The sequence below is a fragment of the Azospirillum brasilense genome, from assembly GCF_001315015.1.
Taxonomy (GTDB): domain Bacteria; phylum Pseudomonadota; class Alphaproteobacteria; order Azospirillales; family Azospirillaceae; genus Azospirillum; species Azospirillum brasilense.
Map to the genome: position 1 here is coordinate 122245 of NZ_CP012917.1, position 113438 is coordinate 235682.

Sequence of the window (113438 nt, forward strand, 5' to 3'; positions counted from 1 at the left end):
GCAGGCGGCCAGAAGCTCCTGCGCCTTGTGGATACGGATGCGGCCGAGCAGCCCTTTGAAGGAGGTTTGAAGCTCCGTCCGGAACAGATAGCTGAGGTGGGACGGGCTGACATGGGCCTGCCGGGACAGCTCATCCAGCGTGATCGGGTCGGCGAAGCGCTCTCCCAAGAACACCAGCGCCTTGCGCAGGCCGCCGTGCAGCCGGGCCAAAGCGTCCTGGTCGCGGGTCAGCGCGCAGTGCACCCAGTGGTCGGCGGGCGCCGGGACCGGCGGGGAAAGCGGAGCGACCTTCGGATGGCCAACCGGATGAATATCGGACTCCGGTTCCGCCGGCATGGCGCCACCGACCATCCAGGGGGCGTGGCGCCGCACGTCGCCATGGCGGATCGGCCTGCCTCCTGTCATCACCGCCAGCCGGGCGATCACCCGCTCCAGTTCGAACAGATTCTCCGGCCAGCTGTAGGCTTTGCACAGGGCGATCAACTCGTCGGTCCGCGTCTCGTCGGCGCGCCCGCCATGGCGCTCCAGGGCGGCGAGGACCAGCGGCTCGATGTCCGTCGGCCGGTCGCGCAGCGGCGGCACGGTGGCGCACAGGAAATCCAGTTCGGCCAGCAGCGGGCGGGAGAAGCGCCCATCCTCCGCCAGCCGCCGCAGGTCGACGGTGGTCGAGGCAATGACCCGCGGCCCCCCAGTCCCATTGGCCATCCCGTTGGACACTCCGTTGGCGGACAGCGTCCAGCCCCCCGGCGCGTCCAGCCATTGGCCGAGCTGGGACGGCATGTGCTGGACGATCTGCCCTTGCAGGGCCGGTGTCATCTCGTCCACGCCGCTGAGGAGCAGGGTGCCGCCGGCGGCCCGCGCGAACCAGTCGGCCGGCGTCCCCGCCGGGTCCGCTCCGTTGACCTGCACGAAGGGGCCGTCGCGCCGCGGCCCGCAGCCGTGGATCGCCGCGGCGAGCTGCGCCTTCTCCGTTCCGAACTCCCCGGTCAGCAGGACGGGCAGCGCGCTGTGGGCGGCCTGCTCCAGGAAGGCGTCCAACTCGCGCAGCGCCGGGCTCATGCCGACCATCATCAGGGGCCGCCCGAACCGCCGCTCCGCCCAGCGCCGCACCTCGTAACGCTTGGCCAGATAGCCGCACTGGCGGGCGACATCGTGCAGAATGGGAGCCTCGGGCGCGGCGCCGTCCGGCTTGCGGTCGAGGACCAGCCGCATCTCGCCGACCGGCGCGTCGGCGTAGGTGATGGGCACCACCACCGCCTCCGGATCGGCCGCGGCGTCGTTGGGGTCGCCGTCCGCCGTCCAGCAGAGACGGCCGCCCGCCCGGTCCTGGGCGAGCACCAGCGTGCCCATGTCCTGGAGCCACAGCGCCCCGCCACGCAGCGGCGCACGGTCGGCCAGCCGGCCCATCAGCCCACCGATCAGGTCCGGCAGGCTGCGGAAATCGGCAGAGGCCGGGTGCAGGATCTCGTCCAGCGTGCCACAGACCGACAAAGTCATCGCGCCGTCTCCTTGGTAAAGCCCTGCCATATCTTCCGCGAGCGCCTGACTTTGAAGACGAATGCATGCATCGCCGGGCTGCGATGGCGGTAATCGGATTGATAGTTTCGAATCATGACCGAAATCTCCTGTCGCCGTTTCGGACAATTGGTTCACAGTCAATCGACGTTTCATGGCGTCAGGGCGTGAAGACTTCGGCAGACCGGCTTTTTTTCCGGACAAAAGAAAGGGCCGCCCGGCATCCGGTTCCCCGGAGCCGGGCGGCCCGTCAGGCCTCGATCACAGTGGAGGGATCAGCGCGAACGGATCAGTACCACCGGCTTGCGCTCCGCCGCCGGCACCCGCTCCGCCCCTTCGGCGTAGACGCGACCGTAGTAGCTGTCGAGCAGGAGCTGGCGGATCTCCGCGACCAGCGGGAAGCGCGGGTTGGCGCCGGTGCACTGGTCGTCGAAGGCGGCTTCGGCGATGGCGTCCAGCCGGGCCAGGAACTCCGCCTCCGGCACCCCCGCGGCCTGGATCGAGGCCGGAATATCCAGCGTCCGTTTCAACTCCTCCACCCACTCGACCAGCGTTTCCACCCGCTCGTGGTCGCGGCTACCGCCGAGGCCGAGATGTCGGGCGATCTCGGCGTAGCGGGCGACGCCCTTGGGCCGGTCGTACTGGCTGAAGGCGGTCTGCTTGGTCGGGATGTCGGCGGCGTTGTAGCGGATGACGTTGGCGATCAGCAGCGCGTTGGCGACGCCGTGCGGCAGGTGGAATTCCGCCCCCAGCTTGTGCGCCATCGAATGGCAGACGCCGAGGAAGGCGTTGGCGAAGGCAACACCGGCCAGCGTGGCGGCGCTGTGCACCTGCTCCCGCGCCTTGGGGTCCTTGGCGCCGTTGGCGTAGGCGGAGGGCAGATGCTCCTTCAGCAGCTTCAGCGCCTGCAGCGCCTGCCCGTCGGTGTACTCGTTCGCCAGGACTGAGACATAGGCCTCCAGCGCGTGGGTCACCGCGTCGATGCCCCCGGCGGCGGTCAGGCCCCTGGGCATGTCCATCACCAGATTGGCGTCGATGATCGCCATGTTCGGCGTCAGTTCATAGTCGGCGATCGGATACTTGATGCCGGTGCGCTCGTCGGTCACCACGGCGAAGGGCGTGACCTCCGACCCGGTGCCGGATGTGGTCGGAACGGCGACGAACTGCGCCTTCACCCCCAGCTTGGGGAAGGTGTAGATGCGCTTGCGGATGTCCATGAAGCGCAGCGCCAGATCCTCGAAGGCGACGTCCGGCGCCTCGTACATCACCCACATGATCTTCGCCGCGTCCATCGGCGAGCCGCCGCCCAGCGCCAGGATGACGTCCGGCTGGAAGGCGTTGGCGAGCGCCAGCCCGCGGCGCACCACCGCCAGGGTGGGGTCGGCGGCGACCTCGAAGAAGGTCTCCACGGCGAGGCCCAGCCCCTTGAGGATGCGCACAGTCTCGTCAACGTGACCGTTCTCGAACAGGAAGCGGTCGGTGACGATCAGGCAGCGCGTCTTCCCGCGCAGCTCCTCCAGCGCGAAAGGCAGGCAGCCGCGGCGGAAGTAGATGGATTTCGGCAGCTTGTGCCACAGCATGTTCTCGGCCCTCTTCGCCACGGTCTTGCGGTTGATGAGGTGCTGCGGCCCGACATTCTCGGAGATCGAGTTGCCGCCCCAGGAGCCGCAGCCGAGCGTCAGCGACGGCGCCAGCCGGAAATTGTAGAGGTCGCCGATGCCGCCCTGCGACGACGGCGTGTTGATCAGGATGCGCGCCGTTTTCATCGCCTGTCCGAAATGGCGGATGCGCTCCGGCTGCTGGTCCTGGTCGGTGTAGAGGGCGGAGGTGTGGCCGATGCCGCCCAGAGCGACCAGCGCCGCCGCCTTGTCGCAGGCGTCCATGAAGTCGCGGGCGCGGTAGAGCGCCAGGGTCGGCGACAGCTTCTCGTGGGCGAAGGGCTCGTCCTCGGTCACCGCCTCGACCTCGGCGATCAGCACCTTGGTGTGGGCGGGAACGCTCACCCCGGCCATGGCGGCGATGGCGCCGGCCGACTGGCCGACGATGTCGGCGTTCAGCGCGCCGTTCTTCAGCAGCACCTTGCGCACCGCGTCGGCGTCCATCGCCGACAGGATGTGGCCGCCATGATGGGCGAAGCGATCGCGCACCGCGTCATAGACAGTGTCCACGACGATGGCCGACTGCTCCGACGCGCAGACCACGCCGTTGTCGAAGGTCTTGGACATCAGGATGGAGGCGACGGCCCGCTTGATGTCGGCGAACTCGTCGATCACCGCCGGGGTGTTGCCGGCGCCGACGCCGATGGCCGGCTTGCCCGAGGAATAGGCCGCCTTGACCATGCCCGGCCCGCCGGTCGCCAGGATCAGGTTGATGTCGGGGTGGTGCATCACCGCGTTCGACAGTTCCACCGAGGGCTCGTCGATCCAGCCGATGATGTCCGGCGGCGCGCCGGCCTCCACCGCCGCCTGGAGCACGATCCGCGCGGCCTCGCAGGTCGCCTTGCGGGCGCGGGGGTGCGGCGAGAAGACGATGCCGTTGCGCGTCTTTAGGCTGATCAGCGCCTTGAAGATGGCGGTCGAGGTCGGGTTGGTGGTCGGCACGATGGCGCAGATCAGGCCCACCGGCTCGGCGATCGTCATGATGCCGTATTCCGGGTCCTCCTCAAGGATGCCACAGGTCTTCTCGTCCTTGTACTTGTTGTAGATGTACTCGGAGGCGAAGTGGTTCTTGACGACCTTGTCCTCCATCACGCCCATGCGGGTCTCGGCGACCGCCAGCTTCGCCAGCGGGATGCGCGCGTTGGCCGCGGCCAGGGCGGCGCTGCGGAAAATGCGGTCAACGGTCTCCTGCGGGAAGCCGGCGTAGACTTTCTGCGCCTCCCGGACGCGGAGGACGAGGTCGTTGAGGTCTGCAAGCGTGGTGACGGGCATATCGTGTCGCCTCTGCGGTTGGCGCGCCGCCGGCCCTTTCGGGCCGGTCCTGGACAGCGGATGCGGGCGGGTTGAAGCCCTTACAGACACCGGCATCCAAGGCACGCACGGAAAATCGGTCATAGCCGGGCGGCGCTTCAGTCCTGTCCGCGCGGCAAGAAAACTATCCCCCGACCATGGGTGAGGGACCATGACCCATGTCAAAATTGGTATGACCACTTTCGGGGTAGAGCCAACCCCAACCCGCTCGACTGGCCCGGAAAAATCTCTTCCGAACGGGTGACGAATTGCGCTGGACAAGCGCGCCGGTTCTTCCTATAAGACGCCCCCGCACGCAGCGGCGCCCAGGTAGCTCAGTTGGTAGAGCAGGGGACTGAAAATCCCCGTGTCGGCGGTTCGACTCCGTCCCTGGGCACCATTTTCCTTTTGCCAATCAAGCCGTTGGTGGCGGATCAGGTCAAGCCGGCTCACCCGGCACAGACTTGGCGCAGCCGCAGAGGAAATCTCTCCCAAGCTGCTAAGTCTTTGGCATATCCGTTTTTATGATGTCGATTTTCGCTGTTTCAGCACAATTGCGGCACGGTTGGAACAACAGCGCGAGTCCCTGCGGGCGATGATTTTCGCCCATGATTGATTCTCTAAAATCGCTCCCGCTGCCATGGCCCAGATCATCTGCACCTCGTCGGGACGGAGGTTCGTGCGCTTGGCCGCACTCTTCGGCGACGGCAACCACCCGATCAATCATGCCCAGCGGACGATCATCATACTCTCCATGACCCGCTGCATCCGCGCCCACAACAAGGACGCCAAGCCTTTGCCTGCACTTTCTGCCTGCACTTTCTGAACGATTCGGTGCGCCACCGCGCCATGAAGAAACAGGCGGGCCTGCGTTCACAAGAATTGTAATTCAGGCGTCCTTTTCTGAAGGCGATGCTTGGGATTTGCCCGGCAAAGCCGCGGACCGACCGCTAATGCGAACTTTCGTTCGCTTTAGACTCATGTCGCCTTATTCGCCGGCTCTCGGCGGAAGCCGATGGCATTCGCCTGCCGTCCGCGGGAACTCTGTCCCCGCGTGAGGCTGTCCGAAGCGGATTGCAATCCGCTTTCGGTCGCCCGTTCTCATGCGGGATTGGTCGACACCATCACGGTCACCGCATCAAGTGCCTGGGTCCGGAGTGGCCCCACCATGCGACTTCAGAAAGGAACGATGAATCATGAAGAGGTTTTTATTCTGCATCATCTTGGCTTTGTTGCCCAATATCGCCGCAGCCGACACCATGACCTCCAACGACATCGTCAACACCCTGAAAAGGAACAATATGGAGGTTCTCATCCCAATATACGAAAAGGGTATTTTGGTTCTCGACAGCAAGAACACCACCGTTAACGCCATGAAATTGGTTAGAAATTATGCAGCATTCGCAGACGCTGAAGCCAAAAATGCAAAATTTTGGTATCGTGGCATGCCGGCACAACAGGCGAATGATTTCATCAACAGCAATTACTCAGGACTTGGATTGCCGGAAAAATCCTTCGTTGGGATTGCTCCAAGATTCTCTTACGTAACACAATATATCACCAACGCAGAGCCCGGTGTTGTTTTCGAGTTTGGCACGGACAGCGAAGGATGGCTTTTCAAGCAGTGGTCGGTTGACCACCCCTGTCAGATCAAGGCAGAAGGCGGTGGGACTTACGGCCTCGGCCCCAGCGGCACCTATGCGTCGTGCAACAACGGTCCCAACGCCTATAAGCCGAAGATCGACAACTTAGGCGGCATATTCAATAATTGGCTGGCCAACAATACGATAACAGCCAAGGTCGTCTACGTCCTGGCAAACCGCAAGTTGTAGTATGGTCACGCTGGGAAGAGCGAAGCATTCCCACGCGCCACGATGACCAAGGTCGAGGCCGGTCCGCTGAAGCGCTCACTTTGTGGTGCGATGGCGGCCTGGCCTCACGGCCGTGCCGGCGCAGATGCCTGGTCACCTGCCGGCTGCGGCACCAGACACGTTTCCATGAACCGCTCGTCGATCAGCCGCATCATCTCCAGGTTCGCGGTGGACTCGCCCATGATCGGCCCGTGGTCGCCGGGCCGACCATCGAAACCGGTCCGCATTGCCACGCGATCGACAGCCGGAAATGTTCCAGCTCGATCAGTTCCCGCCTCCAGCGCCACCTTCGCCTTGAACACCGCCGAACACCGCTTCCATTTCCCCGTCATCAGGTCCGTCCTTCATCCTGGGCGAACCACGCTTCTCTGAACAAGCGGGGACCAACTCAATCATCGGATGTCCGTTCGGACTGCCGATGGGTGGGCAGGGGTTTGTTCAGACGGGCAAGCAGTTCGCCAAGTACGGTCTCGGTGGTATGCAGAGCGTCTTCGGAAAGCGCTTCCCCCAGATCGGCGGCCCACAGGCCACATCGCCGGTCGGCCTCGGCAAAGGTACGCTTCCCAGTGGCTGTAAGTCTGTAAAGCGGCGAACGCTCGTGGGATGGGTTAGGACGGCGATCCAACAACCCTTCGTCCATCAGCAAATTCAACTGCTTCTGTGCCCCCTGACGGGTGATTCCCATAGCTTCGGCGATTTGCGGGGCGGTTAGTGGCCGGTCAGCCAGAGCCAGAGCCCCGAGCACCTGCCACCGCGCGCTGGTCAGATTCAGCCCCTCGACCAGCCGGTCGCCCTGCTCCAGCAGGCGACCGTTGAGACGGAACACCAACACCATGATATCAGCCAGCTGCTTTTCCTTCCGACGGGTCATCGCTTCCTCTCGGCCGACGGGACGCGTTCCAGATAAGCACGAATGACAACCGGCTGTCAAAAAGGCATTGACAGCCGGTTGTCATTAATGAAAACTGGTTGTCATAATCTGCCAGTAAGGGTCCATACCGCCCGAATTCACCTTGTCCCAATGCGTTGCAGCCTTCGCTTGAACGGAACGCACCTGCCTGTTCCGCAACCGCCCAGAGCACGAATCCCTGGATGCCCAACCGCCGCTTAACCATCGCGACCCGTCCCTTTGGATGCAGGGCCATCTCCGCTCCGATCATGCTGGCATTGGAAATGGCCATACCACGGCGGTGCTTCGGCCGCCTGTTCGCATCCGGGCTGGGAGGCATAGGGCACCCCCCAACCCGAGGATGAAACGATGCCGAGAAGACCTCACGCAGCCGCCGATACCCTGGCTCTCCCTACACTGCACTCCGTAGGCATCTCGACGGCAGTGGTCGCGGACAGCATCACCAGAGCCGCGCAATCCCATGGGCGTGGCGGACTGAGGGCGGTCAAGACCGGGCGCCCGGACGGGTGGTGCGCCCATGCTTGAAGTGCTGAAGGTTGCCCATATGGTGGGAATGGTCGTGCTTGGGCTTGGCCTGGCCGCCATGTGGGTGTTGGACCTCATCGGGCGTCGGGCTCGCTCGCCGGAGGAGAGCGGGGCGGCAGCCCGGCGGAGCGTCCTCGCTTATGACTTGGTTGTGCTGCCCGGCGTTCTGCTGATGCTCGCGTCGGGAGGGGGAATGATCGCCGGATTTTACGGCAGCGCATTCCTGGATATCCCCTGGTTGGCCGGCATGGTGATCCTGTTCCTGCTGAAATTCATCAAAGGCTACGCCATCACCCGACTGTTCTTCCGGCACCTGAGGGGAGGGAAGGTGCCGGGGGCCCGCCGCTGGCCGCCGAACGCACGGGAGAAGCTTCTGTCGTCATTCTCCCACTTTCTAGACATACCGGTGTTCGTGCTGATCGCATATCTGGGCGCGCTCAAGCCCACAGACTGGTCGTCGCTCATCTTTGGCTTCGCGCTGACTATTGCGGCCGCCCTGACTCAGACGGCATTCATGCGCTCCATATCGAAGGCTTGAAAATAAACACGAAGAGCACCATCAAATGCACGACAAATAATTATCCTGATTCAGGAATTTTTCCACTTCTTATCAAAATAAGAAGGCAACGACGGCCATCGTCCGAATATCTATTTGTCTTCAGACGCTATGGACTGATGGTGCGACAGGCACGGCTGGCCGTGGAATGGAGAGCGCAATGAGGTGGCGAATCATGATCGAGACGATGAGTGAGGAAGACGCGGTGATGCAGCATGCGCATCCCGGAGAATCTGCCAACTCCTTCGCGTCGACGCGCAACCCACGGCACCGCCATCAAGCGGCACGACGCAACCATGATCGCTTCGGGCGCCCACGACTGACAACCCCACATTGACAGCATGCAGTCATCATGACACTATACTCCCATGAAACCACCCGCTGAAACCGTGTTCACCCATCCCGCCAGCCGTCTTGCCCTGGAGGTTTTCCGCCTCAACGGCGCCCTGATCGCCGCCGGCGATACTCTGGTTGCACCGCTTGGACTGACCAGTGCGCGATGGCAGGTGATGGGCGCCGTGGCCGAGGCCGGCGGCGGCCTGCCGGTGTCTGGCATCGCACGCAATATGGGCCTTGTGCGTCAGTCGGTGCAGCGAATTGCGGACGAACTGGAGGCCGAGGGGATTTTCCGATTCGCCCCCAACCCACATCACCGTCGCGCCAAGCTGGTTCAACTTACAGAACGCGGCACTGCCCTGTTTGAGGAAGCGAGCGCCCGCTGGCTCGCCCTGGCCAACACGCTGGTCGCTGGTCTCGCCCCGGGGGAGATCGAACATGCGGCGGGCTTGTTGCAGAGCTTCCACAACCGCTTGCGCCTCCCAATCGACAATGGAGAGACGCCATGATACGCGCCTTACACCCGATTGCCGGTGTGACCGGCATGCTGATGATCGCCGCCTTCTGGACCTCGACGGTCGCAGTTGAGACATTCGGCACCAAGGATGCGGTGCTCAGTGTCAAAACGGCGATTCTTTGGGGTCTGCTTGTGCTCGTGCCGGCAATGGCAATCACCGGAATTACGGGCTTCCGCATGGCTGGAGGCTCAACCGACCCGAGGATCGCCAGGAAACGCCGGCGCATGCCGTTCATCGCCCTCAATGGGATGCTCGTCCTCGTACCGTGCGCCGTGTTTCTGCAGGCACACGCCGCGGCGGGTGAATTCGAAAGTGCTTTCGTCGTCGTACAGATCATCGAACTGCTGGCGGGGGCTGTGAACCTTGCGTTGTTCGGTCTGAACCTGCGTGACGGCTTCGCCTTGACGAGGCGGGCCGCAGCCTGAACGCCACACCATCCAAGAAAGCCGCCGGCCTTTTCTTGCGATCCGGCGGCCATGGGCGGGTCCGCCTCGCGCAAAATGGACACTTTAGAAATAATGCATTTTCGGGTCACAGCCGCAGACAAATGCATGTACTCACTTCTATCCTTAAAGAATTTTTCTTTCAAAAATGGCGCGCCTACTTTTGATAAACCAGAAATTTGAAGTGTACCTCTGTTTATTTATGTATGTTTTTCTCTGCGACAATCTGTATCGATTCTGATGCTTTATACACCTTGTTGCGATAAAGCGATTAATGTACATGTACTCAACCAGACGATGAGTTGACTGCTATCTAACCGGGTTCACAAATCAAGTCGGTCTGCACACAATCCGGATAAAACAACGGAGGTCATCAGAATGAGACCGCGCCCATAAACAGCCCGCGCTCTGATGCTGGAATTCACTCAGATAATTTATCCCGCGATAACGACGGAACCATCTTTCAGTATCCACACAATTTTTAAAGTAATTGTTTTGGCTATTTCTGTAGAAACTACTTGTATTATTTAAATAACATATTAATATGGATTTTATTTCTAAAATTTACAGACCTTGCCCTGCCATCTGTTCTTCAGCCTGAAGGCATGGGCGGAGAATGACGTTTCCGATTTGCGCTCCCACTCGGCGCGCCAAGTCTCTCGCTGATTGCGCCAGCCTGAAGCTGATTTTTCTCGAACTCACCCCTGGCAGCCGGCTGCGGCATGGCTTGGTCAAACGGATCACGTCTGCGAACCGCTGACTCCATTCATCCATCGCATCAGAAAGGTTTGGGAGGAAATGAGAACCGATCATTCCACCGCAGTCGAATGCACCGCGGAAGCAGCGTTCGGATTGGCCTTGGACGTTACCCGATGGCCGCAAGTGTTGCCGCCCTGCCTCGACGCCAAAGTGTTGGATGAAACCGACGACCGCCAGACCATTGCCCTGATCGCCAAGGCCAACGACCGCGTGTTCTCTTGGCAGTCGAGCCGCCAGATCGACCGGGCGGGGCTGCGCATTTCCTTCGTTCAGGCGAAACCGTCGCCACTGGTCGCCTTCATGAAAGGAACCTGGAGCTTCGCGCCTCGGGACAGGGGCTGCACCATCACCCTGACCCATGAATTCAAAGTCAAGGACGAGGTCGCGGGCCTGGTGGAAGGGGTCTCCACCCCGGAAGAGGCGACAGCCTTCATGCTGAAATCGGTGGAGGACAACAGCACGCGCGAACTGGCGGCGCTCAAGGCCGAGCTGGAGCGTGACCTGTGGCGCCACGAGTTCAGCGAGTCGATGGTCATCGACCATGCGCAGGGGGCCATCTACCAGCTCCTGCGCGACGCCACCGCCTGGCCATGGCTCCTGCCGCACTGCAACGCCCTCAAGATGCTCTACGAGGACCCGCACTACCAGGAATTCCAGATGACGGTGCAGGTCGGAGACAAGGAGGAAGTGATCCGCAGCGTCCGGGTGCTGCACCCGGATCGGATCGAATACTTCCAACCCGAACCGCCGCCGCCGCTCAAGGAGCACCAAGGACACTGGACGCTGCGCCAGACCGATGGCGGGGTGGAGGTGACCTCCTGGCACTCCGTGGTGCTGGCGCCCGATTTCTGGCGTGACGGCACCCGGGACGAGGCCAAGCACAAGGTCGAGGCGGCCATCAACCGCAACAGCCTGGGCACGATGGAAGCGATTTTGAACAAGCTGGAGGAATGCACGCATGCCCGCGCGTAACGCATTGGTGACCGGGGCCAGCCGCGGCATCGGCAAAGCCATTGCCCGGCGGCTGATTGCCGACGGCATGAACTGCGTCCTGGTGGCGCGCGAGCAGATGAGGCTGAACGACGCCGTCGGCGAGCTTCAGGCCCCAGGTCTTTCCGTCCTGGGAATGACCTGCGACGTCGTCCGGCCGGCCGAGGTCGAAGCGTTGTTCGCCGCGGTGACACAGGCGTTGGGCGGCATCGACGTGCTGGTGAATTGCGCCGGGCGCAGTGGCGGCGGCGTCACCAAGGACATCACGGACGAGCTGTGGCTGGACGTCATCAACACCAACCTCAACTCGGTCTTCTTCGTCACCCGCACGGCTTTGCGGTCGCAGGCGATCCGCAGGGGCGGCAGCATCATCAACATTGCCAGCACCGGCGGCAAGCAAGGCGTTGTCCACGGCGCGCCCTACAGCGCCTCGAAGCACGGTGTTGTGGGTTTTACCAAGGCCTTGGGGCTGGAACTGGCACGCGACCAGGCGGACATCACCGTCAACGCCGTCTGCCCCGGCTTCGTCGAAACCGAAATGGCCGAGAAGGTGCGTGTCAACTACGCCGCGCTGTGGGGTGTGACCGCCGAAGAGGCCAAGACCCGCATCGAGGCCCGCGTGCCGATCAACCGCTACATCGAACCCGACGAGGTTGCCGCCATGGTCTCCTACTTGGCGTCCGACAAGGCGCGCGGCGTCACCGCCCAGGCCATGAACGTCTGCGGCGGGCTCGGCAACTACTGAATCAACGATTGATGGGAGCCCAACCATGAGCCCTCCACCGTACGACGGGCGCCGGCGCGTCGTCATCACCGGCCTGGGGGTGATCTCTCCCAATGGCATCGGCACCGAGACGTTCTGGCGCAGTTGCCTCGCCGGCAAGAGCGGCGTGGCGCGCATCGGGACCTTCGACACCAGCCGGTTCGATACCGCCATCGCCGGCGTCGTTGGGGATTTCAATCCGGAAAACTTCGACATCTCCCCCCGGCAGCGCAATGCCCTGGACCGTTACGCGCTGTTCGCGCTGGCCGCCGCCCAGGAAGCGGTAACCCAGTCGCGCCTGCTCGACACCGGCTATGACCCGTCGCGCTTCGGCGTGTGCATCGCCACCGCCATCGCCGGCACCAAGTTCATGGAGGAGGAGTTTCTCCGCCTGACCGGCGGCGCGACCGGACCGCTCAATCCCGAACTGGCCAGCCGCAACCTGCTGCTGGGCGCCAGCTTTCACGTCGCCGCCAGCGAAGTGGCGCGGAAGTATTCGGCGCGCGGCCCGGTGCAGACCCTGGCCACCGGTTGCACCGCCGGTCTGGACGCCATCGGGCAAGCCTGTGACCTGATCCGTTGCGGTGACGCCGACGTCATGGTCGCTGGCGCCACCGAGGCGCCGATCACTCCCATCGCCCTGGCGGCGTTCGACATTGTCGGTGCGCTCGCCAGCGACCGCAACGGCACGCCCGAAACGGCGTCACGCCCCTACGACAAGACGCGGGCGGGGTTCGTGCTGGGCGAGGGCTGCGGGCTTCTCGTCCTCGAATCGCTGGAGCACGCCCAAGCGCGCGGCGCAACAATCCTGGCCGAGGTGGCCGGCTTCGGGTCCACCTGCAACGCCTACCACATGACCAACCTGGCCCCGGAAGGCGCGGACCTGCATCGGGCGATGAAGCTGGCTCTGGCCGATGCCGGGCTGGAGCCCGAGCGGATCGACCACGTCAACGCCCACGGCAGTTCGACCCCCCAGAACGACGTCAACGAGACGAACGCGCTCAAGAAGACTTTGGGGCGCCGTGCCTACGAAATCCCTGTCTGTTCGCTGAAGTCGATCGTCGGCCACGCGCTGGCCGCCGCCAACACCATCGAACTGGTCGCCTCGGTGCTGGCGGTCCAGCACCAGGAGGTGCCGCCAACCATCAACCATCAGGTTCCCGATCCCGATTGCGACCTCGACTACGTCACCGAAGGGGCGCGCAAGGCCAGGATCGATTACGTGCTGAAGGATGCCAGCGGCTTCTCGGGAATTCACAGCGCCGTAATCCTGGCCCGATTCGACGGCCATCAACAGGGTGGGCTCCAACAATGACACGCAAAGCGGCGATCACCGGGATCGGCGTCGTCCTCCCGGATACCAACACCGTGTCCGAACTGTGGGACCGGCAGCTCGTCGGGGGCAATGCCATCAGGCCGCTGTCGGAGCGGCTGTGGGGCAGCAGCGTCGACGAGGCGCGCGCCGACGGCTGCATCCCGCCGCGGCTGGCCAACAAGCTGGACGCCTTCACCCGCTATGCCATGGTGGCGGCGCAACGGGCCATCGACGATGCCGGCCTGCCGATGGACAAGATCGACCGCGAGCGTTGCGGCGTGTTCGTCGGCAATGCCTTCGGCGGCTGGCGGTTCACCGAAACCGAGCTGCGCAACCTGCACTGCGACGGTCCGCGGGCGGTCAGCCCGTTCCAGGCGACGAGCTGGTTCCCGGCGGCACCCCAGGGACAGATCACCATCCATTACGGCATCAAGGGTTTCAGCAAGACCTATATGGCCGACCGGGCCAGCAGTCTGGTCAGCGTCGCCGCGGCGGCGCGGATGATCGAAAGCGGCAAGATCGACGTCGCCATCGCGGGTGGCACGGAAAGCACCAACACAGACTTCGTGCGCACGGCGCTGGAGAGCATTTCCCTCGCCGAGCCTGGAAACCATGCATCGGATGGGACGGGATTCACGGTCTCGGAGGGCGCGGTCTTCCTGATCCTCGAAGACGTGGAACGGGCGGCGCGGCGCGGCGCCGGCGTCTATGCGCGGATCGGCGCGTTCGCCATGGCCAATGCGCCGTGCGAGACCGACGGCTACGGTTCCGACCCCGACGCCCTGGTGCGGACCATGCGCGGCGCGCTCGGCGGTCGCGAACCGACGCTGGTGATGCCCGATGCCTGCGGACTGAGCGCCGCCGACCGCGCGGAGGCCGAGGCGCTGCGCCAAGTCTGCGCGGAGGCGCCCCAGGTCGTGCCAAAACGGAAGTATGGGCACAGCTTCGGCGCCGAGGGAGCGCTCGATATCGCCTACGCAAGCCTGATGCTCAACCGGCAGCGGATCCTGCCAAAGGCCGACCTCCGGACCGGCCCCGTCGTCCTCGAGCCGGAGCGTGCCCGCATCGACAGCGTCCTCATCAATGGCTGCGCCACCGGCGGGGCCGCCTGCAGCCTGTTGTTAACCGCAAGGGGAGTGTGAGCAATGAGCAGAAAAGAGATGGTTCTCGGCACAGTCGTGTGCGCCATCCGTGCCTATCTCGGCAATGATTCCGCCAGCCTGACCGGCGATACCCGCCTGGAGGAGGCGTTCGGCATCGACTCCACCGAGATGGTCTGCATCGTCGTCGACCTCGAGAAGGAGCTGGGGATCAGCCTGAAGGGGATGAAGTTCTCGATCCTCCAGACCCCTGACGATCTGGTCGCGGCCATCCTCGACCGCATGCCGACCGCTGTGGCGTGACGCATGATTTCGGCTGGAGCGGCGCGCGTGTACGCCAAGTTCCGGTTCTTCGACCACGACACCACCCCCGGCCCGCGCGGCTGGAATGGGCGTGGCCGACCGGGTTTCCGGTTCCGCTGCACCGAGGGACATGCCATTGATCGCGGCAACTATGGCGGGCACTCCTTCGGCGCGGTGGACTTCGACCTCGGGCGTTTCCCGGAACGGGCTGCCGCCGAGGCTGTGGATTGCCGGCTCATCAGGAGGGGCCGCGGTACGACCCCGGCCTCGCCGGACGACCTGTTCCTCATCACAACCTGCCGGATCGGCGCGCTGGATGCCTTGCGCTTCCTCGACCAGTTCGACACCGCCAGCCGCTACATGGTCTCGCGTCCCGGCATTGTCCGCTTCCGCCTGTACCGAAGCCTGTCCCCGGCAGCGCGGTTCCAGTTCGTCAACCTCGCCCAATGGCGCAGTGTCGAGGCATTCACGGACGCCTTCGCCCAGGACGAGTTCAAGTCGCTGATCAAAGGCGGATTCGACCACACCAGTCAGATAATCGTCGCCAAGCCATGGCACCAATAATGCTGGAGGAAATCCATGCGTTTTTCCATAAACATTCTCAAGGCCGATCCGCAAGCGGACATCGCGCGGACCTGGACGGCCGCCAGGGCGGCGCCTTCCGCGCAGCCGGGGTTTGTCGAGGCCAAGCTGCACCGGGTCTACAAGCAGCTCAACAGGGATGGCTACTCCCACGTGAGCATGGAGGCGTGGTCCTCACCCGAAGCCTGCGGCAAGGTCCACACGACCCCTGAGAACCTTTACGAAATCGTCAATCAAGGCCGCAGTGCGGATTGGGCTCCCGATCCCGGCAACCTGATCGTCACCAACCCTTACCGCATTCCGCCCGACGAAGCTGAGCGCCACGCCGAGATGTGGGACACCTCGAAGCGCCACATGGAAACGCGCGAGGGCTTCGTCGATGCCTATCTTTTCCGGGCCGTCGATAAGAACAGCGAGTATTTCTTCGTCAGCCGCGCCGAGTGGCGAAGTGAAGATCTGTTCATGCGCCAGTTCTCCGGCAAGGACTTCAAGCAGATCGTCAAACCTTTCGAGGGCATCTTCGCGATCTGCCTGTCCCATGTCGTCGCAACGGTCAAGCCCAGCATCCAGGCCGAGGTGGTGGGATGAGCGCCACGGTCCAAGTCATCGATCTGATCGAAACCGAAAGCCTGGACGACGCCGAGGCGATGTGGCGAGCGGTGTGCGGCTTCCTGGCAACGCAACCCGGTTTCCTGTCGGGCGAGTTGCTGAACACCTTCCAATCCATCCACCCCAAGGGCGACTACAAGTTCACGAGCTGCTGCCAGTGGGAAAGCGACGCCGCTTGGCAGGCGGCGCGGCAGGCCGCCAGGGAAAACCCGGAGCTGGCCTTGCGGCTGCGCAGCCGCAAGGCGGTCTTCACCGCCTTCAAGGCGGAACTCGCTGACGGCTGCGGCTACCAGGGCAGCCGTGGGGCCCTGGACACCATGGTGCTGGTGGACGTCATTCGGCTCGACGAGGCGCAGATGGCCGGCTACGCCGCCATGTGGGGGTGCGCCAACGCCTACATGCGCACCAAGCCCGGCTATGTCGGCGCCAGCCTCTACCGCACCCTGGACCTCGGCAACCCCATCAAGTTCATCAATTTGGCCGAATGGGAGTCCACCGAGGTTTTTTTCGCCGCGCTGGATACCCCCGAGTTCATGGCGATCATCGGACCTTACAAGGATGATTTCTCGCTGTATCTCAGCAGCAAGCGGACGCAGGTCGCCTCAGCCGCCCTGGCGGAGGCCAAGTGAGATGGACCACATCATCGATGTCGTCACCTGCGCCGATCGCGTTCGCTTCCGGGCGCTATGGCGGTCTTACGCCGGGGCTCTGGCCAACCGGACCGGCTTCCGCAGCGCCGAGCTGTTCGAAATGCAGCGCGATGTCCGCGACGCCTGCTACGATTTCGTCGCCGTCTATGGCTGGCGGGCGGGTGCGGTGGCCGTTCACTCCGAAGGTGAGCGCGATGCGGGGCCTTCGGCGCCCGGCGTGAGCATCGAACGCGCGCTGTACCGACTCGAACTGCAGCTCGCCGATCTTGCCGATCCGGAGGAAGGGCATGTCTGGCTGGTCAATCCCTTCGAAATCACGGAGGAGCAGATCCCCGACGTCCTTGACATGTGGGACAAGGCCAAAGACCACATGATCGCCAAGCCGGGCTTCGTCAACGCCCGGCTGTTCCGGACCGGCCAGGCGCCCTTCCGGTTCGGGCTGGTCAACGTCGCCCAGTGGCGCAGCGCCGACTTCTTCCTGCGGGCCCTGAACGACAAGGCCTATGACTCGCATCGCGAGCGCTCCCTCCAGTATCGGCTGCATTCCTCCCTGTGCACCCGAGCAGGCCTGATCCTGCCGGCTCCCGCCGGCGCAGAACAAGAATGAGCGAGGCGGACATGACAAACAGAGTGGCGCTGGTGACCGGGGCGAGCCGCGGCATTGGCGAACGGATCGCGGCCTATTTCGCCGCCGAGGGCTACGACTTGGTGCTGATCGCCCGCGATGGCGCAAAGCTGTCGGACGTGGCGGAGGGATTGCGACACACCCACGGCGTCTCCGTCCGCTGGAGCGCCGTCGACGTCTGCGCCTTCGACGCGGCGCGGGCCGAGGTGGAGGGCCACATCGCCGCCTACGGGCGGCTGGACGTGCTGGTCAATTCCGCAGGAATCTTCCGCTTCGGCACGTCGGCGATGACGCTCGACGACTTCGATGCCCTGCTGGCGACCAACGTCAAGGCCGTCCACAACCTGTGCGCCGCGTGCCGCCCGGCGCTGGAACGATCGGACCGCGCCCACATCTTCAACATCTCCTCCATCACCGGCGTCGAGGCGTTCGCCCCGGTAGGCGGCTACGGCGCGAGCAAGTTCGCCCTCGTCGGCTACGGTCTGGCACTTACCAAGGAATTGCTGCGCTCGAACATCAAGGTCACAACCTTGTGCCCTGACGTGGTCGACACCGACATGGCTGCCGGGAGCGGCTTGGCCAGTGAGCAGATGATCGCACCGGACGACATGTGCCGTGCCATCGACTTCGTGCTGTCGTTGTCGCCGGCCGCCGTTCTCGACCAGCTGGTGATCAAGTGCCGGACGATGGTTGAGCGGGCCAACGTCAGGGGTTGATCGTCATGAGGGGGGAGTGGCGGACCATCCCGTTCCGGGAGGTTCCCAGGATAGACCGGCAGGATCGTCTCGCCTGCGTCTTCCTGCTCGAACACGATGCACCCGCGGTCCTGCGGGCACACAGCAACGCGGTCGCCAACCGCCTGCTGCGGCGGTGCGTCGACGAGGACGAGATCAGTCTTCACAAGGACACCCGAGGCAAACCTCTGGTGTCCGGTTCGGGGGTCCATGTCAGCCTCAGCCACAGCGGCCGTTGCCTGGCCGTTGCCGTCAGCACCGTCGACCTCGGCATGGACATCGAGTCCCTGCGGTATCCCGACAAGTGGCCGGCGCTCTACCGCTGGATCACCGCCCCTGGCGAGCAGGCGGAAGCGGCTACCGGCGCCGATTTCCTCCGTGTGTGGACGGCCAAGGAGGCGCTGGTGAAGGCGCTGGGCACCGGGCTCGACTATGGGCTGCACCGGCTGCCGGTTCCCACCCTCGACTCCCCCGCTTATCGCCGGGTGCGGATGGAGGACCGGACTTACTGGCTTCGCCCCCTGCCGATGTGGAAGGACATGGTGGCGTGCCTGGCGCTTGAACGGCCGTGCACCGTGCACACCCTCGTCGTCGCCGATCTTCTGAGGCCTTGAGCCCGCCCGCTCCTCTTTCCGAGCCTTCGATCCAGCCCTTCCGAAAGGTGAGCCGATGCCCCCACCGCTGTGCAGCGCCTGGCAGTTTCGCCAACTGATCGCGGTCGGCATGGTCGTCGGAGCGCTGGGCCTGGCCGGCTGCAGCGACGGCGAGGCGAGCAAGGCCGCGTCGGCGCAAGCTCGACCGGTCATGGTGGCACGGGTGCATTACGCGCCGCTGGTCGAGCCCCGCGGGTTCGTCGCGACAGTCAGGGCACGGGTGGAAAGTCCCCTCGCCTTCCAGATCGGCGGCAAGGTGGTCCGCCGCCTCGTGGAGGTCGGCCAGCATGTGGAAACCGCGGCCATGCTGGCGATCCTCGACGACAAGGACCTGCGGCTCCAGCAGGAGCAGGCCGAAGCCGAGGTGCGGGCGGCGCGGGTCGCCTTCGATCAAGCCGCGGTCGAGCAGCGCCGGGGCCGGCAACTGCGCGGGGCGGGCTGGGTCCCTCAGGCCGTCCTCGACAAGCTCACCGCCGCCACCGAGGAGGCGCGCAGCCGGCTCACCCGCGGCGAGCGTGCCTTGGAACTGACGCACAACGCTCTCGGCCATGCGGTGCTGACGGCCGATGCCACCGGCGTGGTCACCGCCACTCTGGTCGAGCCGGGCGAGGTTGTGACGGCCGGGCGGCCGGTCATCCAGCTCGCCCACGATGGCGACCGCGAGGCGGTGATCGCCGTGCCCGAATCCCTGATCGGGCAACTGGCCGAGGGCCAAGCCTCCATGGTCCTGTGGCCCAAACCGGGCAAGTCCTATGCGTTGCGGCTGCGGGAGCTGAGCCCCGCAGCCGACCCGGTCACCCGCACCTATGCGGCGCGCTACACCGTCCTTGACGTCGACAGCGATGTGGTTCTCGGCATGAGCGCCACGGTGACCATAGCCGGCAGTCCATCCGTGCCGCTGGCGCGGCTGCCCCTCGGCGCGCTGTTCGACCGGGGCGCCGGCTCGGCGGTGTGGACGGTGGCGGCCGACGGTGGCCTGACTCTCAGCCCCGTCGACGTGGCGCGCTACGACGGCACCAGCGTCTATGTTCGAGGCGGGGTCGAGGAGGGGGACAGCGTGGTCGCGCTGGGCGTGCACAAGCTCGATGCGGGACAGAAGGTGCGCGTCATCAACCGGCCCGGTGTCTGAACAGACCTTCTCTTCCCGAGGACAGCGGAGCACTCCATGAGCAGCCGGTTCAATCTGTCGCGCTGGGCGGTCGAGCATCCCGGTCTGGTGCTGTTCCTGATGGTCATGCTGGGGGTCGGCGGGGTGGTGTCCTATCTGGGGCTGGGACGTTCCGAAGACCCGTCCTTCACCATCAAAGTCGCTGTGGTGACCGCCGTGTGGCCCGGGGCGACCGCCGCCGAGATGCAGGATCAGGTGGCCGACCCCATCGAGAAGAAGTTGCAGGAGCTGCCCCACTTCGCCAAGGTCATCACCTATTCAAAGCCGTCGTTCACGGCCATTCAGGTGTGGTTCAAGAACGAGACCCCGCCCGCGGAGCTGCCGCAGCTCTTTTACCAGATGCGCAAGAAGATCGCCGACGTGCGCGGCGAATTGCCGGCGACACTGCAAGGCCTCGCCATCGACGACGAGTATGGCGACGTCGACTCCATGCTCTACACGCTGACCGGAAAGGGAGCCGATTACGCCCAGCTCAAGCATGCGGCGGAAAGCGCGCGGCAAAGGCTGTTGCGGGTACCGGGCGTGGTCAAGGTCAACGTCTACGGCACCCAGGACGAGCGCATCCACGTCGACTTCAGCCAAGCCAAGCTCGCCACGCTGGGCATCGCCCCCCATGCACTGTTCGACAGCTTGGCACGGCAGAACGCGGTTCATCCCGCTGGCAGCGTCGAGACGACGGCGCAGCGGGTGCCCCTGCGCGTCACCGGCGCGCTCGACGGCGCCGATGCCGTGGCGGAAACGCCGGTCGAGGCCGCTGGCCGGGTTTTCCGGCTTGGGGATGTCGCCACCGTCACCCGCGGCTTTGAGGATCCGCCCCGCTTCCTGGTGCGCCAGCGCGGCGAGCCTGCCCTCGCCATCGGCGTGGTCATGGCCAGGAGGGGCAACATCCTAGCGCTCGGCGGCGAGTTGGAGGCGGCAATGCGCGAGGTGCTCGCCGACATGCCGGTGGGGATCGAAATCGAGCAAGTGGCGGATCAAGCCAAGGTCACCCGCAACGCCGTCGGCGAGTTCACCCGCTCCTTCATCGAGGCCCTGGCGATCGTGCTGGTGGTGAGCTGCCTCTCTCTCGGGCTGCGAGCCGGAATGGTGGTGGCGCTGTCGGTGCCACTGGTGTTGTGCATCGTGTTCCTGACGATGTACGCCATCGACCTGGATCTGCACCGTATCACTCTTGGTGCCCTCATCATCGCATTGGGGCTGCTGGTCGATGATTCCATCATCGCCATCGAGATGATGGTGGTGCGAATCGAACAAGGATGCGATCGAGTGACGGCGGCGACGGCGGCCTGGGCGTCGACCGCCTTGCCCATGCTCACCGGCACGCTGGTCACCGCCGCCGGCTTTCTACCGGTGGGTTTCGCCCGCTCCTCGACCGGCGAATATGCCAGCGGCATCTTCTGGGTGGTCACCATCGCGCTCCTCGCCTCCTGGCTGGTCGCTGTCGTCTTCACACCCTATCTCGGTGTCAAGCTGTTGTCCGGGCGGCCGTCGCGGCGTCATGGCGGCGAAGGCGGCTACGATTCCAGGGCCTATGTGCTCCTGCGCCGGCTTGTGACTTGGTGCGTGGCCCGACGGGGGACCGTGGTCCTGACGACGCTGGTTCTCTTCGCGTTGTCCATCCTCGCCTTCACCAGGGTGCATCAGCAGTTCTTCCCCATCTCCGAACGGCCGGAACTGTTCGTGCAGATCCGCATGCCCGAGGGAACCTCCATTGCCGTCACTCTGGATGCCGCCCGGCGCGCCGGGGCGTTGATCGCCGACGACGAGGACGTCGCCACGGCGACCACCTACATCGGCCGCGGCGCACCCCGCTTCTGGCTGGGGCTCAACCCTCAACTGCCCAACGACGCCTTTGCCGAGATGGTAATCGTCGCCGGAAATCTTGAAGCCCGGGAAAGGCTGAAGCGCAAGCTCGAGGCCGCGGTGGCCAGCGGCGCCGTGCCCGACGCCCGCTTACGGATCGATCGCTTCAACTATGGCCCGCCGGTGGGCTTTCCGGTGCAGTTCCGCGTCATCGGTCCCGACCCGCACGCCGTGCGCGACCTTGCCTACCGGGTGCGCGACATCATGCGTCGCAACGCCGGCATCGTCGAACCACATCTTGACTGGGACGAACAGGCACCGGCGCTGCGGCTGGTCCTCGACCAAGATCGGCTCCGTGCGCTGGGCCTCGACCCGACCGACGTGTCGGCGACGCTGCAGACCCTGGTGTCGGGACGGCGAGTAACCACAGTCCGCGACGGTTACGAGAAGGTCGAAGTGGTGGCGCGCGCCGTCGAGGCGGAGCGGCTCGACCTCGGCCGCATCGGCGAACTGCCCGTCCGGACGCGCAATGGTGCAGCCGTGCCATTGGCCCAGGTGGCGACCATCGAATACCGCCATGAGGAAGCCATCCAGTGGCGGCGCAATCGGGAAACCACGATCACCGTCCGTGGCGACGTCGTCGACGGCCTGCAGGCCCCCGACATGACCGAGCAGGTGTGGGCGGCGTTGGCCGATGTCCGGGCATCGCTGCCGCCCGGCCAGCGTATCGAGATGGGTGGTACAATCGAGGAGGCGACCGAGGCCAACCAGTCCATCTTCGCGGTCTTTCCCATCATGGTGGCGGCCATGCTGACCATTTTGATGGTTCAGCTACACAGCTTTCCGCGTGTGGTCCTGGTCTGGGGGACGGCGCCGTTGGGGATCATCGGTGCGGCACTGTCACTCAATCTGTCGGGCAAACCTTTCGGTTTCGTGGCGCTGCTGGGATTGATCGCCCTTGCCGGCATGATTATGCGCAATGCCGTGATTCTCGTCGACCAGATTGAAGCGTATGTCGCTTATGAGGGATGCAGTCGTCGCCACGCTGTCGTGGAGGCCACCGTTCGCCGAGCCCGACCACTGGTTCTCACGGCCCTTGCGGCCATTCTGGCGATGATCCCGCTTTCGCGGTCATTGTTCTGGGGACCGATGGCGGTTACCATCATGGGCGGGCTGTTCGTGGCGACATTGCTGACGCTGCTGTTTCTGCCGGCACTTTATGCATTGTGGTTCCACCGTTCACTCGATCTTTCCGTGGGCCGCCATGAAACAAGGGCTGTTCAGAGAACCGGTTGACGGGGGAATTGATACGGACGGCGCGGCTGGTGTTCATCTGGCTGCCCAGGTCAAGCATCGTCCTGCGGCATCCCTGCCGTCGAAACCTTCGCCGCCGGCGTGAGGCCGGACAAGGCGGGCGGAGGAGCAGGTCGATAAGCTGAGCCCGATCAAGCGTCGGATGTCCGGACGCGCCAGCGTCGATCTGCTGCGCCGCCGCTGGCGCGTCCGCCTCGCAGCCTGGTCCATGCACAGCGCAGGAAAACCGGGAAACGGAGGCCGCATCAGGCGTCGATGGGCGCCAGCAGGAAGTCCACATCCTCGGCGGTGAGCAGACGTTCCGCGCCGCCCGCCTCGTCGAAGACGGCCTCGCCCAGCTGGCGTTTGCGTTCCTGCAGCTGGACCAGCCGCTCCTCCACCGTACCCGTGGTCACCAGCTTGTAGACAAAGACCGGCTTGTCCTGGCCGATGCGGTGGGCGCGGTCGGTCGCTTGGGCCTCCACCGCCGGGTTCCACCAGGGGTCGTAGTGGATCACCGTGTCCGCCGCCGTCAGGTTCAGCCCCGTCCCGCCGGCTTTCAGGCTGATCAGGAACAGCGGCACCTCGCCGGCCTGGAAGCGCCGCACCGGGGTTTCGCGGTCGCGCGTCTCGCCGGTCAGCGCGACGAAGGGGATCGCCAGCCGTTCCAGCTCCGGCTCGATCAGGTCGAGCATGGAGGTGAATTGCGAGAACAGCAGGATGCGCCGCCCGTCCTCCAGCAACGCCGGCAGCATCTCCAGCAGCCGCTCCAGCTTTGCCGAGGCCGCCCCCTTCGCCACCCGCCTGCGCGCGCTCTCCAGCTTCACCAGCCGCGGGTCGCAGCACACTTGCCGCAGTTTGAGCAAAGCGTCGAGGAGAGTGATGTGGCTGCGCGCCAACCCCTTGCGGGCCACCTCCTCCCGCACCCGCTTGTCCATGGCGAGGCGGATCGTCTCGTACAGGTCGCGCTGCGCCGCGTGAGGCTCCACCGCCTCCAGGATCTCCGTCTTGGCCGGCAGCTCGGACGCCACCTCCTCCTTGGTCCGGCGCAGCAGGAAGGGGCGGACCCGTCGGGCCAGCACGCGCTGCCGGTCGGCGTCGCCGTGCTTCTCGATGGGCGTGCGGAACTGGCGGCGGAAGCCGTTGCGGTCGCCCAGCAGCGGTGGGACGGCGATGGAGCACAGCGACCAAAGCTCATCCAGATTGTTCTCCACCGGCGTGCCGGTCAGGCACAGCCGCTGCCGCGCCTCCAGCGCCAGGGCCGCCTTGGTCGCCTGCGCGGCAGGGTTCTTCAGGTACTGCGCCTCGTCGAAGATCGCCAGATGCCAAGGCTGCGCCTCCAGCGCCCTGCGGTCGCGCGGCAACAGCGCGTAGGAGGTCACCACCAGATCGAAGTCGCCGAGCGCGCCATGCGCCGCCTTGCGCTGCGGCCCGTGCAGCACCAGCGTGCGCAGCCCCGGCGCGAAGCGCCGCACCTCGGCCCGCCAGTTGCCAAGCACGCTGGTCGGCGCCACCAGCAGGCAGGGCCGGTCGAGCCGCCCGGCCTCCTTCTCGGCCAGCAGATGGGCCAGCGCCTGCACCGTCTTGCCCAGCCCCATGTCGTCGGCCAGGACTCCGCCGAAACCATGCGCGGCCAGGAACTGCAGCCAGTCCAGCCCGGCCTTCTGGTAGGGCCGCAAGGCCGCCCGCAGACCCTCCGGCACCTCCATGGCGGGCACACCGCCGGACACACGCAGGGCTTGTGCCATGCGACGGACCGCGTCGGCACCCAGCAACGGGATGCCGGCGGCGCCGGCGGCCTCCTCCAGCGCGGCGAGGTCCCCCAGATGCGCCCGTCCGATCCGCAAGCCCGCACCGTCCGGCTGCAGCCCGAACAATTCCATCAGAACGCCGATCAGCGGACGCAGACGGTCCAGTTCCAGCGGCAGGAAGCGGGTGCCGTCCACCGGGACGAACAGCACCCCGTCCGGCGCCACCATGTCCAGCACCGTGTCGAGCCCCCGCGGCAGGGCCGCCTCCCCGCCGTCGCCATCCCAATCGGGATCGTCGAAGAACGGGTCGTCGGTCGCGAATGCGTCGGGATCGAAGCGGCCCAGCGCCTCGATGACGGACCGCAGCACGGGCAGCAGGTCGATGCGCTCACCCCCGACTTCGACCCCCAGCGACAGGCCGAACCAGTCGATCCCCGTCCCGTCGCCGATCTCGAAGACCCAATCCGTGGGCGCGTCCAGGACCTGGACCGGAAAATCCGGGTCGATCTCCACACCCCATCCCTCGGCACGCAGGTCGGGCAGCACCGTGTGACACAATTCCAGCCACACGGATCGTTCCTCCAACGCGTCGCCGGACGCCACGAACAGCGCCTTCTGCACCGGCGGACCGCCGACACTGAGCGGCATCACGTTGGCGACCAGCCCGGCCTCGCGCAGACGCCGGACGGCCTTCGCCTCGTCCTTCGGCCGGCGGCTGGCACTGACCAGAACGCTGCCCTCCAGCCATTGCAGCGGCGCCGCCGGCCCGTTCGAAGCGACGCGCGTGCCGGCGTAATCAAAGGCCAGCTCGGCAACGGGGATGCCGTCCGCCATCGCCCAACCACGGGCGCCACTCCCGTAGCCATAACCATAGCCGTACGGCATCTGGGCGAGCCGCAGGCGCAGCAGCGGCCGGGGCGCCACGCGCCGCTCTTCCTTGCGGGTCGGCGGGTCCGGCAGGACCGGCAGCCGGTCGCCAAGGCGCTCCGCCGCCGCACGAAAGGCGGCAACCTCCTGCGGCGGCAGTGGTGGCGCACCCAGCAAGGTGGAGGCGACGTGCGGAGCCACCGCGGTGTCGATGGGGCCGCACTCTCCGCTGTCCGGATCGAGGTAGAGGAGCGGCACGGTCGGCAGCGCGATGGCCGAAGGCGCATCCAGGCTGATGGCGAAGCGCTGGCGACCGGCGGCGTCATGATCCCAGCGCGGGGAACCCGGCCGCACCGGTCCGGCGCCCAGGGGTCTGCCGGTCCGGAAGTCGCTCCAGTAGAGGCGCCCGGTGTGCAGCATCCGCTCCACCAGCCACGTCCCCCACTCCGCGTTCAGCGCAAAACCACCGGAGGGAGAATAGGACCCGGTTCGCATCGCGACGGACAAAATGGCGCGGTCCGACGGCATGACGAACTTCACCGTTGGCTTGCTGTCCAAATGGTAGCCGTCGTAGGTCTTGGCGTCGTTGGCGAAGCCGCCGTCCTTGCGCAGCGAGACCGACAGGACGCGCAGCGTCAGCCAACGCCCGCCATCCGTGCCCTCCTCCAGCCCCAGCACGTAAAGCAGACGCTTGCGCACCGTCTCGGGGTAGCGGTCTCCGCCATCGCGCGCCGCCGCCTCGTCCAGCCGGGATAGCAGCGCTTGCATCGGGGCCGACAGTCCGGGCGCCCACCCCGGCGGCGGGGACGGTGCGGGATCGGCCGGAGGGTGCGAGGGAAGCTGCCGGGCGCCGCCGGCCGCCATGTCATGCCGTTGCGCCCAGGCGATCACGGCGGCGGCGACGTGCTTGCAATTGCAACCGACCGGACAGTTGCATTCGCCATCCACCCGCTGGACGGCATCGCCCTTGATCGTCACGTCGATGTCCTGCTCGTAGGGTCGGCGCTCCGAGCCCCGGACGCTGGCGGTGAGGGACACGATGCCCTTCCCGCGGGCAACCGCGTTGAGCGTGACGACACGACCTTCCCGCTCGTAGCGCTGTCCCCGCTCGAACGAGCCGGCTTCGAAGAAACGGCGCAGGGATGGCAAGGCGATCACAGGCGGCTTTCTCCCAACGATGCGAAGCGGACCGGGGGAAAAAGTATCGAACGCTCCCGCCGGGTGGACAAGCCGCTGACCCTGGCATGAGCCTTCAGCGGCCGCGACCGGCGGAAGCCGACGCGCACGCCCCCAGCAGCCATTCGCGGAACGCCATCAGCGGCGGGTGATGCGCGCGGGACGGCGGGTGGACGAGGTGATAGGCGCGGTCCGGATTCCGGTAGGGCCGGTCCAATGCAGGCACCAACGACCCGTCCCGCATCTCCGCCTGCACCAGCAGGGTCGGCAGCAGCGCCACCCCCAGCCCGGTGATCGCCGCCTGGGCAGTGGTGGAGAACTGCTCGAAGAACATGCCGGCGCCCTCGTGCCGCTCGATGCCCTGGGCGGCGAACCAGTCCCGCCACGCCTCCGGGCGGCTGGTGGTGTGCAGCAGGGGCAGCGCCACGAGGTCCGCCGCCGCGCCGATGGGGTGGGCGGCCAGGAAGGACGGGGCGCAGAGCGGCAGGACCTCCTCCTCCATCAGCCGCTCGCAGACGGCGCCGGGCCAGTCGGCGGCGCCGAAATGGATGGCGGCGTCCAGATCCTCCGACCGGAAGTCGAAGGGCTCCATCTTCGTCATGAAATGGATGATGACCTGCGGGTGCGCCGCCTGGAAGGCGGGCAGGCGCGGCACCAGCCAGCGCGTGCCGAAGGTCGGCAGGACGGCCAGCTTCAGCACGCCCCCCTGCGGCGCGGTCATGACCCGCAGCGTCGCCGCCCCCACGCGGTGCAGCGCCTCCCGCACCTCCGCCGCGTAGGATTCGCCGGCCGGGGTCAGGGTCACGCGCTGGTCGCGGCGCACGAACAGCGGGACGCCAAGCTGGTCCTCCAGCGCCTTGATCTGCCGGCTGACGGCGCCCTGGGTCAGCGCCAGCTCCTGCGCCGCGGCGGTGAAGCTGCCGGTGCGCGCCGCCGCCTCGAAGGCGGAGAGAGCGCTCATGGACGGGAGAAGACGGCGTTGCAGACCCATGGGTCATGACTATAGCTCATGACCGGGGGAAAGAAAGTCGGTTGCGCGGGGCGGGGCCTGCCGCCAGATTGAGGAGGATTTGAACGCCCAGCCGAGGAACGAGCGCGCCATGCAGACCAATGGCAAGACCGGAGGCCAGTTGATCGTCGAGGCGCTGGAGGCGCAGGGCGTCGAGCGCGTGTTCTGCGTGCCGGGCGAAAGCTACCTCGCCGTGCTGGACGCGCTGCACGATTCCGCGATCCGCACGATCAACGCCCGCCACGAGAGCGGTGCGGCCATGATGGCGGAGGCCGAGGGCAAGCTGACCGGCCGGCCGGGCATCTGCTTCGTCACCCGCGGCCCCGGCGCCACCAACGCCGCGCCGGGTGTGCATGTGGCGCAGCAGGACTCCACCCCGATGATCCTGTTCATCGGCCAGATCGAGCGCGGCATGCGCGGGCGCGACGCCTTCCAGGAGGTCGACTACACGCTCATGTTCGGCGGCATGGCCAAGTGGGTGGCCGAGATCGACAGCGCCGACCGCGTGCCGGAGATGGTCAGCCGCGCCTTCCACACGGCACTCGCCGGCCGCCCCGGCCCGGTCGTGCTGGTGCTTCCGGAGGACATGCTGGTGGAAACGGCGGACGTCGTCGCCGCCCGCCCGGCCCAGCCGGTGGACAGCGCCCCCACCCCCGCCCAGGTCGCCGAGGTCGGGCGTCTGCTCGCCGGGGCGAAGCGCCCGCTGGTGATCGCCGGGGGGTCGCGCTGGACCGAGGACGCGGTGGCCTCGCTGCACGTCTTCGCCGAGACCTTCGCGCTGCCGGTGGCGGTCACCTTCCGCCGCCAGATGCTGTTCGACCACACGCACCCGAACTACGCGGGCGACATCGGGCTGGGCATCAACCCGAAGCTGGTCGCCCTGGTGAAGGACGCCGACGTGATCCTGCTGCTCGGCGGCCGCTTCTCCGAGGTGCCGTCGCAGAGCTACGGGCTGCTCGGCATCCCGGAGACCGGCAAGACGCTGATCCACGTCCATCCGGGGGCGGAGGAGTTGGGCCGCGTCTACAACCCCGACCTCGCCGTCAACGCCACGCCGGGGGGCTTCCTCGACGCCGTGGCCGGGCTGGAGGCGCCGGTCTCCCCCGCCTGGGCCGGTCGGGCCGAGACCGCGCACGCCGCCTACACCGCATGGAGCGAGCCCCCGGCCTCCATCCCCGGCGACGTCCAGATGGGCGCCGTCATGTCCTGGCTGCGCGACACCCTGCCCGACGACGCCATCCTGACCAACGGCGCCGGCAACTACGCCACCTGGATCCACCGCTTCTGGCACTTCCGCCGCTTCGCCACGCAGGCGGCGCCGGTCTGCGGCTCGATGGGCTACGGCCTGCCCGCCGCCGTCGCGGCCAAGCTGCTCCACCCGGAGCGGGACGTGGTCTGCTTCGCCGGCGACGGCTGCTTCCAGATGACCGGGCTGGAGTTCGGCACCGCCGTGCAGGAGGGCGCCAACCTCATCGTGCTGGTCATCGACAACGGCATGTACGGCACCATCCGCATGCACCAGGAGCGCGATTATCCGGGCCGCGTGTCCGGCACCGCCCTGACCAACCCGGACTTCGCGGCCCTCGCCCGCGCCTATGGCGGCCATGGCGAGACGGTGGAGCGGACGGAGGAGTTTGCCCCGGCCTTCGAGCGCGCCCGCGCCGCCGGCCGGCCGGCCATCCTGCACGTCAAGCTCGACCCCGAGGCCCTGACGCCGAACCGCAGCCTGTCCGACATCCGCGCCGCCGGGCGCCAGCGCTAATTCTCCACCGGTTGCCTTACACCGAGGACCTTTTCCATGCAGCACCGCGACCTTCTCTCCCGCCTCGGCCTTGAGCTTCCCGCCGACGGGGCCGGCCTGTCCGTCCGCTCGCCCATCGACGGCGCCGCGCTGGGCGTGGCGCCGGTCACCCCGGCGGCGGAGATTCCGGAGGTGGCCGCCCGCGCCCAGCGCGCCTTCGAGGCGTGGCGCTCCGTCCCGGCCCCGCGCCGCGGCGAGCTGGTCCGCCTGCTGGGCGAGGAGCTGCGCGACGCCAAGGAGGATCTCGGCCGTCTCGTCACGCTGGAGATGGGCAAGATCGTCCAGGAAGGCCTGGGCGAGGTCCAGGAGATGATCGACATCTGCGACTTCGCGGTCGGCCTGTCCCGCCAGCTCTACGGCCTGACCATCGCGTCGGAGCGTCCGGGCCACGCGATGCGCGAGACTTGGCACCCGATGGGCCCCTGCGCGGTGATCTCCGCCTTCAACTTCCCGGTCGCGGTCTGGGCCTGGAACGCCGCCCTGGCGCTGGTCTGCGGCGACCCGGTGATCTGGAAGCCGTCGGAGAAGACCCCGCTGACCGCGCTCGCCTGCCAGCGCATCTTCGAGCGCGCGGTGGCCCGCTTCGGCGACGCCCCGGCGGACCTGCTCCAGGTCGTCAACGGCGGGCGTGACGTCGGCGAGGCGCTGGTCGCCAGCCCGCTGGTCCCCATCGTGTCGGCCACCGGCTCGACCCGCATGGGCCGCGAGGTCGCGCTGAAGGTGGCGGAGCGCTTCGCCCGCCCGATCCTGGAGCTGGGCGGCAACAACGCCATGATCGTGGCGCCGTCGGCCGACCTCGACATGGCGGTGCGCGCCATCGTCTTCTCGGCGGTGGGCACCTGCGGCCAGCGCTGCACCACGCTGCGCCGCCTGATCGTCCACAAGGACGTGCGCGACACGCTGCTGCCGCGCCTCAAGGCCGCCTACGCCTCGGTTCCCATCGGCAATCCGCTGGAATCCGGCGTGCTGGTCGGTCCGCTCAACGACAAGGGCGCCTATGAGGGCATGCAGCGCGCGCTGGAGCAGGCGAAGGCCGACGGCGGCGTGATGACCGGCGGCGGCCGCGCCCTCGCCGAACGGTATCCGGACGCCTGGTACGTGCAGCCGGCCATCGTCGAGATGCCGGGCCAGACCGACATCGTCCGCCACGAGACCTTCGCCCCGATCCTCTACGTCCTGACCTACGAGACGCTGGAGGAGGCCATCGCGCTGCAGAACGCCGTGCCGCAGGGTCTGTCCTCCTGCATCTTCACCACCGACATCCGCGAGGCCGAGAGCTTCCTGTCGGCGTCGGGCAGCGACTGCGGCATCGCCAACGTCAACATCGGCCCGTCGGGCGCGGAAATCGGCGGCGCCTTCGGCGGCGAGAAGGAGACGGGCGGCGGGCGCGAGTCCGGGTCCGACGCCTGGAAGGGCTACATGCGCCGCCAGACGGCCACAGTAAACTACTCCCGCTCGCTGCCGCTGGCCCAGGGAATCAAGTTCGAGATCGCCGGCTGATCCAGCCTGCGCACAAGAAGAAGGCCGCCCGTTCCACCGGGCGGCCTTTTCTCATGGCAAAGTCGTTGGAAGCTCAGAAGGCTTCGCGCGGAAGCCGCCTTGCGGGTCGTTCGGGGGAGGTGTTGCGGCGCAGGTGCTCGGCAATAGGGGTGAGCTGTGCCAGAACCTGCTCGTGGGTCAGGCGGTCCCGGCGCAACACGGCCTGGACCACGGGATCGTTCAACAGTTCGGCAACGCGGCAGCGCCACGTCTGCTTGGGCAGTCCGTTCATTGCTGTTCTCGTTGCTTGTGGGTTGAAAAAACGCCGGCCCTCACCGGCCGGCGTACGGTACGCGGAGCATGTTACAGTTCGACGCGTACGGCCCGTGATATTTCGGGTACCTGAACGTCCTGTGTACGTGCCTCCGGCATAGGGAACTTAGCGGAAAAACAGGGGCCGCTCAGGCCCCCTAAACCGCGCTTTTCGCCGCCGCCTCGCGCGCCCTCACCTGCTCGCGGTGGAAGATGTAGATGCCGCTGGCGACGATCACCAGACCGCCGGCGAGGGTCGAAGCGCTGGGCGACTCCCCGAAGACCAGCAGGCCGTAGAGCACCGCCCAGATCAGCGTCGTGTAGCCGAAGGGCGCCACCGTCGCCGCGTCCGCCACCGTGTAGGCGCGGATCAGGCAGTAATGGCTGCACGCCCCCAGCACGCCGAGCATGATCATCAGCGCCGCCCCCGTCAGGTCCGGCGTCACCCAGCCGAAGGGCAGCAGCAGCCCGCAGAGCACCGTCCCGGCCATGCTGGTGTAGAAGAAGGTCGTCAGGGTGGAGTCGCCACCGCGCAGCAGCCGGGTGACGATCTGGTACAGCGCGTTGCACAGCGCGGCGGCCAGCGGCAGCAGGATCGCCCATTGGAAGACGATGCTGGCCGGACCGATGATGATCATCGCCCCGATGAAGCAGCCCAGCACGCCGAGACCACGCCGCCAACCCACTTTCTCCTTGAGCAGCGGAACGGAAAGGACGGTGACCAGGACCGGGGCCACGTTGGCGATGGCTGCCACGTCCACGAAGGGCAGCGTCTTGTAGGACACCGCCACCAACAGCGTCAGCACCGCCAGCAGGGCGGAGCGGAGAATTTGAATGCCTGGACGTTTGGCGATCAGGTGGCCGGGGGAGCGCACCGCCACCACGGCGAAGGCGATGGCCAGATGCACCGCGAAGCGCGCCCAGGCGACCTCCGCGAAGGGATAGGTCTGCACCAGAACGCGCAGGGTCGCGTCCTGCGTCACGAACAGAAGCGTGGTCAGCAGCATCCAGGCGATGCCGGCCCGCCCGGAAGAGGCTGTGGACAGGGCCTTTTCGGTGGCGGTCATCGGGTGGCGCTCATGGGCGGGACGGTCCTTCCTGTGGCGCGCCGGTCCTTTTCACGAACCGGTGCGCCACACCCTGCGCCCCTGGGGCCGAACGGTCAAATGCGATGCTGGTATATCAGTACGGACCTGCGGTTACGGCCACGCCGGCCATTGGAAAGGGGTCGGCGTGGCGCATGCCCGTCAGTGCTTGTGCTGCGTGCCGCCGGCCTGCGGCCCGGCAGCACCACCATGGGACGGGGCGGCGGACCCGGCGCTCTGCACGTCCACCTGAACGGTCACCGGCCCGGCCTTCTCGAAGGTCAGGGTCAGCGGGAACGCCTTCCCCGGAGCGAGCGGCTGCTTCAGGCCGAACAGCATGACGTGCAGGCCGCCGGGCTGCAGCGCGGTCGGCGAGCCGGGCGACACCTCGATGGCGTCGACCTGGCGCATCTTCATGACGCCGTTGTCCATCAGATGGGTGTGCAGCTCCGCCTTGTCGGCGACGGGTGTGCTGGCCGACAGCAGGCGGTCGCTGTCCGGGCCGTGGGTGCTCAGCACCATGTAGGCCGATCCGTTCGGGGCCGAGGGCGCCGTGGCGCGCGCCCAGGGATGTTCGATGTCGACCGGCCCGGCCTTGAAACCATGGGCCAGGGCGGTGCCGGCGGTCAGGGCAACCAGCGCGGCGAGAACCAGGGCATGCTTCTTCATGATGACGGAGTCCTGCAAGAAAGGATGTGTCGGACGATCAGTTGAAATGGGCAGGACACATCATCGGCGGAGCACGGGCGTTCGGACGGAAGACGCTCCGGCGGCGGAGCTTGCGGGTTCGGAAGGGAAGCGCGCGCTGCGCCCCGGACAGGCGCGGCGGCGGAACGGCGACGTCCGCTGGGGAGAGCATCGCCGGAGGTGCGCAGCCGAGCTGGCAGCCCAGGCAATGCTCCAGATCGTGCTTGGGCTGACCGGGCGCGGCGGGCATCCGGTCCGACGCCCCGTCCGGTCCGCACATCGACGACGCCCAGAAGGACTGCGCCAGACCAGCGGAGAGCATGGCGACCGCCTGCCCCGGGACCTGGACCAGGATCAGCAGAAGAATGGCGGCCAGCGTCGCGGCGATCCGGGATCGCCAGCGGGACGGAGGCCGGCGGGACGGACGCGGACGCACCGCAAGCGCGGCGCCGCCTTCCTCGCGATGCCCGCTCGCCCCGTTCCGCTCCGCGAAACGGAGAGGGGGGGCCGATGGCCGTGCTGACGTTGCCCCGTTCAAACCGGTTTCCATTCCACCCACAGGACGGATGACCGGTTGTAGGCGATGTGCGTGGAGCTTGTCGAGTTGCCGCCGTTCACGCGCCAGCGCAATCGCGCTTTGCCTTCCTAGCCCTCTCCCCAGGGGGGAGAGGGAATGTCAGATGCAATTGCCCTGGTTTGGCCGCCGCTGCGGCGTCAGGCCGAATCCCCGTCCAGCAGACAACGCACCGTGATCTGCAACGTGTCCACGCCGACCGGCTTGCTGAGCATCCGCGTGCCCGCTCCCAGTCTGTCCGCTTCGAGGGCGGCGTAATGGGCGTAGCCGGTCACGAACAGCACCCTCAGCCCGGGGCGGATCTCCCGCGCGACGTCGGCCAGATCCCGCCCGGTCATTCCGGGCAGCCCGACGTCGGTAATCAGAAGATCGATCGCCGTGTCCGACTCCAGGATGCGGATCGCCGCCTCGGGTTCGGCGGCCTGCAGGACATGGTATCCCTGCCCTTCCAGCGCCTCGACCCACAGCATCAGGACGAGGGCCTCGTCCTCGACCACCAGGATGGTTTCATCGTTGCGGGACGGGTCCTGCGACGGCGCGTCCACAGCGGGGACCGAGCTGTCGGCGCCGTCCACTCCGTCATGCTGCGGCAGGTACAGGCTGACGGTGGTGCCCTGGCTGGGCTGCGACCGGATGGCCGCGTGCCCGCCCGATTGACGGGCGAAGCCATAGAGCTGGCTCAGCCCGAGGCCGGTGCCCTGGCCGATCGGCTTCGTCGTGAAAAAGGGTTCGAACGCCCGCTCCAGCACGTCCGGCGGCATGCCGCTTCCGGTATCGGTGATGCGGAGCAGGACATAGCGGCCGGGGAGGATGTCCCCTTGCGCGTCCGAGATGGTCTCGTCCAGAACGGTGTTGCTTGTCTCGACGCGCAGAAGCCCGCCGTCCGGCATGGCGTCGCGGGCGTTGATGGCGAGGTTGAGCAGGGCGCTTTCGACTTGGTTGGCATCCGCCCAGGTCCGCCAGAGCCCGTCGGCCAGCACCGTTTCCACTCGGATCGACTCACCGACGGATTGTTGGATCAGGCCGCTCATCGCGGTGGCCAGGGCGTTCAGGTCCAGGCTGCGCGGCGTCAGCGGCTGGCGCCGGGCGAAGGCCAGAAGGTGCCGGGTGAGCGCCGCGGCGCGGTCGCCCGCCGTGATGGACATGGCGACGTGCCGCAGCAGCGGTTCGTCGGCGGACAGCGCGCCCCGCAGCAGATGCAAGTTGCCGAGCATGACCTGCAACAGGTTGTTGAAGTCGTGGGCGATCCCGCCGGTGAGCTGGCCGACCGCCTCCATCTTCTGGGCCTGCTGCAACGCCTCCTCCGCCTTCTGGCGCTCCCGCATCTCGGTTTGCAGGGACCGGGTGCGCTCCGCCACCCGGCCTTCCAACTCGTCGTTGGCCCGCTCGATGTCGGCCAGAAGCGTCCGCATGCGATATTGGCGCAGGCGGGTCCGCGCCGCGGACTGCGCCGCGCTTTGCAGCGCTTCGGCGTGCAGGGGCGGGTCCAGCAGCGTGACGTTGCCGAGCCGCTGGAACTGCGCCCACCGCGCCTTGCTGGCCGACCGGTTGCCGCGCGCGGTCAGCACAAGGACCGGCAGATCCGACCAGGGCGGCTGGGCCTCCAAACAGGCGACCAGAGGCTCCATCCCTGACCTCAGCAACGCGCCTTCGGAGAGGATCAGGGCCGTGACGTCCCTCGTCAGGCCGTCGCACAGGGCCGGCAGATCGGCGCAGAATTGCGTGGTCATGCCGACCTCATCCAGCACGAGGCGGATAATCTCCGCGTCGCGGCCATACGGGGCGAGCACAAGGATCGGGGCGTCCATGCGCTTCGGTCAGCCCGTCTCGCTCCGCCCGCGCAACAACGGGTCCGCCGACCCGTCATAGCTGGGCACGCCGGTGAGTACTCCTTGGAACTCCAGAAGCTGCGGACCGACCTGCATGCCGTCGGGAAACAGCCGGAATTCGCGGATCGCCAACTCATGGACGCCGGTGCGCTTCTTGACCACCGAGATCGCCTTGCGCACCTGCCCCGCCGCTTCGAAGAAGCGCAGCAGGACCACCGTGTCGCTCATGAAGGACAGATCCACGGGATTTTGGATGTCGCCGACAATGCCCTGCTGGGCCAGGATGAGGATGGTCACGACCCCTTGGTTGTTCAGATAGGTCAGCAGCTCGTGCATCTGCAGGATGAGGGCTTTTTCCTCCGGCATGGTGCTGAGGTACGAATTGAGGCTGTCGATCACCACGACGCGGGCCTTCTGGTCCTCCACTTGGCGGCGGACCTGCCAGACGAACTGGCCCGGCGACAGGCGCGACGGGTTTGCACGCTCCCAGCCCAGCTCGCCCCTGCTCACCGCCTCCTCGATGTCGATGCCGAGCGCGGTGCTGCGCAAGGCCAGGGTTTCGAAGGATTCGTCGAAGGAGAAATACGCGGCATACTCGCCACGGCGCACCGCCGCCGCGACATATTGCAGGGCGATGGACGATTTGCCGACGCCCGAGGGACCAACGAGCATCGTCGTCGTTCCGCGCGTCAGTCCGCCGCCCATCAGCTCGTCCAGCCCGCTCAGACTGCTCGACACGGCGGTCGGCTGGAATTCCGTCTTGTGCTCGTCGGCGATCAGGCTCGGGAAGATCAGCACATTGCCGGGCGTGATGGCGAAATCGTGCCAGCCGCTCTGATATTCGGAGCCGCGCATCTTGGCGATCCGCAGGCGCCGCCGCGCCGCGCCATAGGAACGCTCGATCTGCTCCAGGCTGACCACGCCGTGCATCAGGCTGTGCAGTTCCATGGAACCGGTCTGGCTGGTCAGGTCGTCCAGCGCCAGCGTGGTGCAGTGGCGCCCTTGCAGGAACTGCTTCAGCGCCAGGATCTGCCGCCGGTAGCGGAGCTGGTCCTGGGCGAGCAGGCGCAGCTCCGACAGCGAATCGATCACCACGAGATCCGGCTTCTCAGCCTCGATCCGCTCGGTGATCAGGCGCATGGTTTCGCCCAGTTCGACCTCGGACGGGTAGAGCACGCTCTGCTGCCGGTCGAGCTGCGCCTCCAGCGGGACGAGTTCGAAAATGCCGATGCCGTCGAGCGACCAGCCGTGGCTGGCGGCCGAGGCGCGCAGCTCCGTCTCGGTTTCCGACAGGGTCACGTACAGGCCGCGCTTGCCGTCGCGCAGGCCCTTCAGCAGGAATTGCAGCGCGATGGTCGTCTTGCCGGTTCCCGGCGCGCCTTCCAGAAGATGAAGCCGCGCGCGCGGCAGCCCCCCTCTCAGGACCAGGTCGAATTCTGGAATTCCGGTCAGGATCTTGTCCGTCTTGGTCGGCTTCGACACCCAGGTCTCCTCTTGGTCTGGCCCGCTGGCAGCGCCTTGCGCCACACGCCGCCATGATGGTGAACGGCCCGAACGCCTGGACGGACGGGACAAACGCGCAGTTTTGGAGAACATCCACGCCCTGTGGACGCATCTCCGCCACCATCAACCCGATGCCGGTGCTCCTGTTCCTTTGTGCTTTTGGAATGCCAACCGTCGGGGATGCTTGCGCGCCACTGCGGGTTACCGCGATGTTGGACGGCAGCGCGAACGACGCCAGGGCTGAACTTGCGTGGCCTTTACCGACCCTCCCCCAACACACGGCGGCGCTTGGGGTCCGGACCGAGCGAGCGGATGAAGGGCGGCAGCCCGCCAGCGGACCGCGTGTTGAAGGCCGCCTTCGGCGCATCCCCCTCCGCTTTCTCCGGCACCGCCGTCTCTTCCATAGCAGTCTCGGGGGCAGCGTTCGCCCTGCCGAAGCCGCGGGCGATCCACAGGATGAGCGCACCGGACAGCAGAAGCACCAGCGGTGGCACGGTGGCGCCCAGGCCCCAGGGCCACAGAACCTCTGCCCGGCGCGCCCAGCGCTCCGCCCAGAAACGCTCGGCGATCTGCCGCACGCGCTCCTCGCCGAGGTCCGGCGGGGCGGCGAGGCTGGTGCCGTCGGGGAAGTCCGTCCGTGCCACGACACCCCGCCTCACCCCATCCTCCACCACCGCCTCGTCGGCGGCGTAGTGCTGCGGCAGGAAGGCGTCCCTTGCGTCCGAATAGGCATAGAGACCGGCGAAAGGATGGTGCCCGTGCAGATCGGCGGCGGCGAAGGCGGCGATAACCGCCCCCCACAGCAGGGCGGCAGACAGCCAGACCCGCCACAGGCCCTTGCTCCAGTTCATGTCCCGTCTCCCTCTTGCCCAAGGAGGCTCTTCCCCAAGGAGGCGGAAAAACTAAAGACCCGGCCAGCGGGCAGCCAGGGTCAAAAACCGGCCTTTCGCAACCAGACCTTTCAGAATCAGGCCGCGGGCTTCAGCAATTCGCGCAGGATGTGCGGGGTGATCGGCTTGTGGACGAGGCGGAAGCCGGCGCCGCGGATTTCCGTGATGCGTTCGGGCGCCGTGTCGCCGGTCAGCACCACGGCGGGGATGCGCACGCCGCAGACACCGTGGATGTCGCGGATCGCCTCCACCCCTGTCCGCCCTTCGCGCAGGCGGTAATCGGCGATGATGAGGTCCGGCAGCCGGCCCAGCCCGTGCAGGATATCCACCGCCTCCTCCGCCGACACGGCGGCCACCACCTCGTAACCCCACTGCTCCAACAACGTGCGCAGGCTAAGCAGCACGATGGCCTCGTCGTCGATGACCACCACCAGCCCCTGTCCATCGTCGTTGGCCCGGTCCGGCCCGCTGCGGCGCAGGATGGCGCGGGCGCGCACGGAGGGAAGCTCCACCGAGAAGACGCTGCCCCGCCCGGGCCGTGAGCGCAGGACGACCGTGTGGCCGAGCAGTCCGGCCAGCCGCTTCACGATGGCGAGACCGAGACCCAGCCCCTTGGCGCGGTCGCGCTCCTGGTTGCCGATCTGGAAGAACTCCTCGAAGACCGCCTGCTGCAACTCCTCCGGCACACCGACGCCGCTGTCCGCCACCTCGATGCGCAGCGCGCCGTTGCCGCGCCGGCAACCGACCACGAGGCCGCCCCGCTCGGTGTAGCGCAGCGCGTTCTCGATCAGGTTGCGCAGGATGCGCTCCAGCAGCATCGGGTCGGTGCGCGCCCACAGCGAGGTCGGCACGACCCGCAGCCGCAGCCCCTGCCCTTCCGCCTGAGGACCGTATTCCGCGGCCAGCCGGTCGAGCAGCGGCCCCACCGCGCATTCGGTGACGCTGGGCTCCACCGCCCCGGCGTCGAGCCGCGACACGTCGAGAAGACCGTCAAGCAGGAGCTTCAGCGCGTCCAGCGAGTGGCCCATGCTGGCCACCAGCTCATGGCCGGGATGGCCGTGCAGCTTGTCGCCCAGAACCTGCGCGAAGAAATAGAGCGATTGCACGGGCTGGCGCAGGTCGTGGCTGGCCGCCGCCAGGAACTGGGTCTTCGCCCGCTCCGCCTTCTCGGCGCGGGTCTTTTCCCGCCGGGCCTCGTCCGCCGCGGTCAGGGCGCGCTCCATCGCCTGCTCCGCCGCTTCCTTGGCGGCAAGCAGCGCCTCCGCCGCCGTCCGGCGGGCGGTGATGTCACGCACGATGCCGGTGAAGCGTACCTCGCCGTCGGCCTTCCATTCGGCAACGGACAGCTCCAGCGGAAACACCGACCCGTCCTTGCGCTGGCCCGTCACCTCGCGCCCGATGCCGATGATCCGCCGCTCCCCCGTGCGGTGGTAGCGCTCCAGATAGCCGTCATGGGCGCTGCGGTCGGGATCGGGCATCAGCATGCTGACGTTGCGGCCGATCACCTCCTCCGCGGCGTAGCCGAAGATGCGTTCGGCGGCGCGGTTGAAGCTGTGCAGGGTGCCGGCCCGGTCGATGACCACGATGGCGTCCACCGCCGTGTCGACGATGGCGCGGTAGCGGGCCTCCGCATGGGCCACGGATTCACTGGCGCCGACCAGCGCGGCGCTGGCCTCGGCCAGGACGCGGTGCAACTCGTCGATCTCGCGCACTGGCACGCCGCCGTCGTAGCGGATGGCGCGCCCCTCCATCAGGCTGCCGCCATGGGCGGCCAGTGCGCGGACGGGATGGGCGAGCCGCCGCGCGAAGATCCCCGCCGACGCCAGAGACACGGCCAGCAGAAACAGTCCCAACCCCAAGGCCAGCACCACCGTGCGGTTCAGGGGATTGAGCACGGCCTCGGTCGGCGTCGCGGCGACCAGGGTCCAGTCGGCGCGCTGCGAGCGGTGGAAGGCGCCGATGATCTCCACCCCGTCCAGCGTGGCGCCGCGGTAGTTGCCGGCCTCCGCGGTGCCGCGCGCCGCCAGGAACCAGTCGGGCACCGCCCGTCCCAGATACTCCGCATGCTCGCGCGAGCGGGCGGCGATCCGGTCCTGGCCGTCGATGATCGCGGCGATCAGGCCGGACCGGGTCTCAAAACCCTCCAGCAGATCGCTCCAGGTCCGCGGATCGACCACCGCCGACAGGACGTAGCGCAGGCTGCCGTCGCGCAGCACCGGCACCATGACGGCGATCGTCGGGCGCACCGCCGCCGTCGCGGTGACCAGATCGGACACCGCCGGCTGGCGGGTCGCGGTCACCCGTTGCAGCGCGTCGCGCTGTGGCGCATCCGGCAGCGGGACGCCGAGCCGGACCGCCGTGTTGGCGATCTGCCGCCCCGACGGGTCGATCAGCGCGATGTTCGTCCAGGAGGGGTGCTGAGTCAGCGCCAGCGTCGCCCGCTCATAGAAACCGGCGGGATCGTTGGCCGCCAGAGCGTCCGTGCGGGCCAGCGCCCGCAGCGCCTCGATGGTCGCTTCCAACTCCCGGTCGACGATCAGGGCCAGCGCCTCCGCCGTGTCGGACATGTTGTTCTCGACGGCGTCCCGCTGCTGCTGCACCAGCCAGCCGATGAGCATGCCGCCGAGCAGGAGCATCGGCACCAGCGTCACGAGCACAAGCCTGAGCAGGTACCCGCGCAGAGTCATCGGTTGCTGACGGGACACCGTCTTCAGCGGCATGGATGGACAACCCGAAAGGTTCGCGGCGCGAACAGATTATCGCATCTTGCTCCGCCCTTTCGTGCTTCGCCACCGGAATCTTAAACGTTGGGATGAGACTGATTATATAGGCGTTACCCTGTCGGAATAATGAAGGGTCTGCCAAGCCTTCGCTCCACCTCCATGGCGCGTTCCACAGTCATTGGCATACTTGTCTTCTCTGATTGAACTTTTCATACGCGGCCTCTTACTGAAAGATACGTGGTCATGTCCTTGACATACCGTGGTATGAGGATCATTGGCCGATCGATCCCTTATCAGGACCTTGGGAACGACCATCCTCATCTGAGGCAGAGGCTGTGCGGGAGCCAGGACCACTTGCGCATCGTCCGGCGTGACGGAGACCGGAGTGGAAACCGGTGCCGGGCGCGTCGTTACCGTCGGCGCCGCCAGGGCGACTGGAGGAGCGGCCAGGGCGGCGGCCTGCTGACGGCGGGCAGTTTCCGCCTCCTTCTTCTTCTGATGACGGCGATGAGCAATCTCGCGGGCACGGAGCTGCTGTTCCTGGCGCAGGGCCATGGCCAGCCGGCGCAGAGCCGCCATCCCACCGGTCACCGATGCCTGACCGGCGGCAGCCCGGAAATCGCCGACCGTGGGGAAGCGCCGGTAACCAGACCGGAAAGAGGACCAGACGCCACGGAAACCGGCGATCCACTCCTCGGCGGGCCAGCCGGCCATCTCGATAATATCGGCCTCCAGCACATCGGCGTCCGGAAGCTCCAGGCCGAAGCGCGCCGCCAGCTTCTCGATGCCGGTCAGCACATTCTCCACACCGATCGCCGGGCAGGCGCCCTCAAGGGCAGCCTCGACCCGCTCGGCCAGCGCCCCGATCTCCTCCGGCGCGCGATCCGCGATCTCGAAGCGCAGGTCGGCGCGCTCAAGCCGGGCGAGCGAGACGATCGCGCAGGGCAGAGAGGACGCCGGCGTTGCGGGCAGCCACGCCATGTCCGGCGTCTGCGGGGCGGCGCTGACGGAAAGGCTCACGGGAAAGCTCGGCAGGCTGACGGTCATTCTGGTCGCTCCGGTTGGAGGGGCGGCGGGAGGCGGTTGCAAAGGGGACGACGGTGCCTTCGGGTGTTTCGCCGGCTGGTGCCGCGGCGGGGGCGATCAGTTCGCGGGCCACCCATTTGCGCCAGGCGCCGGACGGGTCGGTCGGGCTGTAGCCGTTGCGGACGTTGGCCTTGCGGCACCAGGACACGAACTTGCGGGTCACCGTGGCGGGATCGACCTCCGGCCGGGTCTCCGCGGCCCAGGCCAGATCCGCGGCGTCCGGCTGCCAATCTTCGGCAAGGGCGTCTCGGGTCTTGATGCCCGGAGACCCAACCGATCCCCCCGCCCGGAAGGAGGAGGAGTTTTGAGAATCAGGATTCAGGGGATTCCCAGTCCTTAGGAGTCCGTCAGCCGGCTGACCGGTGGTGTCAACGGGCCGACCGGAAGAGTCGGTGTCCTGGGCGCCCACCAGCGCATAGACCATCCCGCGGAAGCCGCGTTCACGGCGGGCTTCCACCAAGGACAGGTCCGGCGCCTGCAGCTTCGTCAGCACGGCGGACAGCCAGGGACGGCTCTTGCCGAGTTCGGCCGCCAGCTCGTCCTGGACCAGACCGGCGCAGACGCCGGCGGCGTCCGCCCGCGCGTAGAGGCCGGAGAGCACCGCGATTTCCGCAGCTCCGACGCCGGGCGCAGCAATCCATCGCCGGTACAAGGTCGTGTACGGGGTCATTGTCTTCCCATGATCCAGCGCTTCAATCCCGGCGGAAGACAAAGCGGGAGCGTCAGTGGAATCCGCGATTCCACTTGGTTTTCCGGACCTACCCTGGCATCATGAAGTCGCCAAACCGCTGATGCGGGGTCCGGTTCTCCCGGTCTTCCATCGGTTTTCGACACTTCGGTGTGCACGAGGGCACAGGTCGCCAAACCTGTGCCCTTTGTGTTTCCGGAGGTCGCGTCCTCCGCTACGTCATCGTCGCCTCCTTCGGCGTGTCGCGGCTGTTCGGAGCCGCCAGCTGAAAATTCTGGCCCAAAACCCTGGCCCAAAACTCTGGTCCAAAAGCTATCGGTTCGGGCTTTGGTGAGCCCGTTACGCAAGATGTTGTCGTGGCCCCAACAGGCTGTCCACGATTCAAATGCGTGCGTCGGAATCGCTCCGGTTGCGCCGAGGCGGGGTGGTGGAGTCAGTGGAATCAAGGCGTTGAGCCCCCTGGAGGGGTGGCGGACCACGTCTGGGTGTCGCCGTTCTGCCGAGAAACCGGGCGGAAAACGTCGCCGTTCTGCCGAAAGATTCCGGCGCACGGAGGGAAGCGGCGGAGCGTCGGAGTCCGCCGGATGTCGCCGTTCTGCCGAATAATCTGGGCTGTGGCCCCCCGGTGACTCCGGGAATCGGTCGGGAATCGGACTCCGACTCGCGCAACCGAGTGTCGCCGTTCTGCCAATGTGCTCCCTCCGCGAGGCCCTTTGGACCCTCGGGATTCTGGAAAGAGTCAGGGAATCCAAGTCTTTCAGCGCCATTTCGCGGCTTGTCGGGAGTCTGGACCGTCAGAACGCGGACGCTTTCGGCCGGGAAACCCTCCAGCGGGGCACAGCGTCCGGGGGAACTGGCAGAACGGCGACATTCGTCCGCAGGGTCACAGCGTCGTTTCCGGCCAGTGAGGAATCTTTCGGCAGAATGGCGACGTTTGCGCCTGCGTTGTGGAACATGCGGGGCGTATCGGGAATCAATACCGTAACCGCCAGCGGCGCGGCCGGGGAGATTGGGTGCATGGACGACCACAAAACCGACCAGGAGAACGCCGAACTGCTGGACCGCCCGGTCCAGCTGGCGCTGCGGCTGGATTCGCCGCTGCGCGGCGACGTGAACAACGACCGGGCCCTGATGGCCTATTCGCTGTTCGGCCTGTCGAAGGACAAGGTGGAAAGCCTTCCCACCTACGACGACGGCAAGGTGAAGATCGAGGTGCGCGCCCCGCGCGACGTCGGCGTTGCGACGATCTGGGATAAGTCGGTGCTGATCTACGCCGTCTCGCTGCTGCGCGAGAAGATGGCCGAGGGCAAGATGGGCCCGGAGGTCGGCAAGCTGCACTTCACCACCAGCGACCTCCAGCGTATCGTCGGCAAGACCGCCGGGGGCAGCGCCTACGACAAGATCGAAGGGGCGCTGGAGCGGCTGCAGGGCACCCAGATCAAGACCAACCTGGAGGCCGGCGGCGAGGGCGAGAGCGGCGCCTTCTCCTGGATCTCCGACTACAAGCTGCTCTACCGCCGCGGCAAGAAGGACGGCGAGCGGCAGGTGCGCGGCCTCACCCTGGTCCTGTCGAACTGGGTGGTGCGGGCGGCGCTGGGCAACAACCTGCTGACCTATTCGGAAGACTACTTTGCGCTGAAGCCCATCGAGAAGCGGCTCTACGAGATCGCCCGGGCCCATCTGGGCCACGGCACCGCCTTCTGGATGGCGCTGGAGCCGCTGCGCAAGCGGGTCGGCTCCGACAACGACCTGCGCAAGTTCAAGAACGCGCTCGGCCCCGTGCTTCAGGCCGACCGCATCCCCGGCTACGGCGTGCGCATCGTCGAGGCTGCGGAGTACAAGGAGCTGATGACGGGGCGCGGCGCCTCGATCGCCCGCGTGCTGAACGCCGACCTGCCGGTGATCTTCTGGCGCAAGGACGCCGGCGAGCCGGAGAGCTGGATCGACATTCCCAGGGTCGAGTTCGACGAGGTGGTCTGACCGCCCTCCCCTGCCCTATTCGTTCAGCAAAAGATCGCGAAAGGTCCGGGCGGCGTGGCTCAACCCACGCTCGCGGTGGCGCAGCAGGCGGAAGGGGCGCTCGGGCAGCGGGAAGGGCACGCGGTGCAGATGCCCGGCCGCCAGCGCGCCGCGCGCCACCAGATCCGACAGGGCGGTGGCCCCCGCCCCGGCCATGACCGCCGACAGCACCGCCTCGTTCGAGGGCAGCTCCAGCGTCACCGGCAAATCCTCGGGCGCCCTCCCCTGCCCGCGCAGCGCCTCCTCGAACTCGGAACGGGTGCCTGACCCGGCTTCGCGCAGGACCCAGGGGGAGTGGTGCAGCTCCGCCGCCGGCAGGTCGCTCCGTCCGCGCCAGGGGTGACCGTCCCCCACCAGCAGCAGCAGACGGTCGCCGGGCAGAAGGTCCTGATCGAGCAGCGGGTCAGCCACCTCCCCTTCCACCAGACCCAGATCGGCGGCGCCGTCCAGCACGGCCTTGGCGACCTGGGCGGTGTTGGCGGCCTTCACCGCGACGTCGACGTCCGGATAGCGCCGGTGGAACGCCACGAGCCGTTCGGGCAGCCAGTAGCCGGTGATGGTCTGGCTGGCGTGGATGGCGATGCGCCCGCGCTTCAGCGCCGACAGGTCGGCCAGCATGCGCTCCGCCGCCTCGGCGCGGGCGAGCACCGCGACGGCCTCGTTCAGGAACAGGCGTCCGGCCTCCGTCAACTCGATGCGTCGGCCCACCCGGTCGAACAGGCGGACGGCGTGCCGCGCCTCCAGGCTGGAGACGGCGGCGCTGACCGCGGACTGCGTCAGATTCAGGGCGGCAGCCGCCCGCGTCACATGCTGCTGCGCCGCGACCGCCACGAAGATGCGGAGCTGTTCGAGAGTCATCTGGTCCCCCTGCCCCTTCGAACGTTCGGTTTTGCCGAACGATTCGTCCACTATAATCCGTTGGAACGAACGGTCCAGAGGGCGCAGCTTCCCGGCATCGGAATTCGAGGACGCCATGCCGAACGAACTGCTTCCATCGCTCCACCGGACCCTGGGCGCCCTGCTGCCGGGGATTCTGCTCTGCTCCGGCGTGAGCGGCGCGGCGCTGGCCCTGCAAAGCCTGGAAGTGCGGGTTTTCGGGCAGGCTTGGCTGGAGGCGCTGGTCCTGGCAATCCTGCTCGGGGTGGCCCTGCGCAGCGTCTGGGCGCCGGGACGGCGCTGGAAGGCGGGGACGGACTTCAGCGCCAAGACGCTGCTGGAGGTCGCGGTGATGCTGCTGGGCGCCTCCATCGACCCGGAAACGATCCTGGGTGCCGGACCGGGCTTGGTGGCGGGGATCGCCGGGGTGGTCGCCCTGGCCCTGGCGGTCAGCTACGGCATCGGGCGCCTGCTGGGATTGCCGCCGCGCATGGCGGTGCTGGTTGCCTGCGGCAACTCGATCTGCGGCAACTCGGCCATCGCGGCGACGGCGCCGGTGATCGGCGCGCACGGCGACGACGTGGCTGCGGCCATCGCCTTCACGGCGGTGCTCGGCGTTCTGGTGGTGCTGGGTCTGCCGTTGTTGGTGCCGCTGCTCGGCCTCACCCCCATGCAATACGGCGTGTTCGCCGGGCTGACCGTCTACGCGGTGCCGCAGATCCTGGCGGCGACGGCGCCGGTCGGCGCCCTGAGCGTCCAGGTCGGGACTTTGGTGAAGCTGCTGCGCGTGCTGATGCTGGGGCCGGTGGTGGTGGCGCTGGCCCTGATGGCGAAGCCGGAAGGGGGAGAAAAAGGCGCGACGGCCGGCGTGCCGCTGCGCCGGCTGGTGCCCTGGTTCATCCTCGGCTTCCTGGCGCTGGCCGGGCTGCGGGCGGCGGGGCTGATCCCGCACGCCGCCCTGGCAGCCAGCCAGACCGCGGCGGGCGTCTTGACGGTGCTGTCGATGGCCGCGCTGGGGCTCGGGGTGGATGTGCGGATGCTGTCGCGGGCGGGTCTGCGCGTCACCGCGGCGGTGGTGCTGTCGCTGGCGGCGCTCGGCGTCATCGGGCTGGGGCTGATCCGGCTGCTGGGAATCATGTGAGCGTGGATGGCGGCGTATTGGGGCGGCAGCGCTTGCAGGGGCGGAAGCCCGCCGCCTCCGCCGCCGCGGCGTCGGGGTGGAACGCGACGTTTTCCCGCTTGGCCCGTCGCGATGGACAGGACGGCCGGCAATAGACGCCGGTGGTGCGCACCGCGTAGACGAAGCGCCCGTCACCGTCCCGGTCCCGGCGCGCCACCGCGCTCCACATCGCGTCCTCGTCCATGATGCCCTCCCGATCCTGCTTCCGTGATCGTCGCGGATGCCGCGAAGCCGGGCCACCCGTTTCCTGCGCCACGCAAAAAGACGGTTGGCAAAAAAGACGGCCGGCAAAGGTCTGCCGGCCGCGAGGTTCGGGGAGGGAGGGATGCGAAGCGGGCGAGCCTTACTTCTGGATGCCGGTGACCTGCTGCTGGGCCTTGTTGCCGATGCCGGCGGCGAGGTTGGAGACGGTGCCGAGGTTCTGGTTGAACAGGGCGCCCGGCGCGCCGAACTGCATGGCCTTGACCTGCTGCTGGGCGGTGTTGCCGATGCCGACCGCGCTGTTGCTGACGGTGCCGGCGTTGCTGTTGAAGCCGCCCAGAGCGAAGGGCGTCTTCACACCGCCGCCGCCCGCCTGCATGCCGAAGACCTGCTGCTTGGCGGTGTTGCCGACGCCGGCGGCGAGGTTGGAGACGTTGCCCAGGTTGGAGGCGGTGCCGAAGGGCCCGGCCAGCCCGCCGCCTGCCTGGACGCCCATCACCTGCTGCTGCGCCTTGTTCTGGATGCCCGCGGCGGTGTTGGAGATGACCCCCAGGTTGCTGGCGTTGCCGAGCGGGATGCCGCCGGTCATCAGGTCGCCGGCGAAGGCCGGGCCAAAGGAGGCGGCGGAGCAGAGCAGGACGGCGGCGGTGGCGATCAGGGTGGTGCGGCGCATGGTGTGTTTCCTTCCGGTGTCTGGGGGAGTTGGCTGCCGGTTCCGTCTGCGTCGGGGCCCGGCCTGTCCGATGACCAGACACTACGCCCCGCCGCCCTCCCCCGCTGTGGCCTGCGCCACACTGTGAGACAGCTTTTCCGAAAGGCTCTTTCTTCGGCCCAAACCGTTGAGGCACGGGGGATTTCCTGTACGATCCCCCGACGCCTTTTCCGGCACCCGCCCCTGTTCCGTGCGGGGCCACCACAACGATGCGAGACGGCGCAATGCTTCAGACACCCGACCGGCTGGACCCGGAGGTCGTGATTTTCGATTTCGACGGCGTCATCATCGACTCCGTGCCCACCAAGAACGGCGGCTTCGCCATCCTCTACGGCATCGACGATGCGGAGACGGAGGAGCGGATGCGCCAGACGATCTGGCGCAACGGCGGCCTCAGCCGCTTCAAGATGCTGGCGATCCTGGAGCGGGAGATGTTCGGGCGCGACCCCGGCCCGGCGGAGATCGACGATCTGGCCCGTCGCTACGCCGAAATCGTCGATCCGCGCGTTCCCGACTGCGCGCTGATCGCCGGTGCGGAGACGGTGCTGGACCGGTTGGACGGCACGCCCTGCCACCTCGTTTCCGGCACGCCGCACGAGGTGCTGATGGGAACCGTGCGCGCCAAGGGGCTGGAGCGGCATTTCCGCAGCATCACCGGCTCCCCCAACGTGAAGGCGGAGGTCTTCGCGCGCATCGTCGCGGCGGGCGGGCACGACCCGGCGCGGTCGCTCGCCATCGGCGACTCCCTGACCGAGCTGGAGGCGGCCCGCAAGGCCGGCATGGCCTTCGTCGGCGTGGTGTCGGAAGGGCTGCCGAACCCTTTCCCGCCCGACGTGACGGTGGTCGGCGACCTGCACGGGCTCGCCCAACGACTCTGAGCGTGGGATTTGCGGGAAACGGTCGCATTGGGGTATTGTTTATGGGGCCAACAATCCATAAATGATTATGGCATCCTATGACGAAAGGGAGGTCAGTATGCCCGTGCCGAAAGAGGCTGCCGAAGCCGCCCGTGACCGTTATCTGGCGATCCTCAGCGGGTACCCCGGTATGACCCGCGCCGAAGTCACGAAGCTGTCCGACGACTACGCCATCGCGGTCAATTTCGCGTCGGGCATCCCCGACGATCTTCCCAAGGATCTGGACGGCGTGCCGGTGATCGCACGCACCCAGTGACGCTCAGCCGCAGCAATGCTCGGCCGTTGACGCGCAAACGCGACGCCCGGTCCAGACCATGGACCGGGCGTTTCGTATTTTCGGGGCTTACGCCGGGTTGGACGGGGTGGTCGCGTCGGCGCGCTCGGCCGGTCCCTTGTTCATCGCCATCGCCATCATCTGGCTCGCCTGCGCGGTGCAGGTCGCGGCCAGCGTGCGCACCGTCTGGCCGCCTTCGACGAGAAGCCGGCTGAGCATCGGGCCGGGCGCTTCGAAGGTACCGATGAAGACCCGCTCCTCCTCCCCCTTGCCGGCGAATCCGCGCTTGAACAGGTGGACGCCGGGGTTGGCCTGGGCGTTGACGCCGTGCAGGTCGTAGCGCTTCCCGCCGTTGGCCTTCACCCACTGCATCGCCTTCCAATGGACGAGGAAGGCTGCATTCAGCGGCAGTCCGGCCTCCGCGGTGGCCGAGTTCTGCATCAGCGCGGTGTCGCCGAGCAGCGACACCACCACGCCGGCCACCGGCTCGCCGTTGTGGGAGGCCATCACGGCGTGCATCTTCATGCCGTCGGGCAGGGCGCGGTGGACCTTGGTCAGGGTGCGGCTGTCGAAGGCACGGAAGCCCTTGCGGCGCTGCGTCTGGATGAACAGGTCGTCGATCGCGTCGAGGATCTCCGGCGAGGAACCCTCGACGATCTCCAGCCCTGCCCCCTCGGCTTTGGCAAGGCCGCGCCGCCAGTGGCGGGACAGGTCCTTGTGGATCGTCGCCTCGTCGCGGGTCAGGTCCATGATGAAGGTGCGGTAGGGGGCCTTGGCGTCGCTGTGCCGCATCTCCAGCGCCTCCATGGCGGACAGCGCGCGGGCGCCCTCCCCCGCCCCGTCCTCGACGCGCGGCAGGACGCGCAGGAACAGACCGCGCCGGACGCTGTATTCGGCCTTCATCGCTTCCATGATGGCCAGGAACGCTTCCGGATCGGCTGGGCGGCCCTTGGGGCGCCACAGCGGTCCCCACATGACCAGCGCGATGCCGCCGATGCCCGGCACCCGGCGGACCAGCAATTGCGCCGCGGCGATCGGCTGGCCGTCCCGGCGCAGCACGATGTGGCTGAGGTCGCGGCCGGGATGGGCGATGCGCCCAAAATCCCAGGTCTGGAAGATGTTGGCGTCGTCGAATCCGTTCATGACGGTGTACCAGCCGCCGCGGTCCATACGGTCGATTTCGACAGCCGGTGAAGCGTCCAGGCAATCGCCCCCAAATGCGTCGGTGTGAATCTGGCGTTTCCCCAGCGAAGTCACGTCGAGCCTCTCGCGTGGTTGGTCGAATGGGCGCAATCGGGGCGAACGTGGAACCTCGCCCGTCCCGCTTCCCTGGCCGGAGGCCAGAGCCGTCGCATCGTCGAAGGTCGGAACTCCGCGGAAAGTTTTAGACAATTCACGCGCGGCCTACGGTCTTTGCGATCGTCCACAAACAATAGGAGACGCACGGGAAAATCACACAAACCCTGATGGGTTCGCGCAAAATCCCACTGGATTATTCTCTGTGGCTAAGCGCTTTTTCTGGGGATTGTATGGGCTACGCCCGTATCGACGGTTATGTTGCGGCGCAATACGCCCAATTCGACGCCGATTGAGCGGAAATCCGTGCTTCGGCGTTCAGAACATCGTCAGTTGGATGATGCCATCGGCGCGGGCGTGGCGTTCCGCCGCGTTGGCGGCGGCGTCCTGGGCGCCTTCCTGCGATTGGGCGATCCCGACGGCGATGCGCTCCCCGGCCACCGAGACGGTCCAGGTCCAGCGTCCATCGGTCCGCCACGACACTGCCAACTCGCAGCCATGCGCCTGACACACCAGTTGCCGCACCGACCAATTCGCCGCCATTCGCGCAACCCCACAGCCCCGGCGCCTCCTCCGGCCCCGTATGCCTTAGTTATGCACCGGAGAGGCCATGTTCCGCCAGTGCCGGCTGCTCCGGATCTCCGGTAGACACCCATTGCGGGGGTTGGGACGACTTGATAGCTTCCGAGACGACTCCGGCAAAATGGGGCGACGAGGGGGCAATGACCGGCGACGATTTGAAGCTGCTGCGCGAGAGGCGCGGCCTCACCCAGACGCAGATGGCCGCGTTCGTGAACGAACTGACCGGCCGCCGCTACGACAAGCAGCGGCTCAGCAAGTGGGAGACGGGGCGCGAGCCCCTGCCCCGCGACGTGCTGGGCCGTCTGCTGCTGCTGTCCCTGGAGCAGCCGGCGACCGCGACGCCGCGCGCCGGCACGACCATTGCCGTCGGCCTGCAAAAGGGCGGCACGGCCAAGACGGCGACTTCGATCAACGTCGCCTTCATGCTGGCCCGGTCCGGGAATCGCGTGCTGCTGGTGGACGCCGATCCGCAGGGCAACGCCACGGTCCATGTCGGCGTGCCGCAGACCGACGTGGTGGCGCTGACCGAGCAGGGCAGGGTGCTCTACCACGCATTGATGGGCAAGGCGAAGCTGGCCGAGGTCATACGCCCGACCAGCGTGGAAGGGTTGGATGTCGTGCCGTCGAGCATTGCGCTCGCCAGCGCCGACACGGAACTTCCCGGCAACCTGACCAACGCCCAGACCGCCATGGCGGAGATGCTGGACGCGGTGCGGGGCGAGTACGACTTCATTCTGATCGACTGCGCGCCGAACCTGGGGGCGGTCACCATCAACGCGCTGACCGCGGCGGACTATGTGCTGATCCCCTGCCAGGCGGAGCCGCACGCCATTCTGGGCGTGAACGCCTTCCTGGACACGGTGACGAAGATCCAGCGGCGGCTGAACCCGAACCTGCGGATTCTGGGCGTGCTGCCGACCATGCTCAATCCCCGCCAGACGCAGGATCGCTCTTCGCTGGAGGACATCGGCCGGCTGTGGGGCGAGGATTACCGGGTCTTCCCGCCGGTGCCGCGCGCGACGATCTACGCGCAGGCCGCCGGTGCCAACGTCATCACGCTCGACGCCGACATCGGTGCGCCGGGCGTGGAAAGCTACGCCGCCATCGCCGGTGCCCTTCTGAAGGCCACCGGACGCGTGCAGGAGTCGTCCGATGCCGCCTAAGAAGCTGACCCGCCAGACCGCCGCCACGGTGCTGCAAGCGAAGAACACCGCCCCCGCCCTGGAGACCGACCGGCTGTTCGGGCTGACCGGCGCTCTGCCCCGGCTGATCGAGGCCGACGTCGCTGCCATCCGCACCGACCCCAATCAGCCGCGCACCGTCTTCGACGAGACGGCGCTCGCCTCGCTGGCCGCCTCCATCGAGCGGCACGGGCTCCAGCAGCCGGTGCTGGTGCAGGAGACGGCGGAGAAGGGCGTCTACCGCCTCGTGGCCGGCGAGCGCCGCCTGCGCGCCCACCAGATGCTCGGCCGTCCGACCATCGCCGCCATCATCACCAAGGGCAAGGCGGAGGAGATCGCGCTGATCGAGAACGTCCAGCGCGTGGATCTGGACGCCATCGATCTGGCCCGCGGCCTGACCCAACTCATCGACAGCCACGGCTACGCTCAGGCGGAGGTTGCCGCGGTGCTCGGCTGTTCGGAGGCCGAGGTGTCGAAGCGACTGAAGGTGCTGGACCTGCCCACCGACATCCTCCGCGAGTACCGGGAGAACCCTGACGCGGTGTCCCGCTCGGCCCTGGTCGAGCTGGCCTTCGTCGGCGATGAAGGGGAGGTGCGGCGGCTGTGGCAGTCGGCGCGCACCGGCGGGCTGACGGTGCAGTCGGTGCGCGCGGCGCGGGCGTCCAAGGCACCGGGGACGGCGGAACCGATGCGCGTGCTGGGCCGCTCGATCAACCGCATCGAGAAGGAGCTGAAGGCCATCGACGCGGTCAGCAACGCGATGCAGAAGGAGCATCGGGAATTGCTGCGGGATCTGCGGATGCGCATCGACGATCTGCTGGGGGAGTGACCGCTTTCGATTTCGAAAGCGTCTTTAGGTTGCAAGAAAATGGCTTTCTATACAACTTATAAGAGCTTTCGAAGTCGAAATGCGCAACGCCATTGGGGGCCATTTTCGCAGAGTTTTGCCCCCTCCCCAACCCTCCCTTGCTCCCGGCGGACCAAAGGTCCGCCTGCCACGTCAGCGCAAACCTTTGGTTTGCGCGAGAGCTTCGCGGGAGAGGGGGCCTTCCGCGAAGCGGGGGAGGGTTAGGGAGGGGCAAAACTCTTACTCCCTGCACAACGAAGAAGGGGGAGCCGGTGCAGGCCGGCTCCCCCTTCTTCCATTCTGGAAGCACCGCGTCGGCGGCGCAGCGCCTCGGCTTACACGGCCTGCTGCGGGCGCATGTCCGCCGGGTCGATGCCGGCGATCGCCACCGGCTTCTTCATGGCGTCGCGGCGGAACGGCTCGCCCAGCTCCTGGTTCAGGATCACCTCGACGAAGGTGGTGATGCCGCGGCCCTGGTCCTCGATGGCCTGGCGCAGGGCGGCGGTCACCTCGTCCTGGGTGCGCGCGGTGACGCCCTTCAGGCCGCAACCCTCAGCCACCTTGGCGTAGCTGAGCTTGGGGTTCAGCTCCGTGCCGACGAAGTTGTTGTCGTACCACAGCGTCGTGTTGCGCTTCTCCGCCCCCCATTGGAAGTTCCGGAAGATCACCATGGTGATCGCCGGCCATCCTTCGCGCCCGATGGAGGACATCTCGTTCATCGAGATGCCGAAGGCGCCGTCACCGGCGAAGCCGACCACCGGTGTGTTCGGGCTGCCGATCTTCGCGCCGACGATCGACGGGAAGCCGTAGCCGCAGGGGCCGAACATGCCCGGCGCCAGATACTTCCGCCCCTCCTCGAAGGTGGGGTAGGCGTTGCCGATGGCGCAGTTGTTGCCGATGTCCGTGGAGAGGATGGCGTCGGCGGGGAGGGCGGCCTGGATGGCCCGCCACGCCTGACGCGGCGACATGCGGTCGGACTCGCGCTCGCGGGCCTCGGCGTTCCAGCTCGTTCCGGGATCGTCCTCCTCGTGGTCGAGCGAGGACAGGAGCTGAAGCCACGCCGACTTGGTCTGGTGGATCAAGGCGCGGCGCTCCAGCCGGTCCGTGTCCCCGGCGCCGGGAGCGAGCTGCGCCAGGATCTGCTGGGCCACCTGCTTGGCGTCGCCGCAGATGCCGACCGACACCTTCTTGGTCAGGCCGATGCGGTCGGGGTTGATGTCCACCTGGATGATTTGTGCGCCCTTCGGCCAATAGTCGATGCCGTAGCCGGGCAGGGTGGAGAAGGGGTTGAGCCGGGTGCCGAGCGCCAGCACGACGTCGGCCTTGGCGATCAGCTCCATCGCCGCCTTGGACCCGTTGTAGCCGAGCGGCCCGACCGACAGCGGGTGGCTGCCGGGAAAGGCGTCGTTGTGCTGGTAGCCGCAGCAGACCGGTGCGTCCAGCCGTTCCGCAAGCGCGATGCTGTCCGGAATGGCCCCGCCGATCACCACCCCGGCGCCGTTCAGGATGACCGGGAATTTCGCCTCCGACAGCAGGCGGGCCGCCTCGGCGATGGCCTGCCGCCCGCCCGCCGGGCGCTCCAGCCGGACGATCTGCGGCAGCTCGACGTCGATCACCTGGGTCCAGAAGTCGCGCGGCACGTTGATCTGCGCCGGGGCGCAGCCGCGCCACGCCTTTTCGATGACGCGGTTCAGGACCTCGGCCATGCGGCTGGGGTCGCGCACCTCCTCCTGGTAGCAGACCATCTCCTTGAACATGGCCATCTGCTCGACCTCCTGGAAACCGCCCTGGCCGATGGTCTTGTTGGCGGCCTGCGGCGTCACCAGCAGCATCGGCGTGTGGTTCCAGTAGGCCGTCTTGATGGAGGTGATGAAGCCGGTCACGCCGGGGCCGTTCTGGGCGATGGCCATGGCCATCTCGCCGGTGACGCGGCTGTAGCCGTCGCAGATCAGCGCGGCGTTGGTCTCGTGCGCGCAGTCCCAGAACCGGATGCCGGCCTTGGGGAACAGGTCGGAGACCGGCATCATGGCCGATCCGATGATCCCGAAGGCGTGCCGGATGCCGTGCATCTGAAGGACCTTCACGAACGCTTCCTCGGTGGTCATTTTCATGGTGCGCATCCTCGTTGCATGGATTGGGGGGTAGGGCGTTGGAGCGGTCAGCCGGCGATCACGCGCGGCATGGCCCGCTCGCCGGGGCCGGGACAGATGGCTGGCCGGTGCACGGCGATCAGGGGGGCGTAGCCGTCGTCCCCTTCCGGCATCGGCATGGCGAACCAGCGGTAATGGCGGCCGCTCCAGACGAGCAGCCCGTGGCTCAGGCCGTGGCTGTCCACCGCGAAGCGGTCGATCAGGCGTCCGGCGAGGCCGGCGGACAGCGGCTCGTAGACGACGCCGGAGCCGGAGCGGAAGCCCACGCGGGGGCAGGAGGGGGAGCCGCAGATGTAGAGGCTCCGGGCATCCATCGCCCTGGCGCGGGTCATCAGGAAGGCCAGGGCGGAGCCGTGATCGGTATGGCCATGCGGCATCTCTGTTCCTTTCCTGTGGTGGGTGGTTGAAGAGGCGAGATCAGGCTTCCCCGGCGCCGTAGAAGAGGGTCACCGTGTGCTTCGCCTCCGCGAAGAAGAGCCAGCGCTCGGCGATCACCCCCAGGGCGGCGGCGGCGGCGGCCAGCAGCGCCAGCGTGCCGGAGAGGGCGCCGGGACCGGCGAACAGCGCGCCGAGGCTCAGCGCCGCCGGCAGGGCGAAGGCGGCGAGGCGGGTGATGAGGCGCAGGCGGATAGCGTGGCGGCGCCCGACGCGGAAGCCCATTTCCTTGAGCAGGTAGTTGTCCTCGCTGTGCGGAGCGTCGAGCAGGCGGACCCGCCCGATGTGGCCCAGCCCGGTCGCCGTCTCCGCCGTGCTGATGGGACGGGCGGTGGCGCAGTGCCGCCAATGCCCCTCCTTTGCCGCCCAGGCCAGCGCCACCGACGCCAGCGCCAGCAGGGAAGACCAGCCCGCCGCCTGTCCCGCCACACCCAGCAGCGCGTTCAGCAGCAGCGCCCCGGTCATCAGCGACAGCGCCAAGTACGTGCGGGGCACCCAGGGGTTGGCCCATTGACGGATCGGCTTCAGCGAGGCGTAGATCATCGCCGTGCAGTAGACGGTGACCGCCGCCATCGCCGCGGTGATCCAGCCGGCCACGCCCGCCACGCCGCCCCCCAGGAAGAACCAGGCGATGGCGAAGACGCCCGCCGGCAGGAAGGTGGCGACCGCGGCCACGCCTTCGCGCGACAGCCAGGAGCTGCGCCATTGCGACAGCGCCCGCCACGCCCGCTCCGGCCGGCCGAGATGGGCCAGCGAGGAGAGCAGCCCGGCGACCACCAGCCCCAGGGCGAGGGCGAGGGCGGCGAGGCTGAACAGCGGGCTCGCCGGTAGCAGGCCGAAGGGCGCCAGCAGGCCGAGCAGGGCGAGCAGGCCGTAGCCGGCGCCCGCCGCGCTCGTGAAGAAGATGATGGAGAAGGCCGGATGCATGGAACTCCCTCCCTCAGCGCGCCAGGATGCGGTCGGCCCATTTCAGCAGGCCGTGGAGCGGCAAATCGTCGTTGGCGCTGTCCCCGGTGACGCGCTCGTCGAGCGTCAGGGTGGGGCGGGGCCGGGGCGGCAGATACTTGTTGGTCGGCTCGTAGCCCAGCTCCGGCATCAGGTCGTAGCCGCCGCGCTCCGCCACCAGCTTCGAGACGGCGGAGGCCGGGTCGGCGAGGTCGCCGAAATGACGCGCCGAGGTCGGGCAGACCATGACGCAGGCCGGCACCCGCTCCGATTCCGCCAGCGTCTCGTTGTGGATGCGGTCGATGCACAGCGTGCATTTCTTCATCACGCCGACGTCCTGGTCGAACTCCCGCGCGCCGTAGGGGCAGGCCCAGGAGCACAGCTTGCAGCCGATGCACAAATCCTCGTTGACCAGCACGATGCCGTCCTCGGCCCGCTTGTAGGAGGCGCCGGTCGGGCAGACGGTCACGCAGGCCGGCTGTTCGCAATGGAGGCAGGAGCGCGGGAAGTTGGTGGTGCGCGACCCGCAGCCGCTCTCCCCGGTTCCCGCTTCGAAGCTGTGGATGCGGTTGAACCACACCCCGTCCGGGCCGGCGCCGTAGGCGTCGTAATCGGTCAGCGGCGCCATGTGGCCGCCGTCGTTCCACTGTTTGCAGGCCACCGCGCAGGCGTGGCAGCCGACGCAGGTGTCGAGGTCGATGACCAGCCCCAGCCGAGGGGCGCCGGGCTCGCGGTTGGGAAGGCTCGTCATGACCGGACCCCCCGAGACGCGGACCGGAAGGCGGCACCGGTGCGCAGGATGGCCGGCGGCGGTTCGACGCCCGGCGGCATGGCCTGGGCGGGGAAGCGCGGCATCGTCTCGGCCCGCTCCTTCGGTGGCGCCTTCTCGACGCGGACGCGCAGGTCGTACCAGGCGGCCTGTCCGGTCACCGGGTCGGCGTTGGAATGGCGGTAGCCGTTGCGCTCCGGCAGCAGTTCCGAAATCAGGTGGTTGAGCAAGAAGCCCTTGGTCCCCTCCGGAGCGTCGGTGGACAGGTTCCAGGCGCCGGAGCGCTTGCCGATGGCATTCCAGGTCCACACCGTCCCGGCCTCCACGCCATCCATCAATTGGACCGGCACCCGGATGCGCCCGGTCGGGCTGGTCACCCAGGCCCAGTCGCCGTCGGCGAGGCCGAGCGCCTCCGCGGTGGAGCGCGCGATGTAGAGGCTGTTGCGCGCCAGGATCTGCCGCAGCCAAGCGTTCTGCGATCCCCAGGAATGGTACATGGGCATCGGGCGCTGGGTGACGGCGTGCAGCGGGAAGGCGCCCTCGTCCAGCCCCTCCTCCTCCAGCGGCGGGTACCAGAAGGGCAGGGGGTCGAAGTAGGTCTCCACCCGCTGCCGCTTGTCGGCGGGCGGCACCACCGCGCCGTGCCCGCGCGCGGCGAGGCGGAATTTCTGGAGCGGCTCGACGTAGAGCTGGAGGATCACCGGCTCCGGCTTGTCGAGGAAGCCCATGCGGGTGGCGGTCTCCAGATAGGCTTGGTTGGCGTGCTTGAAATAATGCTGCTCCGGCGGCAGCTCGAAATGCCAGAAGCAGCCGTTGCGGACGTAGCGGTCGAGCTGGTCCGGGTTGGGCGCGCCCTTGCCGGCTGCTTTGCCGTCGGCGCCGCGCCAACCGGCCAGCGGGCCGATGCCGGGTTTGCGCTCGTGGTTGGTCATGTAGTCGGGGTAGCCACCGGGGTAGCGCGGGCTGCCGTCCTCCCGGACGAAGGCGGGCAGGCCGAGCCGCGCGCCCAGCTCGATCAGCACGTCCTGGAAGGGCCGCACGTCGCGGTCGGGGGTCAGCACCGGCTGGCGGATGGAATCGCCGGGGCCGTGCGCGCTGCCGATCGGGCGGTCGAGCAGGGAGATGCAGTCCCACCGCTCCAGATAGGTGGTGTCGGCCAGCACGAGGTCGGCGTAGGCCACCATCTCCGACGCATAGGCATCGCAATAGACGATGAAGGGGATGCGGTACTCGCCGGTGTCGGGGTCCTTGTCGGACAGCATCCGCATCGTCTCGGACGTGTTCATCGACGAGTTCCAGGCCATGTTGGCCATGTACATGAACAGCGTGTCGACGCGGTACGGGTCGCCCTCCCAGGCGTTGGCGACCACCATGTGCATCAGCCCGTGCACCGACAGCGGCGCGTCCCAGCTGAAGGCCTTGTCGATGCGCAGCGGCTGCCCGTCCTCGCCGACCAGCAGGTCCTCCGGCCCCATCGGGTAGCCGAGCGGCATCCCGTGGATGGCCTTGCCAGGGCCGGTCTCGCCGCGCTTGCCGGCGGGTTTGGGGCCGGGCGGGGCGGGGCGGGGGTAGGGCGACTTGTAGCGCCAGCCGCCCGGCACGTCGATGGTGCCCAGCAGGACCTGCAGGATGTGGATGGCCCGGCAGGTGTGGAAGCCGTTGGAATGGGCGGAGATGCCGCGCATGGCGTGCATGGCGATGGGTCGCCCGACCATCCGCTCGTGGCGCCGCCCGGCCCAGTCGGTCCAGGGCTGCTCGATGGTCAGCGTCTCCTGGAAGGCGAGGTGGGCCATCTCGGCGGCAATGCGGCGGATGGTGTCGGCGGGAACACCGCAGCGTTCGGCCACCGCCTCCGGGGCGTGCTGCGGGTCGAGGTAGCGCTCGGCCAGCAGATGGAAGGAGGGCACGGCCCGCCGCCCGTCCGGCAGGGTGACGGCGCCGACCAGCGCCGGGCGGATATCGGCGGCGGTGGCCGGAACGGCGCGCTGCTCCACCGCGTCCCAGGCCAGCGGGGCGCCGTCGGCGTCGCGGGCGAACAGGCCGTCGTCGGGGGCGCCGGGGTCCTGGATGACCAGCCAGGGGGCGTTGGTGTAACGGACCAGATACTCGGCGTCGATGCGGTCGGCGCGCAGAAGCTCGTGGATCAGGGCGAAGACGAACAGACCGTCGCTGCCCGGACGGATGCCGACCCATTCGTCGGCGATGGCGGAATAGCCGGTCTTGATCGGGTTGACGGAGACGATCTTGGCGCCGCGCGCCTTCATCTTCGACAGGCCGATCTTGATCGGGTTGCTGTCATGGTCCTCGGCCACGCCGAACAGCAGCAGGTAGCGGGTGTGGTCCCAGTCCGGCTCCCCGAACTCCCAGAAGCTGCCGCCCAGCGTGTACATGCCCGCCGCCGCCATGTTGACCGAGCAGAAGCCGCCATGCGCCGCGAAGTTGGGCGTGCCGAACTGCGCCGCCCAGAATCCGGTCAGCGACTGGCTCTGGTCGCGCCCGGTGAAGAAGGCGAGCTTGCTGGGGTCGTTGTCGCGGATCTTGCCGAGACGCTCGGTCAGGATGGTCAGCGCCTCGTCCCACTCGATCTCGCGGAATTCGCCGGTGCCGCGCTCCCCGGTGCGCAGCAGGGGCTTGCGCAGCTTGGCCGGGGAGTTCTGGGTCATGATGCCGGCGGACCCCTTGGCGCAGATCACGCCGTGGTTCACCGGATGGTCCTTGTTCCCCTCGATGAAGCGGAGCTGGCCGTCCTTGATGTGCACTTTGATGCCGCAGCGGCAGGCGCACATGTAGCAGGTGGTGTATTTGACCGTGTCGGAGACGGTCGGCGAGGGGTCGATGTCCTCGCGCGGCGACTGGTAGCGGTCGAGCCAGCCGCGCGCGTCCTCGGGCGCCGCCGGCCCGCTCCTTCGCTGGAAGCCCTGGGTGAAGGCGAACCCGCGCGCGCGCTGGCCGCCGACGTCGTCGATCTTCGCCATCCTGTTCCGTTCCCTTCCGGAATGCCTCCCCCGTTCTCTCCCGGCGGGGGGCCGGGAGAGGGGGCGGTGCTGCCGTGTCGTTCTTCGAAAGTGCTGCCGCTCGCTCAGTCCGCGAGCCGCTGCGCGCCCGACCGTTTCGCGGCCTCGGCCATCAGCGCGTCGAGGGCCGCCGGCAGGTCGCCGGGCACATCGACGACGACGGCCCCGGCGCGTTCCAGCGCGCCGCGCTTGGAGGCGTAGCTGCCGCGGTCGCCGGTCACGATGGCGCCGGCGTGCCCCATCTTCTTGCCCGGCGGTGAGGCGCGGCCGGCGATGAAGGAGACGACGGGCTTGTCCGTCTTCGCCACCAGCTCCGCCGCTTCCTCCTCCATGCTGCCGCCGATCTCGCCGACGAGCGCGATGGCGTCGGTGCCCGGATCGTCGATCAGGGCGGCCAGCGCGTCCTTGGTCGTCGTGCCGATCATCGGGTCGCCGCCGATGCCGAGGAAGGCCGACTGGCCATGGCCGCCGCGCACGAGGTTCAGGCAGACCAGCGTGCCCAGGCTGCCGCTGCGCGAGATGACGCCGACCCGGCCCGGCTGGAAGATGCGCGGGTTGAAGGCCGGCATGATGCCGACGAAGCCCTCGCCCGGCGTCACGATGCCGGCGGTGTTCGGCCCGATGATGCGGGTGCCGTGCTCCGCCGCCGCGGCGTGCATCTCCATCACGTCGTGCGACGGGATGTGCTCGGTCAGGCAGACGACGGTCTTCGCGCCCGCCTCGATGGCGTCGATGGCGGCGGCCTTGGCGGCGGCGGGTGGGATGAACATCACCGACACGTCGAAGCCGCCGTTCGCCATGGCCTCCTTCGCGGTGGCGAAGATGGGCACGCCGCAATGGTTCTGCCCGGCCTTCTTCGGGTTCACGCCGCCGACCACGGTGGTGCCGTAGGCCTGCATCTGCTCGGTCCAGAAGGTGCCCTGCTTGCCGGTGATGCCCTGCACCAGGACCCGGTCGCTCTTGCGTACGATCATCGCGCGGCCTCCACGGCTGCCGAGATGGCGTCTTCCATCCGGTCGTAGGGTTCGATCCCCAACTCCTCCCGCACCATGCGCACGGCCTCGTCCTCGCCGGTGCCGTGGATGGAGAAGAAGACGGGGATGGTGGGGTTCAGCGTCTTCCAGGCCTGGATCACGCCGCCGGCCATCACGTCGGTGCGGGCGAAGGCGCCGCAGAAATTGACGACGAGGCTTTTGACGCCGGGGTTGGACAGCACGAGGTCCAGCGCCTCCGTCCCCTTGGTGTAGGCCTCGCCGCCGATCTCCAGGAAGTTGGACGGGCGACCGCCGGCGTGGCTGACCACGTCCATGGTCGTCATGGTCAGCCCGGCGCCGTTCGCCAGGACGCCGACGTTGCCCTCAAGCTCGATGTATTTGAGGTCGAGCGCCCGCCCGCGCTCCTCCAGCGCCGACAGCGGTTCCCTGGCGCCCAGTTCGGCGATGTCGGCCTGCCGGTAGAGGGCGGAATCGTCCACCGTCAGCTTGCAGTCCAGCGGCACGACGCGACCGTTGGCGAGCAGGGCCAGCGGGTTGATCTCCAGCAGCTCGGCGTCGTGCAGGCGGTAGACGCGGTAGAGATCGACGAGCATTCCGGCCACCGGCACGGCGGCCTCGCCGAGGTCCAGCCCCAGCAGCAGGCGGCGCGCGTCCGCCGGGCCGAAGCCCTTGCGGATGTCCACCGCCATGCGGCGCAGGGATTCGGGGCGGGTCGCCGCGACCTCCTCGATGTCCATGCCGCCCTCGGTGGAGAACAGCACGAGCGGGCTGCGGCTGGCCGGGTCGTTCAGCACCGCGGCGTAGAATTCGCGGGCGATGGCCGCCTGCTCCTCGACCAGCACGCGGGCGACCGGGAAGCCGCCGATCTCCATGCCCAGGATGGCCTGCGCGGCGGCTGAGGCCTCCTCCGGCGTGGCGGCCAGCTTGACGCCGCCCGACTTGCCGCGCTTGCCGGTCGGCACCTGCGCCTTGACCACCACCGGCCCGATGGCGCGGGCGGCGGCTTCGGCCTCCTGCGCGCTGGCGCAGAGGCGGCCCTGCGGAACGCTCACCCCGGCGCGATTGAGTACGGATTTACCCGCATGTTCCTCGAAGTTCATCGTTGCCTCCGTCAGCGTCCGTGGCGGGACCAGAAGGGGCCGAACAGGGCCTCTTCGCTCGGCTTGTCCTCCGGGATCGGGCGGACGAGGTGGGTGATGTTGACGAAATGCTTCCAGCTCAGGTTTTCGGAGATGGAGTTCTTCTGCCAGCTCCCGCAGCCCATGGAGAGGGTGAAGTTCAGCCCGCTGTCGAAGCCGCCGCCGTTGCCGAAGGTGTGGGCGAAGTTGACCAGCACGCGCACCACGTCCAGCTCGTCGGCCAGCCGTTTGGCGTGCGCCTCGTCCTTGGTGTGGATGCCGCAGGAATGGCCGCGGCCCTGGTGGTCGAGGATCTTGCGCACCTGATCGACCGCCGCGTCGAAGTCCGGCACCCGGTAGACCGCCAGCACCAGCGACAGCTTCTCGCCGGAGAAGGGATGCGCCTTGCCGACGCCGGTTTCCTCGACCAGGAAGAAGCGGGCCTCGCGTGCCTTGGGCGACAGCTCGAACGCCTCGGCCAGGATGGCGGCGTCCTTGGCGATCAGCTTGCGGTTCAGCTTGCCGTTCTCCCACAGGCGGGACTGCACGCGCTCCTGCTCCTCAGGGGTGCAGAGGTAGGCGCCGGCTTCCTCCAGCGCCGCGATGGTCGCGTCGTAGACGGAGTCGAGGACGACGAGCGCGTTTTCCGAGGAGCAGGAGGTGGAGTTGTCGAAGGTCTTGGAGGCGCAGATCTTGCGCGCCGCCTCGGCCAGATCGGCGCTCTCGTCCACGATGACCGGGACGTTGCCGGCCCCGACGCCGATGGCTGGGGTGCCGCTGGAATAGGCGCGGCGCACGTTGTCCTGCGAGCCGGTGACGACGACGAGGTCCACCGCCTCCATCAGCGCCTGGGTCAGGCCCTTGGTGATGGGGGTGGGGATCATCTGCACCAGATCCTCCGGCGCGCCGATGCGCGCCAGCTCGGCCCGCATCAGCTCGACCGTGCGGCCGGTGGCGGCGGAGCCCATGGGGGAGGGGGCGATGATGATGGCGTTGCGGCCCTTGACGGCCATCATCGCCTTGTTGACCGGCGTGGCCGCCGGGTTGGTGGAGGGGGTGACGGCGCCGACGACGCCCAGCGGCTTGGCGATCTTGACGATGCCCTTGGCGGTGTCCTCCTCGATCACGCCGACGGTGCGCACCCGCATCAGGTCGCGCAGCGTGCCGAAGGTCTTGCGCTGGTTCTTGGTGATCTTGTCGGCGACGTTGCCGAGGCCGGTGTCGGCCACCGCCAGCTCCGCCAGGGCGCGGGCGCGGCCCGGCTCGTAGATGGCCCAGGCGAGGGCGGAGACGGCGTCGTCCACCCGCTCCTGCGTCGCGTCGGCGAAGGCGCGCTGGGCGGCGCGGGCGCGGGCGACGAGGGCGGCGACGGCCTCCTGGTCGGCGCTGGCCGGCGTTCGGTCGAGCATGATGTTGTCCATGGTTGCTTGTCTCTCTCCCTGAAGGTTCGTTCTTTGGTTCGGACGGTCAGGCTTTGAGCACCCGCTGCGGCGGGTCCTTGTGGGTCGGGTTTTTGGGCGGCCGGCGGAGCAGCGGCTTGCCCGACGGCCACATCGACCAGACGAGGAAGGCGGCGGCGAGGGCCAGGATCGTGCCGCTGATCGGACGGGTGAAGAAGACCGTCATGTTGCCGTCGTAATTGGCGAGCGAGGTGAGGAAGTAGCGCTCGCACAGCGGCCCCAGGATCACGCCGACCACCAGCGGGGCGGGCGGGAAGCCAGTGCGCTTCATGACGTAGCCGGCGATGCCGAAGGCGAGGCAGACATAGACGTCGAACAGGTTGTTGCGCACGCCGTAGGCGCCGACGACGCTCAGCACGATGATGAAGGCGCCGAGGATGGCCGGCGGCACCCGCATCAGCGTCGAGAAGACCCGCGCCACGCCCATCGCCGCGACGATCATCAGCAGGTTGGCGATCAGCATGCTGGCGAAGATCGTGTAGACCAGCGTGGCGTTCGAGGTGAAGAGGAGCGGGCCGGGGTTCAGCCCGTGGATCAGCATGGCGGCCAGCATGATCGCCGTGGCGGCGCTGCCGGGGATGCCCAGGGTCAGCAGCGGGATCATCGCGGTGCCGGTGGTGGCGTTCTTGGCCGCCTCCGGGGCTGCCAGCCCTTCTTCCACGCCGGTGCCGAAGCGGTCGCCCTTGCCCGACGCCTGCTTCTCCACGCTGTAGGCGATGACCGACCCCACCGTGGCCCCGGCGCCGGGGATGACGCCGATGGTGCAGCCGAGGCCGGTGCCGCGCAGGATGGAGGACTTGATCCGCCACAGGTCGGACAGGCCGATCTGCTTGCCGGGCTTCGTGGCGATGGAGCGTGCGCCGCCGGCCCGCTTGCAGATCAGGTCCACGACCTCGCCGATGGCGAACAGGCCGATCATCACGACGGTGAAGTTGATGCCGCTCTCCAGGTCGGGGACGCCCAGCGTCAGGCGGGGCATGCCGTACATCGGATCGACGCCGACCGTCCCGATCAGCAGGCCGAGGAACATCGAGACCGCGCTCATCAGCGGCGCGTCCTTGGCGATGGCGATGACGCTGACGAGGCCGAGGATGGTGGCCGCGAAGAACTCCGGCTGGTCGAACTTCAGCGCGAAGCTGGCGAAGGGCGGGGCGCCGAAGGTCAGCAGCAACGCGCTGGCCAGCCCGCCGAAGGCCGAGGCGGTGATGGCGATGCTCAGGGCGCGCGACGACAGGCCCTTGCGTGTCATCGGGTAGCCGTCCCAGCAGCTCGGCAGCGAGGCCGGCGTGCCGGGGATGTTGATGAGGATCGAGGAGATCGAGCCGCCGAACACGCCACCCACATAGATGCCGCCGAGGAAGGACATCGCCGTGACCGGCGGCAGCAGGTAGGTGAAGGGCAGGGCGATGGCCATGGCGTTGACGAAGGAGATGCCCGGCAGCGCGCCGGCCACCACCCCGATCATCAGGCCCGAGACGAGGAGGACGAAGTTGTACGGGTCGAGGGCGCCGGCGAAGCCACCGGCCAGATTGGCGAGGATATCCATGGGACGATCCTTCCGGTGGCCGGCTCAGTAGATGCCGAGCAGGCGGTAGAGCGCGACGGTGAAGTCGTCGAAGACGCCGTGGCCGCGGTTCAGCGGCATCTGGGCGAGCAGGACGAAGACGTAGAGCAGCACGACGCAGCCGATCCCGGTGACCAGCGCCAGCGTGAGCGGTCGCCGGATGCCGCCGATGACGCACCACAGGGCGACAAAGGCCAGCGTGGCGATGGGAAAGCCGAGCTGCGGCAGGGCGATGCCGTACAGGATGACCAGCCCCAGCCCGATCATCGCCCGGCCATAGGCGTAGCCTTCGTATTCCTCGTCGACCGGTTTCGGTTGGTGGACCGCGCGCCGCAGCGCCAGGAGTTCCCTGGCGATCCAAATCACGGCGCACAGCCCGACCGCGCCCAGCATCAGCCGGGGCCATCCCGTCGGTCCCACCGGGTCGGGCAGGCCGGCGATCATGGTGCTGTCGCGCACGATGTGTTGCGAGAGAAGAAGCGACCCGAAGAGCAGGGCCGCGGGCGTCGCCAGCCGGCGAAGACCATGGGACAGGGGAGTCACGGTTCCCTCCCTGAAGAGCGATGAAACGGGTGGGGCGGATTTGGAGTCGGACTCAGCCCGGTGTCTGGCCGACGGTCTTGGTCGCGAAGCGGTCCAGATAGCCCTTCACCGTCTCGTAGAAGGCCTTGACCTCCTCCTTGGCCTGGTCCGGCGTCACCAGCGTGTCGACGCAGGTGAAGGTGTCGGCGCAGAAGGTCTTCCATTCCGGGCTCGCCAGCACCTTGGCGGCCGCCTCGTGCAGCTTCTGCACGCGCTCGGGAGGCGTGCTGGCGGGCACCGCCAGCGTGCGGAAGTTGGGCAGGTCGCCGATGTCCAGACCCAGCTCCGCCGAGGCGGGAACGTCGGGGAAGGAGGGGTGGCGCTGCTTGTCGAACACGACGATCGGGCGCAGGTCGCCGGATTTCAGGAACTGGGCGACGTCGCCCGGCTCCTCGTAGATCGCGTCGGTGTGGCCGCCGATGGGCGAGGCGTAGCGCTCCGACGGGCGGGCGAAGGGGACGTTGGTCACCGGCACGCCCTGGCTTCCCAGATACTTCAGCGTGATGTCGTCCTGCGTGCCGTAGCCGGAGGTGGCGACGCGCAGCTTGCCGGGGTTGGCCTTGGCGTGGGCGGCGAAGTCCTCGTAGGTCTTGAAGGGGCTGTTCTTCGAGACGTAGAGCATCGACGGCGAGTTCTGCATCATCGCCACATAGACGAAGTTGTCCGGCTTCGCCGTGCCCAGGCCCGACGCCCAGGAGGAGACGGACAGCGCGATCAGCGTGCCGACCGTGTAGCCGTCGGCCGGGTTGGTCAGGACCCGCGTCAGGCCGGCGTTGCCCGACGCCCCGGACACGTTCACGACGGGCATGGCGACGTGGAGATGCGGTTCGGCGAGGCGGGCGAACTGGCGCGCCATCAGGTCGGCGCCGCCGCCGGCCCCAAAGGTCGCGATGACCTCGATGGGGCGTGACGGGTAGTCGTCGGCGCGCGCCGGGTCGGATGAAAGGACGGGTGTCAGCAGCGCGGCCACCGCCGCGGTGAGCGTCAAGGCGTTGCGGAGCATTTGCATTCCCTCCCAGGGTTTATTTTTTGGCGGGGTTTGTTTTTTGACCGTCAGGCGTGCAGGCCGGGTGCGGCGCCTCCCTTGGTTGCTGTGCTGGGGTAGGGCGCGCCCGGCGTGACGGAGCGGCGGCGCCCGGCGACGATCTGGGCGATGGCGGCGGCGGCGATGCGGGCCGCCGGCGGGTCGGCGCGCGAGGTGAGGACGATCGGCACCGCAGCACCCAGCACGATGCCCGCGGCGACCGCGTCCAGGAAATGCACCAGCGCCTTGAACAGGGCGTTGCCGGTCTCGATGTTCGGCACCACCAGGATGTCGGCGGCTCCGGCGCAGGGGTGGGTCAGGTTTTTGATCCGCGCCGCCTCGGCCGACACCGCGAGGTCGAGCGCCAGCGGCCCGAACACCGTCGCGCCCGGCACCTCCTGCTGGCACAGGCGGGTCAGCCGGTCGGCGTCCATGCTGGAGGGCACCCGTTCGGTCACCTCCTCGGTGCAGGAGAGCAGGGCCACGCGCGGGGCGTTGCCGCCGACCAGCCGCCACAGTTCCACGGCGTTGCGGATGATGTCCAATTGGGTGTTCAGCGACGGCGCCACGTTGATCGCCGCGTCGGTGATGACCAGCTCGCGGCCCGACCCCGGCAGCGTCATGTGGAAGGCGTGGGTGAAGCGGCGCCCGGTGCGCAGCCCGTTTTTCGGGTCGAGGGCTGCGAGCATCAGCGTGTCGGTGTGGATGTGCCCCTTCATGAGCGCGCCGACGTCGCCCGAGCGGGCGAGCGCCACCGCGATCCGCGCCGCCGCCGCGTCGTCCCTGGCCGAAACCACGCAGGCGCCGTGGAGCGTCCAGCCGATCCGGCGGGCGCTGTCGGCGATGGCCGCCGGATCGCCGACCAGCACCGGCTCGATGAGGCCGAGGGCGGTGGCGCGCCGCGCGCTTTCCAATGCGACCGGCGATCCCGCGGCGACCACCGCGGTGGGAACCGGCTCCAGGGCGGCGCTGCGCGCCATCAGCCGGGCCGGGCATCCGGCGGCGGTCGTCTCAAGCGTCCTTGCCATGGCGTCCGTCTTCCTTAGGGTGTGAGGGCCGGCTCGGCCGGGGCGGCGTCGATGCCCAGCGCGCGGGCCATGTCGCTTGCGGCGCGGTGCAGGACCGGCAGGCGATCGGCCACCGATTCCCGCGACAGCCGGACCTTCGGCGCCTGCACCGCCAGGGCGGCGACCATCCGTCCCGCGCCGTCGCGGATCGGCACCGCCGCGCAGAAGACGCCCGGCATGTATTCCTCGTCGTCCAGGGAATGGCCGCAGGCGGCGATGCTGTCCAACTCGGCGCGGAACAGCGCGGGGTCGCACAGCGTCGCCGCCGCCATCCGGGGCAGCGGCAGGCAATCCAGCAGGCGCCGCCGCGGCAGTTCCGGCAGGAAGGCGAGGAACAGCTTGCCCATCGCCGTGCAGTGCAGCGGCACCCGCGAGCCGACGCCGAACTCCAACCGCAGCGGCCAGTTTTCCACCTCGACGCGGTCGAGATAGACGACGTCGCCGCCTTCCAGCACGCCGATGTTGCAGGTCTCCCCCAACTCCAGGCTGAGCGCCCGCAGCCGGGCGTGCGACGGCGCCTGGGCCAGGGAGCTGCGCAGCGTGTTGAGCGCCAGGGTGCGCAGCTTCGGGCCGACGGTCACCAGCCGGCCGTCGATCGGGCGGGCGAGGAAGCCGCGCTCCTCCAGCATGGCGATCAGCCGGTGTGCGGTCGGCTTCGGCAGGGCCAGCTTCTCGGCGATGTCCTTGACGGCCATCGGCTGTCCCGCTCCGGCCACCGCGTCCAGCAAGGCCAGCACGCGGTCGGCGAGGGGCCGGCGATCACCGGAGTTGGTGTCGGCGGCGTCTTCGGTTGTCGGTTCGCGGGGCTCCCGCAACGGAGCGGAGCCCAAGGCGATCTTCCGCGTCATCGTTCCTCCCCGTGACTGGAAGCGTATCGCTCGGCCTCTTGGTCTCATTCAGCGATACGATTTGTATCATTAACTCACAGGACCCTGGGTCGCGCAAGCCCAAAAAGTTCGTGTACCCAATTATCCATGCATACGGGGGCATGCCCAGCCGGCATCCTGCGGCTCGGGCGATGAAACGTCCGATTTTGAAGAACGATGGGGGTGGGGAGGCTATCCGAACTGCGCGGACAGGGCCTCGGCGCCGCGGCGCAGGACGGGCAGGACCTGCTCGACGCGGTCGTGCGACAGCCGGACCTTGGGGGCCTGCACGGCGATGGCCGCCACCGTCCGGCCCGTGGAGGACAGGATCGGCACCGCCACGCAGAACACGCCCACCACATACTCCTCGTCGTCGAGCGAGTAGCCGCGCGCGGCGATGCGCTCCAGCTCGGCGGTCAGCGCCGCCGGATCGGTGAGGGTGTGGGCGGTCTGCGCGGAGAAGGGGCCGGAGGCGAGAAGGCGGCTGCGCATGGCGTCCGGCAGGGTGGCGAGGAACAGCTTGCCCATGGCCGTGCAGTGCATCGGCACGCGCGAGCCCACGCCGAACTGGAGCCGCAGGGGCCAGTGCTCGACCTCGACGCGGTCGAGATAGACGACGTCGCCGCCGTCGAGGACGCCAACATTGCAGGTTTCCCCCAGCTCGGCGCTGACCGCGCGCAGCACGGAACGCACCGGCGCGCGGGACAGCGAGGCGCGCAGGATACCGACCGCCAGCCGCGCCGCCTCGACGCCGATGATGACGTCGCGCGTTTCCAGATCCCGCGCCAGAAGCCCCTTATCGATCAGGCCGTTGACGAGGCGGTGGGCGGTCGGCTTGGGCAGGCCGAGCGTCGTCCCGATGGTCTTCACGGCCAGCGGGCCGGAGGCCGACGCGACCAGCTCCAGGATGGCGAAGGTCCGGTCGGTCGCGGCGGCCTTCGGCTTGGCCGCGTCGTCGGTGGTGGTGGTGTCGGGAGACTGCGTGCTGCGCGTTTTCAAGGTTCGCCTGCCCTGGCGGTTTCTGCGTCTCATTGAGTGAGACGTGACGCATATAGACCGGCCGCTTTGCGCAGGCAATAGGCAACGGGGGCTGGGCGTAGGGTGACAGCATTTGAAGTCCCCTCTCCCCCCTGGGGAGAGGGTTAGGGTGAGGGGGTTGTGCTTTTGCCGGGCCCACCACCAAGCACATCCCCCTCACCGGCCCTCCGGGCCACCCTCTCCCCAGGGGGGGAGAGGGTTATAGAGGCCAAACGCCCGATCCTTTCGCACACCGGCAGCCACGAAAAATGAATTTCTATGACATGCTCTTAGCATGAAAATTTTTTCTACAGCGAAGCGCCTTCTCAGCCAAAAAAGTAAAAAATTCTCATGTGAACCATGCGATATTGAGAATCACTACAGGGGCTTCGCGAAAATTGCCGAAGCGTGAGTCTAAAAAGAAAACCAACAAGTAAAAACCTAGCTGCTCTGGGTTTTTACGTAAGAAAGAGGGACTTCCGTTGTCGACTTCATTTCCTCCATGGCGAACATCGACGAGACATCCTGAAGCTCGATGCGCTCGATGAGCTTTCGATAGAAAGCGTCGTAGGCCTTGATGTCCGGAATGACCACCCGCAGCAGATAATCGATTTCGCCGCTCAAGCGGTAGAGATCGACAACCTCCGGTATGTCGGCCACCACGCGGCGGAACTCCTCCAGCCATTCCGCCGAGTGTTTGCTGGTTCGGACGGCCACGAAGACGGTCACGTCGACGTTCAGCTTGGCCCGGTCCAGCAACGCCACACGGCGGCGGACATAACCTTCCTGTTCAAGGCGTTGCACGCGGCGCCAGCAGGGGGTGGCGGACAGGCCAACCTGCTTGCCGAGGTCGGCGAGCGACAGGGTCGCGTCGGCCTGGAGGGCGGCCAGGATCTTCCGGTCGGTGGCGTCGATGGTCATCGGGGTTGCTCGGGGCCTTCGCGGTTGGGACGGATGATTTTGCTCATTTGGCCCGCCAGGAGAAAAGCTTTTTCGTTTTGAGGATTTTGCATGCACCCGCATGCCGCCATCGCGGGCAGACCGCCCGGCCTTTGAGCAGTCCAGCCTTTGAGCAGGCGGCCGCCACCACAGGGCCAGAACAGGAAAGATCAGGATGATGACCGACACCATCGCCACGGACAAAGCCCCGGCCGCCATCGGCCCCTACGCCCAGGCCCGCGTCGCCGGGGGGCTGCTGTTCGTCTCCGGCCAGCTGCCGATCGACCCGGCCACCGGGACCTTCGCCGGCCCGGACGCGCCTACCCAGGCGGCGCGCAGCCTGACCAACATCGCGGCGATCGCCGAGGCCGCCGGCACCAGCCTGGCGAAGGCGGTGAAGATGACCGTCTACGTGACCGACCTCACCCAGTTCAAGGCGGTGAACGAGGTCTATGCCGGCTTCTTCCAGGCGCCGTTCCCCGCCCGCTCGACCGTCGAGGTGTCGGCGCTGCCGCTCGGCGCGTCGGTCGAGATCGACGCCGTCATCGCGCTTTGAGGGTGACATGACCGCTTCCGCGCAGACCGTGCCGTTTTCTCCCGGCGCCGGTTCGATCCGTCAGCCGATCCGCCTCGATTACACCCCGCTGCCCGAGGTTGCCTGCCGCGACTGGACCCGGCGCGCGATCGAGCTGCTGGAGACCGAGGCGGCGCGGTCGCCCGACACGCCGCTGCTGAAGCTGGACGTTCCGGAGCTGTCCGGGATCGACGTCTATCTGAAGGACGAATCGACCCACCCCACCGGCAGCCTGAAGCACCGCGTCGCGCGGTCGCTGCTGCTGTTCGCCATCTGCAACGGGCGGATCGGCGAGGGCACGCCGGTGATTGAGGCGTCGTCGGGATCCACCGCGGTGTCGGAAGCCTATTTCGCCCGTCTGCTCGGCCTGCCCTTCCACGCGGTGATGCCGCGCGGCACCTCGGACGAGAAGGTCGCCGCCATCGAACTCCACGGCGGGCGCTGCCACTTCGTCGACTCCTCCAAGGCGATCTACGCCGAGGCGGCGGCGCTGGCGGTGCGGCTGGGCGGCGTCTATCTCGACCAGTTCACCTACGCCGAGCGCGCCACCGACTGGCGCACCGACAACATCGCCCAGTCGATCTTCGGCCAGATGCGCAGCGAGCGCCACCCGGTGCCCGACTGGATCGTGATGAGCGCCGGCACCGGCGGCACCGCCGCCACCATCGGGCGCCACATCCGCTACCGCCATCTGCCGACCCGGCTGTGCGTGCCCGACGCCGAGCATTCGGTCTTCTACGAGAGCTTCGTCAACCGCGACGCAGCACTCACCTGCGAGCGCGGGTCGCGCATCGAGGGCATCGGGCGCCCCCGCGTCGAGCCGTCCTTCATCCCCGAGGTCGTCGACCAGATGATCAAGGTGCCCGACGTGGCGTCGCTGGCGGCGATGCGGGTGCTGTCGCGGCGGCTGGGCCGGATGGTCGGCGGGTCCACCGGGACCAACTTCTTCGGGCTGTGCTGGATCGCCGGACGGATGCGCGACGCCGGACGGGCCGGGTCGCTGGTGACGCTGATCTGCGATTCCGGCGAGCGCTACCGCAACACCTATCACGACGACGCCTGGATGGCGCGGGCCGGTTTCGATACCGCCGCCGACGAGGCGCGGATCGAGGCCTTCCTTCAGGGCGGCCCGTCCCTCTGACGCAAGAACAAGCGCTTTCAAAAAACAAAAATCGCCACCGCAAGACACTTGGCAAAAAAACAGGAGCATTCACCGATGGACGAGTTTCGCACACTTCTGCGCAACGCGATGAAGAGCCGCGCGATGGTCTATGAGGCGGCCTTCGACGAGATGCGCAAGGAGATCGGCGAGGAGAAGGCCCGGGAGATCATGGCGCGCACCATCTATCGCCGGGGTGCGGCCATCGCCCACAATTTCGCGCCGCACGCCCCGGCCGATCTCGCCGGCCTGCGGGACTCCTTCCTGAAATTCATCCCCGACGCCGAGGCCCAGTTCGGTCCCGAGGTCGTGCGCTGCACCGACGAGGTGCTGGAGATCCGCTTCCACACCTGTCCGCTGAAGGAAGCCTGGCTGGAGGCCAACCTGCCGGCTGAGACGGTGGAGACGCTCTGCGAACTCGCCGGCGCGGTCGACAAGGGGACCTTCGAGACCGCCGGCTTCGAGATCGAGGTCGACACCTGGAAGCCGGGCCGCAGCACCTGCTGCCACCTGACGATCACGCCGGGCGCCGCCGCGCCCGCCGCCACGAACTGACCGTCCAGCCTCGCCGACAGGGGAACCGAACCATGAAAAAGCATGCTGTTTTCGGCGCCGCACTGGGAGCCGTTGTGGGCGCCATGCTGGCCGCCACCGCCGGCGCCACCACTGCCCAGGCCGCCGACCGCGAGATCGTCATCGGCTATCAGGCGCCGCTAAGCGGCGACCGCAGCCAGTACGGCGAGATGTTCCGCAACGCCGCCCAGATCAAGCTGGAGGAGTTCAACGCCTCGGGCAAGCTGGCCGGCGCCAAGGTCGCCATCACTTTCGAGGACAGCAAGGACGATCCCAAGGAGGCGCGCAACATCGCGCACAAGTTCCTCGACAATACCAAGATCGTCGGGGTGATCGGCGACTTCTCCTCCACCGTGTCGATGGCGGCGGGCGAGATCTACGCGGCGGAGAAGATGCCCCAGCTCTCCCAGACCGCCTCGCACCCGGATTTCACCAAGCTCAGCCCCTGGCAGTTCCGCAACATCACCACCCAGGCCTTCGAAGGCCCCTACAACGCCGACTGGATCATCGCGGCGGGCAAGACGACGGCGGCGGTGATCTACATCCAGAACGACTGGGGCATCTCGGCGCTCGACGGCTTCGTCAGCGGTTTCAAGGCCAAGGGCGGCAAGATCACCGCCACCGAGGCGTTCAACCCCGGCAACCGCGATTTCCGCTCCATCCTGACCAAGGTCGCCCGGCAGAAGCCCGACGTGATCTACCTCGCGATGTTCTACGAGGAGGGGGCCGCCTTCGCCCAGCAGCGCGAGCAGCTCGGCATCAAGATCCCGCTCTACGGCACCAGCTCCCTCTACTCGCCCAAGCTGATCGAACTGGGGCGTGAATCGGTGGAGGGGCTGCACCTCGCCACCACCTTCACGCCCGACAACCCCGACCCGGCGGTGCAGACCTTCGTGAAGGAATATGCGGCGCGCTTCAAGGCGGAGCCCGGCATGTTCGCCGCCCAGGCCTACGACGCGGTCGGCATCATGCTGGACGCCGTCGCCAAGGCCGGTCCGTCGGTGACGCGCGAGAGCCTGCGCGACGCGCTGGCCGCCACCACCGGCTATCCCGGCGTGACCGGCGCCACCAGCTTCGACCCCGTCACCCGCGAGCCGGCGAAGGCGCTGGCCAAGATGATGGTGAAGGACGGCCGCTTCCAGGTCGTGACCGGCCCCTGACCGGTACCGTCTAGGGACGCCCCAGGGCTTTCCACACGATCCGCTTTTCGGGACACACGCCGTGGTGCGCGCTCCGCCGGGACCGGCGGGCGCGCTCCCCGAAGCCTGGAGCACGCCATGGTCTTCGATGTCTTCTTCCTTCAGCAGGTCATCAACGGCCTGTCCATCGGGTGCGTCTACGCCCTGATGGCGATCGGCTTCACGCTGATCTTCGGTGTTTTGAACGTCGTCAACTTCGCCCATGGCGAGGTCTACACCATCGGCGCCTTCGTCGGGCTGATGGTCATCACCGCGATGGCCCCGCCGCTGCTGGCGGTGGTGCCGCTGGTTCTGGCGGTGGGCGCGGTGTCCGGCGTCGGGCTGGAGCGCATCGCCTTCCGCCCCTTCCGCCGCTTCACCGACGAGGCCAGCCAGAAGTCCCGCGCCATGCGCGAGGCGACGCTGCTCTCCTCGCTCGCCGTGTCGATCGTGACGCGCGAGATCATGATGCACATCTTCGGCGGCGACATGCAGGGCATCCCGTCCGGCTACCTGCTGCAGCAGCCGGTCGCCATCGGGCCGGTCATGGTCGCCAGCGGCAGCCTGGTCATCTTCGCCACCTCCGCCGTCATGCTGGGCGCGCTGCAGTTCCTGCTCTACCGCACCCAGACCGGCCTCGGCATCCGTGCGGTGTCCAACAACCAGCTCGGCGCCCGCTACGTCGGCATCAACACCGACCGCACCATCGTCACCACCTTCGCGGTCGGTTCGATGCTGGGCGCCACGGCCGGAATCCTGGTCGGGCTCTACGACGGCGCGATCTCGCCGCACATGGGCTTCGCGCCGGGCGTCAAGGCCTTCGTCGCCATGGTCATGGGCGGCCTGTCGAGCATTCCGGGGGCGGTCGCCTGCGCCCTGCTGCTCGGCGTGTCGGAGAGCATCGCGACCGAGTTCCTGTCGAGCGGCTGGAAGGACCTGATCACCTACAGCCTTCTGGTCATCACGCTGGTCTTCTTCCCGCAAGGATTGTTCGGACATGGACGTGAACGTGCCTGACGCCCGGCTGATGCCGGCCACCCTCGCGCCGCCCGCCGCGTTTTCCGGGCGAGGCCGGCGGTTCGCCTGGACCCTTCTTCTGCTGGCGGTCGCCTTCGGCGCCGTACCCGCTGCGATCGTCGGCACCGGGTCCAGCTATCTCGCCCAGATCGCCATCACGACGATGATCTTCGTCATCCTGTCGGCCAGCCTGAACCATGTGACCGGCACCGCCGGGCTGCTGTCGATCGGCCACGCCGCCTTCTACGGCATCGGCGCCTACGCCGCGGCTCTGCTGTCGACCAGGCTCGGCCTGCCCTTCGTCGTCACGCTGCCGGCGGCGGGGCTGATCGCCGCGCTGTTCGGCTTCCTGGTGGCGCTGCCGACCATGCGGCTGGTCAGCATCTACTTCGCCGTCGCCACGCTCGGCATAGGCGAGATGATCTACGTGGTCCTGCTGAACTGGGTGGACGTGACCCGCGGCCCGATGGGCATCCGCGGCATCCCGCCGATCTCGCTGTTCGGCTGGCAGGCCGACACGCTGCTCAGCCGCTATCTGGCGGTCGCGGTCATCGCCGTCGCCTGCGTCTGGGTGCTGCACCGGCTGACCCACTCCTACTACGGCAACGCGCTGCGGGCTCTGCGCGAGGACGACCAGTGCGCCGACAGCATGGGCATCAACGTGGAGCGGCTGAAGATCGAGTCCTTCGTCGTCGCCACCTTCTTCGCCGGCATCGCCGGGGCGCTGCTGGCCCACACCTCCGCCTACATCGCGCCGGACAACTTCCGCTTCATGGAATCGATCCTGATCCTGGCGATGGTGGTGGTCGGCGGGCTGGGCAGCCTTCCCGGCGCGGTCGTCGGCGCCCTGTTCATGATCGTCCTGCCGGAAGCGCTGCGCGACATCGGCGATTACCGCATGATCGCCGTCGGGGCGACCATGTTCCTGTCCATCCTGCTGCTGCCCAAGGGCATGCTGGCCGAAGGCACCGCGCTGGGCTTCGTCCGCCGCTCCTTCTCCCGCGGCTGGGCCACCATCGCCGGCGGCACGCCCGTCGGCTGGAAGTGAGGCGGATCATGAGCAACACGCTTCTCTCCATCCAGGGGCTGACCCGGCGCTTCGGCGGCCTGCTGGCGGTCAGCGACGTCAGCGCCACCATCGCCAAGGGCGAGCTGGTCGGGCTGATCGGCCCCAACGGCGCCGGCAAGACCACCCTGTTCAACCTGATCACCGGCTTCACCCCGCCGTCGGACGGCACGGTGACCTTCGACGGGCAGGACGTCACGGGCCGCAAGCCCTGGCAGATCGCCCGCATGGGCATGGGCCGCACCTTCCAGAACCTGCGCGTCTTTCCCAACATGACGGTGTTCGACAACGTGTCGGTCGGGGCGGTCGGCGCCTTCGGCCAGTCGCCCTGGCGGGCGCTGGTCAACGGCGGCGCCCACAGCCGCGCGGTCAGCGAGCGGAGCTGGGAGGCGCTGGAGCGCGTCGGCCTGACCGCCCAAGCCGGGGACATCGCCGCCAACCTGTCCTACGGCAAGCGCAAGTATCTGGAGATCGCCCGCGCCCTGGCGACGTCGCCCCGCCTGCTGATCCTCGACGAGCCGGCGGCGGGCCTGAACGACACCGAGACGGCGGAGCTGGCCGACTTCATCCGCCGCCTGCACGCCGGCGGCGTCACCGTTCTGCTGGTGGAGCACGACATGGGGCTGGTGATGGGAAGCTGCAGCCGCGTCATCGTGCTTGCCTCGGGCCGTAAGATCGCCGACGGCACGCCGGAGGCGGTGCAGCGCGACCCCGCCGTCCTCGAAGCCTATCTGGGAGTGGAAGACGATGCCGCTTGACGGAGCCCAAGCCACCACTCGCCGCATTCTTGAAGTCCGCGACCTGACGGTGCGCATGGGGCCGCAGGAGATCCTGCGCGGCGTCTCGCTCGACGTGGCGGAGGGGGCCATCGTCGCCGTGCTGGGCGCCAACGGCGTCGGCAAGACCACGCTGATGCGCGCGCTTTCGGGCATTTACCGCACCAGCGGCGGCGCCACCGTCTTCGACGGCCAGGACATGACCGACAGCCCCAGCCACGAGGTGGTGCGCCGCGGCCTCGCCCAGGCGCCGGAGGGGCGGCAGATTTTCGGCACCATGACGGTGCGGGAGAACCTGCTGCTGGGCGGGCGGACGCTGCGCCACGACCGCGCCGCCCGCATGGAGCGGATGCTGGAGCTGTTCCCCCGCCTGCGCGAGCGGCTGACCCAGAAGGCGGGGTCGCTGTCGGGCGGCGAGCAGCAGATGCTGTGCATCGCCCGTGCCCTGATGTCGAAGCCGCGCCTGCTGCTGCTCGACGAGCCGTCGCTCGGCCTCGCGCCGATGGTGGTGAAGCAGATCTTCGACCTGCTGGTCCAGATCCGCGGCGAGGGCACCTCGATCCTTCTGGTGGAGCAGAACGCCCGCGCCGCGCTGCGCGTCGCCGATCACGCCTATGTCATGGAGGCGGGAAGGGTGACACTCTCGGGCAGCGCCGCCGATCTGGCCGCCGACCCGCGCGTGCGGGCGGCCTATCTCGGTGGCTGACGGAAAAAGGATCGCAGCGATGACCACCGACACCGAAAACGCCGCTCCCGCCCCAACTCCCGCGTCTGCCCCCCTGCCCATCCTGGAGCGGCGGCGCATCGAGGCGGCCTTCGCCAAGGCGCTCTACGACCAGCTCCTGCCCGAGATCGGGCGGGAGCGGGCGCGGGCCGTGCTCGCCCGCGCCATCGAGGTGATGGCCCGCGAGGCCGGCGCCGCCATGGCGGCGGAGGACCGCGCCACCCGCGGCACCGCCGACCTCGCCACCTTCCACGAGCGGCTGGCCCTGTGGACCGCCGGGGACGCCCTGCGGCTGGAGGTGATCGAGAGCGCGCCCGACCGGCTGGGCTTCAACGTCACCCGCTGCCGCTACGCCGAAAGCTACCGCGCCATGGGCGTGGAGGAGATCGGCGACATCCTGTCCTGCAACCGGGACGGCGAGTTCATGTGCGGCTACCGCCCCGACGTCCGCTTCACCCGCACCCAGACCATCATGCAGGGCGCCAGCCACTGCGACTTCCGCTACAGCCTGCCGGCGGGCGGACCCCAGGAGTCCCCGGAATGACCATCCCCGCGAACGTCCGCCTGCATCCCGCCGCCGAGGCCCTGGCCCCGGAGATGCGGCAGTGGCGGCACCATCTGCACGCCCATCCCGAAACCGCCTTCGAGGAGCACGAGACCGCGGCCTTCGTCGCGGACAAGCTGCGCGCCTTCGGGCTGGAGGTGGCGACGGGGCTGGGGCGCACCGGCGTGGTCGGCACGCTGAAGGGCCGCCGCCCCGGCGGTCGGGCCATCGCGCTGCGCGCCGACATGGACGCGCTGCACATCCACGAGACCAACGACTTCGCCCACCGCTCGGTCAATCCGGGGCGGATGCACGCCTGCGGCCACGACGGCCACACCACCATGCTGCTGGGAGCCACCAAGGTCCTGGCCGACGATCCCGACTTCGCCGGGACGCTGCACGTCATCTTCCAACCGGCCGAGGAGAACGAGGGCGGCGCCCGCGAGATGGTCGCGGAGGGGCTGTTCGAGCGGTTTCCGGTGGAGGGCGTCTACGGCATGCACAACTGGCCGGGCCTGCCGCTCGGGCAGATCGCGCTGCGGCCGGGGCCGATGATGGGCAGCTACGACATCTTCGAGGTGACCATCCACGGCAAGGGCAGCCACGCCGCCATGCCGCATCTCGGCCACGACCCGATGACCGCCGCCGGCCATCTGCTGACCACCCTCCAGACCATTCCGGGGCGCAGCCTGCACCCGCTGGACAGCGCCGTGGTCTCCACCACCTGGATCACCGGCGGCGACACCTGGAACGTCATCCCGGCGGAGGTCACGCTGCGCGGCACCGTCCGCGCCTTCAAGGAGGGGGTGCAGGACGTGGTCGAGGCACGGCTGCGCGCGCTGGCCGAGCACACCGCCGCCGCCTTCGGCTGCACCGCCGGCGTGCGCTACGAGCGGCGCTACCCGGCAACGGTCAACAGCGCCGCCGAGACCGCGCTGTGCGCCCGCGTCGCCGCCATGCTGGTCGGCGAGGAGAACATCGATCACGACCCGATGCCCTCCATGGGCGCCGAGGATTTCGCCTTCATGCTGAAGGAGCGGCCGGGCTGCTACGTCTGGCTGGGCAACGGGCCGACCGACGGTGGCTGCCTGCTGCACAACCCGGGCTACGACTTCAACGACGCCAACCTGGCCATCGGCGCCAGCTATTGGGTGGCGCTGGCCAAGACGCTGCTGGTGGAGGAGGGGACGCGATGAGCGCGCTTCTCAAACCGTTGCTGGACGCGCCGCCGCCGGACTCCCACTGGGCGGCGAGCGCCGTCGCCGGCCCGGAGACCGGCCCGCTGGACGGATCGGTCCGGGTGGATGTGGCGGTGGTCGGGGCGGGCATCACCGGCCTGTCCACGGCGATCCATCTGGCCGAGCAGGGTGTGTGCGTGGCGGTGCTGGAGGCGCGCGAGCCGGGCTTCGGTGGGTCGGGCCGCAACAACGGCCAAATCATCCCGACGCTGTCGCGCCTCGACCCCGCCAACCTGACGGCGGCCTACGGCGAGGCCAAGGGATCGGCGCTGGCCCGCATGGTCGGCGGGTCGGCGGCGCTGGTCTTCGACCTGATCGAGCGCTACCAGATGCGCTGCGACGGCGTGCAGAAGGGCTGGATCCAGCCGGCCCACCGGCCCGGCCGCATGGCGGCGGCCGAGCAACGGGTCGCGCAATGGCGGGCGCTGGGGGCGGAGGTCGCGCTGCTCGACGCGGCGCAGACGGAACGGGCGTTGGGAACGCGCTTCTGGCACGGCGCCATGGTCGCCCCGACCGGTGGCCATGTGAACCCGCTGTCGCTGGCCCGCGAGATGGCGCGGGCCGCCCTCGGGCTGGGCGTGGCGATCCACAGCGACACGCCGGTGGTGTCCATCGCGCGCGCCGGCACCGGCTGGACGTTGACCACGCCGCGCGGCGGCGTGACCGCCGACCGCGTCGTGGTGGCGACCAACGCCTACACCGACGATCTGTGGCCGGGGCTGCGCCGCTCCGTCGTGCCGGTGCTGAACTTCCAGATGGTGACGGAGCCGCTGCCCGCCGCCTTGCGCGCCAGCGTGCTGCCCTCCGACATGGCGTGCAGCGACACCCGCGGCGACCTGCATTTCTTCCGCTGGACCGCCGACAACCGGCTGGTCTCCGGCTGCACGCTGGTGCGGTCGGCCGACGCCGAGCGGCGGGCGCGGGAGCGCACGCGGGAACGCATCCGCCGCGTCTTCCCCCAGATCGGCAACCCGGCCATCGCGCGGAGCTGGAGCGGGCATCTGGCGATGACCGCCGATTTCCGGCCCCACTTCCACGAGCTGGCGCCCGGCGTGACCGGGGCGGTCGGCTACAACGGGCGCGGCATGGCGCTGGGCACCGCGGTTGGCCGCGAACTGGCGCGCCACGCTACGGGGACGGGCGCGCCGGAGCTGGCCTTGCCCTTCACCCCGGTGAAGCCGCTGCCCTTCCACGATCTGGTGACGCGCTTCTCCCGGCTCTACATGCTGCATCTGCGCCGGCTGGATCGCAGGGACTGACGGCGACGGCGGCGCCCTTTCACGCTCCGGCCGTGTCGGCTGGGTCGGGAAAGCCGTGCCGCCTCGCTCCCCACACCGCCAGCAGCGTCGCCGCCAGCAGCACCAGGACGGCCGGCGCGAAGGCGCCGACGCCCAGCCGTTCGAGCAGCACGCCGCCGAGGAGGCCGCCGCCGGCAATGGCCGTGTTCCAGGCGGTGACCAGCATGGACTGGGCGACATCCGCCGCGTCGCCCGCCGTCCTGGCCAGGGCCGTCTGGAACAGCGTCCCCGCACCGCCGAACGCCAGGCCCCAGGCGGCCACCGCCGCAAGGACCACGGCCGGGGCATCGCCAGCCACGCCGAGCACCAGCGCGGACAGACCGAACAGGACGGTGCTGGCCAGCGTCAGCGCCCGCAGATGGCCGTCGATCAGCGCGCCGACGATCCAGATGCCCAGCAGCGACGCGACGCCGAACAGCAGCAGCGCCAGATCCGTCCGCCCTTCCATGCCCGCCGCCGCCAGGAACGGCGCGATGTAGGTGTAGAGGATGTTGTGCGCCAGCACGAAGGCCAGAACCACGAACAGCACCGGGCGCACGCCGGCCAGGGTGAACACGCGCCCGGGCGACAGCCGACGGCCCGCCGCCTGCCCGGCGAAGTCCGGCACCACGACGCGCACCCACAGCATGAGCGCCAGCGCCAGCGCGCTCATGAGTCCGAAGCAGACCCTCCAGTCCACCAGATTGCCCAGGAAGGTGCCGGTCGGTACGCCGAGCGACAGAGCCAACGGCGCGCCGACCATCGCGACGGCGATGGCCCGGCCCTTCTGGTGGTCGGGCACCATGCGCGCGGCATAGCCCGCCAGCAGCGCCCACATCAGGCCGGCCGACACGCCCGCCAGGAAGCGCGCCACCATGGTCAGGGCGAAGCTGCCGGACAGGGTCGTGACGGTGTTGGCGACGACGAAGCCGGCGATGGCCGCCAGCAGCAGCGGGCGGCGGCGCACCCCCTGCGTGGCGGCGGTCAGCGGGATGGCCGCCGCCAGCGAACCGGCGGCGTAGATCGTCACGGTCTGGCCGACCCAGGCCTCGGTCACACCCAGCCCTTGGGCCATCTGCGGCAGCAGTCCGGCGGGCAGCGCTTCGGTGAGGATGGTGATGAAGGCCGCCATGGCGAGCGCCAGCAGCGAGGCCAGGGGCAAACGGTCCGAAGCGGCGGCGCTCATGCGCGGGGGCGTCCTCCTCATGGCCGTGCCTCCAGGGCGCCATAGACCGCATCGCGCAAGTCGGTGACGAAGCGGCCGGACATGCCCTCGTAGAGCGTGTTGGTGAAGGCGACGACGCTGAGTCCCCGCGCCCGGTCCACGAACCAGGAATGGCCGTAGGCGCCGCCCCAGCGCCAGGTGCCTTCCGATTCGGGCGAGGCGGCCGAGGCCGGGTCGCGCAGGACCGAGAAGCCCAGCCCGAAGCCGAAGCCGGGCGCGTTGGGCAGGTCCCGGCCGCCCGTCTGGTCCCGGGCCATCTCCGCGATCAGCGCGCCGGGGAGGAGCGCGCCGCCGCCTTGGCGCAGGGTCTCCAGCAGGCGCAGAAGATCCTCCGCCGTCCCCGCCATGCCCGCGCCGCCCGAAGGAAAGGCCTGCGGATCGAAGATGCGCGCAGGGCTGTAGGCGATGCCGACGGCGCCCTCGAAGGGGGAGACCGTCTCGCCCTCGGCCAGCCGATGCGGCTGCGGTGCATCGCTCACATAGGCGGTCGCCACGCGCCGGGGATCGCGGGCGATGAAACCGGTGTCCGCCATGCCCAGCGGGCCGGTCACCAGATGGCGCACCGCCTCGTCCAGCGTCGTGCCGTGGACCCGCGCGACCAGCGCGCCCAGCACGTCGGTCGCCAATGAATAGCCCCAGCCCGTCCCCGGTTCGTAAAGCAGCGGCACGCCGGCGAGGCGGCGCAGGTTCTCGTCCAGGGTGATGCCGGAGGCGTCCATGCCGTCCGACACGCCGGCCTGCGCATAGGGGCCGTCGGCGTCGGCTTCGAAGAAGCGGTAGCCGAGACCGGCCGTGTGGCTGAGCAGCTGCCGCGCCGTGATGCGCGCCGGTCGGCCGTCGGCCAGCCGGGGCTGGAACCGGGGCAGCCAGCGCGTGATGTCCGCGTCGAGATCGAGCCGGCCTTGCGCCACCAGCGCCAGCGCCGCGGCGGAGACGATGGGCTTGCTGACCGAGGCCAGACGGAAGACCGTCTCCACGGCCATCGGCCGCGCGCTTTCGCGGTCGGCGAAGCCGGCGGCCTGCCGGTGGAGCAGCGCACCGTCCTGCGCCACCAGGACGACGGCGCCGACAAGCCGCTGCTCGTCGAGCGCCCGCTGGACGACGCTGTGGACGCGCTCACGGAGGGTCGCCGGTGGAACGCCTTGGCGGAGGGCAATGGGTGGATGGGTCATGGCACGCGGCTCGAATCAATGGGCGATGCCGTGACGATAAAAAACCTGCTATTAAAGAAAAAGACGGGCACAGTTCCTGATTATGCGGAGCTGAATGTCCGCAATGGAGGCGCCGGATGGACAGTCTGAACGGCTTCGTGGTGTTCGTGCAGGTTGCCGAGACGCGCAGCTTCGTCGCCGCCGGCCGGCTGCTCGGCGTGTCGGCCTCGGCCGTCGGCAAGAGTGTCGCGCGGCTGGAGGAGAAGCTGGGCGTGCGCCTGTTCCACCGCAGCACGCGCAGCGTCACGCTGACCGCCGAGGGCACGCTGTTCCTGGAGCGCAGCCGCCGCATCCTGGCCGAGATCGAGGCGGCGGAGCTGGAGCTGTCGCAGGCCGCCGCCGTGCCGCGCGGGCGCCTGCGCGTCAGCCTGCCGCTGGTCAGCTCGCTGGTCCTGCCGGCGCTCGGCGAATTCATGCGCGCCTACCCCGAGATCGAGCTGGACCTGGACTTCACCGACCGCATGGTCGATGTGATCGAGGAGGGCTTCGATGCCGTGGTGCGCACGGGCGAGCCGGCCGATTCACGGCTGTCGGCGCGCCGGCTGGGGAACTTCCGTTTGTTGCTGGTCGCCTCGCCGGATTATCTGGCGCGGCGGGGCACGCCGCGGACACCGGCCGATCTGCGGCAGCACGCCTGCCTGCACTACCGCTTTCCCAACAGTGGCAAGCTGGAAACCTGGGCGCTTCGGCAGGCGCCTGGCGAGCCCGAACTGCAACTGCCGACCTCGATGATCTGCAACAACATCGAAACGCGCGTGTGCTTCGCGCTGCAGGGGCTGGGGATCGCCTACCTTCCGGACTTCGCCATCCGCGATCTGTTGGCCGATGGCAGGCTGGAGTCGGTCCTGGCCGATCACGTGGGGCGCACCAGCGTTTTCCATGTGCTGTGGCCGGCGAGCAAGCACCCCTCGCCGAAGGTGCGGGCGCTGGTGGACTTCCTGCGCGCGAGGGTGTTCCCGGCCGCGAAGGCCAAGCCCGGCGGTTGACAGTCCGGCGGTTGACAGTCCGGGGGTGGCCCGGCCACTGTGGCGCCATCCCGAAGCGGCCCCACGCGGATTGCCCCGGCCCATGGCCACCGTCTCCGAAGCCCTGTCCATCGCGCTCGACCATCACATCGCCGGGCGCGTGGCGGAGGCGGAGACCCTCTATGGCCGGATCCTGGAGGCGGTCCCCGGTCATCCCGACGCCAGCCATTTGATGGGGCTGCTGCTCGCCCAGACCGGGCGGGTCGCCGCGGCGCTTCCCCATCTCGACGCCGCCGTTGCCGGCGATCCAGCATCGCCGACTTATCACCTCAACCGCGGCAAGGTTCAGGACGCGCTCGGGCAGACTGTGGCGGCAGCGGCAAGCTGGCTCGCCACGCTGCGCCGGCAGCCGGATCATGGGGAGGCGGCGGAGCGGCTGGCCCCGGCGCTCCGCGTCCTGGCCGAGACCGCCTTCGATTCCGGCGCCCTGGCCTCCGCCGCGGCGCTTTACGAACGGGTGCTGGCTCTCGATCCGCAAAACCTGTCGGCCACCTTCGACGCGGCGATGGCCGCCAAGGGGCTTGGACGGTTGCAGGAGGCCGCTTGGCTGGCCGGGCTCTCCGCCCGGCTCGACCCGGCGCTGTTGCGCGCCCGCATGGCCGAGGCGGAGGCACGGCAGGTGCTCGGCCAGACGGAACGGGCCATCGCGGCGCTTCGTCCGGCGCTGGCCCTGGACCCCGCGCAGGGCGGTTGTTGGGCGAGCCTGTGTCTGCTCCACAACGAGCTTGGGCGGGGCGGCGCGGCGGTCACGGCGGGCCGGCGCGCGGCGCTGGCCGCGCCCGCCGACACCGGGCTTCTGGTCCGGCTCGCCGCCGCCCAGCAGATCGCCGAGAAGCCGCGCGCGGCGCTGGCGGCGGCGCGGCGCGGCCTGTCGCTCGACCCCGCCTCGACGGAGTTGCACCTCGCTTTGGGCGCGGCGTTCGACGCGGTGCACGCCCTGGAGACGGCCGGGCGGGCGCTGGACCGCGCCGGCCGGCTGCGTCCCGGCGATGCGGCGGTGCTGGCCGAACATGGCCGGTTGTGCGAGCGCGCTGGATTGACGGAGCGGGCGGCGGCACTGCTGCAACGGGCGCTGGCCGCGCGCCCGGACGATGGGGACTCCTGGGTGGCGCTCGGCCGCGCCGCGCTGCGGCGTGGGGATGCGGCGTGGGCCGGCCGCTGCGCGCGTCGGGCGCTGCGGCTCGCCCCCGGCCTGCCCCCCGGCCTGCTGCTGGCCGGCGCGGTCCGCGAGGCGCAGGGGGCCGATGGCGAGGCGCTGGCCCTCTACGACCGGGTGATCGCCGCCGCACCGGGCCTCGGCACCGGCTTCTCCCGCCGGGCGATGCTGCTGCTGCGCCGGGCCATGGGCGACGCCCCGCCGCCGCGCCAACCGTCGGGCAAGCGGCGGCTGTCGGTGTCCACGCTCGGTCATGCGGGACGCTTCGGCAACCAGCTCCTGCAATATGGGTATCTGCGCATCTGCGCGGAGTGCAACGGGATGGAGCTGGAAACGCCGGACTGGATCGGTCGTCCTCTCTACGGGCTGGACGATCCGCTTCCCGGCCCGCCGCTGCCCAGCCTGCATGAGGAGGATTGCGGCGTTCCGGCGCTGCTGGACGGGCGGGCGCTGGCGGGTGCGGGCGGTCACGACGTGGTCGGTTATTTCTGCGGCGACACCGCACCCCTGGCGCCGCACCGCGAGCGGTTCCGCGCCCTCTTCACGCCGGTCGGGGCGGTGGCGGAGCGGGCAACGGCGGCGCTGGACGGGCTGCGGGCGCGCGGGCGGACCCTGGTGGCGATCCATCTGCGCCGCGGCGATTTCGGTCGGAACGACCGGTTCTGGATCGCGCCGGAGGGCTGGTATCTCGACTGGCTCGCCGGGGTGTGGACGGTGCTGGACCGGCCGGTGCTCTATCTCGCCACCGACGCGCCGGAGTTGGCGGACCGTTTCGCCCGCTACCGCCCCGTCCTCGCCGGCGATCTGGGGGCGCCGTTGCCGGGGGCGGAGTTCTTCACCGACCACTGGATTCTGTCGCGGGCCGACCATGTCGCCGTGTCCAACAGCTCCTTCTCGGTGACGGCGGCGCTGCTGAACCCGGCGCTGCGCGCCGCCCTGCGTCCCGACCGCGAACGGGCGCGGCTGGTGCCCTTCGATCCCTGGAACGGGCCGGTCCTGCTTCCCTGACCGGCGTCAGCCGGGCCGGCGCACATACAGGGCGTCGCCCCAGCTGTGATGGTAGGAGCTGATCTCGGCGACGCGGTCGAAGCCGTGGGCGAACAGGATGTCGTCCACATCGGCGGCAAGGCCGGAGCCCTCGTACAGCTCCGCGTAGCTGACCTCGGTCACCACCGCGTCGAATCCAGCCAGCAGATCGCCGCAGCCGTTGAGAATGCGGCATTCCGACCCCTGCGCGTCGATCGCCAGCACGTTGAAACCTTCCGGCGTGAGGCCGTTGGACGCCAGCAGGTCCGGCAGAGTCCGGGTCTCCACCTCGATGACCTCGTCGACGGTGATGTGGGGATAGACGGCCAGATGGCCGGTCGGCTCCAGCAGGGAACTGGACTGGCGGCTCGACATGCGGGAAAAGCGCGCCCGCCCGGCCCGGTCGGACACCGCGGCGTTCAGACAGATGACATCGCCGTGGCCGGCGAAACGCGCCTGGAGCGTGGCGAAGGTTGCTGGATCGGCCTCGATGAACAGGACGCGGTCGGCGCCGGCTTCCTTATAGTTGGCGTGTTCCTCGCCCTCATGGGCGCCGACATGGATGATGCCGCGTGGCAGGATTCCATGGCGGGGAAACAGGTCCTTGTAGCGGAACATGCCCTGGCTGCGCGCGAACAGCCGGTTCCAGTGCCGGGGAGCGACCGCCATGTGCGTGCCGCCGCGCCCGTCCTCCGGCGGCGTGCCGCGGAATTCCAAATTGCGGTCGGTGAAGCGGAACAGCGAATAGCCGTCGGCTTGCAGGCGCGCGTACAGCGTGACCAACTGGCTGCCGGCCTCCGACTCGTCGAACTGAAGGAAGTCGATGCGGCGCAGGCGCAGCAGGTCGGAAGCACCGTCCAGCAAGGCCAGGGCGTCGCCGCAGCCGTCCAGAATCAGCCAATCGATGTGGCGCGGCCCAACCGGACCGCACCACGCGTCGAGTCCCGGTGGGGAGGACGGCAGGGCGAAGCATCTCCGGCCGGAGACGGCGGCGTCCGTCCAACGCCCGGCACCGGTCCCGACCGCCACCAGAGCGGCCTCGGGCGGCAGGAAGGCTTTCTGAAGCGAAAGTCCGGGAAGGGGAGGCGTCTCGTGCTGCATTTCGTCACCGTCCTGGGCCTGATCGACAGTCCCAAGGGATGATCGCAGCCGCTTCCCGTCGCCTTGGCACGGTGGCCATTGTGGAAGCGGACGCGGGGCGGGTCAACGGCACCGCCCCGATCGCATCGCTTAACGGCGTCAGGCCGCGCGGTGGAGGAAGCCCAGATGCTGCGGCGCCAGGGTGGAGGACCACTCCTCCGCCGCGTCCTGCGCCTCGCGGCGGGTGGCGAACCAGCGGGCGTCGGGAGTCCAGCTCAGCCCCTCATGTTCCGCGTGCCAGTTCCACCAGCCGTCGGTGGCCTCGCAGACCGTCAGCATCACGCCGAACGCGGATTCCAGGGCGCGGGCGCCGGTCTTAGCCTTTTCGTTATGCCAGTCCATAAGCGTTACTCCAGATGTCCTGCCTTTCGGCATAGCATAGTTCGGTAGACGAACAAAACCAAAAAACGGAGGAGGCTGCTCGGGATTGCCGCTCCGGACGTTGCGTCCCCTCACTCCGGTAAGGACGCAAACGCCGCGGGCTGCGTGACTATTCCATGGCGCGCGCGGCGCGCGCGGCGCGCGCGTTGGATGGCACGATGTCCCAGCCGGACGCTCATGATTCCCAGGGCGATTCCCACGGCGTCCCCGGCCAGATCGGACAGGCTGGCCTCGCGTCCCGGGACGAAGGATTGCGCCACCTCGATGGCGGCGCCGAGCGCGAAGACCGCCAGCACCGCAAGCGCGGCGGCGCGCCGACTGGCGCTGGCCAGGATGCCGAGCAGGGTGAGGAGCCCGAAGGCCCCGGCGTGCACCAGCTTGTCGAAGCCGTAAAGGCCGCTGGGCGCCAACTGCGGTTGCAGCGCGGCCCAGAAGGCGATCCCCATGAGGCCGAGAAGAGCGCAGAGCGCGAGCCGGCGCCAAACAAGGGGAAGTGGTCGGAACGTCATGACGGCCTCCTGCGACGAAGGCCATCCTGCGCGGAACAGTCTCAAGAGCCGGTTAACCGCCTGATGTCCGCGCTGTGACATCAGGCGGGCAAGGCCCGGTTCAGGAACCGGTCGCCAGACCCATGGCAATGCCGCGCGCTTCGGTGAAGGCGGCGCGCTGCTGCACCAGCGTCCCGTCGGCGTAGACGCCCCAACCGCTCTGCGAGCCGGTGGCGTGGTAACGGATTTCGATCCGGCGGTGACAGTCCTGCATCACGAAGTGACATGGACTGATCTTCTGCCACATGGACACCATCGGCATGTCGGGCACCCATCCAAGCGATGAATTACGATGACTGTACCAATGGCCGATTATGGTTGCCGTGATATTAACGAGACGGCGTCCGATTCCCGCGCAAAATGGGTAGTGGCCTGTTCAGGCATGGTTTTTCGGAGTTCCCGGGCATCCGGGAGCGTCCTGGACCGGCTTTCCGGGGTGGGCATATGCCCGATGGGAGGACGCGCCTCGGACTTCATTGGTTAATATTCTACTAACGGACGGGTAGCCGGCCCGCCAACGATAGGGTAGGGTTGCTCATCTCAATCACCTTCGAGAGTGACTGGACGATGCAATCGGTCTCCATCTTTCTGATCGACGCCAACAAACTTTTCCGCGAAGGCATGAAGGCCCTCTTCTCGGAAGGGGAGTTCCGCATCACGAAAGAGGCCGCCAGTTTCAGCGACGTACCGCCGCCGGGCATGATGGAGGGCGACACGCCCGAGCTGATCATGATGGACCCGGCTTCCGCCAACGGCACGGTCCAGGCCGTGACCGTCCTGCGGGAGCAGTATCCGACCGCGCGGCTCGTCCTTCTGGCCAGCCACCTCGACGCCCAGGAAATGGCCAACGCCATCCAGGCCGGCGCCGACGCTTTCCTGATGAAGGACATCTCCCCGGCCGCGCTGGCGCAATCGCTGCGTCTGGTGATGATCGGCGAAAAGGTCTTCCCGACCCACCTCGCCGCCCTCCTCATCACCGGCAAGGCCGGCGCCAACACCAGCGCCAACGGCCCGACCGCGGCCAAGGGCCTGTCGCAGCGCGAGACGCAGATCCTGGAGCGCCTGCTGCAGGGTGACAGCAACAAGATGATCGCCAATCATCTGAACATCACCGAAGCGACGGTGAAGGTTCACCTGAAGAGCCTGCTGCGCAAGATCAACGCCTCCAACCGCACCCAGGCCGCCATTTGGGCGCTGGAGAACGGGTTCGGCGGCAAGGTCGAAAAGCCGATGGAAGCCGTCGCCTAAGGTTCAGGACGCCGCGCCATCCCGGAATCCGGTGGCTTCGACGCCCGACCGTTGGAAAGGTCAGGCTGGAAAAGTCAGAACAAAGCGGGTTCCGGGGCGGCCGCCCTGATCGGGGCGGTCGATCTCCAGCTTTCCGCCGAGCTGGCGCACCAGACCGTGCACCAGCGTCATGCCCATGCCCTGCCCCGACCCGGCGGGTTTCATGGTGCCGGCGCTGTCCGGCAGACCGGTTCCGTCGTCGGTTACCGTCAGCCGGCGGTCGTTTCCGCAGGCTTCGAAGCGGACCGTCACCGTCCCCTGCTGTTGCGCGCCGAAGGCGTGCTTCAGGGCGTTCAGCACCAACTCCGTCACGATCAGCCCCATGGACGAGGCCTGCGCGGCGGGCATCGGGATTCCGTGCGCGGCGTCGATGACCAGGGTGCAGCGGCCCGAATCGATGAAGGCGCCGGTCAGGCTTTCCCCCAGCCGTTGCAGATAATCGGCCGCGTCGAGCGTGGCGAGGTCGTTGCGCGTCGCCTCGAACAGGCGGCGCTGCACCAGCGCCATCGCCTGGATTCGCGAGAAGGCCTGCTCCACCGCCTTGCGCGCCGCCGGGTCGGTGACCGTGGCGGTCTGCATCGACACCAGCCCGTGCAGAAGCTGGAAGCTGTTCATGATGCGGTGGCTCATCTCGTGCGCCACCAGCTCGCTGCGCCGGGCCTCGTCCAGCGCCGTGGCCAAGCCCTGCGCCGCCCGCTTTTCCGCGTCGATGTCGCTGACCACGGCGACCACACCGCTGATCCGACCGTCGCCGTCGCGCAGCGGGGCGGCCGACACGCGCGTCCAATGCTCCGTTCCGTCGGCGGCGCGGTGCAGGAAGTCCATGCCGGGCACCACGATCTCGCCCTTCAAGGCGCGCGCGCCCGGAAACGCGCTGCGCTCGACCGGGCATCCGTCGGAGTGGAAGGCGCGCCAACGCTGCGCTTCCTGGTCGTCGGCGGACGGCAGCGAGCCGTTGGTGTAGTCGCGCATCAGCCGGTTGTTGCGGGTGGTGCGGCCCTGCGTGTCGTAGACGGCGACACCGACCGGCAGATGCTCCAGAACCGAGGACAGCAGCGCTTCGCTGGCTTGACGCTCCCGCTCCGTCCGGTCCCGCTCGATCAGCAGGGCGGCGGTGTGGGTCAGGAGATCCACCGATTCCAGGTCCAGCGGGCCGGGTGCGCAGGGGGTGGCGTGGTAGATGGTGAAGGCGCCGAGCACCGTCCCGTTGACCGCGCGGATCGGCGTGGACCAGCAGGCGGCGATGCCATGCTCCCGCGTCAGCGCGTGGTAGGGCGCCCAGCGCGGGTCCAGCGCCACATTCTCGACCACCACCCGCTCCCCGCTGTGGGCGGCTAGCCCGCAGGAGGGGGCTTGCGGCCCGATCTCGAACCCGTCCACCGCCCGGGTGTAGGCGTCGGGCAGGCCCGCCGCCACGCCGAAGCGCAGGGTGAGGCCGCCCTCGTTGACCAGGAATATGGCCGCCCGCGCGCCGAGCAGTTCGGCGCCCGCCCGGACCAGCAGGGCCAGCGCCTCGTCGAGTCCGCCGCCGCCGATCGCCCGCTCCAGCGCGGTCTTCTGGGCGAGCAGCAGCCGCTCCGATCGCCGGGCGCCGCCGCCGTCCCGCTCCGCCCTTTGGTCGTCCAAGATGCCGTCGCCTTTGCGCTTGGTGCCGCGCCCCGCGGGGCCGCGGCATGTTACGCGCCCATTTCCAGCCGCGCCAGGAAATGCGGCGAAGGCTTTGGTCGGGCGCAAGGATTTCGTGCGGGGAGCCCCGCGTCAGTTGGTCTCTTCGGGGTAGGGGGGCGAGGTGCGCCAGGAGAACAGCGTCATCGCGCGGTAGCTCTGTTCCCCCGACAGACCATAGGCCGGCTCCGTCGAGGCGACCAGGGCGCCGCTCCGGTTGTCGTAGGCGAAGGCGGAGAATTTCGCGACCGCCTGGTTCTCGGTGGAGCTGTAGACCGACGCCTCCGGCAGGGTGATCGTGCCGGGCAGGGTGATCGGGGGAATGCCCAGCACCGTCTTGCTCTGGTTCACCGACAGCGCGCCCAGCCGGATCTCGATGATCGTGTCGGCGGCGGCCCGGTCGGGAACGAGGCGGATGCCCTGACGCAGCAGCGATTCCTTGATCGCGCTGGCGGCGTATTTGGCGTCGGTGCCGTCGAAATTGCCGGTGTCGAGGAAGGCGCGCTTGTCCGCCGGCAGTTCCAGCCGCAGGCGATTGGCGGCGTTGTCGGCGGCGCTGGAGATCAGGAGCTGTTCGGTGGCGGTCCGGGACGGAAGGCTTTCCTTCACATCGGTGCATCCGGCGGCCAGGGCCGCGGTGGCGGCCAGCGCTGCAAGGATCATCGGTCTGTTGCGGGGCATTCGGGTCCTCGTGCGTTTCGTCTCCGGCTTCTCAGGTTCGCCCGCTCCGGGCAAGGGAGAGATTTGGGACCGGCCCCGGATAGAAAAAAAGCCACGCACGGGAATCGTGCGTGGCCTGAGTCTAGGGAGGAAACGCCCTATAGAGCGTGCTGCCGAGGCAGCAAAACAAAGATAGGGTCGGCGAGGCGTTCTGTCCAGGGGTTATGTAAACGTTTTCATCTCGACGATGTATTCGCAGCGCTGTTACGCCGTCACCACGCTACTGACCGGACGCTTCAGGACGCGCAGCGCCACCGCCGTGGTGACCGTCCCGGCGACCAGCGCCACGACGTAGCCCGCCAGATGGGTTACGGCGTTGGGGATGGGCAGGACGAAGATGCCGCCGTGCGGCACCTTCAGCTCCGCCCCGATGCCCATGGAGATGGCGCCGGTCAGCGCCGCGCCGAGCACCAGCGCCGGGATGACGCGCAGCGGGTCGCGGGCGGCGAAGGGGATGGCGCCCTCGGTGATGAAGGCGATGCCCAGGATGCCCGCGGCGTTGCCGGCCTCCCGCTCCTCCCGGGTGAAGCGGTTGGCGAACAGCTTGGTGGCGAGCGCGATGCCGAGCGGCGGCACCATGCCGGCGGCCATGGCGGCGGCCATCGGGGTGTAGACCTGGGACGCGATCAGGCCGGTGGAGAAGGCGTAGGCGGCCTTGTTGACCGGCCCGCCCATGTCGAAGGCCATCATGGCGCCGATCAGCAGGCCGAGCAGGATCGCGCTGCTGCCCTGCATGCCCTTCAGCCAGGCGCTCAGCGTCGCCAGGGCCTCCGCCACCGGGGCGCCGACCACGTAGATCATGGCGAGGCCGGTGATCAGCGAGCCGAGCAGCGGCAGGATCAGCACCGGCTTCAGCCCCTCCAGATTCTTGTGCAGCTTGATGTTGCGGTTGAGGAAGCTGGTGGCGTAGCCGGCGATGAAGCCCGCGACGATGCCGCCGAGGAAGCCGGCGCCGAGGTTGGCGGCCAGGATGCCGCCGACCATGCCCGGCGTGATGCCCGGCCGGTCGGCGATGGAGAAGGCGATGTAGCCGGCCAGCGCCGGGACCATCAGCGCGAAGGCGCCCTTGGCCCCGATCTGGAACAGCGCGTTGCCCAGCGTGCCCTGCTGGCTGTCCTCAAACACGTAGATGCCGCCGAGCGCGAAGGCGATGGCGATCAGCAGGCCGCCGGTCACCACGAAGGGCAGCATGAAGGACACGCCGGTCATCAGATGCTTGTAGGGGCCGCTGCGCTGCGCCGCCGCCGGCTCCGCCTTGCCCACCGCGACGCCGCCGGCCGGCGCCGGGGCGGCGCCGTGGGGCTGCGCCTCGGCCAGCGCGCGTTCGACCAGGGCCCGCCCGTCGTTGATGGCGGGCTTGGTGCCGCTCTTGAAGACGCGCTTGCCGGCGAAGCGGGCGAGGTCGACCTGCGTGTCGGCGGCGATCAGCACGACGTCGGCCTCGCGGATTTCCTGCTCGGTCAACGTGTCGCGCGCGCCGACCGAGCCCTGGGTCTCCACCCGCACGGCGTGGCCCAGCGCCTGGGCGGCCTGCTGGATGCCCTCCGCCGCCATGAAGGTGTGGGCGATGCCGGTGGGGCAGGAGGTGATGGCGACGATCTTCTTCGTCCCCGTTTGCGCCGAAGCTTGGGCCGGGGCGGTCGCCAACGCCTGCTCCAGCACGGCCCGCGCGTCGCGCAGCACGGCGTCGAGCGCCGCGGCGCTGCGCTTCAGCCCGGCGAAGCGCTCCTCGCCCAGATCACCGGAGCCGACGAGAATGACGCCTTGCGCGCCCTGCGCCGCCCCGGTGGGCAGCGTGTTGCGCACGCCGAGGCTGGAGCGCACCTCCACCTGGATGGTGTGGCCGAGCGCCGCCGCGGCTTTGCGCAGCGCTTCGGCGGCCAGGACGGCCTGGGTGCTGAGATCGCCCGCCGCGATCACGGCCAGCATGTTCGCCATGGTTTCCTCCCGAGCGGTCGCCCGCTCCCCGTTCATTAAAGCGTTGATATCTCGACCTGTCCGGCAAGCGCGCGGACCGTGTCCGCCGCCGGCAGGTTGGGTCCGAAGCAGCCGAGCTTCGCCGTGGCGAAGGCCACCGACAGGCGGGCGACGCCCTCCAGCGGCGCGTCCGCGCCGAAGGCGGCGATCAGCCCCGCCACCATGGCGTCGCCGGCCCCCACCGTGCTCAGCGCGTTGACCGCCGGCAGCCGGGCGTGCAGCGCCGGGCCGTCGGCCACGAACAGCGCGCCGTCCACCCCCAGCGAGACCACCACGACCGCCACGCCGTTGCGGTGCAGGCCGCGCGCCGCCTCCAGAAGGTCGGCGGTGGCGGGCAGGGGCGCGCCGGCCCAGGCTTCCAGCTCGTGCCGGTTGGGCTTGATGCAGAAGGGCAGGTCCGGGGCGGCCAGCGCCGCCGCCAGTGGCGGGCCGCTGCTGTCCAGCACGACGCGGGCGCCCTGGGCGCGCAGGTCCGCCGTCAGCGTCGCGTAGCTGTCCGCCGGCAGCCCGTCCGGCAGGCTTCCCGCCAGCAGGACCGGCGTGCCGGGAAGCACCAGCTCGCGCAGGGTGCGGCGGACGCGGTCGAGCGCGTCGGCGTCGGCGGTCAGGCCGGGCAGATTGAGGTCGGTGGTGTCGGCGGCGGCGCGGTCGGCGATCTTCACGTTGACGCGCGTCTCGCCGGGCAGCCGGACGAAGCGGTCGGCGATGCCCTTGGCGGCGAACAGCGCCTCGAAGGCCGCGGCGTTGCCGCTGCCCAGCAGGCCGGTGGCGACCACCGGCGTGCCCCAGTCGGCGAGGCAGCTCGCCACGTTCACCCCCTTGCCGCCGGCGTTGCGCCGCACGGCGCTCGCCCGGTGGACATGGCCGGGGCGCAGCGCCTCCACCGTGATGGTCTGGTCGATGGCCGGGTTCAGCGTGACGGTGACGACCGGCCGGATGTCCTCTTCGAACGTGCTCATGAGGCATCTCCGTCGAGCGCGCGCACCGCGTCGGCGGTCTCGCAGTCCAGCGCCCGTTGCGCGGCGTCCTTCAGGGCGGACAGGTCGCTGCCGCGCAGCCGGTCCTTCACCGCGGGGATGTCGCGCGGCGTCATCGACAGCTCGCGCACGCCGAGCCCGGTCAGCAGGGCCGCGCCGAACGGGTCGCCGGCGATGCCGCCGCAGACGCCGACCCAGCGGCCGTGCCGCTCCGCCCCTTCCACCGTCAGGCGGATCAGCCGTAGGACGGCGGGGTGCAGGCTGTCGGCCTCCGCCGCCAGTTCGGGGTGCTGGCGGTCGATGGCCAGCGCGTACTGCGTCAGGTCGTTGGTGCCGATGGAGAAGAAATCGACGTGGCGGGCCAGGACGTCGGCCTGGATGGCCGCCGCCGGAACCTCGACCATGATGCCCAGCGGCACGGCCGGGGCGTCCAGCTCCGCCCGGATGCGCTCGCAGGCGGCGCGCAGGGCCTGAACCTCACCCAGCGCCGTGATCATCGGGAACATGATCGACAGGGCACCGCCGTCCTTGGCCCCGCCGTCCTTGGCGGCGCGGTAGAGCGCGCGGAGCTGAGTCTCCAGAAGCTCGGGCCTGCGCAGCAGCAGGCGGGCGCCGCGCACGCCGAGGAAGGGATTCTCCTCGTGGGGAAGCTGGAGGTGCGGCACCTGCTTGTCGCCGCCGATGTCCAGCGCGCGGACGATCAACGGACGGCCCTCCAGGGCGGTCAGCATGCCGCGGTAGGTCTCGTACTGCTCGTCCTCGCTCGGGGCGTCGCCGCGCTCCAGGAACAGGAACTCGGTGCGCATCAGACCGACGCTCTCCGCCCCTTGCGACAGGGCGACGGCCACCTGATCGGGCCGGTTGACGTTGGCACCGATCTCCATCGCGTGGCCGTCGCGGGTGCGGGCGGGCAGGCCGCGCCGGGCCTCCTCCTCGGCCTTGCGGGCCTCTTCCCGCGCGATCCAGGCGCGGGCATCGGCGGTGTCGGCCTCGGCGGGGGACAGGTGCAGGCGTCCGGTCTGGCCGTCGAGGATGGCTGGTGTGCCGTTCGCCAGCTCCATCAGCGCCGCGCCGCCCGCCACCATCGCGGGAAGCCCCAGCGTGCGCGCCAGGATGGCGGTGTGGGAGGTCGGGCCGCCCTGCGCCGTCGCCAGCCCGATCACCCGCGCCATGTCCAGCGCCGCCGTGTCGGAGGGCGACAGGTCCTCGGCGATCAGGATGCAGGGGGTGTCCGGCAGGTCCGGCGCGCCGCCGGTGCGCAGCGCCGGGTCGATCCGCGCCAGGACGCGCTGGCCGACGTCGCGCAGATCGGCGGCGCGGGCCGCCAGCACGGGGTTGGCGAGCGCGGCCAGCCCGGCGGCGGTGCGCTCCACCGCCTGATGCCAGGACCAGGCGACGCCGTGCCCCTCGACCATGAGCTGGCAGGCCAGCGTCACCAGATCGGTGTCGTTCAGGATCTCCGCATGGGCGGTGAAGATGGCCGCTTCGGACGGCCCGAGCCGCCGGGCGGTGTCGTCGGCCAGCGCCTTCAGGGTCTGGCGGGTCAGGCTCAGCGCCTCGTGGAGGCGGTCGCCGCCCTCGATCAGCGGGACCGGCTCGTCGGGAACGGACACCGCGGCGCGCGGCAGCACATGCACCGGGCCGATGGCGAGGCCGGGGCTGGCGGCGATCCCCGGAACGGCGGGCAGCGGGGTTGGCGGCGTCCAGCCGCGGGCGGGGGCGCGGGCCTTCTGCGCGGCGGCGGCGGCGTCTGCCTTCTCCCGCGCGGTCAGGCGGGTGATGGTCGCCTTCATGCGGGCCAGCGCCGCCACGGCGTCCTCGCCCTCCGCCGAGACGACCACGCTGTCGCCGGCGCGCAGGCCGAGCTGGAGCAGCGCCACCAGCGCCTTGGCGTCGGCCACCAGATCGCCGTGGCGGACCTGGATGCGGGCGGCCGAGGCGCGCGCCGTCTCCACCCAAGCGGTGGCCGGGCGGGCGTGCAGGCCGGTGGGGTAATCGACCACCCAGTCGAACCGCTCCGTCAGATCGCTGCCCGGCGTGGTGGGGGTGGTCAACGGCGCGTCCTCGCCGAGGGCGGCGGCGAGGATGGCGGGGTCGGTGACGGTGAACAGGGCGGTCAGCCGCGCCTCGTCCTGCATCAGCCGGGTCAGGCGGCGCAGCACGGCGATGTGGGCGTCGGACTGGGCGGCGATGGCGACCACCAGATGGGCCGTCTGGCCGGGATTCCATTCGATGCCGCCTGGCACCTGGAGGACGGCGATGCCGCTGCGGCGGACCATGCCGCGGTCCTCGACCATGCCGTGGGGGATGGCGACGCCATGGCCGAGGAAGGTGTTCGCCACCGCTTCCCGGCGCAGCATGCTGGCGGCGTAGGCCGGATCGATGCAGCCGGCGGCGATCAGGAGCTGGGCGGCCTCGCGGATCGCCTCCTCCTTGCCGGCGGGACTGGCGTTCAGCCGAAGCAGATCGGGCCGCAGCAGATCGGTGGGCATGATGGCGGTGTTGGCGTCGGGGGCCATGGCGGGTCCGTCTCCTCCGTTCGGTGTGGTGCCGGGCGTTCTTGGGCGTCGTCCTTGCAGCGCTGTTATTGAAAACGATTACATCTGGTTCTGTCAACGGAGTTTGCATTGAATCCGCGGACTCCTTCGGGCAGACTGTGCCGTATGGGGCGGTGGATTGGCCCTAAGGGATGGAAACGATTTCAAAAACAGTTTCAAGACGGATCGGTGACCGGATCATCATGAGCGACAGCGCCAAAGCCACCGGAATCAAGGCGGTCGGAATCAAGGATGTCGCCCGCGAGGCCGGCGTCTCGGTCGCCACGGTGTCGCGGGTGCTGAGCAACGGCCCGGTCAGCGACGCGCTGCGCGCGCGGGTGGAGGATGCGGTGCTGGCCACCGGCTACCGCCCGAACCTGTCGGCGCGGCGGCTGCGGTCGCAGCATTCCCAGACCATCGGGCTGATCGTCTCGGACATCCGCAACCCCTTCTTCACCGCGGTCAGCCGCGCGGTGGAGGACGCCGCCTTCCAGGCCGGCATGCGGGTGATCCTGTGCAACACCGACGAGAACCCGGAGCGGGAGGCCATGTACCTGCGGCTGATGCAGGAGGAGCGGGTGACCGGCCTGATCTTCGCGCCGACCCGCGCGACGCTGGCCCAGCTCGACCGGACCGACCTGGATTTCCCGGTGGTGCTGATCGACCGCAGCGCGCCGGCCGGGCGCTTCGATTCGGTGGTTCTCGACAACCCGCAGGCCGCCGCCCTGCTGGTCGATCACCTGCATGGCCAGGGCTACCGCCGCATCGCCGGCCTGTTCGGCAACACCAGCACCACGGCGGTGGAGCGCCACGCCGGCTATCAGGCGGCGCTGGCCGCCCACGGTCTGCACGCCGAGGCGCGCTTCGTCCCGCCGACGGCGGAGGCGGCGGAGGCGGAGATCGCCCGCTGGCTGGCGGCAGCCCAGCGCTCCGGCGCCATGCCGGACGCGGTGATGGTCAGCAACAGCCTGCTGCTGATGGGCGTGGTCAAGGCCACGCGGACGCTGGGGCTGACGATCCCCGGCGATCTGGCGGTGACCGGCTTCGACAACGAGCCCTGGACGGAGCTGGTCGGCCCCGGCCTGACGGTGATCGAACAGCCGGTCCACGAGATCGGGCGGGCCGCCATGACGCTGCTGTTCGAGCGGCTCGACGACCCGGAACGGGCGACGCGCAAAGTGGTGCTGTCGGGGACCTGCGTGGCGCGGGGGTCGACGGGCGGGGTGGGGTGAGTGGTTGCGGCGGTGCCCCCCTCCCGACCTCCCCCCGCTCCGCAGAGGGAGGAGTTAAGCCCTCCCCTGCAAAGCGGGGGAGGGTTGGGTGGGGGCTCGATGGAACCACTTACCCCGATCGCTTTTTACCCCCTCTTGCCCCGTCCCGGCGCCCGCACGGGGTCCGGCACCGGGGCAAGCATGCCGGCGCTGACGAAGCTGCTGATCTCCGTGATGATCTCGTCCGGGTCGCCGGGGTTGCAGATGCCCGGCGCCAGCTCCTCCAGCCGGTGGGTGTCGGAGAAGGCGTAGAGATAGGCGCCGATCATCAGCGTCATCCGCCAGTAGACGTCCCGCTCCGACAGATGCGGCAGCGCCTCCTTCAGCGCGGCGGCGAAGATGCGCGTGGAGGCGTCGTAGGCCTCGTTGCGCAGCTTGTAGGAAATCTCCGGCGGCTCGGTGTGCAGCCGGGCCTGAAGCCGCATGAAGGTGCGGCCCCCCTCCGTCTCGCGCATGGCCAGCGCCGGCATCAGGAAGGCGTAGACGATGTCGCGCACCGGCGGCGGTGCGGGGCCGCGGCGCAGCGCCTCCAGCCGCTCCATGCGCTCGTCGGCGATCTTCCGGCCGCGGCGCAGGAAGACCTCCTCGAACAGCCCGTGCTTGGACCCGAAATAGTAGCTGATGAGGGCCTGGGTCACCTCGGCCCGGTCGGCGACGTTGCGCAGGCTGGTGCCGGCGTAGCCGAGGTTGGCGAACTCCAGTTCCGCCGCGTCCAGGATCTGGTCGCGCACGTTGCTGGTGCCCTCCGGACGGCCCGGGCCGGCGCGGCGGCCGCGCGCGGGGCGGCCCCGCGCCGGGCCGCTCTCCGGCGCGGTGTCGGCGACGGGCGCGCTGTCCTGGACTTTGCTCATCGGTCGGCTCATCTCACTCCCGGCGGCACGCTTCGGATGGAAAGTCTAACATGGTGCAACGCCCGATCCTCTTTTCAACCATGACCGCGTCTCACAAGGCGAGAACGCGCTCCGCCGGAACCACGTCGCCGTATTTCTGGCCGATGTCGAACAGGTTGGCCTCGTGCGGCGCCAGGGCGCGATCGCCCACGCAATCGGCCATGACGACCGGACGGAAGCCGTGGCACATGGCGTCCACCACGCTGGCCCGCACGCAGCCGCTCGTCGTCGCTCCGGCGATCAAAAGAGTCTCGACGCCGCGCTGTGTCAACCACGGCGCCAGCCCGGTCCCGAAAAAGGCCGAGGGCACCGTCTTGCGCACCACCAGCTCCCCCGGCACCGGGGTCAGCTCCGGCACGATGGCGCTGATGGGCGCATGCTCCGTCAGGGTCTGCATGCCCGGCACCTTGATGGAGAAGACGTTCCCGTCAGACCCATCGTCGGCGTAGACGATCCGGCTGTGGGCGACCGCCCAGCCCATGGCGCGGGCCTTCTCCAGCACCTGCGCCGTGCGGGCGATGGCCGGCGCGATGTTGCCGCCACCGAACACCGCCGGGTCGGCGAAGCCGTTGACGAAATCGACGATCAGCAGCCCGATCCGGCCCTGGATGCCCAGCGACCGGCCGAAGCCCTGACGCTCGTAGACGGCCTGTTCCGCAACACTCATTGCGCCAATTCCTTTCCGGCGAGCAGCTTGCCCTCGCGGACGACCGCGCGCCCGTCCAGGCTGACGGTGCAGTTCCGCATGGGGATGTCGATGTGGCAGGCGGTGGTGCGCGACCCGCCCGCCTCGTTGTTGGGGCCGAGCGAGAACAGGAAGTTCCCGGCGAAGGCCCGCGCGTCCATGCCCAGCGTCTGCTCCCGGTCGTAGAGACCGAGCGTCGACCAGCGTGCCCGCTTCTGCGTGCCCCAGCCGATGTGGGAGATGGCGTAGGCCTCCGGGTCGGCGAAGGCGTCCATATAGTCGTTCAGCAGGTCGGCGTCCAAACCGCCGGTGATGGCGGTGACGTAGCCCTTCTCCACCGTCATCTCGATCTGCGAGGTCAGGTAGGACTTCATCGGCAGGAGGATGTCGCCCTTGTCGAGCACGATCCGCCCGCTCGCCTGCCCCTCGTTGGGGAAGGTGAAGCCGAAGCCGCTCGGCCAATGGTCCCAGCGGCCCGGCTCGTCGACGAAGCCGTATTCCTGCACCGTCGGGAATTCCCCGATGGGCAGGCGCAGGTCGGTGCCGGCCCGCGAGGTGACGTGCATCTCCTTCGCGGCCTTCAGCAGCGCCGTCGCCTCGCCCACCGTCGCCTTGTCCTCCAGGCTGGGCAGCAGGCGGACCAGCACCTCCGGCGGTTCGACGGCGAGCAGGATCTTGGTGCCGCTCTCCAGGATCTCCATCTGCTCCGGCGAGAAGAGGAGCGTCATCAGGTCCAGCACCAGATCGCTTTCCTTCAGCGCGGCCATGGCGGCGCGGTTGCCAGTCAGCGGGGTGGTGCCGAGATAAGCGAGGCTGTCGCGGCTGTGGGCGTGCTCCGCGTTGACCGGCGGCAGATCCAGCCGGTTGACCCGCGCGCCCAGGGTGGAGGCGGCGATCAGGGCGGTGCGCAGGGTCTGCGGATGGGTGCTGTCGCTGGTCAGGACGGTGACCACCTCCTGCGGCTTCAGCTTCGACAGGGTCAGAACATGGGTCCAGGCGCGGACCATATCGGCGTCACTGACGGGCATGATGCGTGTCCCTTTCCTGAATGGCGGTCAGACGGCGGTGCCGAGGAAGGTGCCGAAGGCGCGGTAGAAGCCCTCTTCGTCGTCCCAGGGGATCATGTGGCCGGCCCCCTCGACGCGGGTGACGGCCAGCTCGGGCTGGAGCTTGCGGATTTCCGCTTCCTCCTCGGGCCGGATCACGTCGCCGCGCCCGGCGGCGATCAGCAGGGCCGGGCAGGGGATGCGCGGGAAATCCGCGTGGATATCGTCGGTCTGGAAGTCGTTGAAGGCGGTGACGATGGCCCGCTCGTCGCAGGTGTGCAGCCATTCGGCGCGCAGCCGGAGCTGCTCCTCCGTCCAGGTCGGGCAGAAGGGCCGCATCGCCTCCAGGTCGGCGCCCTCGCGCATGAGGCGGATGGAATCCACGTACCAGGGCAACTGCGCCGGGTAGGGACGGCGGCCCGGTCCGGAGACCGGCGGATCGACCATGACCAGCCGCGCCGGGGCGGCGCCATGGCGGCTGACCGCGCGCAGGCCGATGCGGGCGCCCATGGAGTGGCCGACCAGCGCGTAGTCGCGCAGGCCCAACGCCTCGGCGAAGGCCGTCACGTCGGCGGCCATGGCGTCCAGCCCGTAATCGAGCGCGTCCGACGCCTCCGACAGGCCGCGCCCGCGCACGTCGAGCACGTAGGTGTCAAAGTTGCGCCCGAAGCGCTCCGCCACGAAGCCCCAGGTGACGGCGGGGCTGGTGATGCCCGGCACAATCACCACCGGACGCCCCTGGCCGCCGTAGCGCAGGTAATGCTGGCGGATGCCGTTGGCGCGGACGTTCGCGCCGTAGCGGTAGGTGCTGCTGGTCATGGTTTCCCCCGCTCAGTAGGCGCCGGAGAGCAGGGCGCCGGCCCCGGGAACGCGCGTCGGCAGGCCCAGCGCCTTCAGCTTGGCGTAGGTGGTGGCGACGGCGGCGCTCAGCACCGGCTTGCCGGTCATCGCCTCGACCTGCGCGATGGCGGGCAGCGACGGCATCTGGACGCAGGCCGACAGCACGACGGCGTCCACCCCGGTGGTGTCCATGCCCGCGACGATTCCCGGCAGGCGGGACGGGTCGTGGCGTCCGACCTCCAGATTGTCGGGGATCTCCAGCGCGCGCCAGTCGACGACCTGCACGCCCTCATGCTCGATGTAATCGACGACGAGCTGGGCCAGCGGCTTCATGTAGGGGGCGACCAGGGCGATGCGCTTGGCGCCCACCACATGCAGCCCGTCGACGAGCGCGCCGGCGCTGGTGATGACCGGGGCCGTCCCGCCGTTCTCCGCGGTGCGCCCGTGCAGCCGCTCCTGCGAGACGCGGTGGTAGCCCTTGCCCATGCTCATGATGGCGACGAGACAGGCGTAGCCCAGCACGTCGACGCGGGCGTCCGACAGCTCCAGCGCGCAGCGGTCGGACTCGGCGTCCATGGCGGCGAGTTCCTCCTTCTTCACCGTCTTCATGCGCATGCGGCTGGAATGAAAGGTGAAGCGGGTGCCGTGCGCCAGCGCGTGGGCGGTCAGCATCGCCGGGATTTCCGTCTCCATGGTCGTGTTGGAGCTGGGGACGATCTGGCCGATGCGGTAGGTCTTGTTGGTCATGGTCGGTCCTTGGAGAGGTCTTGCGGCGGCTGGCCCCCACCCCGGCCCTCCCCTGCTTGGCGGGGAGGGTTAGGGAGGAGGCATCACGCCACGAGGCGCGGCTTGTCGGAGAGGTTCGGGCGGAAGGCGCGGGCGTCGTACTGGTAGACCCAGTTGGCCTGGATGCCGGTGGCCTGCGGGTTGAACAGGCCGCGGAGCCAGTACATGAAGTCGCGCTTCGCCTGGGCCAGCGGGGAGGGCAGGTGGTAGGTCCGCCCGCGCTCCCGCGCCTCCAGCTGGACGCGGCTGGTGCGGGGAAGCCGCTCCGCCTCGTAGTCGCGCAGCGCCGAGGCCACGTCGCCGCCGTGCCCCTTCAGGGATTCGGCCAGCACATAGGCGTCCTCGATCGCCATGGCGGCCCCCTGCGAGAGGAAGGGCAGCATGGGGTGCGCCGCGTCGCCCATCAGCGTGATGCGGCCCTTCGACCAGCTCGTCATCGGGTCGCGGTCGAACAGGCCCCATTTGTAGACCTGGTCCACCTTGCTGAAGAGCGTCTCCACGTTGCGGTGCCAGCCGCGGAAGGCGCCGAGCATCTCCTCCTTGCTGCTGGGAGCGTTCCAGGACTCCTCCACCCACTCCTTGGTTTCGGCGACCGCCACGATGTTCACGGCCTTGCCGCCGCGCACGTAGTAGGTCACGACGTGGCTGTGCGGCCCGAACCAGAAGGAGGCGTCGGGGCTGACGTAGTCCACGACCCCGCCGGTCGGCACCACGGCGCGGTAGCACATGTGGCCGGTGAAGCGCGGCGCCTCCGGTCCGAACAGGCCGGCGCGCACGACGGAGCGCACGCCGTCGGCGCCGACGATCAGGTCGGCCTCGTACTCGCTGCCGTCGCTGAAGCTGGCGACCGCCGAGTTCTTGTCCTGGCGGACGCCGGTGCAGCTCACCCCGAAATTGGCGACGCTGTCCGGGACCAGCGAGGCCAGGATGGCGTGCAGGTCGGCGCGGTGGATGTGGATGAAGGGCGCGTCGTAGAGCACCGGGCAGGTCTCGATCAGCGGCGTGCGGAAGGTCTCCCGCCCGCTGCGCCAGTTGCGCCCGACCAGCGACTGCGGCAGGAAGCCGGCAGCCAGCATCTTGTCGAGAAGCCCCAGCGACTTGATGACCTTCACCGCGTTCGGCGTCATCTGGATGCCGGCGCCGATCTCGCCGAAGCCCGGTGCCCGCTCGAACAGGCGGACCTCGAAGCCGCGCTGGAGCAGGCTGCCGGCCAGCGCGACGCCGCCGATGCCGCCGCCGACGATGCCAATTCGCATGTTGGTTCGCACTCTTGCCTCCTGAAGGACGGCGACCGAGAATTGTTCGGTCGTTCGTTTAATTATTCGTGACACGGCCATTCGCCGTGTGGCGGCCTCAACCGCCCAGATAGGCGCGCAGCAGGTCGGGATCGCCGCGCAACTCCGCCGAGGGGCGGCTGGCGGTGATGCGGCCCGTCTTGACCACATAGGCGCGGCTGGCGACGCCCAGCGCGTTGTGGATGTTCTGCTCGACCAGCAGGACGGTCACGCCGTGGGCGTTGACGGAGCGCACCACGTCGAACACCTCGTCGGCCATCTTCGGGCTGAGGCCGAGGCTGGGCTCGTCCAGCATCAGCAGCCGCGGCTCCGACATCAGCGCGCGGGCGATGGCGAGCATCTGCTGTTCGCCGCCGCTGAGCGTGCCGGCCATCTGGCGCGACCGCTCGCGCAGGCGGGGGAAGCGGTGGAAGGCCATGCCGATGCGCCGCTGCACCTCCTCGCGCGAGCGGCAGAGATAGGCGCCGAGCGCGATGTTCTCCTGCACCGTCATGTTCGGCCAGACGTGCCGTTCCTCCGGGCAGTGGGCGATGCCGGCGGCGACGATCCGGTCGGCGGGCAGGTTGGCGATGGACTTGCCGTTCCAGGTGATGGTGCCGGAGCGCGCCTTCAGCAGACCGGAGATGGCCCGCAGGATGGTGCTCTTGCCCGCACCGTTGGCACCGATCAGGGCGACCGTCTCGCCGGCCCGCACGTCCAGCGACACGCCGTGCAACGCGGCGGTGGAGCCGTAGGCGACGTGCAAGCCCTCCACGGCGAGGACCGGCGCGTCGGCGGCCTGCGCGATGGCGGAGGGCGAGGGGGATTCGGAGAGCAGCGTCATGCGGCGGCCTTTCCGAGATAGGCTTCGGCGACCTGCCGGTTCTCAATGATTTCGGCCGGCCGGCCCTCGGCCAGCTTGCGGCCGAAGTTGAGGACGACGATCCGGTCGGACACCGACATGACCAGATCCATGTTGTGCTCCACGATCAGCAGCGCGTCGATGCTGCGCCCGATCAGCGTCTTCAGCACCGCGCCGAAGGTCCCGGCCTCGTGGCTGTTCAGCCCGGCGGCGGGCTCGTCGAGCATCAGCAGGCTGGGCTTGGCGGCCAGCGCCACCGCGACCTCCAGCAGGCGCAGCTCGCCGCAGGACAGCAGGTGCGCCGGGGCGTTCATGCGCTGGGCCAGACCCATTGTCTCGACGATGGCGGCGGCGCTCTCCCGCGCCTCGCGCTCGGCGCGGCGCACCGCCTCGCCGGGGAAGAAGGTGGCGAGGAGGGATTGCCGGCTCGCCATGTAATGGCCGGTCAGCACATTCTCGAAGACCGTCAGCCGCTTCATGACGTTGGTCTTCTGGAAGCTGCGGACGAGGCCGAGCCGGGCGATGGCGTGGGGCTTGCGGTTGGTGATGTCCTGCCCCTTGAAGCGCACCCGTCCGTTGCTCGGCGCGTAGAAGCCGGTCAGCATGTTGAAGCAGGTGGTCTTGCCGGCGCCGTTGGGGCCGATCAGGCCGACGATCTCGCCGGGCTCGATGTGGAAGCTGAAGTCCTTGACCGCGGTGATGCCGCCGAAGGTCATGGTCAGGTCGTCGGCGCGCAGCAGCGGCTGCCGGTTCGCGGTCGGCTCGGTGGCCGGCTCGGGGGTCGCCGTCATACGGTGCGCTCCTTCGCGGCGTTGAGGGTCGGCTTGGCGGCCTGCTGCTCGCGGCGCAGGGCGATGAAGCCCATCAGGCCGTTGGGCAGGAACAGGACGATGGCCATGACGATCAGCCCGAACAGGGTGAGGCGGAGTTCCTGCACCTCGCGCAGATATTCCTCCAGCACCGTCACGATCACGGCGCCGGCCAGCGGGCCGATCAGCGTGCCCTTGCCGCCCAGCAGCACCATGATGATCATCGTCGCCATGAAGGCGAAGCGGAACACCTCCGGCCCGACGAAGGAGATGTAGTGGGCGTAGAAGCCCCCGGCCAAGCCGGCCAGGAAGGCGCCCAGGACGAAGGCCTGCATGGCCGTGCCGAAGGGATCGACGCCGATGGACTGCGCGACGTAGCGGTTCTCGCGCACCGCCACCGCCGCCCGCCCGGCGTTGGAATAGACGAAGCGGTAGGAGAGGTAGAGCGCCACCGCGGCGATGCCCAGCACGATCAGGAAGAAGCCCGCCTTGTCGGTGACGGCCACGTTTCCGAAGAGATTTTGGCCGACGCCCGCCAGACCCATCGGGCCGTTGGTCACCGCGATCCAGTTGTTGGCGACGATGCGCAGCACCTCGGCGAAGGACAGGGTGACGATCACGAAATAGGGGCCTTGCAGACGCAGCGTGATCGCCCCGATGGCGAAGCCGAAGACGGCGGAGACCAGCCCGGCCAGCGGGATCGTCACCCACATCGGCATCCCCGCCTGGGTGGACAGCAGCGCCGCCGTGTAGGCGCCGGTGCCCAGGAAGGCGGTGTGGCCCAGCGAGAACTCGCCGACATAGCCGACCACCAGATTGAGGCTGCTCGCCAGCACCGCGTAGAACAGCGCCATGATGGCGAGGTGCAGGATGTACTGGTCCGACACCGCGAAGGGCAGAAGCGCCGCCCCCGCCAGAAAGGCCAGGAGGATGTTGCGTTCCAGGGTCATGTCAGGCCCTTTCCGTGCGGATCGAGAACAGGCCCTGGGGCCGGAACAGCAGGATCAGGATGACCAGGACGAAGCCGATGACGTCCACCATGCCCATGGAGACGTAGCCGCCCCACATCGCCTCGGCGACGCCCAGCAGCAGTCCCCCGGCAATGGCGCCGGCGAAGCTGCCCATGCCGCCGAGGATCACCACGACGAAGCTCTTCAGGCTGATGAGCCCGCCGACCGACGCCTGGGCGGAGTAGATGGAGGCCAGCAGCATCCCCGACAGCGCGGCCAGCGTGCAGCCCAGCGCGAAGGTGGCGGCGTAGACGTGGCCGGTGCGGATGCCGGCGAGGCTGGCGGCCATCGGATCCTGGAAGGTGGCGCGCATGGCGGCCCCCAGCCGGGTCCGGCGGATCAGCAGATGGGCGCCGACGATCAGCGCGATGCCCACTCCCACGGCCAGCAGGCGCAGCTTGGTCACCGCGATCGGGCCGAAGAACAGCGGCCCTTCGGCCACCGCGCCGGCCACCTTCATGGGCGCCGGGCCGACCAGCAGGAGCGTGCCGTTGACCAGGAAGATCGACAGGCCGATGGTCAGCAGGATGCCCGGCTCCTCACCCTGGCCGCGCACCCGCTCGATCAGGAAGCGGTCGACCAGCCAGCCGACGGCGGCCATGAAGGCGGCGACCACGATCAGGCCGCTGAAGAAGTCGAGACCCAGGTAATTGGTGACGAACCAGCCGCTGACCCCGCCCAGCATGTAGAATTCGCCATGGGCGAAGTTGACCACGCGCATCAGGCCGAAGATCAGCGTCAGGCCGAGGGCGGAGAGCGCGTAGAACACGCCCATCACCAGCCCGTTGGCCAGGAACTGCGGAAAGAGATCCATGACGTTCTCGCAAAAGCAGGCCCGCACAAACGGTGCCGTTGGGACCATCACCGGGGCGCGCCGAAGGCAATCGCATTTGAAGTCCCCTCTCCCCTCTGGGGAGAGGGTTAGGGTGAGGGGGTTGTGCTTTTGCCGGACGTATCGTCTTGCACATCCCCCTCACCGGCCCTCCGGGCCACCCTCTCCCCAGAGGGGAGAGGGCTATTTGGCCAAATGCGATGGCCCTGGCGGCGTTCGCCGGTCAGTGCGGCGCGTCCACCGGGGTGGAGGCGATCACCTTCGGTTCGCCCTTCTCGATCCGCACCAGCACCGCGTCGAAGCCGTAGGCCTGGCCCTTGTCGGTGAACTTGTAGACGCCGTTCGGCGCCTCGTAGCTGGTCTTGGCGAGCGACGCCCGGATGGCCTCGGCGTCGGTGCCGCCGGCCCGCGCGATGGCCTGCCCGGCGATGTTCAGCGCGTTGTAGCCGGCGGCGCCGTACTTGCCGGGCTTGATGCCGTACTTCGCCTGGTATTTCTGGACGAAGGTCTGGTTGCGCGGGGTGTCCATGCTGGAGGCGTAGGGGACGGCGGCGTGGATGCCCTCCGCGGCCTCGCCGGTCAGGTTGATGAAGTCCGCGGTGGCCCAGGAGCCGACGCCGAACACCTTGGTGTCCAGCCCCATCTCGCGGATCTGCTTGACCAGGATGGAGCCGTCCTGTGTCTCCGCGGCGACGAACACGCCGTCCGGCTTGGCGGCGCGCAGCTTGGTCAGCAGCGTGAAGAAGTCGGTGGCGCCGTGGTCAAAATACTCGGTCAGCACCGTCTTGACGCCCAGCGCCGTCAGGTCGCGGGAGAATTCCTCAACCCCGCCGCGGCCCCAGTCGTCGTTGACGCCGATGTAGGCGACCTTGGTCAGCTTCAGGTCGTTGGCGAGGATCTTGGCGAAGGCCTCCGCCATCAGCGCGTCCGTCTCGGCGGCGCGGAAGAAGTAGGGGTTGCCCTGCTCCGTCAGGCTGGCCTTCGACGACACGCCGGTGATCAGCGGCAGCTTGTACTTCTGGGCCACCGGCATGATCGCCGCGGTGGCGGAGCTGCAGAAGGCGCCGACCAGCGTGACGACCTTGTCCTTCTGCACCAGCTTTTCGACGGCGTTGACCGAGTTGGCCGGCGTACACTGGCCGTCCTCGACGATCAGTTCGATCTTTTTGCCGAGGACGCCGCCTGCGGCGTTCATTTCCTCGACGGCGAGCCGGGCGCCTTCCACCACGGACTTGCCGTTGTAGGCGACCGATCCGGTCAGCGGCTGGACCAGCCCGATCCTGACCGTGTCCTGCGCCTGCGCCGGAACCGACGCGGCGACGCCGGTCAACAGCAGGCCGCCCAGTACCACGTTTCTCATCTCTCCCTCCGCGTTCGACGGTGATGTCGCGATGACGGCGAATGACGATTCCCTGTCGGCGCCCCGCCGCTCTCGGCGTGGGCGCGTCGGCCCGTTGCAGGAACGCGCGCCGTCCGATGCGGCAACCGTTCCCGTGTTTTATTATACGGCCAATTAATTATGCAGGGATGCTAACGGTCGCGTCGCGGCGCTGTCAATCGCTTTTCCGACGAAGGCGGTTGGGGATTTTTTTGCGGCTGTGTTTTGGCGCCGTGTCCGGCGCGCTCCTCAGCGGAGCGCGTCGAGCGTGTCGGCGTTGGGGCAGAGCCGGGCGTGCTCCGGCTGCGTGCAGCCTTCGGCCAGCAGTTGGCGGCAGGTGCGGGCGCCGCGGCAGAGCGCGCAGACGCGCTGCAGATCGTTCAGCAGGTCGGGGCGGTCCTGCTCCACGGCGGCGCCGTCGACGCCGTGCAGCGCCATCGCGGCGGGAAGCAGCGCGCCGACATGACCGGCGCGCAGCACGGCCGGCGCGGTCAGGTCGGTCAGGCCGGCGTCAGCCAGCACGCGGTCGCGGTCATGCGGTGCCAGCGCCTGGAGCGCGTCCAGGGACCGCGCGCCGCGCCAGCTGCGCAGGAGTTTCGCGCACAGGCCCTCATGCGGCGCGGGGGCGGGGATGGTCATGGGAGTCTCCGAAGCGGGTTATTAATCGTTCGATTAATATTCGCCGTCGGAGCGCCCGGCGCCTTGATGTGGATCAGCCGCGCCCGGTTTTTATCACGAGGCCGGACGTGTCCCGATGCAGCGCACGGCGTAGCGCCGGAAGCCGAAGCCGGACTCGCCCTCGCAACGCTCGACCAGGAAGGCCGCGCGCCTTGTGACGATGCGGCTTCCCATGGCGAGCGGGGCGTCGTGCGCCAGTTCCAGCATCATGCGCTGCTGGCGCTGCGGGTGGGAGAGCAGCAGGGCGCGGGCCTTGCCCAGCCGCCGCCCCTCGGCATCGCGGCAGCGGGCCGGGACCTCGAACATCCAGAAGGCGAGCGCGGCTTCGGACATGGGCGGAGTCCTCGTGGGATGGGGGGTGTTCGGGTGCCGACGCTGCCCCCACCCCGGCCCTCCCCCGCTTCGCAGGGGAGGGAGACTGTCCCCTCCCCCGCCCAGCGGGGGAGGGTTAGGGTGGGGGCGAGTCCGCCGCGTTACGCCGCCACTGGAATCGGCTTCGGCAACAGCGGGCTGTCGACCTCCTGCACCACGCCGTCGCGCAGCGAGAAGGCCGGGACGATCATCTCCGGCGCGGTCACCCGCTCGCCGCTGTTGTCGCTGAGCTGCCAGCGGCCGGCCTTGACCTCCAGAACCGCCACGTCGGCGGCCATGCCCGGAGTCAGCGCGCCGATCTCGTCGGCCATGCCCAGCATGGCGGCGGGGTTGCTGGTCACCGTCTTCAGAACGTCGCCCAGCGCCATGCCGAGGGTCAGCAGCTCGGTCATCGCGTGGGTCAGGCTGAAGGGGGCGACGCCGTAGAAGGGGTTGGCCTCGCGGTCGCCGCCGGCACCCGTGACCGGGGCCTTCACGTTGTAGCCGTGCAGGTCGGCGCCCAGCGTGTAGGGCAGGATGCCCGCCGCCAGTGTCCGCCGCGCCATCTCGAAGCTGAAGTGCGAGCCGTGGCCGACGTCCACGGTGAGCCCGCGCTCCAGCGCCTTGTAGATGACCGGATGCACCTCGCCGGTGCGGGTTGAGATGAAGCCGCCAGGGTGGCGGGTGAAGGGATGGGCCAGGATGTCCCGCGAATCCAGCAGCGGGACCAGCTCCTCCACCAGCATGTCGGGATCGACGGCCTCGCCGCCCTCGACCTCCGGCCAGAGCTGGCCGAGATGGACATAGAGCGGCACGCCGATGCCGTCGGCGATCCGCTTGGCCTGCTTGATGACGTCGAGGCCCCAGCGCGAGGCGCCGCCGACCTCCGCGTGGGCCTTGATGCCCTTCACGATGTCGCGGTTCTCGCGCCCGACGCGGATGGTGGCGTCCACATCGACGCAATCCGGACGGTAGAGCTGCGGGTAATAGTGCCCCTCCAGCCCGCCGACCAGATAGGCCGACAGGAAGCACAGCGTGCGCGAGCGCGCCGGCTCGGCGATGAAGCGGCGGAAGGCCGGCAGGGTCATCAGGCTCGGCCCGCCCTGATCGACCAGCGTCGACACGCCGGAGCGCACGCCCACCATGTCCGGGTTCAGCCCGAAGCGCCCGGTGACCTTTTCGAAGACATGCGCGTGGGTGTCGATCAGGCCCGGCGTCACGAGCTTTCCGGTCACGTCGAGGATGGTGTCGGCGGCATCGTCGGGCAGCCGTTCCGCGACCGCCGCGATGCGGCCCTTCGCGACCGCCAGATCGCCGACCAGATCCAGCCCGTTGGCCGGATCGAGAATCCGTCCGCCGCGGAGCACGAGGTCGAACGTGTGCGTCTCTGACATAACCCACCTTCTTGCGCTGATTTTTATCTGGCCGTCCTTTCAGCAAGCGTCATGCCAGGGTGGGCGGGAGGCGGCAGGGCGCACAAAACTTCAGCATACTGACGAATGACCGTCCGTTGGGCATTCGGTGGTCAAAATACGCACAATACGGCATACCACGGCATGCGCCGCCGCCCGTCGATGCCCAATTTTCCGCAGTATGCTGATGATTCGCGGTGCGGCGGCGCGGCACGGCACCCTGCCACCAATTTGTGCACGAATACAGAAGCCGAGGCGGAAATCAGGGGTTTCCAGAGACTCCTGGGTCGGCCCGCCGTCGCCGCGCCGGGGCATGCACGGGCTCTTCACGAGCATCATCATATCATCAGCATGCTGATGAATGCCCGCGCAGCAGGCAGAGGTTGCGCAGGAATGAAGCGGAAGGCCGGCCCGCTCGGAAGTCGCAATTATTTGTTTTTTCTCAAATGGATGCTGGCCGTTTTCCGGCGGCCGCGTGGCCCCTCCGTCAATCCGTTTGCCCAACATTAGGGCGATTTTCGGCCTTGGCGCCACGCCGCGCCTTCCTTCCCTTCGAACCGAAATGCGCAGTGTTCTGCCGGTTGGCACGGCGTTCGCAAAGGGAGGGGAAACCAACGGAAAAAGTCGGATATCCATAAAAATGAGAGGGTTTCTGCATTTGTGGCGGGGCATTCCGTGACCGGGCTGGGGATCGCGGCGGTGCCGCAGCTTCCCATCCTCGGCGGCGGGCTGCTGCTGGCCGGCGGCTTCGCCGGGCTGGCGGCGGGCATGATGGGGGTGGGCGGCGGCATCGTGATCGTGCCGGTGCTCTATCACCTGTTCACCGCGCTGGGCGTGGACGAGGCCGTGCGCATGCACGTCGCGGTCGGCACCTCGCTCGCGACCATCATCGCCACCTCGCTGACGTCGCTGAGCGCCCACCGGCGCCGCGGCGCCGTCGACGGCGACCTGCTGCGCGCCTGGGGGCCGGCGATCTTCCTCGGCGTGCTGGCGGGAACGGCGGTGGCCGGCGTGGTGCGCGGCCCGGTGTTGACGGCGGTGTTTGCCGGGATGGCGGTCCTGGTCACGCTGCACATGCTGTTCGGCAAGCCCGAGTGGCGCATCGCCGACGGCCTGCCGAGCGGCGCGCCGCGCCAGGGGCTGGCCGGCAGCATCGGCATGATGTCCGCCATGATGGGCATCGGCGGCGGCACGCTCAGCGTCCCCATCCTGACCCTGTTCGGCTACCCGATCCACCGCGCGGTCGGCACGGCGGCGGCGCTCGGCTTCATCATCGGCGTGCCGGGAACGGTGGGCTTCGTGCTGACCGGCTGGAACGTGCCGGGCCGCCCGGATTTCAGCTTGGGCTACGTCAATCTGCTGGGGCTGGCGCTGATCCTGCCAGCTTCCATGGCCATGGCGCCGCTCGGCGCGCGGCTCGCCCATAGCCTCGACACCCGCGTCCTGCGCCGCGTCTTCGCCCTGTTCCTGGGTCTGACCGCGGCGCGGATGATCCACGGCCTTCTTCCCTGAGGTTCCCATGCTGAACACGCCGCGCAGCCGCCGGGGGATGGTCACCTCCCCGCATCATCTCGCCAGCCAGGCCGGTCTCCAGATCCTGCGCGACGGCGGCACCGCCGTCGAGGCGGCGGTCGCCGTCGCCGCGGCGCTGGCCGTCGTCTACCCGCACATGACCGGCATCGGCGGCGACGGCTTCTGGCTGATCGCCGAGCCGGGGCGCGACCCCGTCGCCATCGACGCCTGCGGCGGGGCGGGCAAGGCCGTCTCGCTCGACCTCTACCGGCGCCACGGCCACGCCACCGTGCCCTGGCGCGGGCCGCTGGCGGCGAACACGGTCGCCGGCACCATCGACGG

104 protein-coding genes, 1 tRNA gene and 1 pseudogene (2 of these 106 only partly in view) are annotated in these 113438 nt (G+C 68.6%); 44 read left to right on the forward strand and 62 right to left on the reverse strand.

Annotation, left to right across the window (positions count from 1 at the left end):
• On the reverse strand, positions 1-1497 hold the 5' portion of the coding sequence (locus AMK58_RS25455) for an AraC family transcriptional regulator (protein ID WP_035680642.1). It extends 141 nt beyond the left edge of the window; 1497 of the gene's 1638 nt are visible here — the first part of the coding sequence; it begins with the start codon at positions 1495-1497; its stop codon lies off the left edge, out of view.
• 293 nt (positions 1498-1790) lie between these two features.
• Positions 1791-4445: a bifunctional acetaldehyde-CoA/alcohol dehydrogenase gene (adhE, locus tag AMK58_RS25460; protein ID WP_035680640.1), complete on the reverse strand. Its 2655-nt coding sequence runs from the start codon at positions 4443-4445 to the stop codon at positions 1791-1793.
• A gap of 342 nt (positions 4446-4787) precedes the next feature.
• On the opposite strand from adhE, the gene AMK58_RS25465 reads away from it, so the two are divergent.
• The 3 genes from AMK58_RS25465 to AMK58_RS30020 all read left to right on the forward strand — a co-directional run bounded on the left by AMK58_RS25465 (position 4788) and on the right by AMK58_RS30020 (position 6295).
• Positions 4788-4863, forward strand: a tRNA-Phe gene (locus tag AMK58_RS25465).
• A 240-nt stretch (positions 4864-5103) separates the two neighbouring features.
• Positions 5104-5289, forward strand: coding sequence for a hypothetical protein (locus AMK58_RS25470; protein WP_035680637.1), 186 nt, complete (start codon positions 5104-5106; stop codon positions 5287-5289).
• 370 nt (positions 5290-5659) lie between these two features.
• Positions 5660-6295: a hypothetical protein gene (locus tag AMK58_RS30020; RefSeq protein WP_079285809.1), complete on the forward strand. Its 636-nt coding sequence runs from the start codon at positions 5660-5662 to the stop codon at positions 6293-6295.
• Between the two features lie 104 nt (positions 6296-6399).
• On the opposite strand, the gene AMK58_RS30700 is transcribed toward AMK58_RS30020, so the two are convergent.
• Genes AMK58_RS30700 through AMK58_RS30705 form a run of 3 tightly spaced genes read right to left on the reverse strand, consistent with a single transcriptional unit; the run spans position 6400 to position 7515 of the window.
• The gene (locus tag AMK58_RS30700) at positions 6400-6666 is read right to left on the reverse strand and encodes a hypothetical protein (RefSeq protein ID WP_035680633.1); all 267 of its coding nucleotides are present in this window, start codon (positions 6664-6666) and stop codon (positions 6400-6402) included.
• A 56-nt stretch (positions 6667-6722) separates the two neighbouring features.
• Positions 6723-7205 (reverse strand): MarR family winged helix-turn-helix transcriptional regulator, encoded by a 483-nt coding sequence (locus AMK58_RS25480; protein WP_035680630.1) that lies wholly within the window; start codon positions 7203-7205, stop codon positions 6723-6725.
• Entirely contained in the window at positions 7174-7515 is a 342-nt protein-coding gene (locus AMK58_RS30705) for a hypothetical protein (RefSeq protein WP_137165305.1), read from the reverse strand. Before AMK58_RS30705 ends, AMK58_RS25480 begins: the two co-directional genes overlap by 32 nt.
• Positions 7516-7761: 246 nt before the next feature.
• On the opposite strand from AMK58_RS30705, the gene AMK58_RS25485 reads away from it, so the two are divergent.
• The 16 genes from AMK58_RS25485 (at position 7762) to AMK58_RS25560 (ending at position 22972) form a co-directional block, all read left to right on the forward strand.
• Positions 7762-8307, forward strand: a complete 546-nt coding sequence (locus AMK58_RS25485; protein ID WP_051140781.1) for a DUF2269 family protein — start codon at positions 7762-7764, stop codon at positions 8305-8307.
• A 386-nt stretch (positions 8308-8693) separates the two neighbouring features.
• Entirely contained in the window at positions 8694-9170 is a 477-nt protein-coding gene (locus AMK58_RS25490; RefSeq protein ID WP_051140780.1) for a MarR family winged helix-turn-helix transcriptional regulator, read from the forward strand.
• A 35-nt stretch (positions 9171-9205) separates the two neighbouring features.
• Positions 9206-9604 carry a hypothetical protein gene (locus tag AMK58_RS25495; protein ID WP_244621362.1) on the forward strand — a complete coding sequence of 133 codons (399 nt, stop codon included), beginning with the start codon at positions 9206-9208 and terminating at the stop codon, positions 9602-9604.
• An 816-nt stretch (positions 9605-10420) separates the two neighbouring features.
• Entirely contained in the window at positions 10421-11353 is a 933-nt protein-coding gene (locus tag AMK58_RS25500; protein ID WP_035680620.1) for an aromatase/cyclase, read from the forward strand.
• Positions 11340-12116 (forward strand): SDR family NAD(P)-dependent oxidoreductase, encoded by a 777-nt coding sequence (locus AMK58_RS25505; protein WP_035680617.1) that lies wholly within the window; start codon positions 11340-11342, stop codon positions 12114-12116. Before AMK58_RS25500 ends, AMK58_RS25505 begins: the two co-directional genes overlap by 14 nt.
• 25 nt (positions 12117-12141) lie before the next feature.
• A complete protein-coding gene (locus AMK58_RS25510) occupies positions 12142-13449 on the forward strand; it encodes a beta-ketoacyl-[acyl-carrier-protein] synthase family protein (protein ID WP_035680615.1) in 1308 nt (435 codons plus the stop codon).
• Positions 13446-14591: a beta-ketoacyl-[acyl-carrier-protein] synthase family protein gene (locus AMK58_RS25515; RefSeq protein ID WP_035680613.1), complete on the forward strand. Its 1146-nt coding sequence runs from the start codon at positions 13446-13448 to the stop codon at positions 14589-14591. The genes AMK58_RS25510 and AMK58_RS25515 overlap by 4 nt, the downstream gene beginning before the upstream one ends.
• Before the next feature lie 3 nt (positions 14592-14594).
• A complete protein-coding gene (locus AMK58_RS25520) occupies positions 14595-14852 on the forward strand; it encodes an acyl carrier protein (protein WP_079292128.1) in 258 nt (85 codons plus the stop codon).
• A gap of 27 nt (positions 14853-14879) precedes the next feature.
• Entirely contained in the window at positions 14880-15416 is a 537-nt protein-coding gene (locus AMK58_RS25525) for an antibiotic biosynthesis monooxygenase family protein (RefSeq protein ID WP_035680608.1), read from the forward strand.
• 15 nt (positions 15417-15431) lie between these two features.
• On the forward strand, positions 15432-16022 hold the full coding sequence (locus AMK58_RS25530; RefSeq protein ID WP_035680607.1) for an antibiotic biosynthesis monooxygenase family protein: 591 nt from the start codon (positions 15432-15434) through the stop codon (positions 16020-16022).
• The gene (locus AMK58_RS25535) at positions 16019-16672 is read left to right on the forward strand and encodes an antibiotic biosynthesis monooxygenase family protein (RefSeq protein ID WP_051140778.1); all 654 of its coding nucleotides are present in this window, start codon (positions 16019-16021) and stop codon (positions 16670-16672) included. Before AMK58_RS25530 ends, AMK58_RS25535 begins: the two co-directional genes overlap by 4 nt.
• Position 16673: 1 nt before the next feature.
• Positions 16674-17300: an antibiotic biosynthesis monooxygenase family protein gene (locus AMK58_RS25540; protein WP_051140777.1), complete on the forward strand. Its 627-nt coding sequence runs from the start codon at positions 16674-16676 to the stop codon at positions 17298-17300.
• A gap of 11 nt (positions 17301-17311) precedes the next feature.
• Positions 17312-18034, forward strand: coding sequence for an SDR family oxidoreductase (locus AMK58_RS25545; RefSeq protein ID WP_035680700.1), 723 nt, complete (start codon positions 17312-17314; stop codon positions 18032-18034).
• Between the two features lie 5 nt (positions 18035-18039).
• Complete coding sequence (locus AMK58_RS25550) at positions 18040-18666, forward strand: 4'-phosphopantetheinyl transferase family protein (protein ID WP_137165304.1); 627 nt, start codon at positions 18040-18042, stop codon at positions 18664-18666.
• Between the two features lie 55 nt (positions 18667-18721).
• A complete protein-coding gene (locus AMK58_RS25555; protein ID WP_175424512.1) occupies positions 18722-19834 on the forward strand; it encodes an efflux RND transporter periplasmic adaptor subunit in 1113 nt (370 codons plus the stop codon).
• A 36-nt stretch (positions 19835-19870) separates the two neighbouring features.
• Positions 19871-22972 (forward strand): efflux RND transporter permease subunit, encoded by a 3102-nt coding sequence (locus tag AMK58_RS25560; protein WP_051140775.1) that lies wholly within the window; start codon positions 19871-19873, stop codon positions 22970-22972.
• Between the two features lie 263 nt (positions 22973-23235).
• Here the strand turns inward: AMK58_RS25560 and AMK58_RS25565 are convergent, their stop codons facing one another.
• Positions 23236-26745 carry a DEAD/DEAH box helicase gene (locus tag AMK58_RS25565; protein WP_059399621.1) on the reverse strand — a complete coding sequence of 1170 codons (3510 nt, stop codon included), beginning with the start codon at positions 26743-26745 and terminating at the stop codon, positions 23236-23238.
• A gap of 94 nt (positions 26746-26839) precedes the next feature.
• Positions 26840-27754 (reverse strand): transcriptional regulator GcvA, encoded by a 915-nt coding sequence (gene gcvA / locus AMK58_RS25570; RefSeq protein ID WP_035680604.1) that lies wholly within the window; start codon positions 27752-27754, stop codon positions 26840-26842.
• A 109-nt stretch (positions 27755-27863) separates the two neighbouring features.
• Here gcvA and AMK58_RS25575 point away from each other — a divergent pair, with 109 nt between their 5' ends.
• Entirely contained in the window at positions 27864-29534 is a 1671-nt protein-coding gene (locus AMK58_RS25575) for a thiamine pyrophosphate-binding protein (protein WP_059399622.1), read from the forward strand.
• A gap of 36 nt (positions 29535-29570) precedes the next feature.
• Positions 29571-31073, forward strand: a complete 1503-nt coding sequence (gene amaB, locus AMK58_RS25580; protein WP_059399623.1) for an L-piperidine-6-carboxylate dehydrogenase — start codon at positions 29571-29573, stop codon at positions 31071-31073.
• Positions 31074-31146: 73 nt separating this feature from the next.
• Here the strand turns inward: amaB and AMK58_RS25585 are convergent, their stop codons facing one another.
• The 10 genes from AMK58_RS25585 to AMK58_RS25630 form a co-directional block, all read right to left on the reverse strand.
• The gene (locus AMK58_RS25585) at positions 31147-31344 is read right to left on the reverse strand and encodes a hypothetical protein (RefSeq protein WP_014200253.1); all 198 of its coding nucleotides are present in this window, start codon (positions 31342-31344) and stop codon (positions 31147-31149) included.
• A 178-nt stretch (positions 31345-31522) separates the two neighbouring features.
• On the reverse strand, positions 31523-32431 hold the full coding sequence (locus AMK58_RS25590; protein ID WP_051140987.1) for a DMT family transporter: 909 nt from the start codon (positions 32429-32431) through the stop codon (positions 31523-31525).
• Positions 32432-32611: 180 nt separating this feature from the next.
• Positions 32612-33118 carry a copper chaperone PCu(A)C gene (locus AMK58_RS25595; RefSeq protein ID WP_035683114.1) on the reverse strand — a complete coding sequence of 169 codons (507 nt, stop codon included), beginning with the start codon at positions 33116-33118 and terminating at the stop codon, positions 32612-32614.
• A 37-nt stretch (positions 33119-33155) separates the two neighbouring features.
• Positions 33156-33572 (reverse strand): DUF2946 family protein, encoded by a 417-nt coding sequence (locus tag AMK58_RS25600; protein ID WP_035683112.1) that lies wholly within the window; start codon positions 33570-33572, stop codon positions 33156-33158.
• Positions 33573-33850: 278 nt separating this feature from the next.
• Positions 33851-35518, reverse strand: coding sequence for an ATP-binding protein (locus tag AMK58_RS25605; RefSeq protein ID WP_035683110.1), 1668 nt, complete (start codon positions 35516-35518; stop codon positions 33851-33853).
• Between the two features lie 9 nt (positions 35519-35527).
• Positions 35528-37021, reverse strand: coding sequence for an ATPase domain-containing protein (locus tag AMK58_RS25610; RefSeq protein ID WP_035683108.1), 1494 nt, complete (start codon positions 37019-37021; stop codon positions 35528-35530).
• A 278-nt stretch (positions 37022-37299) separates the two neighbouring features.
• Positions 37300-37893: a hypothetical protein gene (locus AMK58_RS25615; RefSeq protein ID WP_035683106.1), complete on the reverse strand. Its 594-nt coding sequence runs from the start codon at positions 37891-37893 to the stop codon at positions 37300-37302.
• 116 nt (positions 37894-38009) lie between these two features.
• Complete coding sequence (locus AMK58_RS25620; RefSeq protein ID WP_059399624.1) at positions 38010-40652, reverse strand: PAS domain S-box protein; 2643 nt, start codon at positions 40650-40652, stop codon at positions 38010-38012.
• A gap of 102 nt (positions 40653-40754) precedes the next feature.
• The gene (locus tag AMK58_RS31575) at positions 40755-41675 is read right to left on the reverse strand and encodes a hypothetical protein (protein WP_236778379.1); all 921 of its coding nucleotides are present in this window, start codon (positions 41673-41675) and stop codon (positions 40755-40757) included.
• Positions 41569-42411: a hypothetical protein gene (locus tag AMK58_RS25630; protein ID WP_035683100.1), complete on the reverse strand. Its 843-nt coding sequence runs from the start codon at positions 42409-42411 to the stop codon at positions 41569-41571. The genes AMK58_RS31575 and AMK58_RS25630 overlap by 107 nt, the downstream gene beginning before the upstream one ends.
• 1035 nt (positions 42412-43446) lie before the next feature.
• On the opposite strand from AMK58_RS25630, the gene AMK58_RS25635 reads away from it, so the two are divergent.
• Positions 43447-44409 (forward strand): replication initiator protein A, encoded by a 963-nt coding sequence (locus tag AMK58_RS25635; RefSeq protein WP_035683098.1) that lies wholly within the window; start codon positions 43447-43449, stop codon positions 44407-44409.
• Positions 44410-44424: 15 nt separating this feature from the next.
• On the opposite strand, the gene AMK58_RS25640 is transcribed toward AMK58_RS25635, so the two are convergent.
• Complete coding sequence (locus AMK58_RS25640; protein WP_035683130.1) at positions 44425-45306, reverse strand: LysR family transcriptional regulator; 882 nt, start codon at positions 45304-45306, stop codon at positions 44425-44427.
• 115 nt (positions 45307-45421) lie between these two features.
• Between AMK58_RS25640 and AMK58_RS25645 the strand changes: the two genes are divergently transcribed.
• On the forward strand, positions 45422-46465 hold the full coding sequence (locus AMK58_RS25645; RefSeq protein ID WP_035683096.1) for a YeiH family protein: 1044 nt from the start codon (positions 45422-45424) through the stop codon (positions 46463-46465).
• A 16-nt stretch (positions 46466-46481) separates the two neighbouring features.
• Here AMK58_RS25645 and AMK58_RS25650 read toward each other — a convergent pair.
• Both AMK58_RS25650 and AMK58_RS25655 read right to left on the reverse strand, forming a co-directional pair.
• Positions 46482-46688: pseudogene (locus AMK58_RS25650) on the reverse strand (Ada metal-binding domain-containing protein); the annotation flags it as partial.
• Positions 46689-46847: 159 nt separating this feature from the next.
• Positions 46848-47378 carry a hypothetical protein gene (locus AMK58_RS25655; RefSeq protein ID WP_059399625.1) on the reverse strand — a complete coding sequence of 177 codons (531 nt, stop codon included), beginning with the start codon at positions 47376-47378 and terminating at the stop codon, positions 46848-46850.
• Positions 47379-47641: 263 nt separating this feature from the next.
• On the opposite strand from AMK58_RS25655, the gene AMK58_RS25660 reads away from it, so the two are divergent.
• Both AMK58_RS25660 and AMK58_RS25665 read left to right on the forward strand, forming a co-directional pair.
• Complete coding sequence (locus AMK58_RS25660; RefSeq protein WP_035683085.1) at positions 47642-48295, forward strand: HAD family hydrolase; 654 nt, start codon at positions 47642-47644, stop codon at positions 48293-48295.
• A gap of 97 nt (positions 48296-48392) precedes the next feature.
• A complete protein-coding gene (locus AMK58_RS25665; RefSeq protein ID WP_035683083.1) occupies positions 48393-48590 on the forward strand; it encodes a hypothetical protein in 198 nt (65 codons plus the stop codon).
• A gap of 87 nt (positions 48591-48677) precedes the next feature.
• Here the strand turns inward: AMK58_RS25665 and AMK58_RS25670 are convergent, their stop codons facing one another.
• Together AMK58_RS25670 and AMK58_RS25675 are read right to left on the reverse strand one after the other, a co-directional pair.
• On the reverse strand, positions 48678-49778 hold the full coding sequence (locus AMK58_RS25670) for a lipid II:glycine glycyltransferase FemX (RefSeq protein ID WP_035683081.1): 1101 nt from the start codon (positions 49776-49778) through the stop codon (positions 48678-48680).
• 444 nt (positions 49779-50222) lie between these two features.
• Positions 50223-50447, reverse strand: a complete 225-nt coding sequence (locus tag AMK58_RS25675; protein ID WP_014200230.1) for a hypothetical protein — start codon at positions 50445-50447, stop codon at positions 50223-50225.
• A 179-nt stretch (positions 50448-50626) separates the two neighbouring features.
• Here AMK58_RS25675 and AMK58_RS25680 point away from each other — a divergent pair, with 179 nt between their 5' ends.
• On the forward strand, positions 50627-51649 hold the full coding sequence (locus AMK58_RS25680) for an AAA family ATPase (protein ID WP_035683079.1): 1023 nt from the start codon (positions 50627-50629) through the stop codon (positions 51647-51649).
• Positions 51639-52496: a ParB/RepB/Spo0J family partition protein gene (locus AMK58_RS25685; protein WP_035683077.1), complete on the forward strand. Its 858-nt coding sequence runs from the start codon at positions 51639-51641 to the stop codon at positions 52494-52496. Before AMK58_RS25680 ends, AMK58_RS25685 begins: the two co-directional genes overlap by 11 nt.
• A 353-nt stretch (positions 52497-52849) precedes the next feature.
• On the opposite strand, the gene xsc is transcribed toward AMK58_RS25685, so the two are convergent.
• The 15 genes from xsc to AMK58_RS25760 all read right to left on the reverse strand — a co-directional run bounded on the left by xsc (position 52850) and on the right by AMK58_RS25760 (position 70435).
• Complete coding sequence (gene xsc, locus AMK58_RS25690; protein ID WP_035683075.1) at positions 52850-54625, reverse strand: sulfoacetaldehyde acetyltransferase; 1776 nt, start codon at positions 54623-54625, stop codon at positions 52850-52852.
• Positions 54626-54672: 47 nt separating this feature from the next.
• A complete protein-coding gene (locus tag AMK58_RS25695) occupies positions 54673-55041 on the reverse strand; it encodes a hypothetical protein (protein ID WP_035683073.1) in 369 nt (122 codons plus the stop codon).
• 40 nt (positions 55042-55081) lie between these two features.
• On the reverse strand, positions 55082-56026 hold the full coding sequence (locus AMK58_RS25700) for a dimethyl sulfoxide reductase anchor subunit family protein (protein ID WP_035683071.1): 945 nt from the start codon (positions 56024-56026) through the stop codon (positions 55082-55084).
• Positions 56027-56039: 13 nt separating this feature from the next.
• Complete coding sequence (locus AMK58_RS25705; protein ID WP_059399626.1) at positions 56040-56795, reverse strand: 4Fe-4S dicluster domain-containing protein; 756 nt, start codon at positions 56793-56795, stop codon at positions 56040-56042.
• On the reverse strand, positions 56792-59788 hold the full coding sequence (locus AMK58_RS25710; protein WP_079285681.1) for a molybdopterin oxidoreductase family protein: 2997 nt from the start codon (positions 59786-59788) through the stop codon (positions 56792-56794). The genes AMK58_RS25705 and AMK58_RS25710 overlap by 4 nt, the downstream gene beginning before the upstream one ends.
• A gap of 104 nt (positions 59789-59892) precedes the next feature.
• Positions 59893-60801 (reverse strand): succinate--CoA ligase subunit alpha, encoded by a 909-nt coding sequence (locus tag AMK58_RS25715; RefSeq protein WP_035683069.1) that lies wholly within the window; start codon positions 60799-60801, stop codon positions 59893-59895.
• Complete coding sequence (locus AMK58_RS25720; protein ID WP_035683067.1) at positions 60798-61922, reverse strand: succinate--CoA ligase subunit beta; 1125 nt, start codon at positions 61920-61922, stop codon at positions 60798-60800. The genes AMK58_RS25715 and AMK58_RS25720 overlap by 4 nt, the downstream gene beginning before the upstream one ends.
• An 11-nt stretch (positions 61923-61933) precedes the next feature.
• Positions 61934-63361: an acylating sulfoacetaldehyde dehydrogenase gene (gene sauS / locus AMK58_RS25725; RefSeq protein ID WP_035683065.1), complete on the reverse strand. Its 1428-nt coding sequence runs from the start codon at positions 63359-63361 to the stop codon at positions 61934-61936.
• A 46-nt stretch (positions 63362-63407) separates the two neighbouring features.
• Positions 63408-64946, reverse strand: a complete 1539-nt coding sequence (locus AMK58_RS25730) for a tripartite tricarboxylate transporter permease (protein WP_035683062.1) — start codon at positions 64944-64946, stop codon at positions 63408-63410.
• A 24-nt stretch (positions 64947-64970) separates the two neighbouring features.
• The gene (locus AMK58_RS25735; protein WP_035683060.1) at positions 64971-65507 is read right to left on the reverse strand and encodes a tripartite tricarboxylate transporter TctB family protein; all 537 of its coding nucleotides are present in this window, start codon (positions 65505-65507) and stop codon (positions 64971-64973) included.
• 52 nt (positions 65508-65559) lie between these two features.
• Positions 65560-66549, reverse strand: a complete 990-nt coding sequence (locus AMK58_RS25740) for a Bug family tripartite tricarboxylate transporter substrate binding protein (protein ID WP_051140984.1) — start codon at positions 66547-66549, stop codon at positions 65560-65562.
• 50 nt (positions 66550-66599) lie between these two features.
• Positions 66600-67598: a bifunctional enoyl-CoA hydratase/phosphate acetyltransferase gene (locus AMK58_RS25745; protein ID WP_059399627.1), complete on the reverse strand. Its 999-nt coding sequence runs from the start codon at positions 67596-67598 to the stop codon at positions 66600-66602.
• Between the two features lie 14 nt (positions 67599-67612).
• Positions 67613-68485 carry an IclR family transcriptional regulator gene (locus AMK58_RS25750; protein WP_051140982.1) on the reverse strand — a complete coding sequence of 291 codons (873 nt, stop codon included), beginning with the start codon at positions 68483-68485 and terminating at the stop codon, positions 67613-67615.
• A gap of 210 nt (positions 68486-68695) precedes the next feature.
• Entirely contained in the window at positions 68696-69502 is an 807-nt protein-coding gene (locus AMK58_RS25755) for an IclR family transcriptional regulator (protein WP_035683058.1), read from the reverse strand.
• Positions 69503-69961: 459 nt separating this feature from the next.
• Positions 69962-70435 carry an Lrp/AsnC family transcriptional regulator gene (locus tag AMK58_RS25760; RefSeq protein WP_035683120.1) on the reverse strand — a complete coding sequence of 158 codons (474 nt, stop codon included), beginning with the start codon at positions 70433-70435 and terminating at the stop codon, positions 69962-69964.
• Positions 70436-70637: 202 nt separating this feature from the next.
• Between AMK58_RS25760 and AMK58_RS25765 the strand changes: the two genes are divergently transcribed.
• The 11 genes from AMK58_RS25765 (at position 70638) to AMK58_RS25815 (ending at position 80567) form a co-directional block, all read left to right on the forward strand.
• A complete protein-coding gene (locus AMK58_RS25765) occupies positions 70638-71015 on the forward strand; it encodes a Rid family detoxifying hydrolase (RefSeq protein WP_035683118.1) in 378 nt (125 codons plus the stop codon).
• A gap of 7 nt (positions 71016-71022) precedes the next feature.
• On the forward strand, positions 71023-72174 hold the full coding sequence (locus tag AMK58_RS25770) for a PLP-dependent cysteine synthase family protein (protein ID WP_035683056.1): 1152 nt from the start codon (positions 71023-71025) through the stop codon (positions 72172-72174).
• 75 nt (positions 72175-72249) lie between these two features.
• Positions 72250-72747, forward strand: a complete 498-nt coding sequence (locus tag AMK58_RS25775; RefSeq protein ID WP_035683055.1) for an L-2-amino-thiazoline-4-carboxylic acid hydrolase — start codon at positions 72250-72252, stop codon at positions 72745-72747.
• A gap of 32 nt (positions 72748-72779) precedes the next feature.
• Positions 72780-73925, forward strand: coding sequence for an ABC transporter substrate-binding protein (locus AMK58_RS25780; protein ID WP_035683052.1), 1146 nt, complete (start codon positions 72780-72782; stop codon positions 73923-73925).
• A 117-nt stretch (positions 73926-74042) separates the two neighbouring features.
• The gene (locus tag AMK58_RS25785; protein WP_059399728.1) at positions 74043-74960 is read left to right on the forward strand and encodes a branched-chain amino acid ABC transporter permease; all 918 of its coding nucleotides are present in this window, start codon (positions 74043-74045) and stop codon (positions 74958-74960) included.
• Entirely contained in the window at positions 74941-76008 is a 1068-nt protein-coding gene (locus tag AMK58_RS25790) for a branched-chain amino acid ABC transporter permease (RefSeq protein ID WP_059399628.1), read from the forward strand. The genes AMK58_RS25785 and AMK58_RS25790 overlap by 20 nt, the downstream gene beginning before the upstream one ends.
• An 8-nt stretch (positions 76009-76016) precedes the next feature.
• Complete coding sequence (locus AMK58_RS25795) at positions 76017-76784, forward strand: ABC transporter ATP-binding protein (RefSeq protein ID WP_040137879.1); 768 nt, start codon at positions 76017-76019, stop codon at positions 76782-76784.
• A complete protein-coding gene (locus AMK58_RS25800) occupies positions 76774-77508 on the forward strand; it encodes an ABC transporter ATP-binding protein (protein ID WP_051140981.1) in 735 nt (244 codons plus the stop codon). The genes AMK58_RS25795 and AMK58_RS25800 overlap by 11 nt, the downstream gene beginning before the upstream one ends.
• Before the next feature lie 19 nt (positions 77509-77527).
• Positions 77528-78070, forward strand: a complete 543-nt coding sequence (locus AMK58_RS25805) for an L-2-amino-thiazoline-4-carboxylic acid hydrolase (protein WP_059399629.1) — start codon at positions 77528-77530, stop codon at positions 78068-78070.
• A complete protein-coding gene (locus tag AMK58_RS25810) occupies positions 78067-79266 on the forward strand; it encodes a M20 aminoacylase family protein (protein ID WP_035683043.1) in 1200 nt (399 codons plus the stop codon). The genes AMK58_RS25805 and AMK58_RS25810 overlap by 4 nt, the downstream gene beginning before the upstream one ends.
• Positions 79263-80567, forward strand: a complete 1305-nt coding sequence (locus tag AMK58_RS25815; RefSeq protein WP_035683032.1) for an NAD(P)/FAD-dependent oxidoreductase — start codon at positions 79263-79265, stop codon at positions 80565-80567. Before AMK58_RS25810 ends, AMK58_RS25815 begins: the two co-directional genes overlap by 4 nt.
• A 19-nt stretch (positions 80568-80586) precedes the next feature.
• Here the strand turns inward: AMK58_RS25815 and AMK58_RS25820 are convergent, their stop codons facing one another.
• Together AMK58_RS25820 and AMK58_RS25825 are read right to left on the reverse strand one after the other, a co-directional pair.
• On the reverse strand, positions 80587-81771 hold the full coding sequence (locus AMK58_RS25820) for an MFS transporter (protein WP_059399630.1): 1185 nt from the start codon (positions 81769-81771) through the stop codon (positions 80587-80589).
• A gap of 17 nt (positions 81772-81788) precedes the next feature.
• Complete coding sequence (locus AMK58_RS25825; RefSeq protein ID WP_059399631.1) at positions 81789-82982, reverse strand: serine hydrolase domain-containing protein; 1194 nt, start codon at positions 82980-82982, stop codon at positions 81789-81791.
• A gap of 116 nt (positions 82983-83098) precedes the next feature.
• Between AMK58_RS25825 and AMK58_RS25830 the strand changes: the two genes are divergently transcribed.
• Positions 83099-84007 carry a LysR family transcriptional regulator gene (locus tag AMK58_RS25830; RefSeq protein WP_059399632.1) on the forward strand — a complete coding sequence of 303 codons (909 nt, stop codon included), beginning with the start codon at positions 83099-83101 and terminating at the stop codon, positions 84005-84007.
• Between the two features lie 82 nt (positions 84008-84089).
• A complete protein-coding gene (locus AMK58_RS25835; protein ID WP_059399633.1) occupies positions 84090-86210 on the forward strand; it encodes a tetratricopeptide repeat protein in 2121 nt (706 codons plus the stop codon).
• 6 nt (positions 86211-86216) lie between these two features.
• Here the strand turns inward: AMK58_RS25835 and AMK58_RS25840 are convergent, their stop codons facing one another.
• From AMK58_RS25840 to AMK58_RS25855, 4 genes are all read right to left on the reverse strand, one after another.
• Complete coding sequence (locus AMK58_RS25840; RefSeq protein ID WP_035683019.1) at positions 86217-87329, reverse strand: FkbM family methyltransferase; 1113 nt, start codon at positions 87327-87329, stop codon at positions 86217-86219.
• 138 nt (positions 87330-87467) lie between these two features.
• Positions 87468-87710, reverse strand: coding sequence for a hypothetical protein (locus tag AMK58_RS25845; protein WP_035683018.1), 243 nt, complete (start codon positions 87708-87710; stop codon positions 87468-87470).
• Between the two features lie 110 nt (positions 87711-87820).
• Positions 87821-88258: a VanZ family protein gene (locus AMK58_RS25850; RefSeq protein WP_059399634.1), complete on the reverse strand. Its 438-nt coding sequence runs from the start codon at positions 88256-88258 to the stop codon at positions 87821-87823.
• Positions 88259-88358: 100 nt separating this feature from the next.
• Complete coding sequence (locus AMK58_RS25855; protein ID WP_035683016.1) at positions 88359-88559, reverse strand: hypothetical protein; 201 nt, start codon at positions 88557-88559, stop codon at positions 88359-88361.
• 305 nt (positions 88560-88864) lie between these two features.
• On the opposite strand from AMK58_RS25855, the gene AMK58_RS25860 reads away from it, so the two are divergent.
• Positions 88865-89545: a LuxR C-terminal-related transcriptional regulator gene (locus AMK58_RS25860; protein ID WP_014200193.1), complete on the forward strand. Its 681-nt coding sequence runs from the start codon at positions 88865-88867 to the stop codon at positions 89543-89545.
• A 60-nt stretch (positions 89546-89605) separates the two neighbouring features.
• On the opposite strand, the gene AMK58_RS25865 is transcribed toward AMK58_RS25860, so the two are convergent.
• The 5 genes from AMK58_RS25865 to ptsP all read right to left on the reverse strand — a co-directional run bounded on the left by AMK58_RS25865 (position 89606) and on the right by ptsP (position 97442).
• Positions 89606-91210 carry a sensor histidine kinase gene (locus AMK58_RS25865; RefSeq protein ID WP_035683013.1) on the reverse strand — a complete coding sequence of 535 codons (1605 nt, stop codon included), beginning with the start codon at positions 91208-91210 and terminating at the stop codon, positions 89606-89608.
• A gap of 132 nt (positions 91211-91342) precedes the next feature.
• Positions 91343-91930 carry a DUF6655 family protein gene (locus tag AMK58_RS25870; protein ID WP_079285745.1) on the reverse strand — a complete coding sequence of 196 codons (588 nt, stop codon included), beginning with the start codon at positions 91928-91930 and terminating at the stop codon, positions 91343-91345.
• 243 nt (positions 91931-92173) lie between these two features.
• Positions 92174-93907, reverse strand: a complete 1734-nt coding sequence (locus tag AMK58_RS25875) for a fructose-specific PTS transporter subunit EIIC (protein ID WP_059399729.1) — start codon at positions 93905-93907, stop codon at positions 92174-92176.
• Between the two features lie 35 nt (positions 93908-93942).
• Entirely contained in the window at positions 93943-94905 is a 963-nt protein-coding gene (gene pfkB, locus AMK58_RS25880; protein WP_059399635.1) for a 1-phosphofructokinase, read from the reverse strand.
• Entirely contained in the window at positions 94902-97442 is a 2541-nt protein-coding gene (gene ptsP, locus AMK58_RS25885; RefSeq protein ID WP_059399636.1) for a phosphoenolpyruvate--protein phosphotransferase, read from the reverse strand. Before ptsP ends, pfkB begins: the two co-directional genes overlap by 4 nt.
• A gap of 221 nt (positions 97443-97663) precedes the next feature.
• Between ptsP and AMK58_RS25890 the strand changes: the two genes are divergently transcribed.
• Complete coding sequence (locus tag AMK58_RS25890) at positions 97664-98692, forward strand: LacI family DNA-binding transcriptional regulator (RefSeq protein ID WP_059399637.1); 1029 nt, start codon at positions 97664-97666, stop codon at positions 98690-98692.
• Between the two features lie 125 nt (positions 98693-98817).
• On the opposite strand, the gene AMK58_RS25895 is transcribed toward AMK58_RS25890, so the two are convergent.
• From AMK58_RS25895 to AMK58_RS25960, 14 genes are all read right to left on the reverse strand, one after another.
• Positions 98818-99582: a TetR/AcrR family transcriptional regulator gene (locus tag AMK58_RS25895; RefSeq protein WP_059399638.1), complete on the reverse strand. Its 765-nt coding sequence runs from the start codon at positions 99580-99582 to the stop codon at positions 98818-98820.
• A gap of 91 nt (positions 99583-99673) precedes the next feature.
• Positions 99674-100288, reverse strand: coding sequence for an isochorismatase family protein (locus AMK58_RS25900; RefSeq protein ID WP_059399639.1), 615 nt, complete (start codon positions 100286-100288; stop codon positions 99674-99676).
• Entirely contained in the window at positions 100285-101334 is a 1050-nt protein-coding gene (locus AMK58_RS25905) for a 2,5-dihydroxypyridine 5,6-dioxygenase NicX family protein (RefSeq protein ID WP_035682999.1), read from the reverse strand. Before AMK58_RS25905 ends, AMK58_RS25900 begins: the two co-directional genes overlap by 4 nt.
• Before the next feature lie 27 nt (positions 101335-101361).
• A complete protein-coding gene (locus AMK58_RS25910; RefSeq protein WP_035682997.1) occupies positions 101362-102171 on the reverse strand; it encodes an alpha/beta fold hydrolase in 810 nt (269 codons plus the stop codon).
• A 12-nt stretch (positions 102172-102183) separates the two neighbouring features.
• A complete protein-coding gene (locus AMK58_RS25915) occupies positions 102184-102939 on the reverse strand; it encodes a maleate cis-trans isomerase family protein (protein ID WP_035682994.1) in 756 nt (251 codons plus the stop codon).
• Positions 102940-103022: 83 nt separating this feature from the next.
• Positions 103023-104246: an FAD-dependent monooxygenase gene (locus AMK58_RS25920; protein WP_236778374.1), complete on the reverse strand. Its 1224-nt coding sequence runs from the start codon at positions 104244-104246 to the stop codon at positions 103023-103025.
• A gap of 85 nt (positions 104247-104331) precedes the next feature.
• The gene (locus tag AMK58_RS25925; protein ID WP_035682991.1) at positions 104332-105096 is read right to left on the reverse strand and encodes an ABC transporter ATP-binding protein; all 765 of its coding nucleotides are present in this window, start codon (positions 105094-105096) and stop codon (positions 104332-104334) included.
• Positions 105093-105905, reverse strand: coding sequence for an ABC transporter ATP-binding protein (locus tag AMK58_RS25930; RefSeq protein ID WP_035682988.1), 813 nt, complete (start codon positions 105903-105905; stop codon positions 105093-105095). The genes AMK58_RS25925 and AMK58_RS25930 overlap by 4 nt, the downstream gene beginning before the upstream one ends.
• Positions 105902-106873, reverse strand: a complete 972-nt coding sequence (locus AMK58_RS25935) for a branched-chain amino acid ABC transporter permease (protein ID WP_035682986.1) — start codon at positions 106871-106873, stop codon at positions 105902-105904. Before AMK58_RS25935 ends, AMK58_RS25930 begins: the two co-directional genes overlap by 4 nt.
• A 1-nt stretch (position 106874) precedes the next feature.
• Positions 106875-107747 (reverse strand): branched-chain amino acid ABC transporter permease, encoded by an 873-nt coding sequence (locus AMK58_RS25940; RefSeq protein WP_035682985.1) that lies wholly within the window; start codon positions 107745-107747, stop codon positions 106875-106877.
• Between the two features lie 241 nt (positions 107748-107988).
• Positions 107989-109125 (reverse strand): ABC transporter substrate-binding protein, encoded by a 1137-nt coding sequence (locus tag AMK58_RS25945; protein WP_035682982.1) that lies wholly within the window; start codon positions 109123-109125, stop codon positions 107989-107991.
• 267 nt (positions 109126-109392) lie between these two features.
• Complete coding sequence (locus AMK58_RS25950; protein WP_035682980.1) at positions 109393-109782, reverse strand: hypothetical protein; 390 nt, start codon at positions 109780-109782, stop codon at positions 109393-109395.
• Positions 109783-109875: 93 nt separating this feature from the next.
• On the reverse strand, positions 109876-110154 hold the full coding sequence (locus AMK58_RS25955; protein ID WP_035682977.1) for a hypothetical protein: 279 nt from the start codon (positions 110152-110154) through the stop codon (positions 109876-109878).
• Positions 110155-110294: 140 nt separating this feature from the next.
• Positions 110295-111566, reverse strand: coding sequence for an amidohydrolase/deacetylase family metallohydrolase (locus AMK58_RS25960; protein WP_035682975.1), 1272 nt, complete (start codon positions 111564-111566; stop codon positions 110295-110297).
• A 693-nt stretch (positions 111567-112259) separates the two neighbouring features.
• Between AMK58_RS25960 and AMK58_RS25965 the strand changes: the two genes are divergently transcribed.
• Both AMK58_RS25965 and AMK58_RS25970 read left to right on the forward strand, forming a co-directional pair.
• The gene (locus tag AMK58_RS25965; protein WP_079285786.1) at positions 112260-113096 is read left to right on the forward strand and encodes a sulfite exporter TauE/SafE family protein; all 837 of its coding nucleotides are present in this window, start codon (positions 112260-112262) and stop codon (positions 113094-113096) included.
• Between the two features lie 7 nt (positions 113097-113103).
• Positions 113104-113438, forward strand: the start of a protein-coding gene (locus AMK58_RS25970; RefSeq protein WP_059399640.1) for a gamma-glutamyltransferase family protein. It continues 1255 nt past the right edge of the window; 335 of the gene's 1590 nt are visible here — the first part of the coding sequence; it begins with the start codon at positions 113104-113106; its stop codon lies beyond the right edge, outside the window.

Bases quoted from the DNA above. Each gene is read 5' to 3' on its own strand.
- adhE (WP_035680640.1), bottom strand. From the start codon at position 4,445: ATGCCCGTCACCACGCTTGCAGACCTCAACGACCTCGTCCTCCGCGTC.
- AMK58_RS25470 (WP_035680637.1), top strand. From the start codon at position 5,104: ATGGCCCAGATCATCTGCACCTCGTCGGGACGGAGGTTCGTGCGCTTG.
- AMK58_RS30020 (WP_079285809.1), top strand. From the start codon at position 5,660: ATGAAGAGGTTTTTATTCTGCATCATCTTGGCTTTGTTGCCCAATATC.
- AMK58_RS30700 (WP_035680633.1), bottom strand. From the start codon at position 6,666: ATGACGGGGAAATGGAAGCGGTGTTCGGCGGTGTTCAAGGCGAAGGTG.
- AMK58_RS25480 (WP_035680630.1), bottom strand. From the start codon at position 7,205: ATGACCCGTCGGAAGGAAAAGCAGCTGGCTGATATCATGGTGTTGGTG.
- AMK58_RS30705 (WP_137165305.1), bottom strand. From the start codon at position 7,515: ATGGCCATTTCCAATGCCAGCATGATCGGAGCGGAGATGGCCCTGCAT.
- AMK58_RS25485 (WP_051140781.1), top strand. From the start codon at position 7,762: ATGCTTGAAGTGCTGAAGGTTGCCCATATGGTGGGAATGGTCGTGCTT.
- AMK58_RS25490 (WP_051140780.1), top strand. From the start codon at position 8,694: ATGAAACCACCCGCTGAAACCGTGTTCACCCATCCCGCCAGCCGTCTT.
- AMK58_RS25495 (WP_244621362.1), top strand. From the start codon at position 9,206: ATGCTGATGATCGCCGCCTTCTGGACCTCGACGGTCGCAGTTGAGACA.
- AMK58_RS25500 (WP_035680620.1), top strand. From the start codon at position 10,421: ATGAGAACCGATCATTCCACCGCAGTCGAATGCACCGCGGAAGCAGCG.
- AMK58_RS25505 (WP_035680617.1), top strand. From the start codon at position 11,340: ATGCCCGCGCGTAACGCATTGGTGACCGGGGCCAGCCGCGGCATCGGC.
- AMK58_RS25510 (WP_035680615.1), top strand. From the start codon at position 12,142: ATGAGCCCTCCACCGTACGACGGGCGCCGGCGCGTCGTCATCACCGGC.
- AMK58_RS25515 (WP_035680613.1), top strand. From the start codon at position 13,446: ATGACACGCAAAGCGGCGATCACCGGGATCGGCGTCGTCCTCCCGGAT.
- AMK58_RS25520 (WP_079292128.1), top strand. From the start codon at position 14,595: ATGAGCAGAAAAGAGATGGTTCTCGGCACAGTCGTGTGCGCCATCCGT.
- AMK58_RS25530 (WP_035680607.1), top strand. From the start codon at position 15,432: ATGCGTTTTTCCATAAACATTCTCAAGGCCGATCCGCAAGCGGACATC.
- AMK58_RS25535 (WP_051140778.1), top strand. From the start codon at position 16,019: ATGAGCGCCACGGTCCAAGTCATCGATCTGATCGAAACCGAAAGCCTG.
- AMK58_RS25540 (WP_051140777.1), top strand. From the start codon at position 16,674: ATGGACCACATCATCGATGTCGTCACCTGCGCCGATCGCGTTCGCTTC.
- AMK58_RS25545 (WP_035680700.1), top strand. From the start codon at position 17,312: ATGACAAACAGAGTGGCGCTGGTGACCGGGGCGAGCCGCGGCATTGGC.
- AMK58_RS25550 (WP_137165304.1), top strand. From the start codon at position 18,040: ATGAGGGGGGAGTGGCGGACCATCCCGTTCCGGGAGGTTCCCAGGATA.
- AMK58_RS25555 (WP_175424512.1), top strand. From the start codon at position 18,722: ATGCCCCCACCGCTGTGCAGCGCCTGGCAGTTTCGCCAACTGATCGCG.
- AMK58_RS25560 (WP_051140775.1), top strand. From the start codon at position 19,871: ATGAGCAGCCGGTTCAATCTGTCGCGCTGGGCGGTCGAGCATCCCGGT.
- gcvA (WP_035680604.1), bottom strand. From the start codon at position 27,754: ATGGGTCTGCAACGCCGTCTTCTCCCGTCCATGAGCGCTCTCTCCGCC.
- AMK58_RS25575 (WP_059399622.1), top strand. From the start codon at position 27,864: ATGCAGACCAATGGCAAGACCGGAGGCCAGTTGATCGTCGAGGCGCTG.
- amaB (WP_059399623.1), top strand. From the start codon at position 29,571: ATGCAGCACCGCGACCTTCTCTCCCGCCTCGGCCTTGAGCTTCCCGCC.
- AMK58_RS25585 (WP_014200253.1), bottom strand. From the start codon at position 31,344: ATGAACGGACTGCCCAAGCAGACGTGGCGCTGCCGCGTTGCCGAACTG.
- AMK58_RS25590 (WP_051140987.1), bottom strand. From the start codon at position 32,431: ATGACCGCCACCGAAAAGGCCCTGTCCACAGCCTCTTCCGGGCGGGCC.
- AMK58_RS25595 (WP_035683114.1), bottom strand. From the start codon at position 33,118: ATGAAGAAGCATGCCCTGGTTCTCGCCGCGCTGGTTGCCCTGACCGCC.
- AMK58_RS25605 (WP_035683110.1), bottom strand. From the start codon at position 35,518: ATGGACGCCCCGATCCTTGTGCTCGCCCCGTATGGCCGCGACGCGGAG.
- AMK58_RS25615 (WP_035683106.1), bottom strand. From the start codon at position 37,893: ATGAACTGGAGCAAGGGCCTGTGGCGGGTCTGGCTGTCTGCCGCCCTG.
- AMK58_RS25620 (WP_059399624.1), bottom strand. From the start codon at position 40,652: ATGCCGCTGAAGACGGTGTCCCGTCAGCAACCGATGACTCTGCGCGGG.
- AMK58_RS25630 (WP_035683100.1), bottom strand. From the start codon at position 42,411: ATGACCCCGTACACGACCTTGTACCGGCGATGGATTGCTGCGCCCGGC.
- AMK58_RS25635 (WP_035683098.1), top strand. From the start codon at position 43,447: ATGGACGACCACAAAACCGACCAGGAGAACGCCGAACTGCTGGACCGC.
- AMK58_RS25640 (WP_035683130.1), bottom strand. From the start codon at position 45,306: ATGACTCTCGAACAGCTCCGCATCTTCGTGGCGGTCGCGGCGCAGCAG.
- AMK58_RS25645 (WP_035683096.1), top strand. From the start codon at position 45,422: ATGCCGAACGAACTGCTTCCATCGCTCCACCGGACCCTGGGCGCCCTG.
- AMK58_RS25655 (WP_059399625.1), bottom strand. From the start codon at position 47,378: ATGCGCCGCACCACCCTGATCGCCACCGCCGCCGTCCTGCTCTGCTCC.
- AMK58_RS25660 (WP_035683085.1), top strand. From the start codon at position 47,642: ATGCTTCAGACACCCGACCGGCTGGACCCGGAGGTCGTGATTTTCGAT.
- AMK58_RS25665 (WP_035683083.1), top strand. From the start codon at position 48,393: ATGCCCGTGCCGAAAGAGGCTGCCGAAGCCGCCCGTGACCGTTATCTG.
- AMK58_RS25670 (WP_035683081.1), bottom strand. From the start codon at position 49,778: ATGGACCGCGGCGGCTGGTACACCGTCATGAACGGATTCGACGACGCC.
- AMK58_RS25675 (WP_014200230.1), bottom strand. From the start codon at position 50,447: ATGGCGGCGAATTGGTCGGTGCGGCAACTGGTGTGTCAGGCGCATGGC.
- AMK58_RS25680 (WP_035683079.1), top strand. From the start codon at position 50,627: ATGACCGGCGACGATTTGAAGCTGCTGCGCGAGAGGCGCGGCCTCACC.
- AMK58_RS25685 (WP_035683077.1), top strand. From the start codon at position 51,639: ATGCCGCCTAAGAAGCTGACCCGCCAGACCGCCGCCACGGTGCTGCAA.
- xsc (WP_035683075.1), bottom strand. From the start codon at position 54,625: ATGAAAATGACCACCGAGGAAGCGTTCGTGAAGGTCCTTCAGATGCAC.
- AMK58_RS25695 (WP_035683073.1), bottom strand. From the start codon at position 55,041: ATGCCGCATGGCCATACCGATCACGGCTCCGCCCTGGCCTTCCTGATG.
- AMK58_RS25700 (WP_035683071.1), bottom strand. From the start codon at position 56,026: ATGCATCCGGCCTTCTCCATCATCTTCTTCACGAGCGCGGCGGGCGCC.
- AMK58_RS25705 (WP_059399626.1), bottom strand. From the start codon at position 56,795: ATGACGAGCCTTCCCAACCGCGAGCCCGGCGCCCCTCGGCTGGGGCTG.
- AMK58_RS25710 (WP_079285681.1), bottom strand. From the start codon at position 59,788: ATGGCGAAGATCGACGACGTCGGCGGCCAGCGCGCGCGCGGGTTCGCC.
- AMK58_RS25715 (WP_035683069.1), bottom strand. From the start codon at position 60,801: ATGATCGTACGCAAGAGCGACCGGGTCCTGGTGCAGGGCATCACCGGC.
- AMK58_RS25720 (WP_035683067.1), bottom strand. From the start codon at position 61,922: ATGAACTTCGAGGAACATGCGGGTAAATCCGTACTCAATCGCGCCGGG.
- sauS (WP_035683065.1), bottom strand. From the start codon at position 63,361: ATGGACAACATCATGCTCGACCGAACGCCGGCCAGCGCCGACCAGGAG.
- AMK58_RS25730 (WP_035683062.1), bottom strand. From the start codon at position 64,946: ATGGATATCCTCGCCAATCTGGCCGGTGGCTTCGCCGGCGCCCTCGAC.
- AMK58_RS25740 (WP_051140984.1), bottom strand. From the start codon at position 66,549: ATGCTCCGCAACGCCTTGACGCTCACCGCGGCGGTGGCCGCGCTGCTG.
- AMK58_RS25745 (WP_059399627.1), bottom strand. From the start codon at position 67,598: ATGGCAAGGACGCTTGAGACGACCGCCGCCGGATGCCCGGCCCGGCTG.
- AMK58_RS25750 (WP_051140982.1), bottom strand. From the start codon at position 68,485: ATGACGCGGAAGATCGCCTTGGGCTCCGCTCCGTTGCGGGAGCCCCGC.
- AMK58_RS25765 (WP_035683118.1), top strand. From the start codon at position 70,638: ATGACCGACACCATCGCCACGGACAAAGCCCCGGCCGCCATCGGCCCC.
- AMK58_RS25770 (WP_035683056.1), top strand. From the start codon at position 71,023: ATGACCGCTTCCGCGCAGACCGTGCCGTTTTCTCCCGGCGCCGGTTCG.
- AMK58_RS25775 (WP_035683055.1), top strand. From the start codon at position 72,250: ATGGACGAGTTTCGCACACTTCTGCGCAACGCGATGAAGAGCCGCGCG.
- AMK58_RS25780 (WP_035683052.1), top strand. From the start codon at position 72,780: ATGAAAAAGCATGCTGTTTTCGGCGCCGCACTGGGAGCCGTTGTGGGC.
- AMK58_RS25785 (WP_059399728.1), top strand. From the start codon at position 74,043: ATGGTCTTCGATGTCTTCTTCCTTCAGCAGGTCATCAACGGCCTGTCC.
- AMK58_RS25790 (WP_059399628.1), top strand. From the start codon at position 74,941: ATGGACGTGAACGTGCCTGACGCCCGGCTGATGCCGGCCACCCTCGCG.
- AMK58_RS25795 (WP_040137879.1), top strand. From the start codon at position 76,017: ATGAGCAACACGCTTCTCTCCATCCAGGGGCTGACCCGGCGCTTCGGC.
- AMK58_RS25800 (WP_051140981.1), top strand. From the start codon at position 76,774: ATGCCGCTTGACGGAGCCCAAGCCACCACTCGCCGCATTCTTGAAGTC.
- AMK58_RS25805 (WP_059399629.1), top strand. From the start codon at position 77,528: ATGACCACCGACACCGAAAACGCCGCTCCCGCCCCAACTCCCGCGTCT.
- AMK58_RS25810 (WP_035683043.1), top strand. From the start codon at position 78,067: ATGACCATCCCCGCGAACGTCCGCCTGCATCCCGCCGCCGAGGCCCTG.
- AMK58_RS25815 (WP_035683032.1), top strand. From the start codon at position 79,263: ATGAGCGCGCTTCTCAAACCGTTGCTGGACGCGCCGCCGCCGGACTCC.
- AMK58_RS25820 (WP_059399630.1), bottom strand. From the start codon at position 81,771: ATGAGCGCCGCCGCTTCGGACCGTTTGCCCCTGGCCTCGCTGCTGGCG.
- AMK58_RS25825 (WP_059399631.1), bottom strand. From the start codon at position 82,982: ATGACCCATCCACCCATTGCCCTCCGCCAAGGCGTTCCACCGGCGACC.
- AMK58_RS25830 (WP_059399632.1), top strand. From the start codon at position 83,099: ATGGACAGTCTGAACGGCTTCGTGGTGTTCGTGCAGGTTGCCGAGACG.
- AMK58_RS25835 (WP_059399633.1), top strand. From the start codon at position 84,090: ATGGCCACCGTCTCCGAAGCCCTGTCCATCGCGCTCGACCATCACATC.
- AMK58_RS25840 (WP_035683019.1), bottom strand. From the start codon at position 87,329: ATGCAGCACGAGACGCCTCCCCTTCCCGGACTTTCGCTTCAGAAAGCC.
- AMK58_RS25845 (WP_035683018.1), bottom strand. From the start codon at position 87,710: ATGGACTGGCATAACGAAAAGGCTAAGACCGGCGCCCGCGCCCTGGAA.
- AMK58_RS25850 (WP_059399634.1), bottom strand. From the start codon at position 88,258: ATGACGTTCCGACCACTTCCCCTTGTTTGGCGCCGGCTCGCGCTCTGC.
- AMK58_RS25855 (WP_035683016.1), bottom strand. From the start codon at position 88,559: ATGCCGATGGTGTCCATGTGGCAGAAGATCAGTCCATGTCACTTCGTG.
- AMK58_RS25860 (WP_014200193.1), top strand. From the start codon at position 88,865: ATGCAATCGGTCTCCATCTTTCTGATCGACGCCAACAAACTTTTCCGC.
- AMK58_RS25870 (WP_079285745.1), bottom strand. From the start codon at position 91,930: ATGCCCCGCAACAGACCGATGATCCTTGCAGCGCTGGCCGCCACCGCG.
- AMK58_RS25875 (WP_059399729.1), bottom strand. From the start codon at position 93,907: ATGGCGAACATGCTGGCCGTGATCGCGGCGGGCGATCTCAGCACCCAG.
- pfkB (WP_059399635.1), bottom strand. From the start codon at position 94,905: ATGAGCACGTTCGAAGAGGACATCCGGCCGGTCGTCACCGTCACGCTG.
- ptsP (WP_059399636.1), bottom strand. From the start codon at position 97,442: ATGGCCCCCGACGCCAACACCGCCATCATGCCCACCGATCTGCTGCGG.
- AMK58_RS25890 (WP_059399637.1), top strand. From the start codon at position 97,664: ATGAGCGACAGCGCCAAAGCCACCGGAATCAAGGCGGTCGGAATCAAG.
- AMK58_RS25895 (WP_059399638.1), bottom strand. From the start codon at position 99,582: ATGAGCAAAGTCCAGGACAGCGCGCCCGTCGCCGACACCGCGCCGGAG.
- AMK58_RS25900 (WP_059399639.1), bottom strand. From the start codon at position 100,288: ATGAGTGTTGCGGAACAGGCCGTCTACGAGCGTCAGGGCTTCGGCCGG.
- AMK58_RS25905 (WP_035682999.1), bottom strand. From the start codon at position 101,334: ATGCCCGTCAGTGACGCCGATATGGTCCGCGCCTGGACCCATGTTCTG.
- AMK58_RS25910 (WP_035682997.1), bottom strand. From the start codon at position 102,171: ATGACCAGCAGCACCTACCGCTACGGCGCGAACGTCCGCGCCAACGGC.
- AMK58_RS25915 (WP_035682994.1), bottom strand. From the start codon at position 102,939: ATGACCAACAAGACCTACCGCATCGGCCAGATCGTCCCCAGCTCCAAC.
- AMK58_RS25925 (WP_035682991.1), bottom strand. From the start codon at position 105,096: ATGACGCTGCTCTCCGAATCCCCCTCGCCCTCCGCCATCGCGCAGGCC.
- AMK58_RS25930 (WP_035682988.1), bottom strand. From the start codon at position 105,905: ATGACGGCGACCCCCGAGCCGGCCACCGAGCCGACCGCGAACCGGCAG.
- AMK58_RS25935 (WP_035682986.1), bottom strand. From the start codon at position 106,873: ATGACCCTGGAACGCAACATCCTCCTGGCCTTTCTGGCGGGGGCGGCG.
- AMK58_RS25940 (WP_035682985.1), bottom strand. From the start codon at position 107,747: ATGGATCTCTTTCCGCAGTTCCTGGCCAACGGGCTGGTGATGGGCGTG.
- AMK58_RS25945 (WP_035682982.1), bottom strand. From the start codon at position 109,125: ATGAGAAACGTGGTACTGGGCGGCCTGCTGTTGACCGGCGTCGCCGCG.
- AMK58_RS25950 (WP_035682980.1), bottom strand. From the start codon at position 109,782: ATGACCATCCCCGCCCCCGCGCCGCATGAGGGCCTGTGCGCGAAACTC.
- AMK58_RS25955 (WP_035682977.1), bottom strand. From the start codon at position 110,154: ATGTCCGAAGCCGCGCTCGCCTTCTGGATGTTCGAGGTCCCGGCCCGC.
- AMK58_RS25960 (WP_035682975.1), bottom strand. From the start codon at position 111,566: ATGTCAGAGACGCACACGTTCGACCTCGTGCTCCGCGGCGGACGGATT.